The sequence below is a fragment of the Mucilaginibacter sp. 14171R-50 genome, assembly GCF_010093045.1.
In the GTDB taxonomy this organism is placed as follows: domain Bacteria; phylum Bacteroidota; class Bacteroidia; order Sphingobacteriales; family Sphingobacteriaceae; genus Mucilaginibacter.
In genome coordinates this window covers 2,590,073-2,705,415 of record NZ_CP048115.1, presented here as the reverse complement: position 1 = coordinate 2,705,415, position 115,343 = coordinate 2,590,073, and the positions used below count along the sequence as shown (strand labels likewise).

General features: G+C 44.7%; 94 protein-coding genes and 1 tRNA gene (2 of these 95 running past the window's edge). 42 read left to right on the top strand and 53 right to left on the bottom strand.

The features are described 5' to 3' along the window. The 4 genes in view from arsB to GWR56_RS12440 are tightly spaced (at most 52 nt apart) and all read right to left on the bottom strand, a layout consistent with a single transcriptional unit that may run on beyond the window. Positions 1-474 carry the start of an ACR3 family arsenite efflux transporter gene (arsB, locus tag GWR56_RS12455; protein ID WP_162431562.1) on the bottom strand. The gene continues 597 nt to the left of window position 1, outside the view, so 474 of the gene's 1,071 nt are visible here — the first part of the coding sequence; the start codon lies at positions 472-474; the stop codon falls past the left edge of the window. Positions 475-476: 2 nt separating this feature from the next. Next, a complete protein-coding gene (locus tag GWR56_RS12450; RefSeq protein ID WP_162431561.1) occupies positions 477-893 on the bottom strand; it encodes an arsenate reductase ArsC in 417 nt (138 codons plus the stop codon). Positions 894-898: 5 nt separating this feature from the next. Further along, a complete protein-coding gene (locus GWR56_RS12445) occupies positions 899-1,453 on the bottom strand; it encodes a DUF6428 family protein (protein WP_162431560.1) in 555 nt (184 codons plus the stop codon). Positions 1,454-1,505: 52 nt separating this feature from the next. Next, positions 1,506-1,835 (bottom strand): helix-turn-helix transcriptional regulator, encoded by a 330-nt coding sequence (locus tag GWR56_RS12440; RefSeq protein WP_162431559.1) that lies wholly within the window; start codon positions 1,833-1,835, stop codon positions 1,506-1,508. A gap of 218 nt (positions 1,836-2,053) precedes the next feature. Between GWR56_RS12440 and GWR56_RS12435 the strand changes: the two genes are divergently transcribed. Beyond that, positions 2,054-2,524, top strand: coding sequence for a rhodanese-like domain-containing protein (locus GWR56_RS12435; protein WP_162431558.1), 471 nt, complete (start codon positions 2,054-2,056; stop codon positions 2,522-2,524). A gap of 5 nt (positions 2,525-2,529) precedes the next feature. Here GWR56_RS12435 and GWR56_RS12430 read toward each other — a convergent pair whose 3' ends face one another. Next, a complete protein-coding gene (locus GWR56_RS12430) occupies positions 2,530-3,474 on the bottom strand; it encodes a DUF2027 domain-containing protein (RefSeq protein WP_162431557.1) in 945 nt (314 codons plus the stop codon). Positions 3,475-3,604: 130 nt separating this feature from the next. On the opposite strand from GWR56_RS12430, the gene GWR56_RS12425 reads away from it, so the two are divergent. Beyond that, a complete protein-coding gene (locus GWR56_RS12425; protein WP_162431556.1) occupies positions 3,605-4,108 on the top strand; it encodes a DUF892 family protein in 504 nt (167 codons plus the stop codon). 213 nt (positions 4,109-4,321) lie between these two features. Beyond that, complete coding sequence (locus tag GWR56_RS12420) at positions 4,322-6,214, top strand: M1 family metallopeptidase (protein WP_162431555.1); 1,893 nt, start codon at positions 4,322-4,324, stop codon at positions 6,212-6,214. A gap of 6 nt (positions 6,215-6,220) precedes the next feature. Here the strand turns inward: GWR56_RS12420 and GWR56_RS12415 are convergent, their stop codons facing one another. Beyond that, the gene (locus tag GWR56_RS12415) at positions 6,221-6,403 is read right to left on the bottom strand and encodes a hypothetical protein (RefSeq protein ID WP_162431554.1); all 183 of its coding nucleotides are present in this window, start codon (positions 6,401-6,403) and stop codon (positions 6,221-6,223) included. 33 nt (positions 6,404-6,436) lie between these two features. Then, the gene (locus GWR56_RS12410) at positions 6,437-6,802 is read right to left on the bottom strand and encodes a YtxH domain-containing protein (RefSeq protein WP_162431553.1); all 366 of its coding nucleotides are present in this window, start codon (positions 6,800-6,802) and stop codon (positions 6,437-6,439) included. Positions 6,803-6,949: 147 nt separating this feature from the next. Here GWR56_RS12410 and GWR56_RS12405 point away from each other — a divergent pair, with 147 nt between their 5' ends. Further along, positions 6,950-7,192 (top strand): hypothetical protein, encoded by a 243-nt coding sequence (locus GWR56_RS12405; RefSeq protein WP_162431552.1) that lies wholly within the window; start codon positions 6,950-6,952, stop codon positions 7,190-7,192. A gap of 112 nt (positions 7,193-7,304) precedes the next feature. Here GWR56_RS12405 and GWR56_RS12400 read toward each other — a convergent pair whose 3' ends face one another. The 4 genes from GWR56_RS12400 to GWR56_RS12385 form a co-directional block, all read right to left on the bottom strand. Further along, complete coding sequence (locus GWR56_RS12400; protein ID WP_067057762.1) at positions 7,305-7,499, bottom strand: cold-shock protein; 195 nt, start codon at positions 7,497-7,499, stop codon at positions 7,305-7,307. Positions 7,500-7,594: 95 nt separating this feature from the next. Further along, positions 7,595-8,734 carry a GAF domain-containing protein gene (locus tag GWR56_RS12395; protein WP_162431551.1) on the bottom strand — a complete coding sequence of 380 codons (1,140 nt, stop codon included), beginning with the start codon at positions 8,732-8,734 and terminating at the stop codon, positions 7,595-7,597. Positions 8,735-9,111: 377 nt separating this feature from the next. Continuing rightward, complete coding sequence (gene lysA, locus GWR56_RS12390; protein ID WP_162431550.1) at positions 9,112-10,302, bottom strand: diaminopimelate decarboxylase; 1,191 nt, start codon at positions 10,300-10,302, stop codon at positions 9,112-9,114. A gap of 236 nt (positions 10,303-10,538) precedes the next feature. After that, positions 10,539-11,849: an aspartate kinase gene (locus GWR56_RS12385; protein WP_162431549.1), complete on the bottom strand. Its 1,311-nt coding sequence runs from the start codon at positions 11,847-11,849 to the stop codon at positions 10,539-10,541. Between the two features lie 88 nt (positions 11,850-11,937). Here GWR56_RS12385 and GWR56_RS12380 point away from each other — a divergent pair, with 88 nt between their 5' ends. From GWR56_RS12380 to GWR56_RS12355, 6 genes are all read left to right on the top strand, one after another. Next, positions 11,938-13,347 (top strand): phosphoglucomutase/phosphomannomutase family protein, encoded by a 1,410-nt coding sequence (locus GWR56_RS12380; RefSeq protein WP_162431548.1) that lies wholly within the window; start codon positions 11,938-11,940, stop codon positions 13,345-13,347. Positions 13,348-13,901: 554 nt separating this feature from the next. Then, positions 13,902-14,423 carry an RNA polymerase sigma factor gene (locus GWR56_RS12375; protein WP_162431547.1) on the top strand — a complete coding sequence of 174 codons (522 nt, stop codon included), beginning with the start codon at positions 13,902-13,904 and terminating at the stop codon, positions 14,421-14,423. Next, positions 14,404-14,673, top strand: coding sequence for a hypothetical protein (locus GWR56_RS12370; RefSeq protein ID WP_162431546.1), 270 nt, complete (start codon positions 14,404-14,406; stop codon positions 14,671-14,673). The genes GWR56_RS12375 and GWR56_RS12370 overlap by 20 nt, the downstream gene beginning before the upstream one ends. 19 nt (positions 14,674-14,692) lie before the next feature. Continuing rightward, positions 14,693-15,382 (top strand): ClpP family protease, encoded by a 690-nt coding sequence (locus GWR56_RS12365; RefSeq protein ID WP_162431545.1) that lies wholly within the window; start codon positions 14,693-14,695, stop codon positions 15,380-15,382. Between the two features lie 189 nt (positions 15,383-15,571). After that, the gene (locus GWR56_RS12360; protein WP_162431544.1) at positions 15,572-16,723 is read left to right on the top strand and encodes a lipopolysaccharide assembly protein LapB; all 1,152 of its coding nucleotides are present in this window, start codon (positions 15,572-15,574) and stop codon (positions 16,721-16,723) included. A 241-nt stretch (positions 16,724-16,964) separates the two neighbouring features. Then, positions 16,965-18,353: an alpha-L-fucosidase gene (locus GWR56_RS12355; protein WP_162431543.1), complete on the top strand. Its 1,389-nt coding sequence runs from the start codon at positions 16,965-16,967 to the stop codon at positions 18,351-18,353. A 45-nt stretch (positions 18,354-18,398) separates the two neighbouring features. Here GWR56_RS12355 and GWR56_RS12350 read toward each other — a convergent pair whose 3' ends face one another. From GWR56_RS12350 to GWR56_RS12335, 4 genes are all read right to left on the bottom strand, one after another. Further along, positions 18,399-22,085, bottom strand: a complete 3,687-nt coding sequence (locus GWR56_RS12350; RefSeq protein WP_162431542.1) for an ABC transporter permease — start codon at positions 22,083-22,085, stop codon at positions 18,399-18,401. Positions 22,086-22,244: 159 nt separating this feature from the next. Further along, positions 22,245-22,982 carry a 4'-phosphopantetheinyl transferase superfamily protein gene (locus GWR56_RS12345; RefSeq protein WP_162431541.1) on the bottom strand — a complete coding sequence of 246 codons (738 nt, stop codon included), beginning with the start codon at positions 22,980-22,982 and terminating at the stop codon, positions 22,245-22,247. Between the two features lie 19 nt (positions 22,983-23,001). Further along, complete coding sequence (locus GWR56_RS12340; RefSeq protein ID WP_162431540.1) at positions 23,002-27,030, bottom strand: amino acid adenylation domain-containing protein; 4,029 nt, start codon at positions 27,028-27,030, stop codon at positions 23,002-23,004. Between the two features lies 1 nt (position 27,031). Then, positions 27,032-33,664 (bottom strand): polyketide synthase, encoded by a 6,633-nt coding sequence (locus tag GWR56_RS12335; RefSeq protein WP_162431539.1) that lies wholly within the window; start codon positions 33,662-33,664, stop codon positions 27,032-27,034. Positions 33,665-34,057: 393 nt separating this feature from the next. Here GWR56_RS12335 and GWR56_RS12330 point away from each other — a divergent pair, with 393 nt between their 5' ends. Then, entirely contained in the window at positions 34,058-36,190 is a 2,133-nt protein-coding gene (locus GWR56_RS12330) for a tetratricopeptide repeat protein (protein ID WP_162431538.1), read from the top strand. A gap of 25 nt (positions 36,191-36,215) precedes the next feature. Here the strand turns inward: GWR56_RS12330 and GWR56_RS12325 are convergent, their stop codons facing one another. Both GWR56_RS12325 and GWR56_RS12320 read right to left on the bottom strand, forming a co-directional pair. Further along, entirely contained in the window at positions 36,216-36,512 is a 297-nt protein-coding gene (locus GWR56_RS12325) for a hypothetical protein (protein ID WP_162431537.1), read from the bottom strand. A 57-nt stretch (positions 36,513-36,569) separates the two neighbouring features. Continuing rightward, the gene (locus GWR56_RS12320) at positions 36,570-37,412 is read right to left on the bottom strand and encodes a glycoside hydrolase family 25 protein (protein WP_238395227.1); all 843 of its coding nucleotides are present in this window, start codon (positions 37,410-37,412) and stop codon (positions 36,570-36,572) included. An 80-nt stretch (positions 37,413-37,492) separates the two neighbouring features. Between GWR56_RS12320 and GWR56_RS12315 the strand changes: the two genes are divergently transcribed. Next, complete coding sequence (locus tag GWR56_RS12315) at positions 37,493-37,657, top strand: hypothetical protein (protein ID WP_162431535.1); 165 nt, start codon at positions 37,493-37,495, stop codon at positions 37,655-37,657. Positions 37,658-37,758: 101 nt separating this feature from the next. Here GWR56_RS12315 and GWR56_RS12310 read toward each other — a convergent pair. Next, positions 37,759-37,832 (bottom strand) — tRNA-Arg (locus GWR56_RS12310). A gap of 381 nt (positions 37,833-38,213) precedes the next feature. Here GWR56_RS12310 and GWR56_RS12305 point away from each other — a divergent pair. Continuing rightward, positions 38,214-39,074: an N-acetylglucosamine kinase gene (locus GWR56_RS12305; RefSeq protein ID WP_162431534.1), complete on the top strand. Its 861-nt coding sequence runs from the start codon at positions 38,214-38,216 to the stop codon at positions 39,072-39,074. Between the two features lie 158 nt (positions 39,075-39,232). On the opposite strand, the gene GWR56_RS12300 is transcribed toward GWR56_RS12305, so the two are convergent. Continuing rightward, complete coding sequence (locus tag GWR56_RS12300; protein ID WP_162431533.1) at positions 39,233-39,928, bottom strand: NUDIX domain-containing protein; 696 nt, start codon at positions 39,926-39,928, stop codon at positions 39,233-39,235. A gap of 128 nt (positions 39,929-40,056) precedes the next feature. On the opposite strand from GWR56_RS12300, the gene pfkA reads away from it, so the two are divergent. Genes pfkA through gap form a run of 3 tightly spaced genes read left to right on the top strand, consistent with a single transcriptional unit; the run spans position 40,057 to position 42,895 of the window. Then, positions 40,057-41,043 (top strand): 6-phosphofructokinase, encoded by a 987-nt coding sequence (gene pfkA, locus GWR56_RS12295; RefSeq protein ID WP_162431532.1) that lies wholly within the window; start codon positions 40,057-40,059, stop codon positions 41,041-41,043. Continuing rightward, complete coding sequence (locus GWR56_RS12290) at positions 41,044-41,892, top strand: hypothetical protein (RefSeq protein ID WP_162431531.1); 849 nt, start codon at positions 41,044-41,046, stop codon at positions 41,890-41,892. 7 nt (positions 41,893-41,899) lie between these two features. Further along, entirely contained in the window at positions 41,900-42,895 is a 996-nt protein-coding gene (gene gap, locus GWR56_RS12285; RefSeq protein WP_162431530.1) for a type I glyceraldehyde-3-phosphate dehydrogenase, read from the top strand. A gap of 101 nt (positions 42,896-42,996) precedes the next feature. On the opposite strand, the gene GWR56_RS12280 is transcribed toward gap, so the two are convergent. The 6 genes from GWR56_RS12280 to GWR56_RS12255 form a co-directional block, all read right to left on the bottom strand. Continuing rightward, a complete protein-coding gene (locus tag GWR56_RS12280; RefSeq protein ID WP_162431529.1) occupies positions 42,997-43,719 on the bottom strand; it encodes an SDR family oxidoreductase in 723 nt (240 codons plus the stop codon). A gap of 51 nt (positions 43,720-43,770) precedes the next feature. Then, positions 43,771-44,670: a helix-turn-helix domain-containing protein gene (locus GWR56_RS12275; protein ID WP_162431528.1), complete on the bottom strand. Its 900-nt coding sequence runs from the start codon at positions 44,668-44,670 to the stop codon at positions 43,771-43,773. Between the two features lie 107 nt (positions 44,671-44,777). Then, positions 44,778-44,969, bottom strand: coding sequence for a hypothetical protein (locus GWR56_RS12270; RefSeq protein ID WP_162431527.1), 192 nt, complete (start codon positions 44,967-44,969; stop codon positions 44,778-44,780). A 1-nt stretch (position 44,970) separates the two neighbouring features. Next, positions 44,971-47,151: a 1,4-alpha-glucan branching protein GlgB gene (glgB, locus tag GWR56_RS12265; protein WP_162431526.1), complete on the bottom strand. Its 2,181-nt coding sequence runs from the start codon at positions 47,149-47,151 to the stop codon at positions 44,971-44,973. A 224-nt stretch (positions 47,152-47,375) separates the two neighbouring features. Beyond that, positions 47,376-49,790, bottom strand: a complete 2,415-nt coding sequence (locus GWR56_RS12260; RefSeq protein WP_162433192.1) for a glycoside hydrolase family 31 protein — start codon at positions 49,788-49,790, stop codon at positions 47,376-47,378. Positions 49,791-49,991: 201 nt separating this feature from the next. Further along, a complete protein-coding gene (locus GWR56_RS12255) occupies positions 49,992-51,701 on the bottom strand; it encodes an alpha-amylase family glycosyl hydrolase (RefSeq protein WP_162431525.1) in 1,710 nt (569 codons plus the stop codon). A gap of 154 nt (positions 51,702-51,855) precedes the next feature. On the opposite strand from GWR56_RS12255, the gene GWR56_RS12250 reads away from it, so the two are divergent. Further along, the gene (locus tag GWR56_RS12250; RefSeq protein WP_162431524.1) at positions 51,856-53,160 is read left to right on the top strand and encodes an NAD(P)/FAD-dependent oxidoreductase; all 1,305 of its coding nucleotides are present in this window, start codon (positions 51,856-51,858) and stop codon (positions 53,158-53,160) included. A gap of 157 nt (positions 53,161-53,317) precedes the next feature. Here the strand turns inward: GWR56_RS12250 and GWR56_RS12245 are convergent, their stop codons facing one another. The 5 genes from GWR56_RS12245 to pyrR form a co-directional block, all read right to left on the bottom strand. Next, on the bottom strand, positions 53,318-53,887 hold the full coding sequence (locus GWR56_RS12245) for a hypothetical protein (protein WP_162431523.1): 570 nt from the start codon (positions 53,885-53,887) through the stop codon (positions 53,318-53,320). A gap of 23 nt (positions 53,888-53,910) precedes the next feature. After that, entirely contained in the window at positions 53,911-54,573 is a 663-nt protein-coding gene (locus GWR56_RS12240; protein ID WP_162431522.1) for a DUF3885 domain-containing protein, read from the bottom strand. Beyond that, on the bottom strand, positions 54,570-55,493 hold the full coding sequence (locus GWR56_RS12235) for an aspartate carbamoyltransferase catalytic subunit (protein ID WP_162431521.1): 924 nt from the start codon (positions 55,491-55,493) through the stop codon (positions 54,570-54,572). The genes GWR56_RS12240 and GWR56_RS12235 overlap by 4 nt, the downstream gene beginning before the upstream one ends. 50 nt (positions 55,494-55,543) lie before the next feature. After that, a complete protein-coding gene (locus tag GWR56_RS12230) occupies positions 55,544-55,912 on the bottom strand; it encodes a four helix bundle protein (protein ID WP_162431520.1) in 369 nt (122 codons plus the stop codon). A gap of 74 nt (positions 55,913-55,986) precedes the next feature. Beyond that, positions 55,987-56,535 (bottom strand): bifunctional pyr operon transcriptional regulator/uracil phosphoribosyltransferase PyrR, encoded by a 549-nt coding sequence (gene pyrR / locus GWR56_RS12225; protein WP_162431519.1) that lies wholly within the window; start codon positions 56,533-56,535, stop codon positions 55,987-55,989. Positions 56,536-56,660: 125 nt separating this feature from the next. Between pyrR and GWR56_RS12220 the strand changes: the two genes are divergently transcribed. After that, a complete protein-coding gene (locus tag GWR56_RS12220) occupies positions 56,661-59,471 on the top strand; it encodes a hypothetical protein (RefSeq protein ID WP_162431518.1) in 2,811 nt (936 codons plus the stop codon). A gap of 12 nt (positions 59,472-59,483) precedes the next feature. Then, complete coding sequence (locus tag GWR56_RS12215; RefSeq protein ID WP_162431517.1) at positions 59,484-62,270, top strand: hypothetical protein; 2,787 nt, start codon at positions 59,484-59,486, stop codon at positions 62,268-62,270. A 14-nt stretch (positions 62,271-62,284) separates the two neighbouring features. Here GWR56_RS12215 and GWR56_RS12210 read toward each other — a convergent pair whose 3' ends face one another. From GWR56_RS12210 to GWR56_RS12200, 3 genes are all read right to left on the bottom strand, one after another. Then, positions 62,285-63,190, bottom strand: a complete 906-nt coding sequence (locus tag GWR56_RS12210) for a glycosyltransferase family 8 protein (protein WP_162431516.1) — start codon at positions 63,188-63,190, stop codon at positions 62,285-62,287. 96 nt (positions 63,191-63,286) lie between these two features. Next, positions 63,287-65,287 (bottom strand): 30S ribosomal protein S1, encoded by a 2,001-nt coding sequence (rpsA, locus tag GWR56_RS12205; RefSeq protein WP_162431515.1) that lies wholly within the window; start codon positions 65,285-65,287, stop codon positions 63,287-63,289. A gap of 190 nt (positions 65,288-65,477) precedes the next feature. Further along, complete coding sequence (locus GWR56_RS12200; RefSeq protein ID WP_162431514.1) at positions 65,478-66,158, bottom strand: hypothetical protein; 681 nt, start codon at positions 66,156-66,158, stop codon at positions 65,478-65,480. A gap of 171 nt (positions 66,159-66,329) precedes the next feature. Here GWR56_RS12200 and tyrS point away from each other — a divergent pair, with 171 nt between their 5' ends. The 4 genes from tyrS (at position 66,330) to GWR56_RS12180 (ending at position 69,565) form a co-directional block, all read left to right on the top strand. After that, positions 66,330-67,613: a tyrosine--tRNA ligase gene (gene tyrS / locus GWR56_RS12195; protein WP_162431513.1), complete on the top strand. Its 1,284-nt coding sequence runs from the start codon at positions 66,330-66,332 to the stop codon at positions 67,611-67,613. Between the two features lie 37 nt (positions 67,614-67,650). Continuing rightward, positions 67,651-68,142, top strand: a complete 492-nt coding sequence (locus GWR56_RS12190; RefSeq protein ID WP_162431512.1) for an antitoxin Xre-like helix-turn-helix domain-containing protein — start codon at positions 67,651-67,653, stop codon at positions 68,140-68,142. Continuing rightward, a complete protein-coding gene (locus GWR56_RS12185) occupies positions 68,142-68,618 on the top strand; it encodes an RES family NAD+ phosphorylase (RefSeq protein ID WP_162431511.1) in 477 nt (158 codons plus the stop codon). Before GWR56_RS12190 ends, GWR56_RS12185 begins: the two co-directional genes overlap by 1 nt. 71 nt (positions 68,619-68,689) lie before the next feature. After that, complete coding sequence (locus GWR56_RS12180; RefSeq protein WP_162431510.1) at positions 68,690-69,565, top strand: GLPGLI family protein; 876 nt, start codon at positions 68,690-68,692, stop codon at positions 69,563-69,565. Positions 69,566-69,593: 28 nt separating this feature from the next. On the opposite strand, the gene GWR56_RS12175 is transcribed toward GWR56_RS12180, so the two are convergent. Both GWR56_RS12175 and GWR56_RS12170 read right to left on the bottom strand, forming a co-directional pair. Continuing rightward, complete coding sequence (locus GWR56_RS12175; RefSeq protein WP_162431509.1) at positions 69,594-70,247, bottom strand: PH domain-containing protein; 654 nt, start codon at positions 70,245-70,247, stop codon at positions 69,594-69,596. Positions 70,248-70,303: 56 nt separating this feature from the next. Beyond that, a complete protein-coding gene (locus GWR56_RS12170; RefSeq protein ID WP_162431508.1) occupies positions 70,304-71,290 on the bottom strand; it encodes an acyl transferase in 987 nt (328 codons plus the stop codon). A 146-nt stretch (positions 71,291-71,436) separates the two neighbouring features. Here GWR56_RS12170 and GWR56_RS12165 point away from each other — a divergent pair, with 146 nt between their 5' ends. Then, positions 71,437-72,111, top strand: a complete 675-nt coding sequence (locus tag GWR56_RS12165) for a lipid-binding SYLF domain-containing protein (RefSeq protein WP_162431507.1) — start codon at positions 71,437-71,439, stop codon at positions 72,109-72,111. A gap of 188 nt (positions 72,112-72,299) precedes the next feature. Here GWR56_RS12165 and GWR56_RS12160 read toward each other — a convergent pair whose 3' ends face one another. The 4 genes from GWR56_RS12160 to GWR56_RS12145 all read right to left on the bottom strand — a co-directional run bounded on the left by GWR56_RS12160 (position 72,300) and on the right by GWR56_RS12145 (position 76,120). Then, positions 72,300-72,644, bottom strand: a complete 345-nt coding sequence (locus GWR56_RS12160) for a hypothetical protein (RefSeq protein ID WP_162431506.1) — start codon at positions 72,642-72,644, stop codon at positions 72,300-72,302. Positions 72,645-72,647: 3 nt separating this feature from the next. Next, on the bottom strand, positions 72,648-75,083 hold the full coding sequence (locus GWR56_RS12155; RefSeq protein ID WP_162431505.1) for a penicillin acylase family protein: 2,436 nt from the start codon (positions 75,081-75,083) through the stop codon (positions 72,648-72,650). 46 nt (positions 75,084-75,129) lie between these two features. Beyond that, positions 75,130-75,693 (bottom strand): thermonuclease family protein, encoded by a 564-nt coding sequence (locus GWR56_RS12150; protein ID WP_162431504.1) that lies wholly within the window; start codon positions 75,691-75,693, stop codon positions 75,130-75,132. A gap of 73 nt (positions 75,694-75,766) precedes the next feature. Continuing rightward, positions 75,767-76,120: a VOC family protein gene (locus tag GWR56_RS12145; RefSeq protein ID WP_162431503.1), complete on the bottom strand. Its 354-nt coding sequence runs from the start codon at positions 76,118-76,120 to the stop codon at positions 75,767-75,769. Positions 76,121-76,215: 95 nt separating this feature from the next. Here GWR56_RS12145 and GWR56_RS12140 point away from each other — a divergent pair, with 95 nt between their 5' ends. After that, a complete protein-coding gene (locus GWR56_RS12140) occupies positions 76,216-76,470 on the top strand; it encodes a (2Fe-2S) ferredoxin domain-containing protein (protein WP_162431502.1) in 255 nt (84 codons plus the stop codon). On the opposite strand, the gene GWR56_RS12135 is transcribed toward GWR56_RS12140, so the two are convergent. Beyond that, positions 76,467-76,997, bottom strand: a complete 531-nt coding sequence (locus tag GWR56_RS12135; protein ID WP_162431501.1) for a ferritin — start codon at positions 76,995-76,997, stop codon at positions 76,467-76,469. The genes GWR56_RS12140 and GWR56_RS12135 overlap by 4 nt on opposite strands. Before the next feature lie 125 nt (positions 76,998-77,122). Next, positions 77,123-77,446: a hypothetical protein gene (locus tag GWR56_RS12130; RefSeq protein WP_238395226.1), complete on the bottom strand. Its 324-nt coding sequence runs from the start codon at positions 77,444-77,446 to the stop codon at positions 77,123-77,125. Between the two features lie 163 nt (positions 77,447-77,609). Between GWR56_RS12130 and bla the strand changes: the two genes are divergently transcribed. Next, the gene (gene bla / locus GWR56_RS12125) at positions 77,610-78,335 is read left to right on the top strand and encodes a subclass B1 metallo-beta-lactamase (protein WP_162431499.1); all 726 of its coding nucleotides are present in this window, start codon (positions 77,610-77,612) and stop codon (positions 78,333-78,335) included. On the opposite strand, the gene GWR56_RS12120 is transcribed toward bla, so the two are convergent. Then, the gene (locus tag GWR56_RS12120; protein WP_162431498.1) at positions 78,336-78,710 is read right to left on the bottom strand and encodes a hypothetical protein; all 375 of its coding nucleotides are present in this window, start codon (positions 78,708-78,710) and stop codon (positions 78,336-78,338) included. Between the two features lie 116 nt (positions 78,711-78,826). Then, on the bottom strand, positions 78,827-81,238 hold the full coding sequence (locus GWR56_RS12115; RefSeq protein WP_162431497.1) for an ABC transporter permease: 2,412 nt from the start codon (positions 81,236-81,238) through the stop codon (positions 78,827-78,829). Between the two features lie 310 nt (positions 81,239-81,548). Between GWR56_RS12115 and GWR56_RS12110 the strand changes: the two genes are divergently transcribed. Further along, positions 81,549-82,763, top strand: coding sequence for a hypothetical protein (locus tag GWR56_RS12110; protein ID WP_162431496.1), 1,215 nt, complete (start codon positions 81,549-81,551; stop codon positions 82,761-82,763). Positions 82,764-82,814: 51 nt separating this feature from the next. Here the strand turns inward: GWR56_RS12110 and GWR56_RS12105 are convergent, their stop codons facing one another. The 6 genes from GWR56_RS12105 to bglX all read right to left on the bottom strand — a co-directional run bounded on the left by GWR56_RS12105 (position 82,815) and on the right by bglX (position 97,623). Next, on the bottom strand, positions 82,815-84,365 hold the full coding sequence (locus tag GWR56_RS12105) for a VCBS repeat-containing protein (protein WP_162431495.1): 1,551 nt from the start codon (positions 84,363-84,365) through the stop codon (positions 82,815-82,817). 13 nt (positions 84,366-84,378) lie between these two features. Next, complete coding sequence (locus tag GWR56_RS12100; protein WP_162431494.1) at positions 84,379-85,698, bottom strand: vanadium-dependent haloperoxidase; 1,320 nt, start codon at positions 85,696-85,698, stop codon at positions 84,379-84,381. A gap of 18 nt (positions 85,699-85,716) precedes the next feature. Next, a complete protein-coding gene (locus GWR56_RS12095) occupies positions 85,717-89,292 on the bottom strand; it encodes a VCBS repeat-containing protein (protein WP_162431493.1) in 3,576 nt (1,191 codons plus the stop codon). A gap of 81 nt (positions 89,293-89,373) precedes the next feature. Further along, positions 89,374-91,209 carry a RagB/SusD family nutrient uptake outer membrane protein gene (locus GWR56_RS12090; protein ID WP_162431492.1) on the bottom strand — a complete coding sequence of 612 codons (1,836 nt, stop codon included), beginning with the start codon at positions 91,207-91,209 and terminating at the stop codon, positions 89,374-89,376. Positions 91,210-91,242: 33 nt separating this feature from the next. Beyond that, positions 91,243-94,509 (bottom strand): TonB-dependent receptor, encoded by a 3,267-nt coding sequence (locus tag GWR56_RS12085; RefSeq protein ID WP_162431491.1) that lies wholly within the window; start codon positions 94,507-94,509, stop codon positions 91,243-91,245. Positions 94,510-95,313: 804 nt separating this feature from the next. Continuing rightward, positions 95,314-97,623: a beta-glucosidase BglX gene (bglX, locus tag GWR56_RS12080; protein WP_202925316.1), complete on the bottom strand. Its 2,310-nt coding sequence runs from the start codon at positions 97,621-97,623 to the stop codon at positions 95,314-95,316. Positions 97,624-97,804: 181 nt separating this feature from the next. Between bglX and GWR56_RS12075 the strand changes: the two genes are divergently transcribed. The 4 genes from GWR56_RS12075 to GWR56_RS12060 all read left to right on the top strand — a co-directional run bounded on the left by GWR56_RS12075 (position 97,805) and on the right by GWR56_RS12060 (position 100,925). Beyond that, positions 97,805-98,566, top strand: coding sequence for an NUDIX domain-containing protein (locus GWR56_RS12075; RefSeq protein WP_162431490.1), 762 nt, complete (start codon positions 97,805-97,807; stop codon positions 98,564-98,566). A 189-nt stretch (positions 98,567-98,755) separates the two neighbouring features. Further along, positions 98,756-99,616, top strand: a complete 861-nt coding sequence (locus tag GWR56_RS12070; protein ID WP_162431489.1) for a YitT family protein — start codon at positions 98,756-98,758, stop codon at positions 99,614-99,616. A gap of 208 nt (positions 99,617-99,824) precedes the next feature. After that, positions 99,825-100,559, top strand: a complete 735-nt coding sequence (locus GWR56_RS12065; protein ID WP_162431488.1) for a DNA-formamidopyrimidine glycosylase family protein — start codon at positions 99,825-99,827, stop codon at positions 100,557-100,559. A 180-nt stretch (positions 100,560-100,739) separates the two neighbouring features. Continuing rightward, entirely contained in the window at positions 100,740-100,925 is a 186-nt protein-coding gene (locus GWR56_RS12060) for a hypothetical protein (RefSeq protein ID WP_162431487.1), read from the top strand. A gap of 6 nt (positions 100,926-100,931) precedes the next feature. On the opposite strand, the gene GWR56_RS12055 is transcribed toward GWR56_RS12060, so the two are convergent. After that, a complete protein-coding gene (locus tag GWR56_RS12055) occupies positions 100,932-101,582 on the bottom strand; it encodes an ankyrin repeat domain-containing protein (RefSeq protein ID WP_162431486.1) in 651 nt (216 codons plus the stop codon). A 173-nt stretch (positions 101,583-101,755) separates the two neighbouring features. On the opposite strand from GWR56_RS12055, the gene GWR56_RS12050 reads away from it, so the two are divergent. The 4 genes from GWR56_RS12050 to GWR56_RS12035 all read left to right on the top strand — a co-directional run bounded on the left by GWR56_RS12050 (position 101,756) and on the right by GWR56_RS12035 (position 108,022). Then, positions 101,756-103,585 carry an ATP-dependent endonuclease gene (locus tag GWR56_RS12050; RefSeq protein ID WP_162431485.1) on the top strand — a complete coding sequence of 610 codons (1,830 nt, stop codon included), beginning with the start codon at positions 101,756-101,758 and terminating at the stop codon, positions 103,583-103,585. Between the two features lie 78 nt (positions 103,586-103,663). Then, positions 103,664-106,234, top strand: coding sequence for a DNA translocase FtsK (locus tag GWR56_RS12045; RefSeq protein WP_162431484.1), 2,571 nt, complete (start codon positions 103,664-103,666; stop codon positions 106,232-106,234). A 178-nt stretch (positions 106,235-106,412) separates the two neighbouring features. After that, positions 106,413-107,084 (top strand): outer membrane lipoprotein carrier protein LolA, encoded by a 672-nt coding sequence (locus tag GWR56_RS12040; protein WP_162431483.1) that lies wholly within the window; start codon positions 106,413-106,415, stop codon positions 107,082-107,084. Positions 107,085-107,143: 59 nt separating this feature from the next. Continuing rightward, positions 107,144-108,022, top strand: a complete 879-nt coding sequence (locus GWR56_RS12035) for a diiron oxygenase (RefSeq protein WP_162431482.1) — start codon at positions 107,144-107,146, stop codon at positions 108,020-108,022. A gap of 60 nt (positions 108,023-108,082) precedes the next feature. On the opposite strand, the gene GWR56_RS12030 is transcribed toward GWR56_RS12035, so the two are convergent. After that, positions 108,083-109,216 (bottom strand): acyltransferase family protein, encoded by a 1,134-nt coding sequence (locus GWR56_RS12030; protein WP_162431481.1) that lies wholly within the window; start codon positions 109,214-109,216, stop codon positions 108,083-108,085. 145 nt (positions 109,217-109,361) lie between these two features. Here GWR56_RS12030 and GWR56_RS12025 point away from each other — a divergent pair, with 145 nt between their 5' ends. From GWR56_RS12025 to GWR56_RS12015, 3 genes are all read left to right on the top strand, one after another. Continuing rightward, positions 109,362-109,661, top strand: a complete 300-nt coding sequence (locus tag GWR56_RS12025; protein ID WP_238395225.1) for a hypothetical protein — start codon at positions 109,362-109,364, stop codon at positions 109,659-109,661. Continuing rightward, positions 109,658-110,419 (top strand): MBL fold metallo-hydrolase, encoded by a 762-nt coding sequence (locus tag GWR56_RS12020; protein WP_162431480.1) that lies wholly within the window; start codon positions 109,658-109,660, stop codon positions 110,417-110,419. The genes GWR56_RS12025 and GWR56_RS12020 overlap by 4 nt, the downstream gene beginning before the upstream one ends. A gap of 71 nt (positions 110,420-110,490) precedes the next feature. Further along, positions 110,491-110,913: a BLUF domain-containing protein gene (locus tag GWR56_RS12015; protein WP_162431479.1), complete on the top strand. Its 423-nt coding sequence runs from the start codon at positions 110,491-110,493 to the stop codon at positions 110,911-110,913. On the opposite strand, the gene GWR56_RS12010 is transcribed toward GWR56_RS12015, so the two are convergent. Beyond that, entirely contained in the window at positions 110,907-111,368 is a 462-nt protein-coding gene (locus GWR56_RS12010; protein WP_162431478.1) for a hypothetical protein, read from the bottom strand. The two genes, GWR56_RS12015 and GWR56_RS12010, sit on opposite strands and share 7 nt — an antisense overlap. A gap of 50 nt (positions 111,369-111,418) precedes the next feature. Further along, a complete protein-coding gene (locus GWR56_RS12005) occupies positions 111,419-112,390 on the bottom strand; it encodes a glycoside hydrolase family 5 protein (RefSeq protein ID WP_162431477.1) in 972 nt (323 codons plus the stop codon). 231 nt (positions 112,391-112,621) lie between these two features. On the opposite strand from GWR56_RS12005, the gene GWR56_RS12000 reads away from it, so the two are divergent. The 4 genes in view from GWR56_RS12000 to GWR56_RS11985 are tightly spaced (at most 53 nt apart) and all read left to right on the top strand, a layout consistent with a single transcriptional unit that may run on beyond the window. Beyond that, positions 112,622-113,908: an ectonucleotide pyrophosphatase/phosphodiesterase gene (locus tag GWR56_RS12000; protein WP_162431476.1), complete on the top strand. Its 1,287-nt coding sequence runs from the start codon at positions 112,622-112,624 to the stop codon at positions 113,906-113,908. Further along, positions 113,905-114,408, top strand: coding sequence for a hypothetical protein (locus GWR56_RS11995; protein ID WP_162431475.1), 504 nt, complete (start codon positions 113,905-113,907; stop codon positions 114,406-114,408). Before GWR56_RS12000 ends, GWR56_RS11995 begins: the two co-directional genes overlap by 4 nt. 13 nt (positions 114,409-114,421) lie before the next feature. After that, entirely contained in the window at positions 114,422-114,937 is a 516-nt protein-coding gene (locus GWR56_RS11990) for a hypothetical protein (RefSeq protein ID WP_162431474.1), read from the top strand. A 53-nt stretch (positions 114,938-114,990) separates the two neighbouring features. Next, on the top strand, positions 114,991-115,343 hold the 5' portion of the coding sequence (locus GWR56_RS11985; RefSeq protein WP_162431473.1) for an amidase. It continues 1,264 nt past the right edge of the window; 353 of the gene's 1,617 nt are visible here — the first part of the coding sequence; its start codon is at positions 114,991-114,993; the stop codon falls past the right edge of the window.

Genomic DNA, 115,343 nt, shown 5'->3' with positions numbered 1-115,343 from the left:
AAACACACTGTTGAGCGCTACCAACCCGGCGGCGTATTCGCGGTTGCCATCGGCTAATTCGTTCCAAACAATAACCATAGCTATGCACCGGGCCAGCCCTATCAATATCAACCCTGTCATATACTCCGGTTTATCGTGCAGAAACACCACGGCTAAAACAAACATCAGCACCGGCCCTATTATCCAATTTAAAAGGAGCGAGAGGCTAAGTACTTTGATATTACTGAACACCCGCCCCAGGCTTTCGTATTTCACCTTGGCCAGGGGCGGATACATCATTAATATCAAGCCAATAGCTAATGGTACATTGGTAGTACCTGCCGTGTACGAGTTGATATAGGCAGGGGCCGAAGGCACATAATACCCTATACCGATGCCCGCACCCATTGCAAGAAATATCCATAAAGTTAGGTAGCGGTCTAAAAAGCCCAGCTTTTTACGATTAGCTGCGGGCGCGCAATTGTTAGCGGTCATGTTTACCGGATGTTTTCTTTTACAAAGTTGGCGGCGAAGATCTTGATCATATCGCGTACGCGTTTAAACTCATTTACCACTTCTTCATGGTTGCCCTTCGCTTTTGCCGGATCTTGGAAGTTATGATGAAAACGATGAACATCCCCGGGGAAATAAGGGCAGGCTTCCTGAGCGTTATCACACACGGTAATAACATAGTCAAACGGAATGTTCAAATATTCGTCAACATGGTTTGATTTATGTGCAGATATGTCTATGCCATCGTCGGCCATTACCATTACCGCCATCGTGTTAACACCATGCGTTTCGATCCCGGCGCTATATACGTTCGCCTTTTCACCTGCAAAATGGCGCAGGTAACCTTCTGCTATCTGGCTGCGGCAACTGTTGCCGGTGCACAATACCAATACGTTTTTCATATGATTTAGCAGCACCCGCCGCCCGGTGTGCAGCATGTTGTGTTATCGGTAAGGTTTTTAAATTGTACCACAGGTTTAATTTGAACGGCAGGCGTGCAGCATTCTTCGCCCTTATCATCAGTACCGCAGCTCCCGCCCCGCTCTATTGCCTTACATTGTACGGTATCGGGCCGCAGGTCAACCACCAGGTTATCGCCATCGGCCGTTATGCTCCGGGGAAGCATCTGGCGGGTATCGTATTGTGAGTTTCCGAACTCGATCTTTACAATACCCTCAGCCTCTAAAGGCAGCACTTTTTCAACAACCTGGATGATAGACAGGGCTTTGCTCACCGGCATGGCCCTATCCTGCTGCGCTTGCGGCTCATATAACTGTACGATAACTTCTGTCCACTTATTCATCACCCCGCCGCAATCAACCGAGGTTATTGGCGCCTGTTTAATTTCGGTGATGTGATAAGAGGCATCTACCCACTGGTCTTGCGCGTATTGAAATTGCAGCGCCAGATTGGGGTTTGCCTGTAACTGTTGTTTAAAAGCAGCCCATTTTAAATTTTCCATTGTTTATCAGTTAAATCAATCGCAATATTACGATTAATATCGTTAAATTTTTTTAACAGCAATGGTTCGCGCCTTTGTAAGATGCAAACATGCTATCAATCTCGTTTTGTAAATTTTTCCATGCGATGGGCTCAATACAATAGCAAACGCTCACCCCCTCTATAGTTCCTTGTATCAGGCCGGCACTTTTCAGTTCCTTTAAATGCTGCGATATGGTTGCCTGGGCTAAACCCAACTCGCCCACCAGGTCGCCGCAGATACAGGCATTGGCTTTAATAAGGTGCTGCAATATGGCGATACGCGCCGGATGCGCAATTGCCTTTAGCTGCATAGCCAGCTTATTTTGCTGTTCGTTAAAAATATCGGTTTTGGTAATGCCCATATATTAATCGCAATATTACGATTAATATATGATAAAATGAAATTTTCTATTTTTTTCGCTTTGCCAACGGCAATACACAAAAACCGAATCGTATCAAACGGCATTTGGACAAAACTGATTGATTGCCCGGGGCAAGTCTTCTGCCCCGTTCGCCGGTACTTGCCTGTTTCTGCTGTAATCTTGGTATATTGCGCTACACCACAATTTTGATATAATTCATGAAAAAACGCCTTCTGATAATACTTTTGGGTTTATTTACCATACCGGTTTGCAGCCTGTATGCCCAAACCTACGCCAAACCATTGACGCTGCCAGGCGCGGATAACCCATGGCTTAACAGCCAGTTGATTGAACCTGCTGCCTTGGCAAATATTATGATGGCTAATGGCGCCCATCAGCCTGTTATATTGAACATTGGGGTTGTTGACGATATCAAAGGAGCCACGCATATAGGGCCGGTTGGCAATAACAAAAACTTAGCAATATTGAAAGCAAAGCTTTCGGCCACTCCAAAAAACCAAATGGTGGTTTTTTACTGCGGATGCTGCCCGTTTGCAAAATGCCCTAACATAAGGCCGGCCTTTGCCGAGTTGACCAAACTGGGATTTACCAATATTAAATTATTAAACCTGCCGGTAAATTTAAAAACAAACTGGATCGACAAAAATTATCCTGTCGAATCAAAGTGAGCCGGCTATTTTAAGATCACCTTAGTGGCCCCATACCCAAACTTCTCTTTACGGGCATCCATAAAGGTTTGAACTTTAGGATGCTTGCTTAATAGCTTATGCAGTTCGTGCTTTAATATACCGTTGCCGGTGCCATGGATAAAGGTGATATCGGGCATTTGATGCACAATTGCGGCATCAAGCGCTTTCTTAAAATGATCGGTTTGTATGTTCAATATCTCGCTGCTGCTTAAAAACTGGTAATCGTCGCGCAGTTTCTCAATATGCAGGTCAAGCTCGGCAACTGGTTTGGCAACGGTTTGCTGCTTTTCTTCGGCGGGTTTAAAAAAGCTTTCCTTTAGCTTTTCAGCATCAATGATCAGTTCGGGTTCGTCAAGCTGTATCATCCAGCCCTGCTGTTTTATATAAGGCACCAACTTTTTAGCGCCCGAAAAATCCTTGGCTTTAAATTGCTCGCTTACATTAAGCGGCTCAACCGCCGGCTGGTTCTGCTTTGTAAAAAATATCACCTGGAATATAAACTTTGGCCACAGCTGCAGTTCAGATAATTTGGCCGAATAAACTTTTGCAACACCATTAGGTTCAATAATACCGGCAAACTCGCCCTTATAATCCTTTTGCCGCTGCGTGGTAAGCGATGCCAGTAGCTGGTACGATGTTTCGTTTACCATATATAAATGCACAAGCGCGTTTGCCTTTGCGTCGGCAACCACGGCAACATGTATACCTTTACTTTTAAACTCGCCGGTTGGCTTTACCTCGGGAATGTACTCTTCATCATGACTTGCGGCACCGTGGCCGTGCACATACGTAACCTTGCCGGCCAATACGGGTATCTCAAAATCGTCCTCAACAGTAACGCCAATCATCTGTTCGTCAATAATATTGGTTACATACCCTTCCAGCTTTTCGTCAACAAAGCGTACAAAATCGCCTAATTTATATCTCATGGTGCAATAATAAGTAGCAATTGATTAATAATCCATACATCAATAATTAAATATAACTTTACCGGGCAATTGTTTCGTTATTAAAAAAGAAAACGGACTTTTGTGTTGCCCATCACAATTAATTAAGCGCATGGAACCCATTAATTCCCCAGCCCCCGACGCAGCTTTTTTAAAGCTGATATTTCTACATCATTTAACACGCATTTACAACGGCAAACGTTTTTTACACCAGCATACGGCCAATCTTACGGCCATGGCATCATTTAAAGGGCTGGAACTTGCCATAGACGAGTTTAGCGAGGATGTTAAAAGGCAGATAAGCCGGATGGAGGAGATATACAAGCTGTTGGGCGAGACGCCCTCGCCGGAGGTTTGCAACCCGATAAAATCAATTGTAAAAGATGAGTTTTGCCTTGATGAAACGCAAAACATACCGCTGCTTAATGACCTTGACGTAATGCTTTATATCCAGATACTGGAGCACATCAACATTACATCATACCGCATGCTTATTATGATTGCCAAGATGTTGAAGTATGACGAGGTGAAGCAGCTGCTGACGGAGAATTTTGATGAATCGGCAGATAATGATAAGCTATTTACGCTGATAGCTAAGGAATATATTACCGGCTAATAGCATAAACGGCATAAAAAACAAAACCGGACCATAAGGCCCGGCTTTGTATAGTTATTTAATACCCCTACTAAAATAACTTACAACAAAGAAAAATAATTAAAGCCCGGTAAACAAGCATCCCGTGTAACAATTCGTTTACCTGAATATCTAATTGTTTGTTATAATATATCCTACATTTGTTTGCGTATCAAACTACAAACCCAATACACTATGTTAAAAAAATTACTGTTAACTGCCGCTTGCAGCATAGGGCTGCTGCAATTGCAGGCACAAAGCCTTTACGTACCCCGCGACATCCAAAAAGCGTATGATAAAGGTACCCGCAGCCACGATGGTAAGCCCGGGCCAAACTACTGGCAAAACCATGCCCGATACAATATCTCTATTACCGCCGCGCCCCCGCTTAGCACAGTAAAGGGCACCGAAACCATTACTTATATTAACAACAGCCCTGATACGTTAAAGCAGCTTAACATGAAGCTGATCTTAAACATTCACCGCCCCGGCGCCGCCCGTATGGGCAATACCGGGCCTGATTATTTAACATCGGGTATACAGATAGATACTTTTTTAATTGACGGGCAAAAAAAGAACTGGAACAACGACCAGGCATCGGCAACAAACCAGGGTGTTGGCCTTAAAAAGCCGCTGATGCCGCACGACTCGGTCCAGATGAAAATTGTTTGGCACTTTGACGCAACGAAACAAAGCGGCCGCGAAGGGCAGATAGATTCTACCAGCTATTACCTGGCTTATTTTTATCCCCGCGTATCGGTTTACGACGATTACAACGGGTGGGACCGCCTTACCTTTACCGATGCCCAGGAGTTTTATAACGACTTTAACGATTATACCCTAAACGTAACCGTACCAAAAAACTTTATTGTTTGGGCTACCGGAACGCTGCAAAACCCAACACAGGTGCTGCAAAAAGAATATGCCGACCGCCTGCAACGATCAATGACCAGCGACAGCACTATACACGTGGCTACCATTGACGAAGTTACCGGCAACAAGGTTACCGCGCAAAATAATATGAACACCTGGACATGGACATCAACCAACATCAGTGATGTTGCCGTGGGTCTAAGCAACCATTATATATGGGATGCGGGCAGCGTTATTGTTGACCAAAGCACCGGCAGGCGTGCAAGCATGCAGGCCGCCTATTCTGTTAAGGGTACCGATTTTAAACAATCTGTACAATTTGGCCGCAACGCCTTAGGCTGGTTTAGCCATAACTGGCCGGGCGTACCTTACCCCTTCCCTAAGATGACAGCCTTTCAGGGCTTTGCCGATATGGAATACCCCATGATGGTTAACGATAGCCAAATGGGCGACCCGGGTTTTGCGCAACTGGTACAGGACCACGAAATAGCGCACACCTGGTTTCCGTTTTACATGGGCATTAACGAAACCCGCTACGCCTTTATGGACGAAGGCTGGGCAACTACATTAGAGTACCTGATAGGCACTGCCGAAAAAGGCAAGGCAAAGGCCGATGCTTTTTACAAACAATTCCGTATTAACGGGTGGATAAATAACCGCTCGAGCAACCAGGACATCCCGGTTATTACCCAAACCAGCGAACTAACAACAGGTTATGGTAATAACGCTTACGGCAAGCCATCATTAAGCTATTTGGCTTTAAAAGATATGCTTGGCGATGACCTGTTCAAGAAAGCGCTGCACGGCTATATGGACCGCTGGCATGGCAAGCACCCTATCCCATGGGATTATTTTAACTCGATGAGCAACGTATCGGGCCGCAACCTGAACTGGTTCTTCAACAACTGGTTTTTCACCAACAACTACAACGACCTTGCCGTTAAAAACGTAGTTACCGGTAAAGATGGTTATACCTTTACAGTAGCCAACATTGGCGGCTTTGCAATCCCGTTTGATGTGGTTTTAACCTATACCGACGGCACCACCAAAACCGTACACCAAACCCCTGCCGTTTGGGAAAAAAATCAGAAGCAAACGCTGGTGACTTTCAAATCTGTACGGGGCAAGAGCTTAAAATCTATCACGCTCGACAACGGTATTTATATGGATGCCGACATGAGCAACAATACATGGGCACCAGCCGCAAAAAAATAAGTTTATTTATTTGCTTATATAAAAACGCCCACCGAAAGATGGGCGTTTTTTTTGTGGTGTTGATCTTTGGTCATGCTGAGCGAGCGAAGCATCTATCGCCGCCATACAAGCGGCGATGCGCAGTTCGCCAATACATCCTACTTCGCTCAGGATAACACAAATGGTGTATAACAAAAAAGCGCCCGGCATAGCGGGGCGCTTTTTGAATGTATGTTAATACCCTTACGCGTTCTGGATAGAGTTGTTCCAGTCGTTTGCGGTACTTTTTACTTTTGATTTTGCGGCATCAGCACCGTTTTCAGCGTAGCTGCTTGCTTTCGATTTCGCATCGCCATAAGCATCTTCGGCATCACTTACAGCACCCGAGAATTTCGATTTTACAGAATCAACTGTATTGCTGGCGTACTCTTTTACGCTATCTGCGGTTGTTTGCGCTTTGTTTTTTGCTTTGTCAACAAGGTCGTTAACATAATCAGCAATATCGCCTCTTAACTCTTCACCTTTTTCGGGGGCCAGTAATAATCCTAAAGCGGCGCCCGCGGCAGCACCCACTAAAAGTGCTGCTATAATTTTTGCTTGATCTTTCATGTTATTTTACTTTTTAGTAGATGATTTGTAATTAATTAACAAATACCATACCGCACTGTTTAGATTATTTACAATAAGTTTTTCGCCTATCTTTGAAACAGGCGGCATTATACCCCAACATAAAGCAACGTTAGCCGTTAATACCGCATGGATATCAAATCCCTTATAGATGCAACCCGATCGGTGCATTTCCGGAAAACATTTTACCTGGTAGCTATTGTACTGGCCGCTATACTGCTTGTAGTTAAACACCAACTATTACCCTTTATAAACAGGAAGGAAAAAAGGGCCGACAAAATACTTCGGCACATATTAGACACTTTGGTCGCCCTGATCTTTATTACTATCGCCCTGGCATCGGTAATGTTTTGGCTAACCGGGAACGAATAAGGTGTGCATGTGGTTTCCACAGGCTTACTGCAACAATAATTTTCCGTCGCAAAAAAAAACATCCGCCTGTTGGGCGGATGCTTTCTGTAACATTTAGTGGATTAATATATAATTAAACAACTTTTACGTTTACTGCGTTTAAGCCTTTTCTTCCGTTTTCTACTTCGAACTCAACTTTATCGTTTTCACGAATTTCGTCAATCAGACCTGTTGAATGAACAAATACGTCGGCACCACCACCATCAGGGGTAATAAAACCAAAACCTTTTGTTTCATTGAAAAATTTTACTGTTCCTTCTTTTTGCATTATTTTATTTATTAAAGCGCGCAAGGTAGGTATAATAATCCACATTAGTGCAAAAGCGCTCAAAAGGCTGTAATGTTATTGCAATAAAGGCACTATCAGGCTACCACCGCCAGGTGGCGGCTGTGCAGGGTGTTTTCAGAGTCTTTAACAATCCCGCGTATCTTTTCGTCCAGTTCGTTAATGGTAAGTTCCATCATATCAAAATAGTTGAAATATACTTTCTCCATTTTGATCAGGTCCATTATACCTAAAAGCGATGCCACCGGGCGGCGCAGCTCGTGCGACTGAATAATAGCAATACGGTTAAGCGCCTCGTTTTGTATGTTAATATAGTCTTCCTGCTTTTTATGGTGTGTAATATCTGTAGAGTTAAGCGCTACCCCTATTACCTCGCCGGCGCTGTTTTTAACCGGGATAAAATTGGTGATCTTCCAGCAGGCGTGTTCTGTACCCGGCATCAGCATCCACTCACGTTTTATAGACCGCCCCGAGAGGGCTATGTTAAAGTATTTTTTAAACTGGTTTAGTTTGGATGGTTCAGTAAAATCAAGAAGGGAATCGCCAAGTGCTACCTTGCGGCGGTACACGGTTTTAATAAAAGTAGCGGCCGATTTATTAAAGGCCAGTATATCGTAATTACGGTCAACCAGCAGGTGCGTATCATTTGAACTATCGAATATCGCCTTCAGCTTCAACTCCGATTCGGCTATGGCCGCCGCATGCTGCAGCTCTTTTTGGCGTTGGTGGGCAAGGTTGCTCAGGCTCCAGTTAAGCTCCATTAAATTCACCACCTGTTTTGCCATTACCTGCAGCGCCTTTTGCTGCTGCGCGTTTAATTGGCGGGGCTGCATATCTATCACACACAAACTACCTATGGCACAGCCATCCTTGGTTATTAAAGGCGCGCCGGCATAAAAGCGCACGTAAGGTTCGCCGGTAACCAGGGGGTTGTTGCAATGCTGCGGGTGGGCCTGCAGGTCTTCAAATATATTCAGCCCCTGTTTCATAATAGTAGTATCACAAAAGGATACACTTCTGGGTGTACATTCTACATCCGTACCAACCGAGGCCTTAAACCATTGCATATCATTATCGATCAAGGTTACCAGCGCCACAGGCGTACCGCAAATTTCTGCAACCAGGGCAACTATATCATTCAGGTCGTTGCTAATTGTTGTGTCAAGTTGCTTAAACCTTTCTACGGCTGTAAGGCGTTGTTGCTCGGTATGGTTCATTTGCAGGTAGATTGTAATAGTATAATAGTTAGCCAACTAACTAAAAAACTTTCATTTAACAACAATCAAGGTTAAATTGTTTAAGTCGGTTAGCCTTTGTTCACTCATTTCAGGAATATAATCAACTACGATAATATATCCGTCACAGTTTGTCGTGCCGCATTTATTTCCGACGTGGGTTTCGTTTTACATAAAAAAGCCCCGGCAGCGTTAACCAACGGGACTTTGCTAAACACCTTAATACAACGTATAACCACTATCGTGATATTAATTGTTTAGCTACTCGATTATATAAGCCAACCAACTTACAATCAACCAAAAAACTTACTATAATTAATATACGATTGACACGTATCAATGGTTTGCCGTAAAATTTTTTATTCAGAGTAAACCGATTGTACCTGGTCGCGCAGGTTATAGTTTGATGCCATTACCTCGCCGTAAGCGCCTGCCGTGCGGATAGCGATCAGGTCGCCGCGGTACGATTGCGGCAGATCTACATCCTTACGGAAACAGTCGGTGCTTTCGCAGATAGGGCCTACAACATCATATTTTATTTCGGATTTCGGATTTTCGATTTCGGATTTATCTTGATTCTTGATTCTCGACTCTTGTGTCAAGTTCTCAATAGCATGGTAAGCCTGGTAAAGCATGGGGCGCATCAATTCCGTCATGCCGGCATCCAGTATCAGGAAGTTCTTTTTCTGACCGTTCTTCACATACAGCACTCTTGATATCAGCGAAGCTGATTGCGCAACCATGGCCCGGCCAAGCTCAAAATGTACCTCCTGCCCGGGTTTAACATGCAGAAATTTGCTGAACACTTTAAAATAGCTTTCAAAATCGGCAATGCCATTGGTATCGGGGTTGTAATAGTCAACCCCAAGGCCGCCGCCGGTATTTAACACCTTAACGGGAAAGCCGTGGTCTTCAAACCAGTCCTGCATTTCGTTGATGCGGAGGCAAAGACTGCGGTAAACCTCCATATCGGTAATTTGCGAACCGATGTGAAAATGGATACCTAAAAATTTAAGGTTGGCACAATTGCGCAGCGTTTCGGCTACATCATTTAGCTGCCAGGTGTTGATACCGAACTTGTTCTCGTCGAGCCCGGTAGTGATAAAATGATGCGTATGCGCGTCGACGTTAGGGTTTATACGGATAGCGATGCCCGCAACTTTATCTTTTGCTTTAGCCAGATCATTAATAATCTCCAGTTCCTGGATAGACTCCACATTGAAACAAAAGATATCGGCATCAAGCGCGGCGTTTATTTCCTTATCAGATTTACCCACCCCGGCAAAAACCACCTTGCCTTTATCAAAGCCATGCGCAATTGCTGACTTTACCTCGTTGCCGCTTACGCAATCGGCCCCAAACCCAAACGACTGGATCATATCCACCACTTTTGGGTTAAAGTTAGCCTTCATGGCGTAATGTACATGAAACCCATATTTTGACGATGCATCCCTGCAGGCATCAAGCGTATTACGCAAAACATCCAGATCGTAATAATAAAATGGTGTTTCCAGTTCGTTAAAGCGATGTATTGTATTGTTATTGAACATGTTTAAAAGTCTATTTCATTCCGTCGTTGCAATTGGTTTAGCCTCACCCTGCCCTCTCCAAAGGAGAGGGTTCTTATTTATTTCCTCAAGTCCTCTCCTTTGTAGAGGATTTTAGGTGAAGCAATCCCCGACATGCTTATCGCCTGCTTTTCTATCGGTAGATTGCTTCGTCCCTCGCAATGACGTTTTATTATTCGCGTTGGCGAAATCTAAAATCGTAATTCTAAAATCGTAAATTAAAACAACCTGCTATGCAGGCTTCTCAGCACTTCTACCTTATCTTCTGTTTTTACCAGTAAACTCATATTGTGGTCGCTGCCCCCATAGGATATCATCCTTACCGGGATATGCTTTACGGCTTCCAGCACACGCGCCGCATAGCCATGCTTTTCGGCCCCAAAATCACCCACTACACATATAATGGTATGGTTTACGTCGATATCAACCGACCCAAACGCAGCCAGTTCGGCAGTTATCTCGCCCAGGTAAGTGGTATCATCAATAGTTAATGATACCGCCACCTCTGATGTGGTGATCATATCTATCGAGGTGCGGTAACGCTCGAACACCTCAAACACCCGGCGTAAAAAGCCATGCGCCAGCAGCATGCGGCTGCTTTGTATCTTTATAGCGGTAATGCTATCCTTGGCCGCAATAGATTTTATCCTGTCCTTTTCGCTGGTATTGGTAATTAACGTACCTGGCGCCTGCGGGTCCATAGTATTTAACAGGCGAACGGGGATCTTATACTTTTGTGCCGGGAAAACGCTTTGCGGGTGCAATATCTTCGCGCCAAAATAAGCAAGTTCGGCAGCTTCGTCAAACGATAGCTGGGCGATGGGTTTGGTATTGCTTACAATGCGCGGGTCGTTGTTGTGCATACCGTCAATATCGGTCCATATCTGCACTTCCTCGCTGCGGATGCCTGCACCTATTAGCGATGCCGTGTAATCGCTGCCGCCGCGGCGCAGGTTATCAATCTCGCCAAAGGCATTACGGCAAATAAATCCTTGGGTAATAAACAAGTTCACATCCGGGTGCTTATCAAGCAACGGGGTAAGCTCTGTAGTAATATGGTCAACAACCGGCTCGTTATCCTCGTCGGTCTTCATAAACTCAAGCGCGGGTAATAAAACCGATGGCACGCCAATCTCTTTAAGGTAAATGTGATACAGCGTGGTTGACAGTAATTCGCCCTGCGCTAAAATAACTTTATCTTCTATCGGCGTAAATAAATCGTTGGCAAAGCTGCTTAACAGCCTAAAGTGGTAATCAATAACCTCCTTACCCTGTTCGTAGGTTTCGGGCTTTGTTAAAAGCTCCTTAATAACGCCCTCGTACTTTTCTTTTAATATGGCAATTAAATTGGCTGCCTTTGCCTTATCGTTATTAAGGTATGCCTGCCCTATTTCAACTAAATTATTGGTAGTGCCCGACATGGCCGAAAGTACCACTATTTGCCGCTCCCCGGGGTTTATTATATCCAGCAGCTTATGCATGCGGGCGGCGCTGCCTACCGATGTTCCGCCAAATTTTAAAACTTTCATTATTTGTTTCCGTTTACCATAAAACATTGATATTCTTGTATGAATATTGAGGCGCTAAAAATAGGATTTTAAAATACTTATATCTAAAATGAGCAAAATAAAATTTGGAACAGATGGCTGGAGAGCGATCATTGCCGACGACTTTACTGTTGAGAATGTAAAACGCGTAGCCTATGCTACGGCTTTATGGCTAAAACAAAACTTTGAAAAGCCCAGCGCTGTGGTTGGCTGCGACCCGCGTTTTGGAGGCCCGATGTTTGCCGATATTACTACATGCGTACTTGCATCGCAGGGGATCAAAGTTTTTCGTGCCGAAAACATGTTCATTTCAACGCCCATGATATCGCTGGGTACGGTGCGCAAACAAGCATCTGCCGGTATCATTATAACCGCCAGCCACAACCCGCCTGCTTACAACGGATACAAAATAAAAGCTTTTTACGGCGGCCCTGCCACACCCGATGATATTGAAAAGGTAGAAACGCAGATACCCGACACCATCAGTCTGGAACTAAAATCGGTTACCGATTATGTTACTGATGGCCTGGTAGAGTATGTTAACCTGGAGGATATGTATGTAGAACATGCGGAAAACAGCTTTGATATACCTGCCATCCGCGATAGCGGCCTGCAATGGGCTTACGACGCCATGTACGGCGCCGGGCAGAACGTAATGCGCCGCCTGTTTCCGGATATTACCTTTTTGCATGCCGATTACAACCCAAGCTTTGACGGACAGGCGCCCGAGCCAATACAGCGCAACCTGCAGGAGTTTGAGGAGTTGATAAAACTATCCGAGGGCGAAATTGCATCAGGCCTGGTTACCGACGGCGATGCCGACCGCATTGGTTTGTACGATGGTGACGGCACGTTTGTAGATTCGCACCATATATTGCTGTTGCTGATACATTATATGTATAAGGTGAAAGGCGAAAAAGGCGAGGTTTACTCAACCTTCTCGTGTACCAGCAAAATTCAGAAACTTTGTGATGCCTACGGCCTGAATAATACGGTTACTAAAATTGGCTTTAAATACATTTGCGACCTGATAGTGAACAGCGGTAAACCATTTATGGTTGGGGGCGAAGAATCGGGCGGTATAGCGGTAAACGGCCACATCCCCGAGCGCGATGGCGTTTGGATAGGATTGATGATATGGGAGTTTATGGCAAAGAGCGGCCGCAGCTTAAAAGACCTTGTACAGGAAATTTACGACGTAGTAGGCAAATTTGCTGTTGAGCGTTACGACCTGCATGTTACCGAAGAAAAGAAACAGCAGATCATCAGTAACTGTAAAAGCGGTATCAGCAGCTTTGGCAACCTCAAAGTTGCCCGCACCGAAGACCTGGACGGCTTTAAATTCTTTTTTGAGGACGATACCTGGGTAATGATCCGCCCATCGGGCACCGAGCCTGTGCTGCGTGTGTATGCCGAGGCCCCATCCACCGCCGAATCATTCAAGATCCTGGATACAGTAAAGGCGGATCTTTTAAAATAGGATCAGATTTACAGAATTTTACTACTCACAGAATAAAGGCTTGCTTCGGCAAGCCTTTTTGGTTTATCGTATCGTTGGACTCACCCCCTGCCCCCTCTCTGCTACGCAAAGAGGGGGTTCTTAATTTCGCCTGCTATTTTACGCTGTCAGGCTGAATTATTGTGTTGTTGCCAATTGCCGATCCGACTCACCCCCTGCCCCCTCTCTGCTGCGCAAAGAGGGGGTTCTTAATCACTTATCTTCTTACCCTCTTTGCGCAGCAGAGAGGGTCGCGCACGAAGTGCCGCGGGGTGAGTTAATTGCCGGGCCGTTCTTCCGGCAACTTGTGCCTTACCCTCTTTGCGCAGCAGAGAGGGTCGCGCACGCAGTGCCGCGGGGTGAGTTAATTGCCGCGTGGATCGTTCAAAAAAACTGTGGCAACAACATCCAAAAGGGCAAAACAATTATACTCACTCACGGCCCGGCACCTCGCAATAACGGGAACTTTAAATTTTTTCCTAATTTCATGGTGATATATCACCTCATCCGCGCACTTATATTTAAACGCAGTTATTATGGTACAAACGGTTAACAGGGAACAGTTACTGATGGAGCTTTACAAGAGCGGCTTCCCGGCTGTGGCTAAATATGTGGCACGTATGGGCGGATCGTTTGAAGATGCCAGGGATGTGTTCCAGGATACTTTGGTTATATATTACGAGAAAGCCTCCAATGGCAGCTTAAACGCAATGGATGACAAGGCTTACCTGCTGGGCATCGCAAAACATCTTTGGTTTAAAAAATTCAGGGAGGGTAATACCACCGTGTCCATGCAGGATGAGATGTTGAACCTTGCTAATGAACAGGAGAAACAGGTTTCAAACGGCAAAGTACTGCAATACCTGCAAACAGCCGGCAAACGCTGCATGGAATTGTTAAGCGCCTTTTATTATGATAAGTTGTCCATGAAAGACGCAGCCCAAAAGTTTGGTTACGCCGGCGAGCGCTCGGTTACCGTGCAGAAATACAAATGCCTGGAGAAAGTAAGGGACACCGTTAAACAACAATCATTAACGTATGCGGACTTCATTGAATAACATCAAAGCGATTGACGACCATTTGCTGGGCTTGGCTGCACCGCCGGACAATTTATTGTTCGAGGCGAAGATGATACTGAACCCGGAGCTCCGGGCCGATGTGTACTGGCACCAACAAACCCTTGCCCTTGTGCAGCAATATGGCCGCGAACAGTTGCGCGCCGAAATAGAAGCTGTACACAAGCAGCTTTTTACACGGCCCGAGCACCACGGCTTCCGGCAAAGCATACTGCGTTTTTTTAAACGCTAACCCTTTAAATTTTAAGAAAATGAACACTAATGAGTTCCGCAAATACGCGGTGAGGCATCGCCATGTCCAAAGTTTACATGTAGACAGGTTTATAGCCGGGGTAAATAACAGCCGCTTTACCGGTCAAACTCCCGCCATTATGGAAGAGCGGCAGATGAACATTACCCAAATGGATGTTTTCTCGCGCCTGATGATGGACCGCATTATCTTTTTAGGCACCGCGGTTGACGACCAGGTAGCCAATATCATACAGGCGCAGCTACTGTTCCTGCAATCAACCGATGCAAAGCGCGATATCCAGATCTATATCAATTCGCCGGGTGGCTCGGTTTACGCAGGACTGGGCATTTACGATACCATGCAGTTTATCTCGCCCGATGTAGCAACCATTTGTACCGGCATGGCCGCTTCTATGGCGCAGGTTTTGCTGTGCGCCGGCACAAAAGGCAAGCGTGCGGCCCTGCCCCACTCCAGGATAATGATGCACCAGCCTTCGGGCGGGGCGCAGGGTATGGCTTCGGATATTGAGATAGCTGCCGTACAGATCGCAAAAATGAAACGGGAGCTTTACGAGATCACAGCCAAACACACCGGTCAGGATTTTGAAACCGTTCACCGCCTGTCTGACCGCGACCACTGGATGATAGCCGCCGAAGCCCTGGAGTTTGGCATGATAGATGAAATTTTGGGTGCGAGAGAGAAAATTTAGCACCTTGATCCGGGCTGTGTATGTTTTATGCCGGCCGCGTACGAAAAGCCTTAGCTTGCTATAGGTTGTTTACACCTTAGCCGCATCAACCCTGCAGCGAGGGCACTATTGTAAAATTTAAAAAGTAATTCTACCTTAGGAAGGCTAATAATCAAACCTATCCGATTAATTTAATAGTAGAATTTAATAATGAAAACAGCCCTGATCACCTTTATCACATGCCTGTTAACTACGTTTACATTTGCACAAACCGATGCTCAAAAAATTGAAGACGCCAAAGCCCTGATAACCCAAAAGAAATATGCTTCGGCCTTTGAAACATTAAGCAGTTCTAACGACCTTAGCCCTGAATTGGCGATAACTTTAGCTAAGCTTGTTACCGAACATTCCCTATCTGTCAGCAAATATCAATCATGGGAAATGATGGATGCGGGTGGGTCTATAAAGCTTTTCGACCTGAATGTTGAAGGTTTACTTTTCGGGGCAATAGGCAAGTGGCCTGCTGATTGTCGTTTGTATGAAGAGCAATGCCGGTTTTACACTTTCGTTTTAAACAACGAAGGCCAATACGGTTCTATGGCTTTATTAACTGCTTTAAACAAATCGGTTGACCAGTATATTCAGCCAAAATGCCCAAGCTATCTGTCTGATTATGTGCTGGGCTATACATCTTTGGAACTTGGCCAATTAGATAATGCCATTGAGTACCTAAAAAAATCAATAGCGTTGAACGCCGGGTTTGCTAAGGCGCATTTGCAGCTTGGCCGGGCATATCTTAAACAGAAGAATATGGCAAGCGCGTTGGCTACCTCCCGCAAAGCCGCTGAACTGGCTGTTGCGAACAAGGAGCGCAGCGGCGCTTTGCTGGTTGCTGCACAAGCATATGAAGCTATGAACGACAAGGCGAACGCCTTAAAAAATTACCTTGCCGCCGACTCATTAAAGCATGGCGACTTTTTCGTTCTAAAGTCGTTGTTGAACTTTTACGTTAAAACAAATAACAACAAAGCTGCTGAAACGGTTAATGCTTTCCTTACCTCGCAGGACAGAGGGAAGCTTTCTTACTACCTGGATGTTTATGACATTTACGCTGCCAACGGCAGGTTGGCCGACCTGGCCATGATCTATCAAAAACGCCTTGCCGACTTTAAGGGCACAAAGAGTGTAGAAGCATGTCTGAATTTTGCGCTTGGCAAAATTTATCAAACTACAAACGCAGACCTTTCTAAACAGTATTTAAGAACTGCAAAAGGCATGGGCCTCGAAGCAAAAAATATCACCGATACCAGAACGCATCCAAACACCAGTAAAATAGTTACGGAAGCATATACGGCCATTTAAAGGCAGTTTAACTTTCGGCAGATATCACTTCCGGTTTTCTGCATAGTAAATTAAATCACAGGTAATGGTGACAGCACTATGTCAGTACTCAATTTTAAAAGTAGCTGATAATCAAGCGTTAACCTATGTTCACGGTGTTCACGTGCGCCGAACGTGAACGCTTTTAGCTTGATCGTTTTCCAAAAGTTATCAAATCTTACTCAATAATCGTTTACTTTGGGTTTACTATTTGTGTCATCCCATGAAGAAACTATTTACCGTTATTGCCCTGCTTACCGGCATCATATTTAAAACCTCAGCGCAAAACACCGCAGAAGCCAATTATCATCAGCTGCAGCAAAAGTTCGTCGACCTGAAGTTTGGGATGTTCATCCATTTCAATATGCCTACCTATATGGATGCCGACTGGCCCGACCCCGATGCGCCTGCATCAGCATTCAATCCAAAAAAACTAAATGCCGACCAATGGGCCAAAGCGGCCAAAAGCGCTAACATGACGTACGGCTGCTTAACCACCAAGCACCACAGCGGCTTTTGTATCTGGGATACCAAAACCACCGATTATAACGTAATGAACAGCCCGCTGAAGCGGGATGTGGTAAAAGAATATGTGGATGCCTTCAGGAAGAACGACCTTAAAGTGATGCTTTACTACAGTATTTTAGATACGCACCACCGCTTGCGCCCGCACCAGATCACCCAGAAACATTTTGAAATGGTGAAGGCCCAGTTAACTGAACTGTTAACAAAATACGGTAAGATAGAAGCCATTATCATCGACGGCTGGGATGCGCCATGGTCGAGGATCAGTTATGACGATATTAATTTTGAGGACGTTTACCACCTCATTAAATCCATCCAGCCTGACTGTGTGCTGATGGATCTTAACGGCGCAAAATATCCCGCCGAAGGCCTGTTTTACAGCGACATTAAAACCTACGAAATGGGCGCGGGCCAGCGCCTGTCAACAAAGGATAACGTTATGCCGTCATTAGCTTGCCTGCCTATACAAAGCAGCTGGTTCTGGAAAACAAATTTCCCAACCACCCCTGTAAAAGACCCGGCCAAAATGGTTGAACAGTTAAACACCCTTAACCAGGCGGGCTGCAATTTTATCCTTAATGTTGCCCCAAACCGCGACGGCTTATTCGACGATAACGCCCTGGCCGCCCTAAAAGAAATAGGCAAGCTTTGGAAGAACAATGTGCCCGCGCCCAAACTGGCTGCAACCGGCGCACCCATAATATCAAGCAATTTGGCTAAAAACAAACCATCAAACGCCAGCTGGAGCGATGACATGGATATTATGGATTTTGCCAACGACGATGATTTTACCACATCCTGGGTATCCAGCAAAACGGTGGCAAAGCCTTGGTATGAAATAGATTTTGGTCACGATACGGAGTTTAATACCATTGCTTTGACGGAGAAAAAACCAAACATCACCGCCTACCATTTGGAGTATCTGCAAAACGGTGTTTGGAAACCCATACTTGAAGGCAGCACAGCCTCACGTGTGAAGGTCCACCGTTTTAACCGCGTTTGGGGCACCAAAATACGCGTAACCATCGATAGAGCCGAAGGGCAGGTTTCCATCGCGGAGTTTGGCGTTTATAACGAGCGGAGGTAAGCGGATTTCCGTAAACTATAATCCGGATCGAGCTGCCGGCAAAAACTATTCGCTCCGCAAGCTCTTCACCGGGTTGGCTAAGGCTGCTTTTATGGCCTGGAAACTGATGGTTACAAGCGCTATGATTATTGCACCGAGTCCGCCAACAGCAAATAGCCACCAGCTGATATGAATGCGATAAACGTAATCCTGCAGCCACTGGTGCATGTAATACCAGGCAATGGGTGCTGCCACGGTGAAAGCAATTGAAATGAGTATAATAAACTCTTTCGAAAACAAATAAACAATGCTGCCGGCAGAGGCGCCCAGTACCTTGCGGATGCCAACTTCTTTTACCCGCTGCACCGCCATAAATGATGCTAAACCATACAAACCCAAACAGCTAAGGCATATTGCTATAGCCGCAAAAATTTTATACAAAGCTGCCAATTGGTTTTCCTGCTTGTAAAAGCTCGCAATTTTATCGTCCAGGAACTGGTAATCATAAACATAATCAGGAAATGTTTGCTCCCATACTTTTTTTACCGACTGCATGGTGGACGAAATATTTGCTGTTGAAAGCTTTATTGCTGCCTGGCGGTACATGGTAATGTTTGTTGCGATAAGTAATGGTGCCAGGTTATTGCGTAAAGAGCGGTCGTTGAAATCCTTTACCACGCCAACAACCGGGCATTTTATCACGTCGCCCCAAATACTTACTTCTTTGTTCAATATATCTTCGGGGCTTTTTAACCCCAAACTTTTTACAAACGCTTCGTTCACCAGGAATTCCCTCGTCATATCCGAATGCTGCAAGTTTCTACCGGCTACCAGCTGCAATTTATAAGTAGGTACATAATTTTCATCGGCGAATTTCACAATGGCCTCGAAGTCCTCTTTTTTTATCGAATGGTTAAATTTAAGGGTAGTAAACCTGTTGTTATCATCTTCAACCGGCGTGTTCGAGCTGAAGCTTACTGCCTTTACGCCCCTTACCTGCAACAGCTGCTGCGTTAAATAACCCGCGAGCCGGCTGCCCGTACTATCCGGGCGGAAAGGGACATTTACGATTGCGTCCTTATCAAAGCCCAATGGCTGGTGCATAAAATAGTCCATTTGCTTAACAATGATAAGCGTGCCGATAATGAGCGCCTGTGCAACTACAAAATGAAACACCACCAGTCCTCTGCGTAGGGATATTCCGGCAGGGGTAGCAACCGTTAGCTTACTTTTTAGCGCTTTAACAGGGTTGAAACGCGATAGGACTATAGAAGGATAAAACCCCGCAAGAGCGGTTACAACAACTGTTACCCCGAACAGAAATAAAATAATCATTGGATTGCCGAGTATATTGAACGACAGCGAAAGCTCTAAAAGCCTGCTTACATAAGGTAATGCAAGCATAGTGACTACCGTCGCAAACAATACTGCACCCGCGACTATCAAAAATGTTTCGATGATGAACTGGAACTGCAACTGGGATTTACTGCTGCCTAAAACTTTTCTTACCCCAACCTCTTTTGCGCGGTTAACGGCCTGTGCGGTGGAAAGATTAATAAAGTTTACGCAAGCGATGAGCAGGATAAATGCTGCTATCAGCCACAATACGTTCAGCAGTTCTTTACTGATGGTTTTATTACTATAATTACCTGTTTGCGTATCGTAGTGTACCGCGCTTAATGTTTGTAAAATATGGCTATCCTTATTGTCGGCCGGCAATACCCTCCGTGAGTACGCCTTTAGTTGCTGATCGAAATTGTCGGCAGAAATATTCGGCGGCAGTAAAACGTAGCACCCAAAATCCGCGGATGTTTGGTTCCAGTCCATTTGCTGAAACCCATACATCGAATCCCCGGTAAAATCTGTTCCGTACGCGATCACCAGTTTAAACTGAAAATCGGTATTGGCAGGGATGGTGGCCAAAATGCCGGACACCTTTAGCGATACCGGCGGCGACTGAAACAAACCGGCACCGATACTGTAAGAGCCCGTGAGCTTAATGGTTTTCCCCATCGCTGTTTTCCAGTCGCCAAAATAGGTCTCAGCGATCTCCTTTGTAAGCAACACGTTGTTTGGATCTTTTAACGAAGCATACGAGCCTGTAAGCAATGGAAAATTGAATATCTGAAAAAAAGATGGCGCTGTATAAAATACGCCGGCCGCCTCTTTAAAATTCTTTACAGGGTTTCCGTCCGCATCAAGCACTTGCAGTACATCATTATGGCTTGCATAAACTGGTGCTACCTGTTCCAGTTGCGGAAATGCCGTCTTCAATCCCGCAGGCATTGGGAAGGGAACGCTTTTGCCGTACGAAACACCGCCTGCGTCTGCAGGATGGTGTTCGGTCAATACGCGATAGGTACGATCCTTTTTAGTATGAAAATTATCAAAACTTGTTTGGTATTGTATAATGATAAATATGATGATACAAACGGTTATGCCTACGGCCAAACCGGCAATATTGATAGCCGCATAACTTTTGTTGCGTACCAGGTTGCGCCAGGCGATCTTGAAATAATTTTTAAACATATAGTTGCGCTTTAATTTGTCATCAGACCATTTTGGAATGGCTTCTGCTGACGAAACTACTGCTGCAACCCGTTCGCGACGCCCCATATTATAAAATGGGCGCTCTTTTTTAAGATCATTTTTGTATTCAACGGGGCTTTTACCAATGATCTGTTTAAAAGTGCGGTTAAAAGTGGTTTTGGAGTTGAAGCCCGATTCGAATGCGATACCGAGTAAAGTAATATGATCATAAGCAGGGTCCTGCATTTTCTGCACCACGCTTGCAACCCGATACTCATTGATAAAATCGTTAAAGCTTTTCTTAAGCACGGTATTGATGATGCGTGATAACTCATGCGGCCCTACGCCAAGCTTTTCGGCCAGCGAGCTTAAGTTTAATTCTGGGTCCTGGTAATAGCATCCCTCCTGCATTGCCTTTTTCAGCCAGGCACCTTTTCGCTTCAGTTCGGCATGCAGCGGTAGCTTTAAAAATGATGGTGTGCCATTCGGGTCCATTTCGGGCCTTAAGAAAGCAACCGCTGCTATCCAGAGGGCTACTGCGGTTAAAAGCAAATAAAAAGGATAATAAGCCTGTTTACCTAAATGGTAATCATAATACAAAAGGTCGGCTATTGTAATGGGTATCCATAAAAGCCATAACAGGCCGAAAACCTGTACCGGGTGGCGCAGCCAGCGCAACTCGTAACGGTAGCGATCGCCCCCGTTAAATTTTATCTGCCGGTAAAATTGCTCTATCTGCCTTAGCGCCAGGTAAAGGTAAATTGCAACCGAAACAAACGCCAGCATTTGCAACACCGGGTTTAGCAGCTCATAAGTCGAAGTTTGATCGACAGCCAACCCTGTTTTAATACTATCTGTAATTGCTGCCATGTGCACGCCCAGTTGCAGCAGCAAGGGGCCGAAGTGAAACGTATCCTTAAGCCGGAAATGGTATCCGTGAAGTGTTATTTTAAGCACATAAAAATAAAAAAGCGGGCCGAAGGCAAGCGATAGCTGCAGGGGCATCCATCGCCAGTATGGAAAACTCGCTTCAATAGCGGCATCTTGTCCCAGCAACCAAATCATATCTAAAACCATGACAGCGATGGCCAAACTCAAAAAACGGTTCGCTGCCCTGTTGACCCTTTTGGCTAAACCCAGCTGCAGGCTTAAAGTAAGCCCCACAAATATTACTCCGAGGAAAAGCAGGTGATAAAGGGTGATATGAAGGGTGTATGCGTTCAAATGTGGTGGTGGCCTGTCTTAAGGAAATTATTTAGCTAATATAGTAAATAGCATTTCTGGCTGACAGAATAAAACAGCGTATTGTAACAATAAAAAACATTGCTGAACCACTTAATAATGTCCCCGCAGGCGAGCACTACAATCGCCGGTGGGGACCAGTCAGATCAGTTCAGGGCCGATATCAAAAAACGAATAGGATTGTCCCGCATTCGCAACTGCTACACTGCCCGTGTAGTTGTCATGTACAGGAAAGGTATTTAGCTGCCAATTTTCGTCAGCCCCGCTCAGGCCCTTGGGCAGCGGATATTCCCCGTTTAATGAAGGCGTAACCGCCAAGTGTTCGCCAAGGCCCTGACCTGTTGCCTTAAGGATGGCTTCCTTACGCGTCCACAGGGTGAAAAAACGCGCAGGATTGCCCTGACCGATATAAGCAATTTCGTCAGGGCTAAAATTGTCGGGCAGGATGTCGTGATAGGGAAATGCGTCATCAACATACTCCACGTCGGCGCCTACCGGCAATGTAGCCACAGCCATCAAAATCCAGTCGCCCGAGTGCGAGAGGTTGTAATGGATAATATTACCCTCCCGGCTTACCAAATGAGGCTTCTTGTTTTCGCCCAATACAAATTGCAGTCCTGCAGGCGGCCTGTTTAAATAGCTGCCCAATAATATCCGTTGCACACCCCTGCTGATTATAAACCTATATGTATCTTTTTGTTGTTTATACCTGCCTGCACGCAAGCTTTCGTCGGTGTTAAGCAGGGCCTTAAATTCCTCTATCCGTTTTTGGGCTTTGCTGATGCTGATACGCCAGATATGCACTTCCCCGCCAGTAAGCTCCGGCTTACCTTGCTGCCAGTTCACATCAGGTAAATAACGGTTGATGATATTGCCCATTTTAAGATTGATGTGGCTATTAATTGATCTTATTTAAGCAATCCTGCAATATCTTAGCAAATATCTTATCGTTTGGCTCTTTAAATATGGTATTGTGCTCGCCCGGTACCTTGTGGATGTTCACCCCCTTTAACGCATATGGTTTCCAGCCCATATATTCGTAATCATCCAAATAGAACGACCTTTCTTCCGCGCGGAACAACTCTATCGAGATATCATAAGGTTGTATCTTATAATGCTTCTGCGCAATGTTGTTCATCTCGTCAATTTTATTTGCGTAGCCAAAAAAACCGGTTTGTTCTTGTTTTTTGCCAAACTTTAGTTTCCATAAAAGCCGTGTAGCGCCGCGCTCAATGGCGGTTGCACGTTTTTTTAAGGTTTTGGTAAACCCATCCTTAAACGTTATCGAATGCCATGCCTTCCGGCCAAAGTAAAGGCCGCGTTTAACATATTTCACCAGCCACGGGTCGTAATACGGCGTTCGGTAGGCGTAGGTATCAAACATAGCCAGCATACGCACTTCTTTGTTAAGCGCTTCAAGTTGCCGGGCCATTTCATAAGCAATGATCCCGCCGAAAGAATACCCTGCCAGGGCGTATGGACCGTTGGGGTTATGCGCCCGTATAGCCGAGATATAATGCGCGGCTATATCTTCCATCCTGTTCAAAGGTTCGTCAACACCGTTCAAGCCTTTGGCCTGCAGGCCGTAAACCGGTTGATTGGCATCCATGTGTTTGGCAAGGGCATTAAACAACAATACGTTTAAGCCGGCGCCGTGTACAATATATATTGGAACCTTACTACCGGTAGGCTTGATAGGCACCAAGGAGTCCCAGGTGACAGACCTTCCGTCCATTTCCAGCATCAGGGATAATTTTTCAACCGTAGAGTTTTCAAACAAAATAGCCAGCGGCATGCGCTTGCCTGTTTCCTTCTCTATTTTAGCCATCACCTGTACCGCTATCAGCGAATGGCCGCCAAGTTCGAAAAAGTTATCGTATATGCCTACCTGCTCAACGCCCAAAAACTCCTTCCATATATCGGCAACCAGTTTTTCTACATTGGTACGGGGCGCAACATAATGGTTGTTTTCAGCCAGGGTCATACCCTGTGCGGCAAGGGCCTTTTTATCTACCTTGCCATTGGGTGTCATCGGCAAAGCGTCAATGACCACAAAATTGTCGGGCACCATATAATCAGGTACAGATGCCCGCAGGTTGGTGCGCCATTGCTGTATCAGCTCCGCCTCGCCTGTTTTTTGCATACCATCCTTCAAAATAATATACGCAACCAGCTTGTTCACGCCGGCGTTATCGGCACGTGCAATTACTACGGCCTGTTTTATGGCGGCTTCTTTGGCCAGATTAAACTCTATCTCACCTGTCTCTATGCGGTACCCGCGAATTTTCACTTGTGCATCTATTCGCGAAAGGTAAACCAGATCGCCCTCAGGTGTAAACGTGCCTAAATCACCTGTGCGATACATTTTGCCGCCGGTGTAGGCAGCGAAAGGGTCGGCAATAAATTTTTCGGAAGTCAGTTCCGGTTGGTTAAGGTAGCCCAGTGCAACACCCTCGCCCCCAATATAAATCTCGCCGGCGGCACCCGGCATAAGCGGCTTTTGAAACTTATCTAAAATATACACCGAAGTGTTATCAATAGGTTTACCTATACTTACCGCTCGGTCTGTATGCTTAATTTCCTTCAGGGTAGACCAAATGGTGGTTTCGGTAGGGCCGTAAACATTCCACAGCGACGAGGCCCGGCCCAAAATGCGTTCTGCCAGATCGATAGGCAATGCCTCGCCGCCGCATATTACTTTTATTTTCTCTGTGCCCCAGCCTGCCTCCAGCATCATGCGCCAGGTATATGGCGTAGCCTGCATCACGGTTATTTTTTCTTTACGGATGATATCCAGCAATGCACCACCGTCCTTTACTTCGGCCGCACCGGCCAGTACTGTCTGCGCGCCGGTTATCAGCGGCAGCCAAAGCTCCAGCGCGGCAATATCAAAGCTGATAGTGGTAACCGCCAGCAGTTTATCCGCAGTTGTAAGCCCCGGCTGTTTCTGCATGCTATACAAAAAGTTAACCACGTTGTGGTGCTTTATTTGTACGCCTTTAGGCTGCCCTGTTGAGCCGGATGTATACAAAATATAGATCAGGTCGTTTCCATTTACACTTACCTCAGGGTCGGCAGTTGTGTAATTTTCAAGGCCCGGCCAGATATCGTCAATGATGATTTCTTTTGCGGTGGATGTATACTGGCCTTTGTATGCTTCAGAAGTAAGCAACACCACCGCGGCCGAATCTTTCAGCATATAGCTGATACGGTTTACGGGGAAGGCCGGGTCGAGCGGGATGTAGGTTGCCCCTGCCTTTATAATGGCCAGCAATGACACAACCAGTTCCACTGATCTGTCCAGCGATATAGCCACTTTATCGCCCGGTTTTACATCGTTTTCTATCAGCATGGCCGCAAGCTGGTTAGCTTTTTGGTTTAGCTGCGTGTAAGTTAAGGCTTCGTTTTTAAATTTCAGTGCAATGCTGTCGGGGTATTTAACGGCTGTTTCACTGATGATTTGATGCAGCGGCTTTTCCTTAGGATAATCAACCTTTGTGTCATTCCACTTATTTAACTGCTGTAGTATCTTATCAGCGTTTATCGCGGCGATCTTGCCGATAGGCGTGTCCGGCGCTTTGACCACCTCACGCCATAAATGATCAAATTCATCCATGAACTGGCTGATGGTAGCCGGCCCGAAAAGCTGCGTATTGTATGACCACTCCAGCGTGAGTGTCCCCTTGTGATCCGTTATGTTGAGGAAGATCTCGAAGGTTTCATATTCGCGCGGGTTATTGATGTAGCGGTGCTTCAGGTTATGGAAACTTATCCCTTCGTCCATGCCGATATCAATATTGAAAACAACCGGCACCAACGGCACGCGTGTTGGATCGCGGGGGATATTTAATTTTTTAAGGAGACTGCCAAAGGTGTACTGCTGATGATCGTACGCGTCAAGCACCTCGTTTTTACGTGTTTTTAGATAATTTATAAAAGATTGATCGCCTTTTGGGAAGCTGCGTAAGGGCAACAGGTTAACGCAATGCCCAACCAGCCCAAAATTGCCTGTAGCGGATTGCCCCGCGGCCGGCAAACCAATAATGATCTCGTCCTGCCCGGTCAGCCGGTGCAAAAACACCTCGAACGATGCCAGCACCGTTGTTACAAAGCTTACGCCCGCTTTCCGGGCCAGTAATTTCAGGTCGGTTACCAAAGCAGCATCCAGACTAAAATCGGCGCGGTTACTTTTGTAGGTGCGCGGCGCCGGCCGGGGGTTATCGACAGGTATATCCAGGAGGTGATCGCTGCCTTTAAACTGGTCTATCCAGTATTTTTCGGTCGCCTGGTGTTGTGCGCTGCGCGATGCCGCTATCTCTTCTACCGCGTATTGGCTAAATTGTGGCGCAGCAGGCAGGTTTGGCCGGCAACCCTGGGCGAAGGCAGAGTACAGCTTACTCAGATCCTGCATAATAATCCCTACTGACCATCCGTCGCATACGATGTGGTGCATCAGCAGTACTACGCGTTGTTCGTGTTGGCTTAATTTTAAAATGGCGGCTTTATAAAGCGGCCCGTGTATCAGATCAAGCGGGGTAATAGCCAGTTGCCGGTTATAATTTTTGATGAACAGCTTGTTCTGCTCATCGTCCTGCAGCGACAGGTCATGATAATCAACCTTTATCGCAGGGTTGTTATACACAATCATGTTTGCGCCATCGGCACTAAAAACGGTTCTCAAAGCCTCGTGCCGGTCTGACAGGGCCTGCAATGCCTGCATCATGGCCTCTTTATCAAAAGCGCCGGTGAGTACGATGGAGGCAGAATCGTTATAGGCACAGTTGGCATCGTTGCCGCCAATAAGGCACGACGTCCATATCTCTGTCTGCGGCTCGGTAGCGGGTGCAACCCGCAATATTTCCGGCCCTGCAAAAGGGTCAAATTCTTCAGCGCTTAACTGTGATGGATATGTAGAAGTCTGGTTCAAATTACGCGTCTTTCAGGTTTATTTGTTTATATCCGCCTAAATTATCATCCTTTAAAAACCAGGCAGGATTACCATTCCTGTCGCGTCCCAGCCTTGCACCCGGTACAGGCGGCTCGTTGGCATTGGTTACCGCCGCAGTAGCGGGTGCAGCTAAAGGTACTACCGGCGGTGCCACGGTTTGCACTTCAAAAAATCCGGCTTGGGTCATTTCTTCAACGCTTTCGCCAAATTTGGCTATTATGGTATCAACGTCTTCTTCGGTATGCGCATCGGTCATAAAACATGGGAAGCCATCTAATATGTGAATACCCTTTAAACGCATCAGGGTAAACAGCAATTCACTGTAAGGGATATCCTCTATGAATTTCAACCTCCATAACGAACCATAGCCCACAACTGTTAACGGGATATTATGCTTTTTGCAGAAGGCGTCCATACCATCTTTTAACCTTGTTGCAAGGGCAGTAAGCTTCTCCTGCAAGGCGGGGCCGCGGTCTTTCATGTATTGCAAAGATGCCTTTGCTGCCGCGAGGGCAAGCGGATGCCTTACAAACGTACCCGCAAAATAGGTTACCCCTGCTTCGGGCACCGAGTCGTCTCCAAATTCCCAGTAACCGCCATCCAGCGCATCCATATACTCTTTTATCCCGCAGATGGCGCCTACCGGCATGCCGCCACCAATTACTTTGCCATAAGTACCAATATCGGCCTTTAGGCCAAACAGCGCCTGCGCACCACCGGGGTGGAAACGAAATCCGCTGATCACCTCATCAAATACCAACGCTATTTTAGAATCGGCGGTAAGGGTCCTTAATTCTTTAAGAAATTCCACTGGTTGAAACTCAGGCCTGCGGCTTTGTACAGCTTCTACCAGTACCGCGGCAATTTCCGCGGCACGCTCTTTTATAATTTTCAGCGATTCAACCGAACCGTAGTCCAGTATCAGCATATTCTGTACATTCTCGGGCAATATGCCCGATGCAGCCGGAACAGTTTTTAATTTTTTTGTACCGCGAACGATCACCTCGTCCATAATACCATGGTATGAGCCACTAAACGCCACGATAAGTGATCTGCCGGTCACCGTACGTGCTATACGCATAGCGCCAAGTACCGCTTCGGACCCCGTATTACACAAAGCGGAGCGATCAAAGCTGGTGAACTCGCACATCAATTTGCAAACCTCGCCTGCCAGTTCGTGCTGCGGACCAATCTCGTAACCCAACTCCAGCTGGGCCTGTATGGCTTCCTTCAAAACATCGGGCTGATAGCCCAGCATGTTAGAACCAAAACCGTTCAGCGCATCGATATATTCATTGCCGTCAACATCCCAAAGCCGGCTGCCTTTTGAGCGGTTAACGATGATGGGGTAAACCACCTCTTTGGTAAGCGGCCTGAAACCGCTCACCACCCGCGGATCGGCCATGTAGGCACGATGCTGCTGGGTTTGTTCCTTGCTTCTTTTGGTTTTTTCGTTATATTTTTTGATTAGCTCAGCCAGGAAAGCCATTTGCTTATCATCCAGTTCCTGTACTTTCCGCTCGATGCGGGCGGTAGCGCCAAATGGCTTTTTTATCTCTGCCATTTCTTCCGGCGTGATGTCCGGTTCTTGCTGCGATAACGTGCCGTTACTCATATTTATGGGCGGCGGCGGTAGCACTACCTGCGTAACTTTTACTTCACCACCTTGCAAATGTGCTATCTGGTTTGCCAGGAATTGCAGCTGCTGCGATATATTGTTTAATGTTGCATTACTGCTGCTATTTGCCACAAACGGCATGTTTAACGCTGGGGCCGGGCGTTGTACCTGTTGCGGCTCAAATTGCCCGGCAGGCAGGTTCTTATCCAGAAAGTCGGCCAGCAGGTTTATAGAATTGTATTCCTCAAACAACTTCCTGAAGGTAATGGTAACGTTAAAGGTTTTTTTAAGGTTGGTAGCGATCTGCGTTAATAACAAGGAATCGAAACCAATCTCGGGGAAGCTCAGATCTGCGGATGCGTTACCAATCTCGATACCGGATGCATCTTCAAAAATTTCCTGCAGCTTACCTGCCAGCAAATCTTTTCTCATTATATTGTTTGGTATAATATTTTCATTTGGAATGGCTTGAGGTGTATCGGGTGATATCTCTTCCGGCTGGTAATTTACCGTTACGGGCGGGGTAAACAATACCGGATCAACCCAATACTTTTTATGATCGAACGCGTAACCCGGCAACCTTAACTTGTTAAGCGGTCCTTTGTAAAACGCCTTCCAATCGGGCGCTACACCGTTTAGCCATAACTGCCCTAATGCCCTGATCAAGGACCCGTATTCGGAAACTCCGTCGCTGCCATCAATCCCCGGCACTGTTGCAACCGGGTTATCGGCGGTTTGCTGCGCGGTTAAAGTAGCCAGCGTGCGGCCGGGGCCAACTTCCAGGTACAGGCGGCCCTTATCTTCAGTCAGGGTGTCAATAGCATCCGCAAAGCGCACGGTCTTGCGCAGGTGCTGCGCCCAGTACGAGGGGCTGATAGCTTCAGCTGCACTTAGCCATTTGCCTGTTGCTGTTGATACCATTGGCTTGACCGGTGCATTGATTTTTACCGACCTCACTATTTCTTCAAACGGGGCCACAATGTCATCCATCATAGCCGAGTGAAAAGCATGGCTGGTTTGCAATAACCTACCGGGAATGCCTTTTTCCTCGAGTACTTTGGCGAAAGCCGCAACGGCATCTTTCTCGCCCGCCACTACCGATAGCTTATTGCTGTTTATGACGGCTATGGACAGATTACCGGGTAATATTTTTTCCAATTCGCCGGCGCTGATGCGTACCGAAAGCATATCGCCTTCGGCAACTTCGCTCACCAACGTGGCGCGTTCGGTTATCAGCTTCAGGGCATCAGGCAGGCTAAAGATACCTGCAAAATGCGCGGCTACAAACTCGCCTATGCTGTGGCCGGTAAAAACCGATGGTATTATCCCCCAACTCATCCAAAGTTTAGCCAGAGCGTATGAAGTGATAAATATCGCCGGCTGGGTGAAAAACGTATTTTTTAGCTTGTCATTGGCTTCCGCGGATGCATCGGCATAAATTACTTCAAGGATATTTTCATGAGCGGTATCTTTCAATATAGCCACGCATTCATTTATGGCATCGGTAAAAACAGGCTCATGCGCATATAATTCGCGACCCATATTCAGGTACTGCGCGCCCTGTCCGGGGAACATGAATACTATCTCGGCAGCATTTTCTGTTAATGTTTTAGAGTTGGATGGGTCGCGTTTAAATTTAGTGAGCTTATCCAGCAGGTCGGCCCTGTCGGTCGCTAAAATGAAATTGCGTTCTTTAAAATCGACACGTGTGCTATGCAAACTGCTGGCGATATCTTCTACTTGTACCCCCTCATTATCCTGTAGATAATAATACAGCCTGTCCGCCCATTTACTGGCGCTGGTAGCCGTTTTAGCCGACCAACTGATCAACGATACCGGGCGGCTTTTACCGAATGTCTGCACCGGTTTAACATACTCCTCCAGCACGGTATGTACGTTGGTACCACCCACACCGAATGAACTTACTCCTGCCCTGCGTTTACCCTCGCTTTCCCAGTTGGTAAGCCTGGTATTCACAAAAAACGGACTATCCGCAAAATCGATATTTGGGTTGGGTTTGGTGTAGTGTAATGATGCCGGTATTTGCTTGTGGAACAGCGCCAATGTGGTTTTTATAAAGCCGGCTACACCTGCTGCGGCAACCGTGTGCCCCATATTACTTTTGATAGAGCCAATGGCGCAGTATTGTTTTTTATCCTGCGCTCCAAAGGCCAGGTTAAGTCCTTCGATCTCTATAGGGTCGCCTAACATGGTAGCGGTACCGTGTGCTTCAACATAGGTGATGGTTGCAGGGTCTACCCCCGCATCGGCAATAGCCATGGCAATAGCGCCTGCCTGGCCAACAGCGCTTGGCGCGGTAAAGCTGCCCTTGTCGCCTCCGTCGTTGTTGAGCCCTATGCCTTTAAGCACCGCGTAAATGGTATCGCCATCGCGCTCCGCCTCTTCCAGACTTTTCAAAACCACAACACCCGCGCCATCGCTAAACACGGTACCATCGCTATCCGCATCAAACGATCGGCAATGCCCGTCGGCGCTTAGCATGGTGCCTTGCTGGTACAAATGCCCGCTTTTAACCGGTGAACTGATAGACGCGCCTCCTGCCAGCGCTACATTGCATTGCCCGTTGCGGATGCTGTCGGCAGCCTGCGCTATGGCCAGCAGCGATGTGGAACAGGCAGCGTGCACACTTACCGCCGGGCCGTTCAGGTCAAGCTCGTAAGCGGTGCGCGTGGCTATGTAATCTTTCTCATTTATAGTGGAAGTAAGAAAACTGCCCACGCCTTCAATTTTTAGCGTGTTCGAGATTACGTTATTGATATAATAAGTATTGTTGCCCGTACCCGCGAAAACACCAACCAAACCAGCATATTTTACAGGCAGGTGACCGCTGGTTTCCAGTGCTTCAAATGCCAGTTCCAAAAACACGCGGTGCTGGGGGTCCATCAGTTCGGCTACCTTGGGGTTGATACCAAAAAACGCGGCATCGAACCCCTCGGAGTTCTCTACAATCCCACGTGCTTTTACATAGTTGGGCGCAGTTTTTACTCCATACGGAATATACGGATCAAGCTCATCGTCAGTAAAAAATGATATGGTTTCGCGCCCTTCGGCCAGTACGTCCCAAAGTTCATAAATATTGTTTGCCCCCGGCAACCTGGCCGCCATGCCTATCACGGCTATTTCTTTATTGCTTTTATCTTTTCTGGGTTTAGCAGCAAGTTTAGCAACCACCTTGTTTCCTTCTAAAAAGGCCGCAATGCCGTTTACCGTGGGATATTGGTAAAGCTTGGTTATGGGCAGCGTATAATTATGTTGCTTTTTTAACGCTGCAACGGTTTTAAGCGCCAGGATGGAGTTACCCCCCAATTCAAAAAAATTATCATAGATGCCCACCTTGTCCACCTGCAATAGTTCGGCCCAAAGGGTGGCAATATGCTTTTCGGCAGTGGTAACAGGGACTTTATACAAAACAGACAGCTCGGGGCGTTGCGTGTCCGGTGCAGGCAGGGCGTTGCGGTCTATCTTGCCGCTGGTTGTTTTGGCAAAGCCGTCTACCCAAACAAATGCCGAGGGCATCATATAATCGGGCAGTTGTTGTTCTATACTATAGCGCAGAAAGGCGATATCCTTTTTTATGCCCGATGATACCAGGTAAGCCACCAAACGCTTTTGCCCTGGCACATCCTCGCGGGCAACCACCACAGCTTGCTGTACGCCTTCCAGTTGGCTCAGCAACACTTCTATCTCTCCAACTTCTACCCTGTTACCCCGTATCTTTACTTGCGTATCGCGCCGGCCAAGGTATTCTATGTTACCGTCGGGCAGGTAACGGCCTAAGTCTCCGCTGCGATAAATGCGGGTGGGTTTGCCTTGGGCATCCGTCCAATCTATAAATTTTTCTTCTGTAAGGTTGGGGCGGTTCAGGTAGCCATAAGCCAAGCTTATACCGCTTATGCCAAGTTCGCCCGCTTCGCCGTCCGCAACTTCCTTCAGTTGCTCATCCAGCACGTGTATGGATACGTTATCCATAGGTTTGCCAACGGTGGGCAGCAACGGCCAGTTATCGGCAGGGCCTTCCATTTTAAGGGCGGTGCTGCACACGCTGGCCTCGGTAGGGCCATACATGTTGTAAAACACGCAGCCCGGCAGCGCCTCAAAGAAACGCAAAACCTGCGGCGTTATTTTTAATTGTTCACCCGCGCTGATCACTTCCTTTAACGATTGCGGAAAGTGCTGTTCGGCATCGGCAGCCTCTGTAAAATATTGCAGGGCCACAAAAGGCATATTTATGCGGTTGACCTGCTGTTCATCTATATATTTTAAAAGTTTTGAGGGGTCTATACGTGTGGCATCGTCAACCAAAACCAGCGTACCGCCTATACATAGGGTACAAAAGATCTCCATTACCGATGCATCAAATATCAGCGGAGAAAATTGCATTGTTTTATGCCCTACCCCTAAATATGGCGAAATGCGCTTGTGCCAGTTTATCAGATTTACAACGCCCGCATGGCCTACGCAAACTCCTTTAGGCTTGCCTGTTGAACCCGATGTGTAAATGATATAAGCAACCTTAGTTTTGGCGCCGTTAATTAACCCGGCACCCGCGGTTATAGCCTCGTCAGAAACAATTACGTTTTTTGCGAACCCGCTAAAAACCGTTTTATCTATTCCGGGTGCAATAATGGTGTCGATACCGCAGTCGGCCACCATATCCTGCAGCCTTTCGGCAGGGAAGGTTGGGTCTAACGGAAGATAGGCTTTGCCTGCTTTTAAAACAGCCAGCAGGCTAATGATGGTTTCGATAGACCGGGTTGCGCTTACCCCGATGATAAGCGATGCAGGCGACACCTTATTGATAACATCAGCCAGTTTGCCGGCCTTGCTGTTTAGTTCATTATAGCTTATTTTATCAACGCCAAACTGCACGGCAGTTACCGCAGGAGTTTGCAGGGCCTGCTGCTCAAACAAATGATGAATAAACACATCATCCGTAAAAATATCAGTGTACTTGTTATCGGTAAGAATATTCATTAACCTAAGTAAGTGGGCTAACGTGCCGGTATAAACCGCAGGTTACTTTAGCGCTGTTTAAATCGGGATTAAGATATAAAAATTTAAACTTAGGTACTTGCAGGGTGAGCAAAAAAATTCATTCAATTTTCATTAAATCAAAGTTTAAAATTTAATTATCCGCCCTGCCGGCATAACTTTAAATTAAGCAAATTCTTTAAAAGCAATTTACCCTGAAACCAATCTTCGTACGGGGTGGTTAAGACCGCTCGCACATACCTTTTACCAGCGGCTAATGCGGGCATCAATAGTAAAATAAGTTTAAAATGGGCCGGACAATAGTTATATTTACCTACAGAAAATAACGCCGCGCGTTGCAGCCTTGTTTACCTGCCTTATTTAATTTACACCCCTATGTTAAACCCCATTTGGAGCATAAAACGGTTCATCAATCCATATTTACTGGTATTTCTATTCGCCTTTGATCCCTGCTTTGCCCAAATTACTAAAGTAAATGAACTACTACCCCGGCTTAAGCAAACCATGCCCGATACGGCAAGGCTGAGCCTGCTTAAACAGTTGTCTACCGCATACTCATCTGTCGACCCTGAAAAAAAGTTCTATTACGCCAACGTTTATAAGGCCCTTGCCCAAAAGCTGAATAATCATGAAGCCGTTGCCGACTCCTACGTGCAAATGGGCATATCCTATGGCATCCGCAGCAAAATAGACAGCGCGCTTTTTTACTTCAATTTAGGGTATAACCACGCCAAAAAATATGGTTTTGAATTAACAGCCGGCAGGGCCCTGGCTAATATAGGCTTTGCTTACAACAGGCTTGATGATAACCGCGAAGCCATTACCAACTACTTCCAGGCGCTGGCTATTTATAAAAAGATAGGCTATGAGTTAGGCGCCAACCAGTGCTACACTAACATTGGCGCTATTTACTATGATATGGATAAAAATGAAATAGCACGCAGCTATTTTAATCAGGCGTTGGCCGGTTACACCAAAAGTAAAAATGATATGGGTATTGCCAGTGCCTTGTACTCGGTAGGGAACTGTTACCTCGCCGACCACCAGGATGAACAGGCTATTGAATATTATAACCGAAGCCTGGCCATACGCCAAAAGCTGGGCGACCTGAACGGCATTGGCCTGGCCCGCATGGGTTTAGGCAGGGCATATACCCATCAAAAAAAATATGCTGCCGCCTTAACAAGTTTAGATAGCGCCCTGAAAAATATGCGCACCCTGGGCGATAAATATGTTGAAGCAAATGTGCTTAACTCAATTGCCGATGTTTACAACGATAGTAAAGATTACGCTAAGGCGATTGAATACGGCACACAGGCTTTAAACATAAGCCGCGCCATAAAGGCCAAAGGTGTGGGCAACGAATCGATGGATAAGTTGGTTACCGCGTATAAAAATAAAGGCGACCTTAAAAATGCGTTTTATTACCAAACCCAATATCTGCTATCAAAAGACAGCATGCAGGAAGAAAAAATGTTGAAAGACATCACCCTGATTGAAATGAACAGGGTAAGAAGCGAAAACGCGGGTTTGGAAAAGGACAACCAGGATATTGCCGCAAAAAACTCTGATTACCTGGACAAGATCAACAAATACAGTACGGTAATTATTGCCACCTCAATTGTACTGGCGTCGGCTATTTTACTTTTGGGGGTTTTATACCGCCGCAACCAAACAAAGCAGGCTACTAATAAACTGCTGGTAAAGCAGAAAGAAGAAATTGCAGCGATCAATAACGAACTGGCCATGCTCAACGAGGAGATCAACGCCCAGATGGAGTTGTCGACGGCGCAAAACATCGAGCTGGAACGACTGAACGATGTAAAAAACAAGTTTTTTTCCATCGTATCACATGATCTGCGGAGTCCGTTAAGCACGTTGCAAACCCTGCTGGCAGTTTATCGCGAAGGCGATATGGACGAAAAAGAACTTGGGGACCTGCTGGTAAAACTGGAAGATACCATACTAAGTACGGGCACTTTTTTAGATAACCTGCTGGAGTGGTCAAAAAATCAGTTAGAGGGTATGAAAATAAACCCTGTTGATATTGACATCAAGAGCATCATTGATGAAAACATCCATTTGTTTGAAACCAAAATAGGTTTAAAAAACCTGCAGGTGAGCAACGCGGCCAAAGCAGATACCATGGCTTTTGCCGATCAGGACATGATAAACCTGGTGATACGTAACCTGCTGTCAAACAGTATAAAATTTTGCAAGGCTAGCGACTCCATAGTTTTTAACGCCGAAGTAAATGGCAATCGTACCATTATATCAATAAGCGACACCGGCCCGGGCATAAGCCGCGACGAGGCCGATAAATTATTTAGCCTCGAACATACACTTAGTACCGGCACACAGGGCGAAAAGGGCAACCACTTGGGGCTGATACTTTGCAAGGATATGATAACCCAGAACAAGGGGAATATATGGTTTAAAACTGAACCCGGTAAGGGCACCACTTTTTGGTTCGACCTGCCTAACCGGAAAAATAACACAAAAGCATAAGGACCTTAAGCTGTATCCTGCACGATTAAAAATTACTCCGCGCCCTGCTGCGGCCTTCTTCAATAAAAGCTTTGATCTGTTTCACATCGCTTTTTGAGAAGCCATGTGCCTGTACCTTGTTACCGTTATGGTAAAACCTGATGGTGGAGTAGCCAATTAAGGGAGTATCTATCTCTACAGCAGATATACTATCGTACGCTATGGTTGTAGTGTCGCCACTAAACAAGCCGGGGATTTTTATGGTGATGCCATTCTCTTCGGTTATTATCTCTGCAGGGAAGATCTTGTTCCCTTCAGACAGGCGTGATGCTACGTATTTCATTGTATGGTTTTTTTAAAGCTTAATACGGCGCAATATATGATATTAGTATACGATGCGTTATTTACTTTTTGCAATAAATCGCTCAAACGCAAGGCTGTCTCCTTTAAAAACATCAAAATCAACCTTGTGCCCAATGCCATTAACACGGCCCGTTTCAGCGTGCTGCCAAAACATCCAGTTGGTGCCGGCGCTTACATTTAGCCTGTCGCGGTTGTAATGGGCTATCCATAAAGGGTATTCATCAAAATAGCCGGCAAGGTAATCGCGGTAAAAGCTGATGCCCGTATAAATTATAGGGGTTTCGCCCGTTTTATTCTCTACAAACCGCAAAAAGTCCTTCAACTCCTTCCGCATAGCAGCGGGTGTTTTTCCGTCCAGCCGCTCAACATCTGCAACCGGTGGCAGCCCTCCCTTTTGCAGCGATGCGTTTTGTACGAAAAAACGGGCCTGCCATAAACCGCTCTTTCGCGGCCTGAAAAAATGGTACGCCCCGCAGGCAATACCGGCCTTCCTGGCCTCTTTCGAGTTACGTTTAAAATACGGGTCGGCAATTACAAGGCCTTCGGTAGCTTTGATAAACGCGAAGCGGATGCGTACGCCGTCCTCTTCCATTTCGGCTACCTTAGCCCAGTTTATCTTTCCCTGGGCATAGGATACGTCGATGCCATGCACCTGGTAATTTGACGGGATCCGGATACCGAAGCTTTTATAGGTGCGGTAATCGGTATTTTTACCGATATCTTTTATCCACCGCCAGGTATACGACGCTGTTTTAATAACGTACCCGTAGTAAAATGGAGATAATAGCAACAGTACACCGGCAAGGGCGAAATAGTATTTTAACCGGGACGGCGTTTTAGCTTTCTTTTTTCTGCGGACGTTTTTTTTCTTGACAGGCACATGCAAAAATAGCTAATTGTAAAATGCGGAACAGCAGCTTGCAGTAAAAACAATCTCATCAGCGGTAATGTTGTGTACACATGAGCAAAAAGCATCAAACTATACCCAACGAGCCCGAAGAAATGCCGGTTAAAAAAGACCGGCTGGAAATAGAGCAGCCTTTTGATCCGAAAGCCCCTGAAGTGCCTGATGAAAGCCCCGATGAGTTACCGGACGAGATGCCGCCGGACGAGGAACAGAAATAAACGTATTTGATATACTCTGCCTCGACAGCCATCCGCAGGTTGTATCTTACATAGTATAAAAACAAAAAGCCTTTAAATTGAATTTAAAGGCTTTTTGTTAGTGATCTCATCAGGATTCGAACCTGAGACCGACAGATTAGAAATCTGTTGCTCTATCCAGCTGAGCTATGAGACCATCGCAAATTTTGCAGTGCAAATATGCTAATTTTGGTTTAAACAGACAATAGCAACAACATTCAAATAATTTATCGGCACAAAAAACTCCCCCTATAAATATTTGTTAAAATATACATATAATTGTATTCTGTTATAAACCGGTGTTAATAGTTAATCTAAATGCATATATGTAAATAAAACAATTAATATTTAACGGTTTAACTTTTTAATGTGTGGATTTGCTAAAAATTTATTTTGGGCAAAAAAGTTAAAATTTACACACATATATTAAGTTTTACCTTGTTAAATAGTGCATTTTTACTTTTTAAAAGTACGAAGTGTTTTTTTTACAATAAGTTAATCATACTTTTAACCCAATTTTTTTTAAATAAACTTATTTATGATCATAATTGCTGACGGTGGCTCCACCAAAACAAACTGGTGTTTAGTTACCGAAGATGGTAAAAAGGTGTATTTTAACACCGAGGGTTACAATCCTTATTTTTCGGGCACTGAGTACATTATTCAATCTTTAAGAGACAGCCTGCCTACCGATCTTGAGAAAGATAACATTACCGAGGTTAATTATTACGGCGCAGGCTGTTCAACCCCGGAAATGCGAAAGGTTGTTGAGGATGCCATGACGGCAGTTTTTACAAAATCGAAAGTATACATTGGTCATGACCTGCTTGCCGCAGCACGTGCCCTTTTAGGCAACAACGAGGGCTTTGCCGCCATTTTAGGTACCGGTACCAATACCTGCCTGTACAATGGCAAAGAGATCATAAACAACATCGACTCGGGCGCTTACATTCTTGGTGATGAAGGCAGCGGCTGCCACATTGGTAAAAAGTTATTGATAGATTATTTGCGCGGATACATGCCCGAAGCCGTACGTAAGAATTTTTGGGAAACCTTTAAACTTACTCCGGATGATATAAACGAAATTGTTTACACGCAGCCAAGGGCAAACCGCTTTTGCGCAAGCTTTAGCAAGTTTGTTTATGATAACATTGTAAACATAGAATACTCGCGCAACCTGGTTCGCACCTCGTTCGAGGATTTTTTCCGCAACCTGGTTACCCATTACCCTGATTATCAAAAGTACACCTTTAACTGCATAGGATCGGTTGGTTATAACTTCCGCAATGTGCTTGAAGAGGTTTGTACCGAAAATGGCATGACGGTAGGCAACATCATCCGGTCGCCTATAGATAACCTGGTTAAATACCATTTAGAATTAGCGCCAAGCCAGTTATAAGAGAGGCAAGATTTTTAGAGTCAAGACTTAAGACATTAAATTCAATGAAATTGAGAAAGCCGCATCGATATCGATGCGGCTTTCGTGTGAAATAAGAATTTATAAAATACAGAGTCCGGGGTTTGATTCCTGACTCTTACTGTCCTGATTCTCTTCTCCTACTTATCCAGGTTAAGATCGTTTTGGAAAATTTTGGTATACTTACGCCTGTCGAATTTATACAGTTTGGCAGCGCGGTAAGATACCCCTTTCTGTTTTTCATCAAGTTCCTTTAAAAAGCCGTAGCTCAGCATTTTTTTGCGAAAGTTGCGTTTATCAAGCTTTTTATTCAGCACAGCCTCGTATAACGACTGTAGTTGGGTTAGTGTAAATTTTTCGGGCAGCAACTCAAAAGCAATAGGCTGATAATTTAACCTGCGGCGAATTTTGTTGAAGCCTGTTTCAAATATTTCGCTGTGGTCAAACGCCAGTTTAGGCAAATCGTTCACTGGATGCCAAAACGCACTCTTTGCATATTGGGTAACCGGTTTAACCTCTTTTTGGCCGTTTATACGTATCAAAGCATAATAAGCAACTGTAATAACACGCCCCTGAGGGTGCCGGTTAACCTCGCCAAAAGTATGAAACTGCTGCATGTGCAGGTCGCGCAGGCCGGTTAGTTCATATAAAATACGTTCAGCAGCGTTATCAATGCTCTCATCCTGCTCTACAATATATCCGGGTAAGGCAAGCCAATCTTTATAAGGCTCTTCATTACGTTCTATAAGTAATATTTTCAGTTCTCCGGCTTCAAAACCAAATATGACACAGTCTATAGAAAAAACTGAGTTAAATGTAGGTAACTTTACTTCCAAGGGATTGGGCTTTTAGGTTAATGGTTTAAAGATATATCCTTAATTTTTAATGTAAAAATAATATAAATAAATTTAATGGTGTAAATTTGACACACTATATTCGCACCTACAAATTTACTTGTGTAAAGATGCATAAAATTTCAAAAATAGCAGTTCTTACCTCAGGCGGCGATGCCCCCGGCATGAACCCCTGCATAAGGGCTGTAGTACGTACCGCTATATATAACGGCCTGCAAGTTGCAGGCGTACGCCAGGGCTACCAGGGGCTTATCGATAATAATATGTTTGATATGAACACCCGGTCGGTAAGCAATATCTTAAATCTTGGCGGCACAGTTTTAAAAACCGCCAGGTGCCTCCCGTTCCGTACCGATGAGGGGATGGAACAAGCTTATCAAAATGTTAAAGCAGCCGGTATAGACGGGATTGTGGTTATAGGCGGCGATGGTACCTTTACCGGCGCTTTGCGTTTTTCAAAAAAATATCCTGATATTGCTGTAATTGGCGTACCGGGCACCATAGATAACGACCTTTACGGCTCTACCTATACATTGGGTTTTGATACCGCAACCAACACGGTAATAGAGGCCATTGATAAGATACGCGATACCGCCGACGCGCACGACCGCTTATTCTTTATTGAAGTTATGGGCCGCGACTCGGGCGCTATAGCCTTGCGCGCCGGTATATCATGTGGTGCCGAGGCTATACTACTACCCGAACGCGATACCGCTATTGATAAGCTGATAGAAAACCTGAAAGCGGGGCAGTACAATAAAAAATCATCAAGTATTGTTATTGTGGCCGAAGGCGATAAAAGCGGCGGTGCTTATGACCTTGCCGAAGCTGTTAGAAAACAAGTGAAGTTTTACGATATAAAAGTTACTATATTGGGCCACTTGCAACGCGGCGGCAGCCCGTCGGCTTTCGACAGGATATTGGGTAGCCGTTTAGGGTTTGCAGCCGTTAATGCCATGATAGATGGCAAAACGCAAATGATGGTTGGCCTTGAAGCCAATCACATCAAACTAACAAGCCTTGAAGAGGCTTTAACCCAGCATCAGTTTAAGTTAGAAGACGACCTGATGCAGATGGCAGATATATTATCAATTTAAATGATTGCAGTTGTTTATAGTGGATCAAATAATGCCAGCTGGCGATTAGCTGATAAGGGAAGGACGGTTGCATCGTTCAACACCAATGCTATTAATCCCTATTTTAACGACGAAAAATATATTTTACAACTACTTAATAAAAATATAAACCTTATACACCACGCCGAAGAAATAAAGCGCATTTATTTTTTTGGTGCGGGCTCATCTTCAGATGATCTGAAAAGAGTTGTGTATAATGCGCTTGCTGCGTTTTTTAAATTTGCCAAAATAAGCGTTGGCCACGATATTGAAGCTGCCGCTATTGCTTGCTGCCGCAACCAGCCGGGCATAGTAAGTATTTGCGGAAGCGGAAGTAACGCTGCCTGGTACGATGGCAAAAAAGTGAAACCAAACAACTATGGTTTGGGTTATATATTAGCTGATGAGGGGTCGGGCAATTGGCTGGGCAGGCAACTCATAAAGGGTTTTATGAACGAAACACTGCCGCTAAACATTCGTAAAAAGTTTGTGCAGCGTTATGATGCCGACCGCAAAACCCTGTTAGAAAAAGTTTATCGTCAAAAGCAGCCGGCATTGTTTCTTAGTTCGTTTGCCGATTTCTTCCTCGAAAACAAACAGGACGCTTTTATAAAGAACGTTGTAACCACGGGCTTTGGCAAACTGATACAGACATACCTGGTACCGCTGCATAAACAGCACCCCGATTCATCGGTGCATTTTGCGGGTACTGTGGCGGCCAACTTTCAGGACTACCTGTACGAGGCAGCCGAAGGTACCGAAATTAAAATAGCGGATATTATTAAAGAACCCATAAACCATTTATTGACGTACTATTCAAATAAAAATTAGAAAAATCATGAAAATAGGAATCAACGGCTTTGGCCGTATCGGTCGCTTAGCTTTTAGGGCCGCAATTGAAAGACAAGATGTTGAAGTTGTAGGTATCAATGACCTTGTTGAGCCGGATTACATGGCTTACATGTTAAAATACGATTCAACTCACGGCCCTTTCAAAGGTACCATCGCCGTAGAAGGCGGCCACTTGGTAGTTAACGGCAAAACCATACGTGTTACTGCCGAAAAAGACCCTGCAAACCTTAAATGGAATGAAGTTGGTGCAGAGGTTATCATTGAATCTACCGGTTTATTTTTAACTCAGGAAACTGCACAAAAACATATTGATGCCGGCGCTAAAAAAGTGGTAATGAGCGCACCTGCAAAGGACGACACCCCTACATTTGTAATGGGTGTAAACCACAAACTGTTAAAGGCAGATCAACACATTGTTTCAAATGCATCATGTACAACCAACTGTTTGGCGCCTATAGCTAAAGTACTGAATGATAAATTTGGTATCGAAGAAGGTTTAATGAGCACTATACACGCAGTTACTGCTACTCAAAAAACAGTTGACGGCCCATCGGCTAAAGACTGGAGAGGCGGCCGTGGCGCTTATCAGAACATTATACCATCATCAACCGGCGCTGCGAAAGCTGTTGGCCTGGTTCTTCCGGAACTAAAAGGTAAATTAACAGGTATGTCGTTCCGTGTGCCGGTTGCAGATGTATCTGTGGTTGACTTAACCGTGCGCTTAAAAACTTCTGCTACTTATGAAGAAGTTAAAGCCGCAATGAAAGAAGCCTCTGAAGGTGACCTTAAAGGCATTTTGGGTTATACAGAAGATGAGGTGGTATCAGAAGATTTTAAAGGTGATGCACGTACCTCGATATTCGATGCTAAAGCTGGTATCGCGCTTAACAACAACTTTGTTAAGGTGGTATCATGGTACGATAACGAATGGGGCTACTCAAACAAACTGATAGACCTGGTACAGGAAGTTGGCAAACTGTAAGTTTATCTCGCCTCGAAAAAAAAAGAAGCCCCGCCTAATAAGCGGGGCTTCTTTTTTTACCGTAACTGCGATCTTTAAAACAACAGTGCAGCCTGTAATTTTTACCACGGTGTAACACCGTAATCGCTAAAGTAGCCAGCTGTAGGGCCGTCTTTATCTATCATAGCGTATTTTACAATGGGCGCAGCGCCTTCCTGTACCGTTTTATAACCCTGGTTGTTATTGAAATCGGTAGCGGTGTACCCCGGATTTACAGCATTTACCCTAAAATTTTTCAGCTCATAGGCTAATGCTATGGTGTAGCCGTTCAACGCGCTTTTTGACGGGCCGTAAGCTGCGGTTTTAACTTCGTAATGTCTCCAGGTAGGGTCGGTATGCAGGCCAAGCGAACCAAGGTCTGATGTTACGTTCACTATCCTGGGGTTGGCCGAAGCCTGCATCAATGGTACGAAAGCTTTTGTTACCCGGGCAACGCCAAATACGTTAACCTCATATACGTCTTTGTATGTTTCTATAGGGGTGCTCAACACCGGTTGCGGTATGCTCCCCGGGATGCCGGCATTGTTTATTAGCACGTCCAAATGGTCAATGCGTTTTGAAAGATCCTCGTAAGCCTGCTTCACCGATTGGTCGCTCACTACATCTATTAATAATAGCTCAGCATTATTTAAACCCTCGTTATGCAGTAATTGTACAGCTTCGTCGCCGCGCTGTTTATCACGGCAGCCCAAAAACACATGGTAGCCTGCGTTTGCCAGTTGGCGGGCGGTTTCAAGGCCAATACCTTTATTGGCTCCGGTTATTAATACAGTTTGTTTTTCCATGTGGCAAAACTACAGCAGCAATAACACATTATAGCTGCACATAGCGGGGCATTAACTGTACATTTCACGGATTTGCTGCCGAAAGGCCATCGGCGTGGCGTTGGTAATGCGTTTAAAGAACCTGTTGAAGTAAGCCGCATCTTCAAACCCAAGCTCATCGGCTATTTGCTTAACTGACAAATCGGTGTGCAACAGCTTGCGCTTGGCCTCTACCACTAACCGGTTATGGATGTGGCTTATGGCGGTTTTACCACTTTGCTGTTTAATGACATCGTTTAGGTAGCCGGGCGTAATATTTAAAAGGTTAGCGTAGGCTGCAACCTCATGCTGGCTGGCGTAATGCTCGCCTATTAATTCCTGGAAACTTTTTAGCAGGCAATAACTTTTTGTGATACAATGCTCGCCGTATTGCTCGTTATACAGCCGGCTGAGGTATATCACCAGCACTCGCAGCCACGAAGTAAGCATTTGATTTTGCCACGTGCCACCGGCCTCAAACTCAATGGTCATTTTGCGCATTACGTCCTCAATGTAGCTTATATCATCTTCACTTAACACCAGTTCATGCGCGCCGGCGGGGTTTTGTATAATGGGCAGGCGGCGCAGCATCCGGTTCTCCTCAAGCGATAAAAACTCTTCCGTAAAGCCCGCTATGTAACCTTTCACCGGTGTGCTCTCTTCCTTTAAATGTACCTGCTGCGGAACGGTAAAATAAAAATGCCCCGGTTTAACTGTGTAGGGCACAAAGTCAATCCAATGGCGGCTGCCGCCTTGTTCTACAAACGCAAAAAAGTAATAATCTTTACGGTGAGGCAATAAAAAGGCATCATCTATAATAATGTCGACCCCATTGGCTTCGCGCACAACTATCATAGCGGGCTCGCCGCCATCAATAGTGATTAATGGATAACTTGGAATAGTATGGTTTTCGGTAGCAGTTAACACAGACATGGTGCAAAAGTATTCAATTTATAACATGCCGGCGCGGTTCATATTTAAGCAGTGTTTATCAACCTTTTTACGCTGCTTCTTTAAAGCGCAGATCGTATTTCAATTCTTTACATCAACTCGCTATCATTTTTTACATGCCAGGTTTTGTACGCCATATAATAAAGCAGCAAGGTTGGTATCACATAAAACAATGCACCGCTTGCATTTACCGCAGGATAAGCCGCAATAATACTATATATAAGTAACGCAAGGGCTACTGTGCCCCCTACCAGATACAAATAGAAGAACTTACCGGCCATATTACTTAAGTTTTTTTGATTTTATCTTTTCGGTTTGGCCGGATACTTTTTTAAATATCGCGGCGCCCAGGGGCGGTGTTTTAATGGTCATAGAGTTATCGCGCCCGTGCCAGCCCGATGCTTCGGTGGTTATCGGGTCGAAATTGATGATACCACTCCCCCAGAATTTTTCGCTGTCAGAGTTAAATATCTCCTGCCATTGCCCTGCAGCAGGAACCCCTATACGGTAATTAGCATGTACAACAGGTGTCATGTTCAATACAATAACCAGGTCGTTTTCCCTTTCTTTGCCCTTTCGGCTATAAACTATAACAGAATCATCAAGGTTGCCCGCGTCTATCCATTCAAAGCCGGTCCATTCAAAGGCTTTTTCGTACAGCGAAGGCTCAGATCGGTACAACCGGTTAATGGCTTTTACCGTTTCTTTAATACCATTATGGCTATCATATTGCAGCAGGTGCCAGTCTAACGATCTTTCAAAGCTCCATTCGGCGCTTTGGCCAAACTCGCTGCCCATAAACAATAGCTTGGTGCCCGGATGGGTAAACATAAAGCTGTAAAGCAAGCGCAGGTTGGCAAACTTTTGCCATTCGTCGCCCGGCATTTTGTTCAGCATCGAGCCTTTGCCGTAAACCACTTCATCGTGCGAAAAGGGCAGCATAAAATTTTCGGTAAACGCATAAACCATACTAAAAGTAAGCTGGTTTTGATGATATTTACGATGGATAGGATCATGCGCGAAATAGTTGAGCGTATCGTGCATCCAGCCCATCATCCATTTCATGCCAAAACCTAACCCGCCGGTATAAACCGGGCGACTTACCCCTGCAAACGAGGTTGATTCTTCGGCGATAGTTTGCACATCGGGAAAATTGCTGTAAACTGTGGCATTAAACTCTTTTAAGAAAGATATAGCTTCCAGGTTCTCGTTGCCGCCAAAAACATTTGGTTCCCACTCGCCATGGTTGCGCGAGTAATCAAGATAAAGCATTGAAGCCACGGCATCCACCCGTAGGCCGTCAACATGGTACCTGTCTAACCAAAACAAAGCGTTGCTGATCAAAAAAGCCCGCACTTCGTTACGGCCATAATTAAAGATATACGATTTCCAATCGGGATGAAAGCCTTTTCGAACGTCGGCATGCTCATAAAGGTGCGTGCCGTCAAAATTATACAAGCCGTGCGCATCGCCCGGGAAATGCGAGGGCACCCAATCCAATATAACGCCAATGCCGGCCTTGTGAAATTGCTCTACTAAATACATGAGGTCCTGTGGGGTACCGTAACGGCACGATGCCGCGAAGAAACCGGTGATCTGGTACCCCCAGCTTGGATAATAAGGGTGCTCCATCAAAGGCATAAACTCTACATGTGTAAAGCCCATTTCTTTTACATATGGTACCAGGGATTCAGCTATTTGCCGGTAACTTAAAAACTCATCCGGACTTTCGGGGCTGCGCGCCCACGAACCAAGGTGCATCTCATAAACCGAATATGGCTTATCCAGGGCATTGTGCTGATGGCGGTTGATCATCCAATCCTTATCGTCCCACTCATAATAAGTATCGGCAACGATGGATGCCGTACGTGGCGGCAATTCCCAGCGCAGTGCAAAAGGGTCGCTTTTTTCCAGGTCTTCACCGGTAGATGCCTTAATAAAATATTTATACGTTTCGCCCACGCCAACGTTCGGGATAAACCCTTCCCATATGCCTGAAGCATCCCACCTGTAGTTTAACGAGTGCGCCCCTTTATTCCAACCGTTAAAATTGCCAATAACTGATACAAACTGAGCGTTTGGCGCCCAAACAGCAAAGTAAGTACCCACCACACCTTTATGCTCTGTTACGTGCGAGCCAAGCTTTTCGTACAGTTTAAAGTGCTTGCCAGATTTAAACAGATCGATATCGTAGTCGGTAAAGCGGCTATATGGCTCAACCGCTTTCAGGTCGGTTGTATTATCTACAATTTCAAGGGCTTTTCCTTTTTTTGGCGCCGCAGCCTTTTTGGCAGCGGTTGGTTTTTCTGTAGCTTTTTTTGGTAATCCCTTTTTGGAAACCGTTATTTCGTCAGCCTCGGGCCACATTTCTTTGGCAGCGCCTTTGGGTTTGGTTTCCTTTTTTGTTTTTATAGGGGCCGATTCTGTTAATCCAGGGTCGGTTTTTTTTATTTGCTTTGCCATAGTTAGGGAGCGACGATGCGCGTAGGTTAGTTGCTTTTAAGGATACGATACCCTGATATATCAAATATATCATTATTGAACATACAATATAGCCAAGATGTTTATATAAAAGCGACTTTAGCTTAGCTTTTAACCTGCACAAGCAAATAAAAACCACAAAGTACACAGGTAGCTTATTCAGGAAAGGCTCTGTGCGCTTTGCGGCTTATAATTTGACTTACCGGCTATTTAAATATCTCTATCCGTTTAAAGTTTTTAGTAAACTTAAATTCGTAGGTTTTATCGGTATTGACGCTTATGCTATCTATCTCTTTACCGTCGGCAAGTATCCTGGCAGGCTTAAACGGCAGGCCATTTATCTTAAAGTGATACCCTTCGTACCGCGGTGTATACAACCCTTCCATGCTTTGTTTAATGGTTAACTTATCAGCATCGCCATTTACCACAAATTTCTTTTCAAGGTAAATGTCCTGCTCGTAAGCAAAAGTTTCACCATAATCCTCAAACAGGAACGAGTTCACCTCATAATTGCTGTAGTAGATATTCAGCTTCACCTCCTCTATCTCCTTTTCGCCGGTATACTGCATAACCGGGTATTCGGGAATAACCGAGCCCGCTTTAACAAATATCGGCATGATATCTAACGGCGTTGGCACAACAACCTCTCTGCCCCCTGCTATCATCTCCAAGGTCCAGAAATCGTACCAGCTTCCTTTTGGTAAATAAACTTTACGGCTTTTTTGGCCTGGCTCCAAAACGGGGCAAATCAGTATTTTATCGCCGTAAGTAAATTCATCCTGGCGAAAATGGTTAGATGGCTCTGCCTGTTCATGCATCACCACCGGTCTTAAGATCGGGAAACCATAACGGTGATGTTCCCAAAATGCTGAATACAGATAAGGTATCAGCCTGTAACGCAACTCGATAAACTTACGGTTTATGGATGTATAAGGCTCGCCAAAGCTCCATGGTTCACGTTCTTTGGTATCGCCGGCCGAGTGCGCCCGCATAAATGGCGAAAAGCTGCCCATTTGTATCCAGCGGGTAAATAACTCGCCGTCAGGTTCGCCGCTAAAGCCACCGATATCCGTTCCGCAGAAAGAAATACCCGATACCGAAAGCCTTTGCAGCTGAATATTACCTAACTTTAAATGCTCCCATGATGCCACGTTATCGCCCGTCCAAACGGATGAGTATCGCTGAACACCCGAGTATCCTGCGCGGGTAATGGTAAACGGACGTTTGTTTTTCATTTGTTTACGCAAACCCTCGTAAGTGGCGCGTACCATTTGCATGCCATAAACATTGTGTGCCTTACGGTGCGACCCACGATAGCCATCATATTGGTGGCGAACATCGTCGGGGAAGGTACCGGCTCCAAAAACAGCCGGTTCGTTCATATCGTTCCAAACACCGGCCACGCCTGTTTCAACCAGGTCGTCGAACAGATCGCCCCACCAGGCGCGTACCTCGGGGTTGGTAAAGTCGGGGAACTGGCAGCGGCCCGGCCAAACATGGCCCTCCATAAAGTAATCGTCGCAACGGCGGCAAAAATATCTCTTTTCCTTTCCCTCTTTAAAAACCCAATAATTATCATCTACCCTGATGCCCGGGTCTATGATCACCACGGTTTTGAACCCGTTGGCCGCCAGGTCTGCTATCATCTTTTTAGGATTAGGGAAATATTTAGGGCTCCAGGTAAAGCAGCGGTAGCCATCCATATAGTCTATATCCAGGTAAATGCCATCGCAGGGGATCTTGTTTTGCCTAAAGCCGTTGGCAATAACCCTTACCTTATTTTCGGGATAATAGCTCCAGCGGCATTGATGATATCCCAGCGCCCAAAGCGGCGGCATAGGGTGCGTACCGGTTAGCAGGTGATAATTTTTCACCACATCCATCATATGCGGGCCGTGGATGTAGTAGTATTGCAGTTCGCCGCCATCGGCCCAAAAGCTGGTTTTAGTGCGGTCTTCTGCACCAAAATCAAAGTGAGCTTTAAAGGTGTTATCAAAAAATATTCCGTGTGCAATATTATCATTCAAACTGATATAAAACGGAATAGCGCGGTAAAGCGGGTCCTGATTAAACCCAAAGGAATAAGCATCGGTGTTCCAGTTTTTTAAGCGTTTACCACGCAGGTTAAACTCGGTGGCCTTATCGCCCAGGCCAAAAAAGCTTTCCTGGTCTGCACAGGTTTTGGTACAAAATACATAGTAACCGCCAAATTGAGTATTTTCTTCCCAGTGCATGGGTACAGCATCGGTGCTGGTAACATGGTCGTTTTTATCAGAAAACGAAATAAAAAAGTCCTTCTTGCGTATATGGCAGTTTACGGCCGGTGTTGCCACGCGAAACTCCTGGTCGTTTTCCAGCAAAGTAAACTCAACGGGTGTTTGCGGCAGTTCGGGCACGGCGTACGAAAACTCCTCCAGGAAAACGCTATGAGGCGCAAGGCGTACACGGATGATATCATTGGTAACTATTAAAACCTCTACTTTGGCATCGCCATCGGTAAAGAAAATTTTATTGCCAAGTTGCTCTGCGTGATTGGGTACGCCCAGGTATTTTTTTACAATTGGTTTAATGCCATCGGCGGGGTTATTTAAATGGTGAAACTCTTCATCCTCCAGTATCATATCCTCCACCTGAAGCAAACGGGCTGTTATTAGCTCCGGGTTGGGGTCAGGCATGTTTTCAGTCATGTTTAAATTAAAGGGCTTTTTCAGCTTTACTACAAAGCGTATTTATATCTGCAAATTATTGATAACTACTAATAAACGAATTTTCCCGCTATAATTAAGCCAAATTACCCGTGATTATTTGATTTTTCGAAAGAATTATAAATTTAGCAATAAACCGCTGCTGCCATTAACAATAACAGGTATACCATCCCCAATATCAGTTGTGCTAAACGTTACGCCGCTTAACATATCCGAAAAACTGGCTTCACCGCTCAGGTCAAACTGTGCAAGTATTTCTACGGGGAGTTTAATGTTTATAGCTCGCGCTTCGCGGTTAAAGTTAACTATTACCAGCACCCTTTGGTGTACGGTATAACGCAGGTACATGTACAGTTTGGTATCAAACCCCTGCTGATGCTCATTAGCTATCATAAGTTCATAGAAACTCCCGCTGTTTAACGCCTCATTATCTTTTGTAATGTTTAACAGTTTACCATAAAAGTTACGCAGCTGCTGTTGCCCCAGCGGCAAGTCCTTTCCATCAAACGCGCCGTTGTTCATCCATTTTTGATGTTCGGGCATCCCCCAGTAGTCAAATATGGTGGTTCGTCCATCGTCCCCGCTAAACCCGCATGCACCGGCAGCGGGTTCACCTACTTCCTGGCCCGAGTATATCATTACCGGCCCGGTAGCCAAAGTAGCACTTACAATCATCCCGGGAACAGCCAGCATGGCGTCGCCCGCAAAAAACCGGCTGGCTATGCGCTGCTCGTCATGATTTTCCATAAAGCGGAGCATGTTGTGGTCAATACCTTTACAGTGGTTGTTCCATACGGCGTTTATCTCCCATGCAGATGCGCCCGGCTCGTTACAGGTAAGCCTGCGGATGGCATCGTATAAGCCCACTTTATCGTACAGGTAATTGAACCCGCCATTATGGATGTAATTGTAATACTGATCTTTATCGTATGCCTCGCCAATAAAAATAACATGGGGGTAGTTTGCCTTGATATTCGGGATAAGCCATGCCCAGAATTCAACGGGCACAATCTCGATCATATCACAACGAAAACCGTCAACGCCCATCTTGCACCAGTAGGTTAGTATATGGTACATTTTATGCCAAAGCGGTGGTATATGATCAAAGTATGATTTTTTACCATCCAGGTAGTAAACCCCGTAGTTCAGCTTAACGGTTTCGAACCAGTCGTTTATGCCCGGCGCGGGACTAAAAACATCATTGCCCGTAGCTTTAGCGGGGCACTCGTCAAACTTGCCATCCTTTAAGGGCGATTTAAAATCGTCGCCACCCGGGTTATATCCGCCCGGCACCACAAAGGGCTGCCCCGGGATATAATAAAAGTCGTTATTGGGCGAAAAATCTACGGTGTTATCATCATCCTCACCAAAATCGCGCACGCCGTTCGGCTTAACGTCCGAGGCATACGTGCGGGCCACATGGTTAGGCACAAAATCGATAATTACCTTCATCCCGCTTTTATGCGTACGGCCAACAAGCTCTTTAAACTCCGAGATCCGGAATTCCACGTCAACAGCCAGGTCGGTGGCAATGTCGTAATAGTCTTTTATAGCATAGGGCGAACCGGCGCGGCCTTTAACCACATCCGGGTCATCGGGCTTAATACCATGGGCGGAGTGGTCTGTCATGGTAGCGTGCTCTATAACGCCCGTATACCAAACGTGGGTAAAACCCATCGCCTTTATTTCGGCCAGGGCCCTGTCGGTAATGTCATTTAGTTTGCCAACACCATTTTCTTCTGCCGAGCCGTAAAACTTGTTGGTGGTTATTTTATTGCCAAATAAACGCGGCAGTAGTTGATATATGATTAGTTTATGATCGGGCATGTAGTTGACACGTTTTTGAGTTGGGCTAAAATAATACAAACATTGATAGCCTTTGTAAATACTTGCTTTTTAAAGCGACTTATATTAACCGAATGGAGAGCTAAACGATTTTTTGCATCTTCAGGCTATTCCTTTTAATTTGCGCGCCTATCGTATGAAAAACAATATCTTAATAATAGGGGCCGGCGCCGCGGGATTAATGGCTGCGCGTACCTTGAGCAAAGCAGGCAGGCAAGTTACCATACTGGAAGCCCGCGACCGTACCGGCGGGCGCATTTACAGTGTAAACAATGTATATTTTTTCAAGCATACCGAGTTAGGCGCCGAATTTGTTCATGGCGACCTGCCGGTTACGCTTACCCTGTTAAACGAGGCAGGTATAGATTTGCGAAGCGCTAACGCTGAAATGTGGCGGTTTGATAATGGCAAATTTGAAGAGAACAGCATGGTAGTGAAGGATTGGGACCTGCTTATGGAGCGCCTTAACCAACTGGAACATGATATAAATATCCACGACTTTTTGCTAAAAGAGTTTCCGGGGGATAGATACAAAGAACTTCGTGATTCGGTTTGGAATTACGTATCGGGCTATGATACTGCCGACCCGGGCGAGGCCAGCGCTTTTGCCCTGCGCAACGAGTGGCAACATGAGGATGAAAATGCCCAGCACCGCGTTGTTGGCGGTTATTGCGCCATGATAAATTACCTGGCCAATGAGTGCAAGGCAAACGGCGGCGAGATATTTTTGAATACTGTGGCTAAAAAGATAATCTGGCAGAAGGAAAGTGTAGACGTTATAACCGATGACGGTGCTAAATTCACCGCCGATCGATTGCTGATAGCAATGCCCTTAGGTGTTTTGCAAGTTAAAACAGGCGAAGCAGGCGCTATAACTTTTGATCCCCCTTTATCCGCACATACAAACGCCATAATGCAAATGGGCTTTGGCGCGGTAATAAAGCTTTTGTTTGAGTTTGACAGCGCTTTTTGGCTGGATGTTAAAACGCGCGAAATGGCAGGCAAAAACATTGATGAAATGGGTTACCTTTTTAGCGATGAGGAAATACCCACCTGGTGGACGCAGGTGCCTGATGAGTCGAACGTGCTTACCGGCTGGATAGGTGGCCCCGCTGCTGCCGGGAAAACCGATACCCCTGATAAAGAGATAATGATGCAAGGCCTGCAATCGTTAGCCAATATTTTTAAGCGGGATTTTGAAGAACTGAAAGGCAAACTGATCGCTTACAGGGTTATGAACTGGACGGCCGATCCATTTGCCCGTGGCTCTTACGCTTACGACACCATTGAAGCACCTGAAGCGCGCAAGATCTTGAACACCCCTGTGGAAGATACGATATATTTTACCGGCGAATACCTGTACGAAGGCGCAGCAATGGGCACGGTTGAAGCTGCCTTAAGCAGTGGATTGGAGGTAGCCGGGCGGATGCTTAAAAACTAATAAAAGTGTTCACGTTCGCGCCACGTGAACACCGTGAACATTCGTGAACACTTGATATACAGCAGTTTGCATTTTACAAAATAGCCTTGATATAACATACACGGTTCTTTTTAAAAGAATTAGGCGTCAAAAACTAAGTATATATATTCGTGGTTGGTTAAATAAGGCGTTTAAAATGCCGCTCGTTTAAATACCACGACAGCACATAATAAGCAGCACCTGCAAAAAAACCAATGCAAAAGCATTTCAAAATAAAAGCTAACATGTCGCTTAGATCCGTGAAAGGGTTAACTGTTGATTGTGCATAGGGATATAATAAAAACGAAACCGGGAAAATCAATGCAAAGGCGGCAAAAAGTCCGTTAAAAATTACGTATCTTAATATGCCCGCTTTACGTTTCTTCCCCCAATGTACTATAAATTCCGAGTTACTTATATTACCGGGTGGTGATTCCCCGGTTGATAATTCCTGCTCCTTTTTTGTTTTTTTAAACGCTTTTTCTTTAAAAAAGATCGCTCCATAAATGGCATCCATAGATAACACCACAAGTAAAAAGCCAGCATCTTTAAAAGCTCCCCAATAATTGTGGTAAAACAAAACCCCTGCAATTAAATAAACTGCGATGACGGGGATGGCTGTCATTAAAAAATATAATATACCGGCTTGAAACTTGCTTAAGAACATCAGCCACGCATGGACTCGTTTGCCGTATAAAGCTACTATCATGATGTTTCCGGTCAGTAATAACGTTATTCAAATATATGATTGATCTTCATTCTGTCGTAGTCTAATATCCAATCATTAAATTTAGTATAATGCGGTTTAATATTGTCGATATTACTGCCTAAAATATCCAGCCCCCGATTATCATACATATGAAAAATAAGCTTTTTTTCGATATTGATAAAAAATATCTGAAAAGGTAAATTTATGTCAGAAAATCTTTCAAAAGACTTTACAGTAGGTTGGTACGATAAAGCGATTGCGGATAAGACATTACTGTAATTGAGTTGGCTAACTTTAATCTTCCCTAATGCTACGTTAGATGCGTCAATCAAGTCCTCGTTGGGTTGACTAAACGATTTTGTGGTGTAATAATTAACATCATCTTTTTTAAAATCCGATAACTGTTTAAAAAAGTAATTCCCTACCCTTATTTTACGCCTTTTCAATTTGTACTGCCTTAAAATAAAAAAAGCTTGGTCGTCAGGCGCAAAAGATTCCTCAAAAAGAGTAATAGCCCGTTTAATTACTTCGCTGAAGTAGAATACCGAATCTGGATCATCATCAATTTCATGTTCCAGATCAAAGCGTAGGGCGTTATCCCAGTTATAAAATAAAGGTATTCGAAAATCTAAACCTGGGAAGTTTTCATTTAAAAACTCATGAGTTTTTTTAACTATAGCCTTCACGCTGTTTGCCCCGCCAGCAGGTAAAGCACCGCCATGCGTATGGCCACGCCGTTCTCTACCTGGTCCAGGATGATGGATTGCTTACTATCGGCTACGTCGCTGGTAATCTCCACGCCCCTGTTTATGGGGCCGGGGTGCATTACGGTTATCTCTTTATCAAGCCCGTCAAGTATCTGCTTGTTAAGTCCGAACATCATCGTGTATTCGCGCAGTGATGGGAAGTATTTGATATCCTGACGTTCCAGTTGGATGCGCAGCATATTGGCCACATCGCACCAGTTTAGCGCTTTTACCAGGTTGTGCTCAACCTTTACACCAAGCGAGCCAATGTATTTGGGTATAAGCGTTGTTGGCCCGCAAACCATTACCTCTGCCCCTAATTGCTTAAGGCAAAGTATGTTTGACAGCGCCACGCGCGAGTGCAGGATATCCCCTACTATCACCACCTTTTTGCCTGCTACGTCACCATATCGCTCGCGGATAGAAAAGGCATCAAGCAGCGCCTGGGTGGGGTGCTCGTGCGCGCCGTCGCCCGCATTCACTATCTGGGCCTTTACATGCTTACTCAGGAAGATGCCGGCACCGGCATACGGGTGGCGCATAACCACCATATCAACCTTCATGGCCAGTATGTTGTTAACAGTATCTATCAGTGTTTCGCCCTTGCTAACCGATGATGAAGAAGCGGCAAAATTCACTACATCAGCCGATAGCCTTTTTTCGGCCAGTTCAAACGACAGGCGGGTGCGTGTAGAGTTCTCGAAAAAGATATTGGCTATGGTTACGTCGCGCAGCGAGGGCACCTTTTTTATCGGCCTGTTCAGTACCGTTTTAAAATTATCGGCGGTCTCAAATATCAGTTCGATATCTGATCGGTTCAAATCCTTAATTCCTAATAGGTGCCTTGTGCTTAAAGCCATATTTTAAAATATCGAATAATGAATTTTGAATTTCGAATAACGAAATAAACTCATTTTACTAAATTATTTTTCTTAGCTGTTTCTATACTCTTTACAAAAATTGCTACTAACTGGTTACATTCGTTTTTTGCATTAACTACTTTTTCCAAATTATAAAGCATTTTCCTTTCGGTAATTTTTAAAGAGATCAATGATTCTCTTAACTCCTTTAAAATAACCTTCATCTTATGAATAAAATCATTTCGTGATTCGGCAGATTGTGCCTCTCCGTAATTTAATGCCGGAGAACAACCTGATCTTATCAATTGGCCGGCGATGTAATTACCTATCCTCGTAGCGGGCAAGCCCTCAACAATGTCTGATATGATTATGGCAAAGTCTATCAATCTTTCTTCCAAATCATATTTAGCTGTTGTCATTTCTACTATTTCGACATTTTACATTCAACATTCGGTGTTCGATATTATGTCTAACTTATAAGCATTTATAAGTATCATTCTTTCGCTTCTGATACCAGCACTATCCTATCCTCGCCATCGGTTTCCTTCCAGCTTACCACAACCTTTTGCGATGCGATGGAGTCAACCTCTATCCCAACATAATCTGCCGATACCGGTATGTGCCGCGAGTAGCGCCTGTCAACCAGCGCCAGCAGCTCCACCTTTTCGGGCCTGCCGAATGCCTGCATGGCATCCATAGCGGCACGGATGGTGCGGCCTGTCCAAAGCACATCATCCAGCATAACTACTTTTTTACCCTCTATAATAAAATCTATTTTAGTTTGGTTGGGCACCAGCGGAGACCCCTGCCGGCGAAAATCGTCGCGGTAAAAGGTAATGTCGAGGTCGCCCTGTTCTATCGTGCTATCCGGTAATATCTTTCTGAGTTCCTCGGCTACGCGCTTGGCCAGGTAAATGCCCCGTGGCTGTATGCCAATTAAAACCGAACCTGAAAAATCGTTATGATTTTCTATTAACTGACGACATAAACGCTGAATTGTGATTTGGAATTTTTGACCGTCGAGCAGCGTTAGGTTTTGCATCGTGTGGGTGGATTTGGGCAAAGGTAAAAAATAGTTTTGAGTTTTGATTAACCTCTACTTAAGCTTCGCATTTTTTATTAAGGCGAAATATTGTTAAATTGCTCTATCACCTAATACCTGCGCTAATGAAAAACTCATTTTCATTTTTCCTGCTTATCATTTTACTATCGCATGCTATGATTGGCCGGGCACAATCGCCCCAAAGTGGTGGAAAGAAACTAATTAGCCGGGCCGACACTTTTTTTAGTGTGATGCCCTCAGAAAAGCTTTACCTGCATACAGATAAACCTTATTATAATGTTACCGATACCATTTGGTTTAAAGCATACACTTTAAACGCTGCCCTTTTCCCTTCGCGTCAAAGCGCTAAGGTATATATTGAGCTGATAAATGATAGCAGTAAATTGGTAAAACGTGTTATTATACCCGTGCAGGACGGGCTTGGCAATGGCGATATACTGCTGGATAAAACTATCCCCACCGGTACTTACACCATGCGCGCCTACACCAATTGGATGCAGAATTTCGGCACCGGGCTTTTTTTCTCAAAATTGGTGTACATAGGCGGTGCCGGGGCTAATAATATGCTTTTAATAAACGAACAGCACGAAATAAAACAAACTGCCAACGATGCGCAGGTAAACCTGTCTCTAAACCTCAGCAATGCTAAAAAGATGGCGCTGCCCTTTCATGATGTTGAGGTGGTGATTGCCGCAGCGGGAAAACGTATCCTCAGTAAAAAATTTACCACTACCGATGCAGGCAACCTTAACACATCCTTTACTATCGACAACGCCGTTTTGAAAGGCGGCTTGCAATTAATGGTAACTGATAAAAACACCCGCATAAGGCAAACGTTGCCCATAATAATTGACGCGGCGGCGGACATCGACCTGCAATTTTTCCCCGAAGGCGGCAACATGGTAGCGGGGATATATAACAAGGTGGCTTTTAAGGCCATTAACACATCAGGCTATGGCGAGGATATCAGCGGAGAGGTAAAAAACAGCCAAAATGAAGTAGTTGCCCAGATAACATCGTTACATAAGGGTATGGGCAGCTTTATGTTATTGCCGCAACCCGGCAATAAATACTATGCGGCTTTACGCACCGCATCGGGCAAAGCCTTCAAAGCAGAGCTGCCGGCGGTAAGGCCGGCAGGCACCGCCCTCAGAATTGACAACCTAAGCAAGCCCGATTCGATAAGTTTATATATTACAGCCATGCTTGATACGGCTTTGCTAAAAAGGCATTACACATTGATAGCCGAAATAAAAGATCAGGTGGTTTTCGCCACGCCTGTAGATATAAGCCGCGGCTTTTTTAACCTGAAGATACCTGCGAACAAATTCGGTACCGGAATTGCCGCCTTTACCCTGCTTGACGAAAACGACAAGCCGCTTAACCAGCGCAGGATATTTATTGACCGGCACAACAATTTAAGCGTCAGCTTAAATACAAACAAACCGGCATTTAATCCAAAAGATAGTATGGCCCTTGCGTTTACGGTAAAAAATGAGCTCGGCGAGCCGGTTAAGGGCAATTTTTCGGCCACAGTAACTGCCGATAATTATATAAAAACCGATATTAACGATAACGATATCAGGAGCCAGATGCTGCTGACATCCGAAATGACCGGGTACATTGAAAGCCCGGGCTGGTATTTTAACACGGCAGAGGCTTCGGCGCGCAAGGCATTGGATAACTTGCTATTAACCCAGGGCTGGACGGGATATGACTGGTCCCTGGCCCCTGTTCCATCCAAACCTAAATTTGAGGCCGAGACCGATAACCACGTGGCTGGTAAACTGGAAAACTTGTTTAAAAAACCTATAAAAGGGGCAAAGGTTACGTTATTTGCATCCAGCAAAAAAAACGGCCTGGTAGCCATTGATACCACCAGCAATGAGCTCGGTCGCTTTATATTTAATGACCTGCCCTTTTTTGATACTATTGCCTACACCATTAAGGTGCACAATAAAAAAGGTAAAGAAATGGGTGCCGGTATCATTGTAGATGAGTTTACCCCTGCCAATGTAGCCTTGTCTGATAATATGCCCGTAAGCAAACCATGGTTTGCCGGCAGCAGCGATAGCCTTATGGTTAAATATTTTAATAAACCGGCCCCCGATGCACCGCTTAACCAGCAACCCTTAAGTTTTAAGAACAGGCAACTTAAAGAAGTTACCATCAGGGCGAAAAAAGAGCCCATTAATATGGGATTTGTAAACAATTTTGAATACGGGCACCCCATACGCGAACTAAATGAGATCGAACTGATAGCTGCAAAAAAACGAAGTTTATTATCCCTCATCAGGGAGAAATTTAAAAATTTCCGTGAAGCATCCTACTATGCTGATGATGCAATGAACAGGGCTTACATTCATCGCGGCATAGATGAGTTAAAAAAGCCATTTGTAATGACCAATTTTGTTTTGGGCACTCGGTATATTTACGACGTTTATATAGATAACCGCAGCGTGCAATCTATTTACGGGAACAGGCTCACCGGCGACTCAACGACTTATCGCAAGTTTATAACCTATTTTTTAGAAACAATGGGTGCCGACGATGTTAAAGAGGTTAAAATATTGGAAGGGTTGCATACATTTATGACCATAACCACCCGCAGCGGGGCGGGCCCTTTTGCAATTAGCGCGCCGGGCACCCTGGCCTACAGGCCTTTGCCCATAACCCTGCCACGAGACTTTTATAAACCAAAGTACACAGTTACCACTTCGCCAATTATTGATACAAGAACAACCATTAACTGGGAGCCTAACATTATAACTGACGACGAAGGCAAGGCTAAAATTTGGTTTTATGCTGCCGATAAGCCGGACACATACACTGTAAAGCTGGAAGGTACTGACCTGCAGGGCCACGTTGCTTCGCAAACGTTTAAGATCAATATCGAGGCAAAAACCATCAATTAGCCAGTTTAAAGTATGCGGGTAAAAAATACACTTTTAAAAAGCAGCAAGGTTATTATAATACTTTTGGCGCTTTGTGTAACCTGTGCCTATAGCCAGGATAAAGTAACTTCAGTTAATAAAGTAACTGCCGGTATTGATACCTATCATAAATTTTACCCTTCAGAAAAACTATCGGTTAAGTTAGATAAGGCCCATTATTTTGCAGGCGACACCATTTGGTTTAAAACTGTATTGATAAACGCGTCGAACAGGCTGCCTTCTGCGTTAAGCAATAAGGTTTATGTTGAGTTGCTTAACGATAGCAGCCGGCTGGTAGAGCGATTGGTTATACCCCTTACCAATGGCACCGGCAACGGCGATTTTAAACTACCTCTGCAGGGCCTTACCGATGGTGCCTATACCATACGCGCTTATACCAACTGGATGCAAAATTTTGGAGAAAACGCTTTTTTTCATAAGCGCTTTTACATTGGCGACGACGGGAAAAACCCGTGGCTTATTAAGGAGCAGCATACCATAAAAACAATACCCGAAGGTAAAAGCGTTGCACTAACCATGCAATTTACTGATATGCAGAATATGCCATTGCCTTATAAGGATATGCAGGTGTTTTTAGTAAACGGCGGCAAAACTGTTTATAAACAAGCCTTTTTAACTTCTGACCAGGGTGATATAGCGGCAAACTTCAATTTACCTGCCGATGTGAATACCCGCAATTTAAAAATGGTGATTAGGGACGGTAGCAACAAAAAGAAAACCCAGGTATTTCCTTTTTATCCGGGTACAACGGCGCAATCGGTTGATGTGCAGTTTATGCCCGAAGGGGGCGAAACAGTTGCCGGCCTGCTCAATAAAATAGCGTTTAAAGCTATTGGCGATGATGGCCTCGGTGTAAATATAAGTGGTGTGGTAGTAGATGGTAAAGGCGCAGAGGTGGCCACATTTAAATCAACACACAATGGGATGGGCAACTTCAGGCTGGTGCCTTTGCCAAACGCAGTTTATAAAGCCCGGATCAATTACAATGGCGATATGAGGGAGATCCCCCTGCCTGCGGTAAAAGCAAGCGGCATTGCTTTGCGTGTAGATAACGTTACAAACCGCGACGAGGTAAAACTGTTTGTTACTGCCACGCCAGACCTGGCCGGATTGAGTAAAACTTATATGCTGATAGCGCAGGGTAAGGACAGCGTTTACCTGGGTTATGCTTTTGACTTAAACAAAGGTTACTTTAACCTTACTATACCTGCCGGCAAATTTGCCACCGGTGTAATCAGCTTTAGTATATTGAACGAAGGAGGTAAACCTTTAAGCGAACGCAGGGTGTTTATCAATAATAATGATAACCTCGTTTTTAAACTAATGCATCACAAGATCGAATATCAGCCAAGGGACAGTGTTGCCGTACAGATAGAAGTGTTAAGATCAGACGGCTCACCGGTTAAAAATGGCAGTTTTGCTGTTGCTGTAACCGACGACGGGCAGGTAAAACTGCCACAATATGCGCCTACTATACTTACCGATATGCTGCTGGCATCTGAGATCAAAGGTTATATAGAAGAACCGGGTTGGTACTTTAATACGACCAACGCTAATGCCTCAAAAGCGCTCGACGACCTGATGCTTACGCAGGGATGGACAGGCTTTAACTGGGATAAGCTCGCTTCACCTATAACGGAACCGGTTTTTCGTGCCGAAATGAATAATGACCTGTATGGCCGGCTGATCAACTTCTTTAAAAAACCCGTAGGCGGCGCAAAGGTTACATTACTTTCGTCGGACAAAAACAACCTAATGATACTGGATACTATAAGCGACAAGGAAGGCAAATTCATGTTCCCTGATCTACCTGTATCCGATTCGATAGCCTACACCATTAAAGTGCACAAAAAAAATGGCGATGCCTTTGGCGGCAGCATCCTGGTTGATGAATTTAAACCTGCTGTTGATATGCCAGTAAACCCGCATGCCATTATGCCTTGGTTTGTAAATACCGATAGCACACTGGTAAGATATTTAAAAAACACTACGGCCAATATTAAAACCAATGCCGCTATTTCGTCAGGAGATGTAAAAGGGAAGCTGCTTGACCAGGTAACTATAAAGGCAAAAAAAATACTGGCCGTAAAAGGGATGGACGGCGAAGACCTTTATTACTATGATGTGAACCTGGAAGAAAAAGATATGCTAAAGGCCCGTTCAAAAACCCTGCTCGACTATCTGGAACATGATGTAAAGGGTTTCAAATCATTAATAAACGTATTCATACATAATAGCAACAAAGTAGCAGCAATTATAATTGACGGCGTTAATGCGGCAAGATATTATACACCTACAGGCATGCCGGGCGGCTATTTTAGTCATCTGCGAAATGTGCTCACTAACATTACAGCCGCGGATGTTAAACAACTGGTTATTTATCACAAGTACATTGGCTTCATGAAAAGAGGTGAATTTTACGCTATTATAGTAATAAAAACACGTAGCGGTAATGGCCCGTTAACCCGTTCTACACCCGGAATTTATGTTTACCGCCCCCTACCCATCTATACTGCACGTGAGTTTTACAAACCGCGCTATGCTTTTGATAACACCTACGACTACAGTATCAACCGCTCTACCATACATTGGGAACCAAACTTTATTACCGACGAAAACGGAAAAGCCACCCTGTCTTTTTACACCGCAGATAAACCATCAACCTATACCCTTAGCATCGAGGGCACTGATATGATCGGTCGGTTTGGCGCGCAAACGTTAAATATTAAGGTTAATGCCAAACCCACGGCAAGTAAGTAATTAATTGCTACAGCTTATTTGTAGAAGAGCATAAACCGTAACTTTCTGAACAGGCGCCAGCTGCGGGGAAGATCGGGCGGGTAATAAAACCGGAATGAGGTAAGCTTAAGGTATTTATAATACAGATCGCGTTCGGGGTGTTTGTTTTGATAATACCATGGCTTGCAACTGCCGCCACCGGTGTAATGTACTACAACGGGGTTTTGGATGGCGTTACGCAAGGCAACATCCTGCGCGGGCTTTTCATAGAAACCGCTTTGTACGTTATACTTATAATCTAATTGGTAAAAGTTTCCTTTTATTGTGGCATTAATGGCATCCTGATCCCAAAATTCGCAAAGGGCCGGATAAGTCGCAATAAAATTCGCTATCTGTGTGGTAAGGTCGTTTGCCCTGAAATATTTAAGGTTAAGCAACAATACGCCGCAGTTCATGTACATCTGCCCATCGGCAATACCCAGGCCACGCTTTTTTTCGGCAGACATGCCCAGGTCTGGTACAGCGGCCAGCGGGTAGCTGCCGGTATCCAGGTTCAGTATTTCGCTGATATCGCCGTTAATGATTATATCGGTGTCCATAAAAAGCACCTGATCAAGGTTTGGCAGCAGATGGGGCAGCCATATCCTGAAAAAAGTGGCCGAAGTAACATGATCATTTGCCTTTATAGGCAGTGCTGGAAGCACACTTTTATCAAAAGGTATAAAATGCAGGTTTACTCGGCTGCTATTAAACTCCCTACGCATCCGGTGGATGTTTTGCTGGCTCAGGTCATCAAAAATACAATATACATCAACCTGCGATTGAACATTTACGTCCAGCGATCTTAACATCACACAGGCATGCTGTATATAGTTATTATCAATAGTTATTGCAATGGCATTTAAAAACATAGGATATTCAAAGGTATTATATTGTACCACCGTGGCAAAACGTAGTTGTGCGGTTTTAAAATAATCTCACAAAAAAAGCCCTCCCGATAATTCAGGAGGGCTTTGTATATTAAACCTTTATAAAGATTAAACTTCTTCGGTCTCTTCAGCAGCAGGAGCATCAGCTTCAGGCTCTGCTTTTTTAGCGGCAGGGGCTTTTTTAGCAGCTTTGCTTTCTGCACCTTCCATTTGCTCTTTTAACTGAGCAAGAACGCTAAGGTCGCCTAAAGTCGATTTCTCTACTGATTCTTTCACTTTCTTAACCGCATTGTTAGCAGATTTTGCTTCTTTTTTACGGTTTTCGAACTCCTGAACACGGGCATCAGTACGAGCTTCTTCCCATATACGTGAGTGTGAAATTACAATACGCTTGTTCTCTTTGTTGAACTCGATAATTTTGAATTCAGCAGTTTCTTCAGCCTTTATTGCTTTACCATCTTCTTTAACCAGGTGTTTGGTTGGGCAGAAGCCTTCAACACCGTAAGGTAAAGCTACGATAGCGCCTTTATCAGTTACTTTCAACACGGTACCTTCATGTATCGAATCGATAGTGAAGATGGTTTCAAAAGTATCCCAAGGGTTTTCTTCAAGCTGTTTGTGGCCTAAGCTCAATTTACGGTTCTCGATGTCAAGCTCCAGAACAACCACGTCTAATTTTTCGCCAACCTTAGTAAATTCGTTAGGGTGGTTTACTTTTTTAGACCATGAAAGGTCAGAGATGTGGATAAGGCCGTCAATTCCGTCTTCCAGTTCAACAAACACACCAAAGTTGGTCATGTTTTTAACTGTAGCAACGTGCTGTGTGCCAACGGCGTATTTAGCGCCGGCATTTTGCCATGGGTCAGGTGTCAGTTGTTTGATACCTAAGCTCATTTTGCGTTCGTCGCGGTCTAAGGTCAATACCTGAGCTTCAACTTCGTCGCCAACTTTCAGGAATTCCTGAGGGTTGCGCAGGTTTTGAGACCATGACATTTCTGATACGTGGATCAAACCTTCAACACCCGGGATAATTTCTAAGAACGCGCCGTAATCAGCAACAGTTACAATCTTACCTTTAACCTTCGAACCTATCTGCAGGTTTTCGTCAAGCGACTGCCAAGGGTGCGGGGTAAGTTGTTTTAAACCTAAAGCGATACGTTTTTTCTCGTCATCAAAATCCAGAACAACAACGTTGATCTTCTGATCCAATGAAAGAACTTCCCTCGGATGCTCGATACGGCCCCAAGATATATCTGTAATGTGCAGTAAGCCGTCAACACCACCAAGGTCAATAAATACACCAAAATCGGTAATGTTTTTAACGGTACCTTCCAATACCTGGCCTTTTTCAAGTTTGGCCACAATTTCGGTTTTTTGGTTTTCAAGATCGTCTTCGATAAGCACTTTGTGCGATACCACTACGTTTTTAAACTCGTGGTTTATCTTAACAACCTTAAATTCCATTGTTTTGCCCACATAGATATCGTAATCCCTGATAGGTTTGATATCAATTTGCGAGCCTGGTAAAAAGGCTTCAACGCCCATTATATCTACAATTAAACCACCTTTTGTACGGCTTTTTACAAAACCTGTGATGATCTCATCGTTATCCAGAGCCGAATTAATACGCTCCCATGATTTTTGAGTTTTTGCACGTTTGCGTGAAAGCACTAACTGACCGTTAGCATCTTCCTGCGATTCTACAAACACCTCAACTGTGTCACCAACCTTCAGGTCTGGTGTATCACGGAACTCAGAAACAGATACCAAACCGTCAGATTTAAACCCGATGTTCAATACCACATCTTTGTTGTTGATATTTACAACTGTACCGGTGATGATTTCGCCTTTAGTGATAGAGCTGAATGTTCCGTCATAAAGTTTTTCTAATTTCTCACGGTCGCTGTCGCTGTAGTTACCAAATTTTTTGTCGTCTGCATCCCAGTCAAAATCCTGATCTGGTGTTGCAGCGATCTGCGATTTGATGTCTTCAATTGATATTGAATCAGCTTCTGATTCAATTGTTTCCTTCTCAGCAGTTGCCGCAACTGTATCCAGTTCAGCCTGCTTTGCTTTTAATTCTTTTTCTGCTTCTTGTTTTTTTGCCATTAATAAATTTTACTCCTTTTTCCCAACACTTAATTGGGACTGCAAAGGTACGGATATAATTTTTATAGATAAAAATATATTTAATGTTAATTATTGAGTTTTAAGCACTTTTATTATAATACAAACGCTTTTTTAAAAAACTTAACGCAAATAAGTACCAAGCTTACTGGTTTTATTGATCAAAAGATGGCTATAATCGGTCAGCAGATTTCATCTTGTCCTCAATTTCGTGGTAAATGCTCATAAAACTACTTATTAGGTTAAGGCGATAGTTTAGCAGCAGGCCGGTCATCTCTTCTTCTTGTTCCGGGGTAAACGGGTTACGCCAAACCCGCATACAAATACGCTTCAGGGCATAGGTTATTTGCCCGATATTGATATATGTGTTCAAGTAGCGGCTTCGTTTAAATTCCTCGAAGAAATTAAAGAAAATTTGGGGATTTTCCAGTTTTGCAAAAGATAAAAACTCATGGATTACATCTTCCTCGCAGTTGTCTAAGTGGCCGTAAAAATCGTTAACGCTTATCTCATTTGTGGTGATAAGCAGGTTATCCAGTATCAGTTCTATAGCGATATGCCCCAAAAAGAAAGGCTTGACCGGCGACCCGGCAATTACCGGTGCCAGCAGGTTTTTAAGATTATGCGAATGCGTCAGAAAAAAGTCTGCCGAGTGAAAGTGTTTATCTACCAGTAAATGTTTGTTCCAGCCGGCTATTATGGAATTTACTTTTGAATCTGTATGTATTAATTTTTCGGGATGCAGCACAATGGTTTTATCGGCGTTCTTTAACAGATCGGGCAATACGGTGCCCAGCGTAAAGTAGCTGTTGTTGGTATCCCTGTCAAAATAATAGTGCGAAAGAAAATTCATAGGAGGCGGCGTTGATACGTCTGTTTCTGAACAAAGTACAAAAATCGGGCTAAAGCAGGAAAGCAATATTACATATATTATAAACCCATGACGGTTTTGCAGAACTATGCCACCAAATAATTATTCTGTTATCTTTGCCATCCCGGATAAAAAGGGCTTAAAGTTTACAAGATGAATTTTGTTGAAGAATTACGCTGGAGAGGCATGCTGCACGATATTATGCCCGGCACCGAAGAACTGCTAAACAAAGGTATGGCTTCGGGATATATTGGTTTTGACCCCACTGCCGATTCGCTGCACGTTGGGCACTTAACCCAGATCATGACGCTGATACACTTTCAGCGCGCGGGCCACAAGCCGTACGCGTTGGTGGGCGGCGCTACCGGCATGGTAGGCGATCCGTCGGGTAAATCGGCCGAGCGTAATTTACTATCCGAAGATGTGCTTAACCACAACTTAAAGTCGGTACAGGCACAGCTTGAAAAATTTCTGGATTTTAACAGCGGCGACAACAGCGCCCAAATGGTAAATAATTACGACTGGTTTAAAAACTTCACCTTTTTGGATTTTATACGGGATGTGGGCAAGCACCTCACGGTAAATTACATGATGGCTAAAGACTCGGTTAAGAAACGACTGGAGGGTGATACCGGCATGTCGTTTACCGAGTTTACTTACCAGTTGGTTCAAGGTTATGACTTTTACTACTTGTGGAAACACAACAACTGTGTACTGCAAATGGGCGGCAGTGACCAGTGGGGCAACATAGTTACCGGCACCGAGCTTATTCGCCGTAAAGACCAGGGCGAGGCGTATGCATTAACCACCCAACTCATCAAAAAAGCTGATGGCACCAAATTTGGCAAAACCGAAAGCGGCGCGGTATGGCTCGACCCTGCCCGCACCTCACCATACCAGTTTTACCAGTTTTGGCTTAACACTACAGATGTGGACGCCAAGGCTTATATACGCATATTTACCCTGTATGACCGCGAAGTTATAGAAGCGATGGAAACTGAGCACGATGCAGCACCCCATACCCGCGTTTTACAAAAAGCCCTGGCAAAAGACATTACACTGCGTGTGCATGGCGAAGCTGGTTTTGAAAAAGCCATCAAATCCACCGAGTTTTTATTCGGCAACACCGGCATCGAGTTTTTAAGCGAACTGAACGATGAAGAAGTATTGGCCATATTTAGTGGCGTACCAAACTTTACTGTAGCCAAAAGCGAAGTTGAAGCAGGTATAAACGTATCTGATCTTCTTGCTGCAAAAACGTCTGTGTTCCCATCAAAGGGCGAAGCAAAAAAGATGATTCAGGGCGGTGGTGTAGCTATCAATAAAGCGAAGGTAAACACGCCGGAAGATGTATATACCACCGGTGATCTGATCAATAATAAATACCTGGTAGCACAAAAAGGGAAGAGAAATTATTTTTTAATTGTTGCAGAATGATTTTGAAATACGACAAAATGTATTTATTTTTGGATAAATGTCGTACAAAGTAAAACACATAGCAAAAAACCAGGTTAATGAACCTGTGGCAATGTATATTACCCAGGCTTCATCAACCCCATTTTATAATTTATTAGGCGGCAACAGTGCGGCCAAATCATCTGATTTTGATATCATTAGCCTGGCGCGGCAAGGCTTTCCAAAAAAGGCCTTGCTGGCCTTAGCCAAAAAAATATCTTTAAACATCCAGGAGCTGGCTAATATCCTGCATATTTCAGAGCGTACGCTGCAACGTTACGAGGACGATGCCATTATTAAAACCGAGTACGCCGAAAAGGCTGTTGAGCTTGCGCGCCTTTATACACGCGGCCAGGAGGTTTTTGGCTCGATAGATAAATTTAAGCTATGGATAAAAACCCCAGGCATTGTTTTTAACGGCGAGGCCCCGGTTACCTTCTTAGATACATCTGCCGGCTTTGATATGGTTTTTAACGAATTGGGCCGCATCGAGCACGGTATCTTTGTTTAATGATACTTTACCGTATAGCTAATTGCAATTACATTACCAACCTTGATGGTATGGGCGCACGCTTATACGGGGCACGGTGGAACAGCAAAGGCAACGCGGTTGTTTACCTTGCCTCGTCGCGGGCTTTGGCAGTGTTAGAGGTATTGGTACATTTGCAGCCTTTGTTTATTCCGCCTAACTTTTGTCTTGCCGAAATAGAGGTGCCCAATAACAGCATACTAACGCTCGACGTTAAATCATTGCCCGCTAACTGGCAGGATGCCGCCTCTCCTACCGAACTAAGAACCCTGGGCAATCAATTTATCAAAGAATCAAAGTTTTTGATGATGAAAGTACCATCATCAATAGTGCCCGAAGAATTTAATTACCTGCTGAACCCGGCTCATGCAGATATTAAAAAGGTAAAAATTATAACTACCCATCCCTTCAATCTTGACGACAGGCTGATCGTGGTCCGGCAAACAACCGGCAAGTAATACACAAGTTACAAATAGTTAGCGCTTTATTTAAACTAAATGTTTAGTTTTACAGGAATAATTTTATACGTATGAAAAACCTGTTTCTGAGCACCGCTATGCTGCTTTCTGTTGTATGCTTTGGCCAAAAGCCAGATGTAGCAGTGGGTAAAGCTACTTACCAGTACATCCACATTAGGGATACCACCAACAGGGATAAGCCCTATAAGGAAACGATGGCCTTATTGCTTGGCCGCAATGCCAGCGTTTACCGCAGCGTTACCAAACAACAGCAGGAAGAAGAAATGGCAAACCAGGTAGCCAGGCAGGTAAAAAGCGCCCCCGACCCTAATCATCTGGCCCTTACTATCACCGGGCCGGGGCCGGTATCAACAGACGAATACTATCAATACATAAACAACAAAAAATTATACGTAGAAGAACAGGTTATTAATTACTACCTGACAGAAGAACCCCTACCTACAATTAAATGGGCAATAAAACCGGATACGATGAGCTTCGGTACCTTGCATGCGCAAAAGGCAACCACCCGTTTTAAGGGCCGTGATTATACTGCCTGGTTTTGTACTGAACTACCTTTTCATAACGGCCCCTGGAAATTAAGCGGCTTACCCGGATTGATAGTGGAAGCTTACGATGCCAAAAAGGAAGTGGTGTTTAAGTTTATGGGGTTTGAAGATGTAAGCAAACTGAACCAAACCATTTTGCCGCCTGCCGACGACATTAAAACCACTCCGCAAGACCTTGCAAGGTTAAAAGAAGCAAGGGTTAAAGACCCGGCCGGGTTTAGTAAAGCGGCACATGGCGGTGGCCAGCAGCGCCGTAATACAAACTCGTTCATGAGCAGTATAGACCCCAGTAAAATAGCTAGTATTAATATTGTAAAGTCAACATCGGATAACAACAGGATAAATAATAACCCTATAGAACTGCCCGAAAAAAAGTAAACCCGCCATGGCGGGTTTAAAATATGATTTAGAAGTCGCTTAGCAGCTCCAGTTTTTTATGGTTATATTCTTCCTGAGATATCAGGCCGCTTTCAAAAAGCGTTTTTAATCTTTTTAATTTCTCAGTAAGCTCATCCTTTTTAGGTTCCTCGGGCACAATTGGTGCAGGCGCAGGGGTTGGAACCGCTACCGGCTGCTGTACTGCCGGCGACTGGAACTGGGCATGAGCTGCCTGGTCGATGTTTAGCGCGCCCGATTCGGCACGTTTTTCTTCCAGCTCGCGCAGGCGGCGGGCTTCGCGCTCGGCTTCTTTACGTTCCTGGGCGTATTGGTATAATTTGCGGGCTTGCACTTTGGGCAGGTAGTCAACCCCCATTTCGGTGCCTATGGTAGTTTTAGCGCTGAACACGGCGCCTATTATTTCTTCCTTGGTGTACACATCAACAATATCCTTCCAAACAAAATCAACAAACTTTATTGACAGGCCAAGGTTTGCCGGGGTAAAAAACAGGATACGTTTATTGGTAATGGCAATACAATCCGGGAAAAGGTTTACAATAGGTTTTTTTTGTACAGCTATATATATAATTTCCTCGCCGGTGGTAAGCAGGTCAACCAAACGGCTGTACACTTTTTCAACCGCTTTAGGGTCTTGTTCGTCACGTAAGAATTTTTCGATCATGATGTTGATGTCGTTAACGGCGCAAAAATAATAATATTATGCCAATTAGGTAATTATTAGGCGATGAGCAAATTACAGCCCCTAATGTCAGAATTATCGAAACGACCTATCACCTCAAAAGAGCCGTCGGCATAAACCTTACCCAGGTCCTGCGTGGCGATGAACGAGCAGGAATTGATATTGGCCAGATCAATGATATTTATACCGCCTGTTTTACCCGTATCGGTTAGTGTGAACGGGTCGTTTGTATCGCGGGTGATGATCTTCATCCACGGCGGGCAATAAAATATACCTTCGCCCTTTGAATAGGCTTGCGATAAAAGCTCGGTCATGCCATATTCTGAGTGAATGGCGTTTACCCCAAACCCGGCGCACAAGGCGCTGTGCAGTTCCTCGCGTATCATCTCTTTGCGCCGGCCTTTCATACCGCCGGTTTCCATCACAATCAGTTCCGGAAAATCAATTTGATAAGTATCTACAAAATCCAACAAGGCAAAGGTCACCCCTATCAGTATAGTTGGCTTATTTGTAGCCTTTTGCTGTTGCAGCTTTTGGTAAAGTTCATCGTGATTATATAAATAAAAGCCACTGTCGGGATTGGCCGATTGACTGATCAGATCCCGCGCCATATAAATAAGCGATGAGCCTTCCCTTTCCAGGTACGATGGCAGCAGCGCCAGCACAGTATACTCCTTTATATCGCCATAAAACAGATCAAAAGCCTTACGGAAACTCTCTTCATACCAGCTTACATCTGTTACATGGTGTCGGCTGGTAATGACGCCGGTAGTGCCCGAACTGGTAAAAACCACCTCATCTACGTCGCCGGAGGCAACTACCCGGTGCGACTTAAAAAACTCTACCGGCATAAAGGGAATTTGCTCCGCCGACGTTATATCTGCAGGGTTTATTTTAAGGCCTGACACGAACCGGCCATAAACCTCGCAATTGGCAGCCTGGTAATTAAATACCTGTAAGGCAGTCTGGTTAAAGGTGTCTGGATTATCAACTGCGAAGACCTGCTGTTTACCGGGCTTTATCATGTTACAGCAAAGATAGAAAGATGCGCAGATATGCAGATGTGCGGATATGCAGATGAATGTAATTATTAGCTTGTTATAGCGTAATTTGATACAACAAATATTCCGAATTGGAGTTATAGGAACATAAATTCACAACAGAGACAACCATGAAAACATTAAAATTATTTAGCCTGCCGATACTGCTAAGCGCCTTTTTTATACTGGCATCGGCAAAGCCAGCCGACGATAAGGGAACGGCCAAAATAAACGACGCTACCAAGGTTTTGAAAGACTTCAGCAAGATGAAGGAGAGCATTCCTCATCAGTTGCTGGAGGAATATGAAGGTGTGGTAATTATACCGAAGTTAATTAATGCCGGTTTTGGAATTGGCGGCAAACGCGGACAAGGTGTTGCTATGGTAAAGCTGGCCGATGGTAAATGGAGCGATCCTGTTTTTATAACGCTTACCGGCGGCAGCATAGGCTTCCAGATAGGTGTACAATCGGTTGATATGGTGCTGGTTTTCCGCAACAAAGGCGTTTTAGCTAAGGTGGAAAACGGCGACTTTACCATAGGCGGCGATGTATCTGCAGCAGCAGGGCCGGTTGGCCGCAGCAGTACCGCCAGCACCGATTATAAGCTGCAGGCCGAGGTTTACTCCTACTCGCGCAGTAAGGGCTTGTTTGCCGGTATCAGCATAAACGGCAGTAACCTGGCCATCAACAAAAGCGCCAACGAAGCCTACTATGGCGAAGCTACCGCGTCCGAAGATATATTTGCACGGGCGACCGATAAATCTGAAGCGGTTACGCGGCTGAAGGCAACGCTGAACGCGTTATAAGAAAACTACATATACGAACAGCTGAAAATTTTCCTAACCGCAATCGCCCGGCTCTTGCCGGGTGATCAATATTATAAGGCCCTGGCCTGCTCCCATACAGCGGCGGGACGCCGCTTAATAACTGACACTCGGCTGGAGCCGAGCGACTGCGAGGGGTTGTGCAAGATCAAAAAGACGATAACCTATGTCTATGCCTTTTCCTTCTCAAACACCCGCTTCATCAAAAACCCGGATAATGCCGACATCCCTCCGGCCAGGCCGCCAATAAGGGCCATAACGGCCAGCAGCAACAACCAGTTTGGTAAATGAAAAACGTGCGCCACACGGGTAGCCAGTATATGATCGTTAGGGAAACTTTTTAGCAAGGCAAGCGCAATCCATGCTAACGATACGCCGGCAAATCCACACCAGAATGCCCAGCTTGATCTTTTACCAAAAATAAGCGCAGCGCCAAAAGCCAGTATACAACCTACCCACCAGGGGAAAAGGTAACCGCTTATAAATGCCAATAACAGTATTACAGGGAACAGCATAGTTTATTTGCTTAAGGTTAATGTTTGTTTTATCCGTGAGGATGTTTCGGTAGCCGACCGCAGGTATAGCAGTTCTTTTAGTCTGCCGTCCTGCCACGTCTTTAGCATGTCGTCGTAAAAGAAACTGCCGGGGTTGCCCGACTGCCCGCCAGGTATTATACCATAGCCCTTAACCTGCGGACCAAGCTGTACCACCATGCGCCACGAAGGGCCGTGCCCGTCTACCAGCGCGTTCACTACCGAACTGTTTCCGCCTGATGCAAAATTACCGGAGCCAAGGCCCGGTACATGGCCAAGGTGGGTTACCTCAAACGGTTTTACATTGCCCCATTGCCAGGCCTTACCAATGGAGGGGCCATGTTTTTTTACCAGTTCGTTAACAGCCGCGTTAAAAGAGCTGCTAAGTACGTCTGCCGCGGTTTCTTTAACAGGCGTACGCTTATTATCAAACCAAGCCGAATTGGGCTCGTTTATGAGCAGTGTTTCAGTACGGTCTACCCCCGGAAACTGCATAATTGTCTTTTTATCCCCAAAATCATCGTTCCAGGTAAACTGGTAGAATTTGGCAAACCACGTGTTTACAATACTTGCGCCGACCGAGGTCGCACTAAAGTGTTTGTCCCATTTTTTTACGCTGTCTAAAGCCGCAAGCTGCGTGTTGTCAAGTTTGCTGGCATCAAGGTATTTGAGCATGGTTGGTAAAATATCCTGCGCGCGGATGCTGTAATCGTCCATTTGCAAGATACGCATGCTATCCACGGTTGCTTTGCTCATGGCAGCAAGGCGGTCGTTAATGCGTTTACCGCGTTCGTAACTCTCAAACCGCCAGTTAATATAATACGGATAGCTTTTATCGGTTGATGATTGATTAGCCGAGCTCACAAAGCCGCGCGGTGGGTTTTTAACGGTTGGGTTTTGTTCGTAAGGTATCCAGCCATGCCAGTCGTTGGCGGGGTCGCTGCCATCCATAATAAATTTACCCTGATCCCGATATTTCAACGGCAGCTTACCGTTCGGCGTAATAGCTATATCGTTATCCGCGGATGCAAAAATAAAGTTCTGAGCGGGGGCGGTAAAATATTTCAGGGCTTCACGATAGTCGTCGTAGTTTTTTGCCCGGTTAAGCAGGTAAAAGGTTTTAAACTCGTCGCTTTCGTCGTGTGCTATCCAGCGCAGGGAATTCCCTACCGGTATGTTACCACGGCCCTTTTTGGCCATGACGGCATTATCGTAAACTACAGGGCCGTGGTGGGTATACAAAACGGTATCCACCAGCGGTTTTTCGCCCCGGATGTTTATTACCTCAACCTTACGGGTTACATTGTTCCATTTATTATTATACCAGTATTGGGTGCGGCTGGCGTCCTTAAATTTCACCTGGTACCAATCCAGTATATCGGCATCAACATTGGTCACGCCCCAGCTTACCTTTTGGTTGTAACCAATTACTACGCACGGAGCCCCGGGCAAAGTAACACCATAAACGTTTACACCCGGCGCCGTCATTTGCATCTGATACCAGATGGATGGCAGGGTGAGGTTAAGATGCGGATCGTTGGCTAAAATGGGGTAGCCAGAAGCGGTTTTAGCGCCGCTTACCGCCCAGTTGTTGCTGCCTATGCCTTCTATCCTATCCATATTTTTCATACCTGCCAGCATTTGCGCCTTAAAGGCTGCAGGCGGCTCAGGTACGGGCAGGGGCTTAAAATCCCATTTTGTACCTGCCGGGATAACAGGATCTTCGCGCATGGGGTAATCCGGGAACAGGTCGTTGGTTATTTTAGCGCCAAACTTATTTAGTACGTTGGTCATCGCAAGTTCGTCTGAACCGCCCGCCAGCGTCTCTGACATCAGCTTTAACAAGTAGGCGGAGTTTATGGGCTTCCACTCCTCGGGTGCATAATTTAGCAGTTTAAACTCTATGGGGTATCCGGCCGGCGTAAGGCTTTTGATATAAGCGTTAACGCCATCGCTGTAAGCCGTTATTACCTTGCTCATTACCGGATCTTTCATGATGCCCTGCAGGGTGTGTTCGGCACCGTAGGTCATGCCCATGCGGCGGTGGTAACGGTCCAGTTCAAGGGCTTTGGGGCCCACCACTTCTGATAGTCTGCCCGCCGCGCTACGAGTTTGGATATCCATTTGCCATAGGCGGGCCTTTGCAGTCAGATAACCTTGCACGTAGTAAAGATCATGATCGTTCTCCGCAAAAATATGCGGCACCATGTCTTCGTCAAACTTTACGGTAACCTTGCCCTGCAAGCCTTTAAGCTTTAAATTTTGGGTTGGGATGATGTTTTTGCTTTCGGCATTCTGCCAGAACCCGGTTGATGGGTTAAGGAACGCGCCGAGGGGCGGTATATCGCCAAATTTGGTCTGCAGCGCCCAAATAAGCGCCAGTGTGATCACTAAGGAAAAGACAGCCTTAAATACTTTCATATATGCATTCCGGGTATTTAAGGCAAGATAGTTAATGTATGCCGATTTAAAAAGCTACCGTATCGCGGTGCTTACGCGGTTTGCGTTTTTTATGGTGCTTTTTGGATTTGATCGTTTTCTGCTCAACACGCCGGGATTTGCCTTCCTTTCTGAAAATCCAGGGCGGGGTTGGGTTTGCATCCTGCCATAGGCCCAGGCGTGCTTCGCGGGCGTGTTCTTCCAGGCTTGCCAGCTCCATATTTTTTGAATACGCCCGGTATTGCCAGGCATAGCCCTGTTTAACTATCTCGTAGTTTACATTAGTGCCGTTTTCCAGTTCTACCTTCCCTACTGTGCGGCCGTAGCGGTCGTGTTGGTTACCAATAAGTTTTACCATTTTACCAAAGCACAGGTTTGATGTAAATTGCTTGGCGGCCTGCCCAAATGCCTGGCTTTTTTCCGGGGCGTCTATCTCGGCGAGGCGTACGGTGATGCTTTGGTTATCAGGGGAAAGCAGTACCATGGTATCGCCATCCTTTACCCCTATTACTTTGTACAGGGTTTCGTTTTTATTACAACCAATGGTAAGCGTAAGAACGAAAAGACAAAGGAATAAGGACTTTTTGAGCATGGGGCGAAGATAATACATTACGCAAAAAGACGCGAAGTTAAGACGCGAAGTATCGCGTCTCTACATGCACTATTTACTCCCCATGCAAGCTCCAGGCATTACCATCAGGGTCTTTTACGGTAGCAAAACGTCCCCATGGTGTTTTGTCGGCGTTACCCACTTTAATTCCTTTGGCGGCAAGTTCGTTGATGGTTCCATCCAGGTCGTCGCATTTGATCACAAAGCCTTGTATACTGCCGGGCTTTAAATCGGGGAACCAGTTTACCAGCGTAATGGATGTGCCGCCACCGGGCAGGCCCAGCTGGATCCAGTTTGCACCGCCCTGAAAGGGCGCCTCGATCATTAAGTTGAACCCAAATTTGAGGTAGAATTCTTTAGCGGCCTGCTGGTCGGTTACCGGGATAGAAATAACTTCGATCGATCTCATCAGTTCTTAGATTAATTGGTTCATGCTTGTGTTATAATAACTTGTATCAAAAATAAACCTGATATTTGTATTTACTAATAAAAAGATGTTTGGCGATGGGAAAATTCACTGTACCGGATAAAGTGCTGTTTGTGTGTACAGGCAGTAAGTGCGGTAAACGGGGCGGCAAGGATATGTATAAAACGGCCCGTAAGTTTGCCAAACACAGTGACCAGGATATTGAAGTGATACGTATAGAATGTACAGACCGGTGTGATTACGCACCGGTCTGTACGATGTCTCCCGGCAATATCTGGTTAAAAGAATATTCGGAGAAGGATGTTTTAAAGCTTTTATTAGCTAAAGATTAGGCCTCGCTATCGTACTTTATGTCGCCCACGTGTTTATCAATCTGCCACCTGCCGGTGCCTTCTTCGCCAATAACATCAAACAACTCTAAAGCACGGCGGGCTTTATACTCTTCTTCGCGCTGCTCTTTCAGAAACCAGTTCAAAAACTCGTTTGTTACAAAATCCTGCTCTTTTAAGCAACGGGCGTAAATGTTTTTTATAGATTGCGTAACGCTGATCTCCTGGTCAAGGGCTTCTTCAAACACCTCGCGGAACGAATTATATTCTTGCTTGATGCCGGTTATCTCGGGAGATATAGCATTACCGCCCATATCCAGTATGTATTTGTAAAATTTAAGCTGATGCTGTCGTTCTTCTTCGGCCTGTTTAAAAAAATATTCAGACGAGTAGTCGAACCCATTGCGGTTACACCACGATGCCATTGACAGGTAAACAGCCGATGAATAAGCTTCCTTTTTAACTTGCTGGTTTAAAAGCATTTCTACATCTGCAGAAATAAGGCTTCGTACGCGGATAAGATCTTTCATGTTGATAGTATTTAGAACTAACTAAACAAGGCAACAAACGTGCCGACTTCATTAGTTAATACAATATTACACCTATAGATCAGCAGGAAACGAAAATAAAGGCAATATGAATTCAGTCTAAATTACTAACCAACAACACGATACAGGCGATCTTGCAATATGCTGTTGAGCTGCAGCATTACAAAGGTGCCTTCAAGCAGCTCTTTTAAAGCGATGATCTGTAACAGGGAAAGTATGTAACAGTGATCGCAGGCGCAGATAAAGATGATCTCAACGTCGGGGTCTTTCGTGGTTTCTAACAACTTAGCTTCTATATCTACATTGTAAACCGCTTTCTTTAGTTTTAGTAAACAACGGTAATCAAAGCGGGCAACTTTTCCGGCAAAGTCGATATACCAGCAACGTTCGGCATCGCACTGATAAACAGCGCCTGCATTTGTGCTGAACACATCTGCCCATGTATTAATTTGTAAATCTGATAGAGTTGTAACCATTCGTCGTTACAAAAGAACGCACTATTTATAATTAATCCAAATAATGTTAATAAATTATTTATAACGATATAAACACCGGCATAATACCTTTGCAGCATTTAATGCCCTTGAAAATTATATGAAATACTTTTTCACAACCCTTTTTTTGTTGATCGCTGTTATGGCGTTTAGCCAGCAACATCCTGTTAAAAAGATCAGCATTTCGCATCTCATTAAAAACTTTTATGTGTGCGTATCATACGGCTACCCTGATGGTGACAAGCCCTTCCCGGCCAATTGTTTATTCGCGGTTACCGATAAGGGTATAATCCTGATCAATACCCCTTGGGGTGATGAACAAACGCAGCAGCTAGTAGATAGCGTTAAACGGCGTTTTAACAAAAAGATAGTTGTATGCATTGCCACTCATTTCCATGACGATTGTGTAGGCGGTTTTGATGTACTGAAAAAGCAGGGTACTAAAACCTACACCAGCAAACAAACTTACGCGCTTGCTAAAAAAGAAAACAACGAACTGCCGCAGTACACCTTTACCCGCGATACCACCTTTACCATTGATGGCCTAACCCTGCAAACCTGGTTCCCGGGCGAGGGGCATACGCGGGATAATATTGTAGTATGGTTCCCGAAGGATAAGATCCTGTTTGGTGGCTGCCTGGTTAAAAGTTTAGAGGCCACTACAAAAGGCTTTACCGGCGATGCCAACCTTGAGCAATGGCCCCTAACTATCGATAATGTTGGCCGCAAATTCGCTGAGGCGCATTATGTTATACCCGGCCACCAGGGGTGGCAGGGCAGCACAAAACAATTAAGGCACACGCAGCAGATCATTGGTAAGCAATAACTATTGGTTATTTCCTGGTTTTAGTTTTTGCTGTTCTTTAACAATAATGTTTACCGCGTGGGCTAAAAATTGCTTTTGACCTTCGTTCAGCTCGTTTACTTTACCATCGTTGTTAAACTCGTAAGCCACCTTGCCATGGCTATCGCTGCTGGCTGTAAAGCCCTCACCGTTTTCCTCAAATTCCAGGTATCCGCCATCCGAGATATGTTCAATGGCGGTCTTGTCTAACGTAAAAACGATCTTACCCGAGTATTTTATCTTTTGTGTAAGGTTATCGGTTTTGTTAACTATGGTTGTTGATTTGCCAGGCAGGCAGGCTGTAATAGCACTAAGCATTACCAATACCAGTGCAATAATTTGTATTCTTTTGTTCATCGTTCTCCTATTTGTTTGAATTAATGAATCAAAAATACACATTACATGGTATTATGCAATACATAGTACTATTTAAATTTATAAAATTCTGATAGTCAGTAAAATAATTTTTTATATTATTCGCTTCTCAAACTTTTAACCGGGTTAACCAGCGCGGCTTTTATTAGTTGGTAACTAACGGTAGCTAAAGCTATACCTACAGCTATTATCCCTGCCAATACAAATATCCCCCAATGAATATTAATGCGATATGTATAATCCTGCAGCCATTTATTCATTAAATACCAGGTTATTGGCGCGGCTACGGCAAAGCCTATCCCAATTAACACAACAAACTCTTTAGAGAACAGGTATACTATAGCCGATATTGATGATCCTAAAACCTTGCGTATACCCACTTCCTTTATACGCTGAACAGCCATAAACGATGCCAGCCCGTATAGCCCAAGGCAGCTTAGCAAAATAGCAATGGCGGCAAAGCTTTGATATATTTTTGACAGCTGGCTCTCCTGTTTGTAATATGCCGCTATGCGTTCGTCCATAAATTTATATTCAAAGGCGTAATCGGGGTAAACTTCATTCCACAACTTTTCAATGCCCTTTATAGAAGCGCTCATATTGGCCGATGATAGCTTGATATTGCTAACCCCGTATCGATTTTTTAAGGTGGTGATCAGCATAGGCGCGTACTCGTCCTTAAACGACCGGTTATGAAAGTTCTTCAAAACCCCTACTATCTTCCCTTTTGCAAATGTGCCTAAGGCTATTTGCTTGTTTAGGGCGTCTTCGGGTTTTTTAAGGCCCAGCTTTTGAATAACCGCCTCGTTCACTAAAAACTCCCTTACGGTATCCGAAGCCGCAACGTTTCGCCCTGCCACAAGCTTTAACTTATATGTTGGCACGTATTGCTCGTCGGCCATTTGAATAATAGAGTAAAAATCAACCTGTTTAATGGCGTTGTCATAAGTAAACATCGTCCAGTTATCATCCTCGCCTGCCGGCAGGTCCGAGCTTAGGCTCACCTGCTGTACACCGTTGATGCCCCTAAGTTTATTTGTTAGATAATCGAGTTTGGTGATGGATGCGCTATCTGACGGAAAATGAACGTTTACAATCGCATCCTTTTCAAAACCCATGCTTTCATGTGTAAAATAGTTCATTTGCTTCACAATGATGATGGTACAAATGATAAGCCCCTGCGCTATTACGAACTGGAACACAACAAGCGCGTGCCTTAAGGATATGCCTTTAGGCGTTTTAAATGCCAGCTTGCTTTTTAAAGCATTTATGGGGTTAAAGCCCGATAATACCATAGATGGATAAAAACCGGCTATTAAGGTTACCACTACAACAAGCACCAGGGTAAACGCCGCCACTTTTACCTGTAATAACATATCAGCCTGTAATGGCAGCTCCATTATTTTACCAATCATTGGTATGGCAAGCACGCTTATACCCGCGCTTAGTGCAAGCGATATAAGCACGATAACAAAAGTTTCGGTTAAAAACTGGGTTTGCAGCTGGCTGCGGTTACCACCAAGCACCTTGCGTATACCTACCTCTTTGGCCCGGTTTACCGCCTGGGCGGTAGCCAGGTTAACAAAGTTTACACAGGCAATTATCAGTATGAACGCCCCTATCATCCAGAGCATATTTATCATTTGCCGAGTGATAGCAATATTGGAGTAATTATCAACCTTACTATCAAAGTGCACTTCACTTAATGGCTGGGCCACTTCGCTGTCTTTATTTTCGGGCGAGCGGTATTTTTTCATCAGCGCTTGCAGCTTGCCGGTTAGCTGGGCGCCTGTCATGCCGGCGGGGGCCAATACATAGCAGCCATAAAATCCGCCGGTGCTGTCATAATCGTTTGATGTAAGCATACCGGCGGTGCGGCCGGTGCCTAACGAAAACAGCACCTTAAACTGAAAATCGGTATTCCTGGGAATAGGCGCCATAATACCTGTTACTTTCAAAACTTCCTTATTAGCCCAGCGTATGGTTTTACCCATTGCCTGCCGCCAGTCGCCAAAGTATCTTTCGGCGGTTTCTTTTGTTAATAATACCGAATTTGGGTTGCTTAGTGCTGTATTAGCATCGCCCAACAGCAGCGGAAAATCGAATATCTTAAAAAAGGATGGCGTAGTGGCAAACACCCCGTCCTCTTTAAACTTCTTTTCAATTTGCCCGGCAGCATTTAATACCTGTATCTGCTCGTTATAACCGTGAAATATAGGAGCGTAAGCTTCAAGTTCGGGTATATCTGTTTTCAGGGTTTGCGGTATGCCGCGCGCTATTCCTGCTCCGTAAAAAATGTCTTTCGAATCGGCATGGTGATACTCCGTCAACATCCGGTATATCCTATCCTTTTTGGTATGAAAATTATCAAAGCTTACATGGAACTGTATCAGTACAAAAATGACCAGGCAAACAGATATGCCCGAGCCAAGACCAACGATATTTATAAACGTATACGATTTGTTACGCAACACATTGCGCCATGCTGTTTTAAATAGATTTTTAAACATACCGGTGAGTTTTAATAGTTTATGAATGTTCCATCGCGATCGGGCAAAGCAGATGCCAGTCGAAAAAGCGCCTCCCTATCCATTTCCAGGCACCTTTTGACTGACAGGTGTACGATAACGGACAGTTCTACGTACGGTTTCGTACATTACTTATGGGTCAGTCTGATCACTTAGTGACAGGTTTACCAGTTCACCTGGATTATTCAACTATTAAATAAATATTTCCTTTGTAACAAAAAGGTTATCTAAAAGCAACAGTAATTTTCTGATTATTGGTTAACATTAGCGCATCAACGCACATCTACCGCTAATGCTAAAAAGGAAATTCCTGTTGCTGCTTGTTTTCCTGTTTCCGATGGCAGTTATTTTATCGCAGTGTTTCAGCAAAAGTGAAGCGCACGATCCTCGCGGCCAAGCCTATGCCGGGCCTGAAACCTGTATAAGCTGCCACGCGGATATCAGCAAAAGCTACCTGCATATGGCGCATTACATCGCATCTTCGCCCGCATCTGTCAAAACCGTAAGCGGTAGCTTTGCAGACGGTGAGAATGTTTTTCCTTACAACGGTCACTCTGAGGTGTTAATGACTAAAACGGATAGCGGGCTTTATCAAAGCTATTACGTAAACGGTAAAAAAACTGAAGCTGCACGTATGGATATTGCCATGGGCGGCGTTAAAGGCGAAAGTTATTTATATTGGAACGATAACGAATTATTTCAGCTTCCTGTTTCATTTGACAATACCAAAAATCACTGGATAATGAGCCCTGGCTATGATACCGTTATGGCGAGTTTCGACAGGATGATAAATATTCGTTGCATGGAGTGCCATGCTTCGTACGCCAAAACCGAACCGGGCCGTGTACCAAGCTTTGGGGGCGAAACCATTGGCTTTCAAAAAAACTCCGTAATCTTAAGCATCGATTGCGAACGATGCCACGGCGGGGCAAGGCAACACGTGGATTTCCAGAAGGCGAACCCTGATATTAAAACCGCAAAATATATTACTAATATAAGCGCCTTGACCCGCGAGCAAAGGGTTGACCTTTGCGGCACCTGCCACTCGGGCACCAAAACCGAAAACCCGAGATCGATATTTGACTTTAAGCCGGGCGATAAACTTACCGATTTTAAGAAACATGCTCAGTCTGCCGGGCCAACAGACCTGGCACACCTTGATGTACACGGCGACCAGCTGGATATGCTGAAAACCAGCAAGTGCTACATCAGCAGCAAAATGGATTGCAATACCTGCCATAACACCCATAAAAACGAGCGCGGTAACGCCCTGCTTTTTGCTCAGCGCTGCCAAACCTGCCATAAGGCCGAAAGCCACAATGTTTGTAAAATGACAGGCAAAATAGACGCGACCATTTTGCAGGCAAAGTGTATCGCCTGCCACATGCCCGCCCTTGGCACCAAAGCTATTGTAAACGAAAACGAATCGGTACTGATACATACCCACCACATTGCGGTTTATCCTGATGAAATAACCAGGGTTACCAATTATTTAAAGAAGAAATAGTAGCGTTAGGTTTACCACCCAATTCAGCAACACGGCATAAAAACGTTGTACCTACTCTTTTATATGATTCTCCAACACAATAAACGGCTGGCGCTCGTCCCATGAGGGCGAGAAATTCGGCTGGAATAAAAACCCGCTGGCGTAATTGCCCAATATAATATCGGGCTTGCCGTCTTTGTTAAGGTCGCTTACATCCATTGTCATCCAGCGGCCGTACTTGCTCACCGGCACAGCATGTGGTTTAAACTGCATAGGCCTCTCCTGCTCAAAATATATAAATTCTTCGGCAGGGTTATTCTTCATATCGGCAAAGAAAGCGATGGTGGCAATATCCAGATCGCCGTCTTTATCAAAATCAGCAGCTATGGCTTTTGTAGCGCCATTGATAGGGTAAAACCAGGTTTGCTTAAAGTTAAGATCGCCGGTGTTCTTGTAAATATACAGGCCATGGTATGGTTTCAGGATCCTGGAATCGCGGAAATTATAACCACAGGTATATAAAAGGTCAAGGTTCCCATCGTGGTCGATATCAGCCAACTGAAAGCTGGTTGAACCGTACACCGGCGGGAAACGCAGCAGTTCCCTGTCGGTAAAGCCCCCCTTTTTATCGTTTAAAAACAAGGTCAACCCTTCGTCGCCGCTGCCAAACAGCACCATTATATCCGGGTAGCCGTCGTTATTGAAGTCCTGAGCCACTGCCTGCACCGCGCCTGGCCGTTCAGATATGGTGAATTGTTTGTAAGCTTTATCCGCCCCTTGTTTAAGCAGAAAAACACCTCCTTTAAGATTTCCCTGGCCGCATATCACCGTTTCCATTTTACCGTCCTTGTCAAAATCGGCGCTAACGGTTTGTACAGGGCGCGGCAGGTCTAACGCAATTTGTTCGGGCGCTTGTTTACCACCTGATAAGTTTACATTAAACACTCTCCCGTTAGGGAAATCAACAAGGTCCATGCGCCCAATGCACGAAATTATGGCTTTATCAATACCACGTTCATCCTTAACAAAACTGGCATCAACGGCGGGCGACGGCATATCGGCAACTTTTGTGGATGTAAACTGTCCATCCCACTCTGTTAACTGTGCTGACATAACGTCGCTGGTATAAATTTTACCGGTTGCCGGGCTGGCGGCTACCATAGTGGTAAAGCATATATTATTGGCCCTCGCGGGCTTTTTCAGGGTGAAGCCGGCCCAATCGTTAACAAAGGCAACTGGCCGTTTAGCCGGTAGCAGGGTATCAGGGGCCAGTTTCTTATAATAATCAACAATGGCCTGCCAGTTTACTATTGATATCCCGCCGGTATCCTTGGGATCCTTAAAAAAATCGGGGCCATAGGTAGATATACCTAAGTATTTGGCCATCCCGGGGAGTACGTGCATCCGCCACACATCCTTTGTAAGGGTATTAGCAGGAACCAGCGCGTGGCATTTTGTGCAATGTTTTTCTACCAGGTACTTACCATCGGCTATAGTATCACCGGTAAGCTTGTAAGGGCTGTCTGTTTTGCTTTTGCAACCGTCCAGCACGGTACTTAATGATAATAACGCAACCCCCGAAAATATAACAGAAGTAAATAAAAAGGTATGCTTTAATTTCATAATTAGTATTCGCTTAGTTCTGTAGCTTTAACGTATTCCAAATGAATTCGCCTATTTTACGGCCCTGTATAGCGCCCTGGTCAACGCTGTTCTTATAGTGTATGCCGCCATAAAACCTGCTGATAGAGGTCTCGTCTGATGCTTTTAAAAAAGATTTGAAATGACGCTGCATGCCAATGTAGCGCAGGTCGCTGGTATCGTCATATTCGAAGTTATCTCCAAATAAATGGGTTAGCACTACCGCGGCTGCTCCGCTTATATCGCTATGACCGCTTGGGTACTCGGGGAACGGCGGTGTTTGCAGAAGCGGCAGCCATTTAGGGTCCATTTTATCGTTTATAACGGTAACAGGCCGTATGTATTCTGTAGTGTATTTAACCTGCCAGCCGCATATAAAGGCATCGTATAAGGCAATTGAGGTTAAAGCGTAGGCCTGCGCGGTTTTAACGGCATTAGCCTTGGTTTTTTTACAGGCGATAGCCGTGATACCTATCCAATGGCCGCCCGGCGTAATCTTCTTGTTCACAAACATCATGTGCCCATTATGCTGTATTACAAAAGGGTTATCATCCCAAAACCTGGCTATGGTTATCTGTTCGGGCGTAAGCTTTTTGCTTTGCTCGTAAACCTCTACGTTTTGCTTATAGTATTCGCTGTTTTTGTCTTCGCTAAATGGTGGTGGCGGCGGCAAGGCAAAATCTGTTGATGATTTTACAACAAAGGTTTCCATTGTGCCCCAGCAAAATTCTACCCCGTCCAGGTAATCGGGCGCGGTTGGGCGCCACTTACCATTATCGCTGCTACCCAAGAACCTGGGTTTGCCCCTTGTTTTGGCATAATTGTCAAATTTAGATCGTGCCAGTATAGCGGCGCCAACCTTTTCGCCAAAGGCAACAGAACGGGCATAAACCGAGTCGTCCAGGTTATCCTGGTACATGGCAAAAACTTTATTCTCATACCGCTTTAAGGTATCTACCGAAAAGGTAACCTTATGCGCAACGGTAAAAAAGGCTTTTGTTGCGGCCAGCGCATAATTATACTTTACGCCTTTTTGTGGCTGCGGTAAATTTTTAAAGCCTTTGAGCTGGGCAGCAATGGAAGCATATTTTGGATCTTCAAAACGCATTGCCTCGTACGCGGCAAGCGTAGTATAACCATATATACGGCTGGCCACCGGCGGACTAAACACATCGTAGATTATAACCTGTGTTAACTCGTCAACGTTTTGGTGCAAAACCTCGGCATCACTTATGCGGGCTATCTTTGGTTTTTGCCTGCAGCTTACTGCCAACAGGCAAAATATGGCTGCAATAAAAACTTTAAAGTATCTCATGGTCATCGGCTATATATATTATTTTAAAGGTATATTTCGGGTATGGCCGGCGTTATCTGTTATGCTAACAGACGCCATTGATGAATCTATGTTAAAGAAACGGCCAGATTGCGACAGAAACGATCCGCCGTTATAGAATTCCTGCTTAGCAGTTTTGCCGTTTTTGTATTTAATAATAGCAAACATATCCAATGGCTGCAAACTAACCGTAGTTACCGGCTTTTTTAATTCAAAAACTTTTAAAGCGTCCTTATACTGTGTGGCAGCCAATAAGTAATTACCCTTCGCGCTTCGTAATTTTACCAGCGCTTTACCATCGCCGGGTATGTAAATACCGCTTTGCATAATGCTTAAAGGCTTAAACCCACCTTTACCATCACCTTTTAATAATAAACCGTTAAAGGCATCATACCGGCCGGTGCTAACCTCGGTACCATAATCGTTACCGTTAAGGACTACATCAAGGTTGCCGTCACCATCAAAATCATCAACAATTATCCCTGCAAGCTGCGACATTTGCGCTTCGATCGGCAATGGTATCATGGTAAACTTACCATGCCCGTCATTACGCATATAGCACGACCGCAGTTCATTTGCTTTTAACCTTACAGCGCCTTTACGCATGTCGGGGGTAATTACGCTATCCATCGTAGCTACAGCGTACGATTTATAATTTTGAAATTTCACCCTCATGCTAATGATCTGCTTCACGATATCATCGCGGGTATGCGCCGGAAATTCTTTCATCACCCCTTGCTTGTCTTTCAGGAACAGCGAGGGTATGGCGTCATAGCTATCGTTGTTATCAAAATCTTTGGCGGTAATGTATGCCGGATATTCATCGGTCCCCTTGTAAAATGTATTCAAACCGGTGTTACCAACTATATAATCGATATCTCCGTCATGGTCAAAATCGCCGCCGGTTATCGTATTCCACCAGCCAAATTTATTTGCAATACCAGTGTTAGGGGTTTCGTTTTTAAATATGCCGTGGTCGTTTTTCATAAAGGTAACCGGCATCCATTCGCCTGTTATAACCAGGTCGGGCCAGCCATCGTTATCATAATCTGTGAAGGATGCATCGCATACCAGGCCTAAATTTTTTAACCCTTTAGCAACCGTTGATGTTACATCTGAAAATTTAATATGACCTTTTTTGCTTTCATTACGTAAGATAAAACTGGACACGGGCTTAGGATAGTTCCATGGGTCTACCCTGCCCGATACAAACAGGTCAAGCGTTCCGTCTTTATTATAATCAACTGCTTTTACGCATAATTTACTTGTAAAATTGGCGGGTAAGGCATCGGCCTGCAATGCAAAGTTGCCCTTACCATCGTTTGCATATACCCTGTCCTGATATTGCTTTGAGTTTGGTTCGGCTTCGTATCCGCCGCTCGCCACATACAGGTCAAGGTCGCCGTCGCCGTCGGCATCAAATAATAACAATCCTTCATCCTTATACTTATCTGCGGGCTGCTGTGTGGTTGTTAACAGGTTACGCTGAATAAATTTACCACTTGCCTGCTGTAAAAAAAGCTGGGCCGGGTACTTTGAAGTACCGCCCACAACCATATCATCAAACCCGTTGCCGTCTACATCGCCTACGGCAACTGCCGGCGCATACTCCGATAATTTATGCGGCAATAGCTTTTGTACATTAAAATCCGAAAAATCGACATCGTTGTGTTTATAGTTTATACCTACCGACTTGGTTACCTCGGCAAACAGCGACTGGCTGTTAACGGGTAAAAAGTTGAAATTATACGGCGTTTTAGCATTGTTGATGTCAACTTTAAGCAACTGGTCAGTTTTTACGTTTGTCAGGGTTTGCTGTTTACCGTTTGTCCATTTTATGACAACAGAATCGATATTAGCGACCTTCCCCAACCCGAAATGCGCGATATCCTGAATAGTTGACAAATAACCGCGGAAGGGGGTATTCTCATACACCTGATGTTTACCGTGGTCGTAATAGATGTCGGCCCAGGCGCCTATCCCATCCTTGTTTTGGGGATTGCCCTTAAACTGTATCTGCAGATAATGATTATCGTTTTTATCCTTTTCGCGGGAGGTGTTTTTATAAATAAAAGCTTCATCATCAATATTATTAATGATCATATCCATGGCGCCATCGTTGTCCAGATCCGCATAGGCGGCACCATTAGAAAATGAAGGGATATCTATCCCCCAGTTTTTAGTGACATCTTCAAATTGCAGCCTGCCGTTATTTCTGAAGGCATAGTTTGATATTTTAACGATAGGTATTTGCTGCAGTATCTGTTTTTTGCTTGCTATAATATAAGATTCGTTCCTGAAAACAATAAAATCATGGTCTGTAACATCGCGCGGGTAACCGTTGGTTACTACAATATCCCTGAAGCCATCGTTATCAAAATCGGTTATCATAGGCCCCCAGCTCCAGTCGGTTTGGGCTACCCCGCTTAAAAAGGCAACTTCGCTAAATGCCGGGGCGCCAATCGAATCGTTCTGACCCAAACGCGGGCCCTGGTTTAGCTGCAAGGTATTATGATTATATTGGTATTGATATCCGTAAGTGTCGAAATTTTGATATAACTGATATGCGGTACCGGGCATAAACATCTTTTTGCGGTAGTTATCTTCGGGGTCCATATCCAGTTCGAAAACGTCCGCCAGGCCATCGTTATTAATATCCTGTATATCCTGACCCATTGCGCTGGTTGCGGTATGTTTAAAATATTCCTGGGTACGATCTGTAAACGTACCGTCGTGATTATTGATATACAGGATATTGCTTGGTAAAAAATCGTTAGTGACGTAAATGTCTTTCCAGCCGTCGCGATTTATATCTACAATACTGGCGGCGTGGCCGTAACCCTCTATGAGTATGCCGGCCTGTTTTGATACATTTGTATAAACACCGTGCTTTAATTTGGGGTCGTAATCGTTGCGATAAAGCCTGCCTGTACTGCGGCTTGATCCATCCTTCAGAATCGGCCTGAAGGAACTTGTATTATCGGTTGATTGTGCCTCGTTAACGGTAAGGTACATATCCAGGTCGCCATCGTTATCGTAATCAAAAAACGATGCCATGGTAGAGTGTATATTTATATCAAGGCCGTATTCTTTTGACGATTCTTTAAAAACCGGTACGCCATTTTTATCAACACCCTGGTTTATGTAAAGCAGGTTTAACCGCTTAACCGAATCGTTAAGCAAAGTGTTGCAAACGTAGATATCCTTTAATCCGTCATTATTAATATCAACTACAGCTACGCCACGGCCCCAACCGCCCTTGCCGCCAACACCGGCTTTTTCGGTTACATCATCAAATTTAAAATCGCCTTTATTTATATAAAGCCGGTTTGATACGGCATTACCAACAAAATAAATATCCTGCAATCCATCGTTGTTAAAATCGCCTATGCCAACCCCACCACCATTATAAATATTAAGCTTATCAAGCGGGTTAATGGTGTCGTTTTCTACTATTTCGTTATTGAATTTTATCCCCGAGTGCGAAGAGGATATTTTTTCGAACATGGTGGCCTTTTTACATGAGAATATAAAAAGCGGCAGAACGATCAACAGCAGGTATTTAAGGGGTTTCATTCAACGATATTAAGAAATTTATTAATAAAAAAAGAGGGGAAGATAAGATTACCTTCCCCTCTTCCAAAAGCTACTAACTTATTAATAGCCAGGATTTTGTTTCAATGTGCCTTTAGAAATATCAATTTGGAATTGAGGTATCGGGTAAAGCTCATTCTTGTTAGATGTGAATTTAGCAACTTTCATTACCGCTGAGGCAAATTTATCGCCAAAATCACGGGTATTTTTCAGGAATTTTTCAATCTCTGTTGACATGATCGAACCTGCAGGGCCGCCATTTACGGCATCCCAACGCGATAAGTCGAAGAAACGATGGCCTTCCATACCTAACTCAAGCTTGCGCTCAAAGTAAACCGCTTTACGGGCATATGCCTGGCCATTTGTAGTAAACTGGCCGGTGTATAACCCTACTTTGTAATTTGCAGCAAACTGGCTGTTATCAACTTCAGGCTTTTCAACATCACCGCCGGTATAGCCGGTTAGCTTACCTTTAACCCAACCGCTTTGGTCAGCAGCACGGGCCCTTACCTGGTTAACGTAACCTTCAGCAACCGAAAGTTGGTTTGCTTCAACTGCACACTCAGCTGCCCATAAAATAACATCAGCAAAACGGATAGCATTATAGCTGTTTGAAGTTGACTGGTTTGCAGCCCAGCCACCGTATGAATCTGAAGTAGTTGATTGCGCGGCTTTGTAGTATACGTTTTTAATTGGCAGGTACGGACCACCGTTTGGCTGGTCACGGGCCCAGGCAGCACCCGGGCAAATTCCCCAGTCTAAATATGGGATACCACGACGGCCTACTGACCAGTCTAACCTGGCATCAACTAACTCATCGCCCGGCATAAACACAGTACCGGCAGGCACACCCTGATCATTTTTCATGAAATCATTTTGGTAAGTATCCATTAACGGCAATCCGTTAGCATCAACTTTAAATGAGTTTACAAAATCAAATGTTGGCTGGAAGAAACCGCAGCATCCTGCAGGGCCTGCAGATGGGAAGTTTAACACGTTACCAGCGTTACCATTCAAACCATTGGCACCATCATGTACAGATGCCTGTACTACAAATACACCCTCAGGGCCGTTCTTGGTAGACGGGTTAAAGTTGTTAGCATATTTACCTAAAGCGTATTTCGCGCCTGAACTTGTTTTACCGTTGTCAATTACATTTTTCAAAATAGTAAAAGCATCGCCGTATTTATGGTCAAACATAAGCGTTTTAGCTTCGAATGCTAAAGCAGCCCATTTATTTGCACGGCCAATTTGCGGCTGTGTTTCAGGCAGGTCTTGTGCAGCAGCTGCAAAGTCGGCCTCAATTTTATCCCATATAGGGCCATCATTTGGAATATTGTAGTTTTGTGCTGCGTAGGTGATCGTTTCATCCACATACGGCACGTTTTTCCAAAGTTTAGCAGCTTCCAGGTGGAAGAATCCACGCAGAAAACGGGCCTCGGCTATATACTGTGTTTGTTGTTCGGGAGTAACAGAACCATCTTTAACCTGGGCTAATAACCTGATTACATCATTAGCACGTTGTACACCGGCATAGCATACACGCCATTTGTGATCTAAGTAATCGTTAGCACCTGTAGCGCTAAACGCCTCAAGGTTTGCAGCGGCAGGCTGGTCACCAGGGTTAGAGCCCTTAAAGGCCTCTCCGGCTACCACACTACCATATACCCAGTTATCGGTACCGGTTTCCCATGGGCTACCAGTCTGACCGTCAAATACACCATCAACAACTGAATATGCGCCAATAAGAACACCATCAACACCCGTACGTGTTGCAACCACATCGGGGATCAGCGAGCCGATAGGCGCCTGATCAAGATACTTCTTACAAGAGTAAGAGCCTCCAAGCAACACGAGTGTTGCCGGTATAAGGACTTTTAATTTAAAACTTTTTTTCATAACTATTCTCTTTATATATTATGTTAGTTATTGTTAGAAACTAAGGTTTACGCCAAAAATAAATCTGCGTTCGTTGTTAGGGTAGCTACCTCTGTCTATGCCCTGGCTGTTACGGCCATCATATGCCTGAAGCTCCGGATCAAGACCTGTATATTTGGTAGAGGTAAACAGGTTAGTACCTTGTACGTAAACACGTAACTGATCAACCCCAACAGTCTTAAGAATGCTTGGCGCAAATTTATAACCAATTTGTACCGATTTTAATTTAAGGTATGAGCCATTTTCTACATAGTACGAGTTTACGGCATCAGAAGTACTGAAAGTGGTTGTTTTTTCAGCTATAGGCGCTTTTGCATTTGCGTTTTCTGCTGCAGATTTAGCAGGGTCCCAAGCGTATTTCAACAGGTCTATACTTTTGTTACCGGTTTGAGTACCGTAAAAATTAGTCCAATATTTCACGCTGTTATAAATTTCGCCACCTTGTGAACCATATAATACAGCGCTAAGGTCAAACCCTTTGTAACCAAGGTTCAGGTTAACACCATAAGTGAAATCTGGGGTTGGGTCACCAATTTGGGTACGGTCAGCATCGGTGATACGACCATCGCCGTTTACATCAGCATAACGGAAGCGGCCCGGAGCAGCTTTATCCTGGTAAACCGGCACAGATCCAAACAAATCTGGTTTTTGTTGTGCGTCAAGCGCATCTATCTCGGCTTGGGTATTCCAGTAACCTACAACCTTGTAACCGTAGAACGCGCCAATTGGGCCGCCTACCTGGTTGTAAACTACGTTACCGTTACGAACATCTGAGGCGAAAAACGGAGCGCCCAACTTTGTAATTTCGTTACTTACAGTGGTGATGTTAGCACCAATTGAGTAGGTGAACTCACCGGCCGAGCCATGGTAAGTAGCGCTAAGATCTAAACCTTTATTTACAACCTGACCGTTGTTAACAGTTGGCCATGCGCCTTCTTGTGTACCAACTGTTGCAGGAACAGGTACAACTACCAACAGGTCCGAAATAGTTTTTTTGTAATACTCGGCACTAATATCCAAGTGGTTAAATAATGATGCATCGAAACCAACGTTTAAGGTTTTATCAGTTTCCCAAACAGCATTAGGGTTACCCAATGAGTTTCTTAAGTAACCTGGGATAACTGAACTTGACGAACCATCGATAGCATAAGATGATGAACCCGGGCCACCACCAAAAGCCGCATAAGCACTGTTTACACCTACGTTACCGTTGAAACCTGATGTACCGTAGCTACCGCGGATCTTTAAGTCGTTTAACCAGTTTAAACCTTTAGCAAAGTCTTCCTGGGTTACGCGCCATGCCGCAGATACCGCAGGGAAAGTACTCCACTTGTTACCGGCTGCAAAACGAGAGCTACCATCGCGACGGATAGTTGCGCCGATAATATACCTGTCATTAAAGGTATAATCTAAGCGGCCAAAAAATGACATGATGGTGTTAAGATCCCTGAACCGGCTGTCAGCAGTTGTCTGACCGGCCTGACCGTTTTGGATATTTGCGAAGAAAGGATCAAGTGAGAAAAGGTTTTTAGCCTGCGCGTTTATCTCGCGGCCGGTATAGCCCCTTTGCTCAAAACCACCTAATAAACTGATATTATGTTTTCCAAATACTTGTTTGTAATTGATGGTGTTGCTCCAGTTAAAGTTGCTATCGTATGATGAACCTTCGCTGTAGCTATTGTTACCACCATGAGCCTCGCCGCTATCATACTGGCGGTAACCGATGTTATAGTAGTAACGGTTGTAGATATCAGCACTGTAAGCAGTACGTGCTGTAAAATGTTTCAGGAAGTCGGCTTCTGCAAATACAGTACCTTGCACACCATATTCGTTTGTATGGGTAGTGCTTTGGCGCTCTTGCATACCAACAGGGTTAAGTGCGTTACCTAAAGCGGCGGGGCCTGCATAAGTACCGCCTAAGTTACCCCCGATATCGCGTACAGGGATAATTGGAAGTGTACGGTAAGTTTCAGAGATAGGGTTACCTTCAGCCTGGTTACCACCAACTAAACCACCGCCGCCGTTAGGCGAGCTGTTATAATAATAGCTTAAGTTTTCGCCCAACCTGATGTGGTCTTTTACACTAAAGGTGGTGTTAACACGGGCCTGGTATCTTTTAAAGTAAGTGTTGATAAGCGTACCTTGTTGGTTGGTGTAACCTAAAGACATAAAGTAGTTGCTTTTATCGCTTGCACCACTTGCGCTTAACGAGTGCTGCTGGATAGGAGCACTTTTGAAAATTTCGTGGAACCAATCGGTACCTGCACCTTTAACAAACTTCTGGATCAGGTAGTCCCTTGCAGGATCGTTATCCAGGTGATAGTTCGGCAAAAATGAGCTGGCTTGCTCCTGGTTAAATACACCTTTAGCACCAGCGCCCGACTGATAACCGTAATCGTAAAATTTGTTACCTTTAGGGTTACCCTTCATTAAATCGTTATCAGGGTCAACCTTAGCAACCAATTGCTCAAACTGGTCGGCATTAAGCAAATTAAATACGTTACCGCTTAAGGGCTGGGTAGTACCGTAAAATGCATCGTAAGAGATGGTTGTTTTACCTTGTTTACCTTTTTTGGTTGTAACTACGATAACACCGTTACCACCACTAACACCGTAGATAGCAGCAGCACCCGCATCTTTCAATACCGAGATCGACTCGATATCGTTAGGGTTTAGGTTTGAGATGTTTCCTGTTTGCAATCCGTCAACCACATACAGCGGCGATGAATTGTTAAAGTTACTTAAACCGCGGATGGTAACTTGTGAGCCGCCACCCGGAGTACCTTGTGTTACAACGTTAACACCGGCCGCCTGGCCTTGCAGGATACTTTCAGCACTTACAGAAGGCACTGATTTTGCTGCCGCAACATTCACAGTTGTAACCGAACCGGAAATGTCTTTTTTACGTTGCGAGGTGTAGCCGGTTACTACTACTTCGTTCAACGTGTTATTGCCAACCTGCAGAACAACGTTAATTGTTTCTGAAGCGCCAACAGTAACTTCCTGGGTTTGATAACCCAGATAAGATACCACTAATACGGTACCCGGACTAACGTTCAGGCTGAACTGTCCGTTAACGTCTGTTTGTGTACCAATGGTAGTGCCTTTAACCTGCACAGTGGCTCCAACTACAGGCAACTTGTCGTCGCTGCCAGTAACCTTTCCGGTGTGCTTTGTTTGAGCTGTAACTACCAATGAAGAAACCATGCAGCATAGTAGCAGGCATAGTGCTCTTCCTTTAAGGAGTAAACTTTTAAACATGAGATTGAGATTTAGTTGATTAATATATTTGATTTAAGAACGTAATTCGGTTGTTGGGCTGTTTGCTGGAAATAGCAACTAAAGAGAAACTTTGAAGATTTCTTCTTTGAAAGGCCGGGCGGCGCCCGATAAACATGAGTAGATCAAAAAGAAAAAATTGTAAAAGTTTTATCATATAGTTACACTATCCTGTCTAAAAATTTATTCCGTTTACAACATCACTCCCCTAACCAAAGGTTTGTTATTGTTTTTTGTCCGTTAAGTTCAGTACGCCTTTCTTTAAAAAGAAAAGTTTATAATTGGTAATGCTCTAATATAAATAGAGTGTACAGGTTACACAAGTTGCATTTACAGAATTATTAATTATTTATTTTATTACAGTATTTATTAAACAATATTTAAGCTGTGTTAATAATTAATTATCGTATTGTTAATATAAACCACATGAAAGTAACAATTTAGCAATGTAAAAATGTTGTTATAAAGGCTTTTTTAGACCAAAAAACTCTTTTAAATTTTATAAAAGCCGTGAAAGCCTGTTCACCTTCTTAAATTTTAAAATACTTTTTTTATTTTTTTAAGAAGTACGGTGCATAAAACAAACCTCATAGAAAACTTATGTCATTTTTACATTTATGATATTAAAAATCGGTGCGTGAATACGAGTATTTTACACCAACCCATTTTTTAGACAATTACACACTTTGTATAAAAAAAATATGCCTTAATAATATTATTAAGGCATATTAGATGCTATTTTATATAAAAATAATTTAACAAAAAACGTACACTGCCACGCTTAGGTTATTTAGCCCATTTAATGCCGGCACTTTTTGTATCAGCCGAGTTTGTACCTATCCGCACAATGAAGTCGCCGGGTTCCCAATCATATTTAAGCTGGCTGTTATAAAACTTAAGCTGCTGCGTAGTGATCTTAAAACTCACATCCTGTTGCTCGCCGGCTTTCAGGTTTATTTTTATAAACCCTTTAAGCTCTTGCACCGGGCGGCTTATGCTTGCAACCGGGTCGGTAATATACAACTGTACAACTTCTTCGCCATCGTAATGGCCGCTATTGGTTACAGTAACCGTTGCTGTAAGTGTTTCGTTGCCTTTTAACCTGGTTTTGCTCAGCTTTATATTACCATAGGTAAAATTAGTGTAGCTTAACCCATAACCAAACGGATAAAGCGGATCGTTACTGATGTCGAGATAATTGGACTTGAACTTGGTAGGGCCTGATGAGTAAGGGCGGCCCGTATTTAAATGATTATAATATAAAGGTATTTGCCCTACGCTACGCGGAAACGTGGTAGTTAATTTACCCGATGGGTTATAGTTGCCAAACAGCACTTCGGCAATGGCGTTACCCGCTTCGGTACCCGGCGCCCATACATTTAATATGGCGGCTGCATTATCATTTTCCCACGTAAGGGTAAGCGGCCTGCCGTTAAATAATACTATAACTATGGGCTTACCCAGTTTGGCCAGCGCCTTTAACATCATCTGTTGGCTTTCAGGGATACTGATATCTGACCGGCTCGACGATTCGCCGCTCATACTTTGCGATTCGCCCACCACCGCCACAATGATATCTGATTTTTTTGCCGCCTTAACCGCATCTTCTATCATATCCTCTGGCGATTGTTTATCAAGCGTTACCATCCCGGGCCCAAAGTTAAGGCGCTTCATAAAGGTCGTGTCATCGGTAATATTACTGCCCTTCGCATAATTGATCTTCACATTATCGCCTACGATGTGCTTGATCCCTTCCATTACGCTGATCGATTTCTCCCATTCGCCGCCAATTACCCAGGTACCCAGCATATCCCTTTTATTATCAGCAAGCGGGCCAACAAGGGCGATGCTGCCTCCTGATTTTTTTAGCGGTAGTATCTGGTTGGCGTTTTTCAGCAGTACAAACGAGTGCTCGGCGGTAACGCGTGCAGCCTTACGGTTAGCCTCGGTCATTATCTCAGTCTTTTCGCGTTCCGGGTCGATAGATTTGTAAGGGTTATCAAATAAACCCAGCTTGTATTTTGCCTCGAGCACCCGGCGGCAAGCCTGATCTATTTCGGCCTGGGTTACCTTGCCTTGCTGCAAAGATCTTTTCAGGGTGGTCAAAAAGCCCTCACCCACCATATCCATATCCAAACCTGCCTTTAAGGCCAGTGCCGATACTGTTTGCAGGTCGCCCAGTCCGTGGTTGGTAACTTCATTTAAAGCGGTGTAATCTGACACCACAAAACCCTTAAACCCCCACTGCTTGCGCAGCAGATCTGTTAACAGCCATTTATTGGTTGTAGCAGGCACACCGTCAACTACGTTGAACGAACTCATGAAACTGCCTGCGCCTGCATCAAGTGCTGCTTTATATGGGGGCAGGTAATAATTATACATGCTCAGGCGGCTCATGTCAACCGTATTATATTCGCGGCCGGCTTCGGCGCCGCCGTAAAGCGCAAAGTGTTTTACGCAGGCCATAACCGCGTCGGCATTTCTCATGCTGGTACCCTGGTAACCTCTTATCATAGCGGCGGCAATTTTACCACCCAGGTACGGATCTTCGCCTGCACCTTCAGATATACGCCCCCATCTGGCATCGCGGGCAATATCAACCATCGGCGAAAATACCCAGTTCAACCCTTCGGCAGTAGCCTCTTTAGCGGCAATATGGGCAGCCTGCTCAACAAGCCCCATATCCCAGGTGGTTGACATCCCTAACGGGATCGGGAATATGGTACGGTGGCCGTGTATTACATCAAGGCCGAATATTAATGGAATGTGCAGGCGTGTACTTTTCACTGCCGCTTCCTGCATTTTACGCACGTTATCGGTGCCGTATAACCCAAATATGCCGCCAATGCTGCCCTTTCTTACGCCTTCGCTGATACCGTTGTTGGTTACCGAGCCCGTTATGGCCATGCCGCCTGTTACCAGGTTTAATTGACCTATCTTTTCGTCAACGGTCATTTTTTTCATTAAACCATTTACAAAGGCATTCATTTTTGCCGTTTCGCTTTGTTTTTGAGCTAAAGCGTTGCCAAAAGGCAGGCAAAGCAGCATAGCCGCGCTTAGGTAAGCAACCGGCTTATTGGTAAAATATCTTTTCATCAATGCGATATTTGGAGCGTAAGGTTATAAACCAAATAAATGTTAATTTTTGCATTATTAAAACACTATAAAAATTTATTAACTATTATTGGTTTTTAATAATGCTTAACACATGGTGTAATTGGTACACAATTGTAAATATTAAATTTAAACATTCAAAGTATTTTTATCAATAACATAAATGTTAACTAAGCAAGAGCTGGAAGAGTTTTGGGCCGAAGCCGGAAAGAAGTACCTTAACCACATATCTATTGATTGTGTGGTATTTGGTTTTCATGAAGGGCAGATGAAGGTGTTGATGCTGAAAAGCAACAACGAAGAAGCCTGGTATTTGCCTGGCGGCTTTGTGCGCAAAGAGGAGCCTATTGAAAAGGCCGCCGACCGCATTTTAAAGGAACGGACCGGTATAGACGAGATATTTTTACAACAGTTTCATATTTTTGGCGACCCCGACCGCTCTAAAGTGCACAACGAAATGTATAAGGATATGCTGCCCGAAGAGAAAAACTTTTTTGGCCAGCGTTTTATATCTATAGGTTACTACGCCTTAGTTGATTTTTTTAATGTGACACCCACGCCCGATGATTTTTCTGAAATATGCACCTGGCGCGACCTTAACGACCTGCCATCCTTTCAACTCGACCACGAACTGATATTCCGGACGGCATTAGATACCCTGCGCCTGCAGCTTAATTACCAGCCGATTGGTTATAACCTGATGCCCCGCGAATTTACCATGCCCGAACTGCAGAAGCTGTATGAAACCATCCTGGATAAAAAGTTGGACCGCCGCAATTTCCAGCGCCGCATTTTAGGCTTCGGCATTTTAAACAAGCTGGACCAAACCCGTAAAGGTGGTGCCCATAAAGCACCCTACCTGTACGCTTTCGACCTGGAGAAATACCAGGCTGCATTGAAAGAAGGACTAAAGAGCGGCTGGTAAACGATAAACCGGCCACTGAAGCGACCTGGTTGGGCAAGTGTTCACGTTCAGCACACGCTCACATCATGAACACCTGCAAACGCCTAACAATCAGGCTTATGAAATTTTTGGTGACTAATCTGTGTCACCACTGCTGATTTTTTTGCTATCTTAACCACTCATCTAATTGGTTACTGTATAAATAGCACTATGAAATTCAGGGGCGCATTCGTCGATTCATTACTTATTATATCTGGAATATTATCCGCGGGCATGGGCTTAAAAGGGTTTCTGCTCTCGAGCCATTTTATTGACGGGGGGGTTACCGGTATATCTATGTTGGTTGCCGATATCACGAAAACTCCTTTATCAGTACTGATATTTGTTATAAATTTTCCTTTTTTATTTTTAGGGTATCGTAAACTTGGCGTCACCTTCGCCATTAAAAGCGCGCTGGCCATTGCAGGCCTTTCGTTATGTATTGCGTTTGTTAATTTTCCTGATGTTACGCATGATAAGCTACTTACGGCGGTTTTTGGGGGCGTGTTTATTGGCTCGGGCATTGGCATGGCTATACGCGGCGGCGCTGTATTGGACGGCACCGAAATTGCTGCGCTGCTGGTAAGCAGAAAAGCACAGGTTGTGCGCGTAAGCGATGTTATATTAATATTGAACGTAGTGATATTTACCGCCGCCGTATTTTTGTTGGGGGTAGAGTCCGGACTGTACTCTATATTAACTTATCTGGGCGCATCAAAAATGATAGATTTTATATTGAATGGTTTAGAGCAATACACCGGCATGACCATCGTATCGGCCAAAGGCGAAGAGATAAGGATTGCTATTACCCAATCGCTTGGGCGTGGGGTTACGGTTTACCAGGGTAAAAGCGGCTATGGCAAGGATGGGCACATCAACTCTCCCCGCGAAATTATCTTCACCGTAGCTACCAGGCTTGAAGTACCACTTTTAAAACGCGAGGTATTGAAGATCGACCCCGCCGCCTTTATAGTGCAGCAAAGCGTTGATGATACCACCGGCGGATTGTTGAAGCGAAAGAAGGGGCATTAACCCCCTGCTCTAAGGGGTGTAAATATTGAATGTTGAATGCCGGATTTTGAATGCGAAAGTAAAAAAGTATCACTTCGAAATTCAACATTCGACATTCAGTGTTCGATATTACTTTCTATTTTTCTGTTCATCCCTTAAAAACAATGCTATTTTAAATTGTTTTTATAAAGCTCCCCCTTCAGGGGGTTGGGGGGCTAAACCAGTTAACATGCCTGAGGGGCCAAGCATACTGATATTAAAAGAAAAACTACAGCCGTTTACAGGCCAAAAAGTAATAGCTGCAAGCTGTAACAACGGCACGCTTGATACCCGCATCCTTACCGGCCAAACCATTACCGCTTTTAAAAGCTGGGGCAAACATTTTTTGATTTGCTTCGCCGGGTTTACCATCCGCATACACATGATGATGTTTGGCACCTACCGCATCAACTCGCGCACCGAAAAATCGCCGCGCCTGCATCTGCAATTTGAAGATGGCGAGCTAAACTTTTACGCTTGCCAGTTAAAATTGATTGAAGAACCGCTTGATGAGGTGTACGACTGGCAGGCCGATGTAATGAGTGAGGCATGGGACACCAAAAAGGCCATCAAAAAGATGAAAGCTATTCCGGGCCTGCTGGCCTGCGACGCGCTAATGGATCAGCAGATATTTTCGGGCGTGGGCAATATCATAAAAAATGAAGCCCTTTTCAGAAGCCGGATACATCCCGAAAGCGTTATGGCCGCAATGCCGCCCAAAAAGGTTAAGGAACTGATAACCGAAACCATTTTATATAGCTTTGAATTTTTAGAGCAACGAAAAGAAGGCACCTTAAAAAGGCACTGGCAGGCCTATCATAAAAAAGAGTGCCCCCGCAACCATGTGCCGTTTATAAGTAAAGATACGGGCAGATCGCGCAGGGCAAGTTTTTATTGCGAGTTGTGCCAGGTTAAATACCAGTAATGCTCAACGTTTAATCCGGATTGTCATTTTCGAACGGGGTACGAGGAGAAATCCTGTCCGGGCGGCAGGCGGAGAACATTGCATATCGAACAAGATTTCGCTCTATGTTAGAAATGACCTATTTTTACATTCAAACTTATTGTAAATCATCTTGTTAAAAACCTATAAACCCATACAATTATGAAAACAATAAAAATTAATGGCAACCCTGCCGACATGACCGCTGTTATGGTTCCCCGCGAAGATGAATACCACGATCATGAAACCGTAAGACTTGAATCATCAATAGATGGCGCCTCGGTAGAAAAAACCATCTTTCGGGTTGTTGATGGCGGCGAAGACAAATGGGAGTTACAGTTCGAATAACATAAATCAGGTTTCCAGGATATCGGCTATCTCGTCAAAACCCTTTTCGCGGGCGAGGTCGGCAGGGAGTTTACCGCCTTCCATACGGATATCAACCCGTGCGCCTTTGTCAAGGAGCAAGATCAGCAGTTCCGGGTTGCCGTTTTGCGCAGCCGCATGCAGTGGTGTGCTGCCTGCAGACTGCCTTACGTTTACATCGGCACCGTTCTCTATCAGCATGCGGGCGGTGCTTGTAAAATTGCCCGCCGCGGCCGAATGCAGCGGGTAAACGTTAAAGCCATTATCGCTGGGGCGGTTAACATCGGCCCCTTTTAACACCAGGTAGCGGGCAACATCAAAGCGCCCAAAATAGCAGGCCAGGCCCAGGGCGGTAAAGCCGTCGTCGGCGTATGCATTTATCCTTTCGGGGTGGGTGTATACCAGGTGGGCTACGTCATCAAACCTATCAGCGGCAGCCGCCTCAAACAGGCTGATATCATCAGTATGTTTTAATAAAATATTGGTAACGGCCGGTTTATGATAATAGCATGAAAGCATTAACGGCGATACGTTAAGGCTTGTTTTTACCTTAGCCAACTCGGGGTTAGCGGTCAGCAAAGCGTCTAAAGCATCTGTATCGGCATTAGCAATAAATTCTTCCAGATCGGTTAAGGTCATTTAGTGTGAAGATAGGAAATTCCAACTAACTTTTATAATCAATTTATCTCACGCTAATATCCAACGACGCTTCCATTTTTGTTAACACACGGTCAATATTTTTTAATTTTTTTCAGCCACTATTTTTACATGTTTCTGTATTGTATTATTAGCTTAGTTCAAATTTGAATCCAATGAAATTAACAATTCGCAAGAATAACGGTATCTTAAAAGATAGTGAGAATATCGACCTTCCAGATTTGGTTGTGATAACGGGGGCTAACGGCTCCGGAAAGTCTCAATTATTAACAGCATTACAAGAAAGTCAACATTTTTTCAGGAACGAAAACTTAGAAAAAGAGCCCTTTTCTTTTTTACAAAATGATATTGGTGAAAAAATCATGAGGATTGAATCAATATCTTCTTTTGAGTTTAACCCTTCAGGCGGAGGCTTGCAGTCTAAAATTAATGACCGCAGCAGATTTAGTAAGCTTGTAACCATCGCCCCTTTTATTGGTAATCAGGAAGCTTTAGGAACTGACTTAAATGACTCGAACACTTTAAACCAGCGCTTCAGAGCACAATTTAACATTCCTGATGTTGGCGGTCAGCAAACTATAAGCGATTATGATTTGACTTTAATTAAAAGGATATCGCAAAAAAGTCAAAAAGACATCAGCAAGCTCGAATTTCACGACTTTGTGATATTTGAAGATTATATTCAACAAGGTTTATTTTCAACTAATTTGTCTCTATTATTTAAACAATACATCTACACCCACAATTATTATCCAAATCTGAATTCTCAAACCCCGCCTTGGGAAACTTTTAACGATATATTAAACAATGGAGATTTACCTTACAGAATAAACTATCCAGACTTGAATAATCCAGATACTGTCGAGGCTTATTTAACTCATATCAAAAACGGAGAAAGGGTGGAATTTGAACAGCTTTCTTCTGGCGAAAAAACAATTATGTATTTAATTTTCGCCCTATACAATTCAAATCTAAAAACAAAAGACAATCTAAATACATTTCCGGAGGTATTATTAATGGATGAACCGGATGCCAGTCTGCATCCAAGCCTTACAGCTTATTTTCTGAAAGTGATTAGGGAAGTATTTATAGAGCAAAACAAGATTAAAGTAATTATGACCACCCATTCACCCTCAACTGTTGCCCTTTCGCCAGAATCATCAATTTTCACGATGGTAGAAGGTGTATTAAGTCAAGCAGATAAAAATGCAGCTATCAAGATGCTTACAGAGGGTTTGAGTACCCTCTCAATTTTGTACGAAAATAGAAAACAGGTTTTCGTTGAAGCAGATTTTGATGTTGTATTTTTTGAAAATCTATTTCAAGTACTTCGAGAATATCTTGATAAAGATATAATTCTATCATTCATGCCTTCGGGAAGTAAAAGTGAATCAGGTTGTGAAAAAGTAATTCAGTATACGAATTTACTTTACGATTCTGGGAACAAAAGTATATCTGGTTTAATTGACTGGGACTTAAAAGATAATCGAGAAGCAAAAAGAATTAAAGTCTTCGGATTATATAAGCGATACACGGTAGAAAATTACATCTTTGATCCTATTTTTTTGAGCATATTTTTGTTAACCGAACATCTGATACTACCTAAAGAACATGGATTTGATGAAGCCGAAAATATTTTTAGTGTCATAAATATTTCAGAAGATAATTTGCAGAATGTAGTCGACAGAATTGTAACAAAAGTAAAATCAAAGAAAGTTAGAAAAATGGTTGATAATGATGAACCTGAAATAATTACGTTATTAAATGGTTTTAAAATCAAGCTTCCTAAATGGTATCTAATTTCACCTGGTCACGCGCTAGAAGAAACCTGCATTAAAGCCTTTCCTAAACTAAATGCATATACTCGTACAAGCGATAATTTAAAAACCCAAATTCTTTTAAAGGTTGTAAGAGGCTTTTACAAATTTTTGCCATCAGAAGTTATTGAGCCCTTTAAACAATTACAGTCGTTACCCATTAGCTAATAACGGTTTTTAGGTTTTACAGGATATAAAGAATTATTAATAACTTTATATTTGGCAATTAAACGCCGAATACACAGGATGCCGACGAAAGGAAATCAGTTTAGATCAAATACTTTTAAAGAGGAGAACCAACCGCGCAAACCGGGCGCAAAAGCCGACAGAGAGCGGCCGGCCAGGCAAACTGCCGAGCGCCTGCCCATATTTGACCTGCGCGACGGCCGGGCGGTAAAAATAGCAGGGCTGGTATTTCTGGTATTATCCATCTTTTTTCTTATCGCTTTTACATCGTACCTGTTCACCTGGTCGCAAGATCAGAGCTACGTTTCAAAAACAAACGGCGGCTGGAGCAACTTATTCAAAACCACCAAAGAACTGCTTGAAAACGGCGTTAACAACCCTATGGTTGATAACTGGCTGGGCAAGTTTGGCGCGCTGCTTTCAAACCAGTTCATATACGAGTGGTTTGGCATAGCGTCTTTTCTTTTTGTATTTGTGTTTTTTATAATCGGCTACCGCCTGTTGTTTAAAATAAAATTATTTTCGGTTAGCAAAATGCTGGCTTATACGTTTTTCAGCATCATTTTCATATCGGTTACGCTGGGTTTCTTCCATGCCTTTGTTGCAGCCGATGCGCCCCACTATTTAGAGGGTAACTTCGGCTTCTGGACAAACCGTTTATTAACCGCGCAGATAGGCCAGTCGGGCACGGGTTTCATCCTGCTGTTTTTGATATTAACCGTACTTATCATCGCGTATAATATTGATTTTAAACTGCCGCAGCGGAAAGAAAAGCTTGCACCGGCGGCTGTGGATGAGGTATCGCCCGAGCCGGTAGAACTTATTGACGAAGAAATTTCGTTGCCGGTAGAGTGGCCGCGTAACGGCAACCGCGTTAAAGATATGCTGGCCAACCAGCCTGTAGTGACTACCGAGCCCCTTAAACAGGAGCCTTTACAGCAAAACCCCGTGTTTCATGAGCCGGTGGTTTTGCGGCCGGATACCGGCAGCCACGAGCCCGAGGAGGAAACAGAGATACCCCTTACCATTGACAAGGAACGCCCTACCCCTATCCTGAACATCGAAAAAAGCGACGATGATAAAGCTAAAAGCCTGGTTGAACAGTTTGGCACTTATGATCACAAGCTGGAACTGGCCAGTTATAAATATCCCGGTATAGATCTGTTAGAAAATTACGGCGCAGCAAAAATCGCGGTAAATGCCGAAGAACTGGAAGCCAACAAAAACAAAATTGTTGAAACCCTTAACCATTACAATATCGAGATAGATAAGATAAAGGCAACCATAGGGCCAACCGTTACCCTTTACGAAATTATCCCCGCGCCCGGTGTGCGTATCTCAAAAATTAAAAATCTTGAGGATGATATCGCCCTGAGTTTAGCCGCTTTGGGTATCCGTATTATAGCCCCTATGCCGGGCAAGGGCACTATCGGCATCGAGGTACCAAACCAAAACCCCGAAATGGTTTCCATGCGGTCGATCCTGGCCACCGAAAAATGGCAGAACAATGCCATGGACCTGCCAATCGCCCTCGGTAAGACCATATCAAACGAGGTTTTTATTGCCGACCTGGCCAAAATGCCCCACTTATTGGTTGCGGGCGCCACCGGCCAGGGTAAATCGGTTGGTATTAATGCCATACTGGTTTCCCTGCTGTATAAAAAGCACCCTGCCGAACTTAAATTTGTACTGGTTGACCCTAAAAAGGTAGAGCTTACGCTTTTCCGCAAGATAGAAAGGCACTTTTTGGCCAAGCTGCCCGACGAGGCCGACGCTATTATTACCGATACCAAAAAAGTGGTGAACACGCTTAATTCGCTTTGTATAGAGATGGACCAGCGTTACGACCTGCTGAAAGACGCGCAGGTGCGTAACCTGAAAGAATATAACACAAAATTCATCAACCGCAAAATAAGCGACCCTGAGAAACACCGCTACCTGCCCTTTATTGTACTGGTAATTGATGAATTTGCCGACCTGATGATGACCGCCGGTAAAGAGGTAGAGCAGCCCATTGCGCGTATTGCGCAGCTTGCCCGTGCGGTAGGTATTCACCTGGTTATTGCTACCCAAAGACCTTCGGTTAACGTTATTACAGGTACTATTAAGGCTAACTTCCCGGCACGTTTGGCCTTCAGGGTGTTATCGAAGATAGATTCGCGCACGATATTGGATGCCGGTGGCGCCGACCAGCTGATCGGTAGGGGTGATATGCTGTTATCAACCGGCAGCGACCTGATACGCCTGCAATGTGCCTTTGTAGATACGCCTGAAGTGGAGCGCATATCCGATTACATTGGCAACCAGCGCGGCTACCCGTCGGCCATGTTCCTGCCCGAGTATATTGGCGAGGGTGAAGCAGGCAGCAGCCCCAAAGATTTTGACCCGGACGACCGCGACCCGATGTTTGAGGATGCTGCAAGGCTTATTGTGCTGCACCAGCAAGGTTCAACATCGCTTATACAGCGTAAAATGAAACTGGGCTACAACCGTGCAGGCCGCATCATCGACCAATTGGAAGCTGCCGGCATTGTGGGTCCGTTTGAGGGCAGCAAAGCCAGGGATGTGCTTTATCCCGACGAGTACAGCCTGGAGCGGGCGCTTGAAGAGCTGCAAAAACCCCGCGATTAAACTAATTTAGTTTACAACACTCTAAAGTTTAAACATCGTCATTGCGAGGAACGAAGCAATCTCGTAACTATGCTTATTCGCCTTGCGCATTGGCAACTTTTCTATCGGGAGATTGCTTCGTTCCTCGCAATGACGTGTTGGCATTAAATTCGCTACTAACTATCAAACTAAAACAAGCATGAAAAAATTATTTATCTACATAGTATTATCTACCCTAACCGTTGCAAGCGCCTTTGCCCAAAAAGATAACGATGCAAAGTTGATACTAAACAGGCTGAGCAAACAATACCGCACATACGATGCCGTTAAAACCGATTTTACCTTAACCATTGACAACGAGCAGGCAAATGTAAAACAAACGCAAACAGGCACGCTTGTATCGCGCTCAAAGGTAAACAAGTATAAGGTTACCGTTTATGCTCCCGGCAAAAAAACAGTTGCCCAGGAGATCATAAGCGATGGAAAAAATCAATGGACTTTTTTAAAGGATGCCAACGAGGTGCAGTTAAACGTTGCCGATAACAGCGATGAAGGTTTTAACCCGGCAAAGATATTTACCATATACGAGAAAGGGTATAAATACATTTACACCGGCCAGCAAAAAATAGCGGGCAGAATATACCAGGTGGTTGACCTGACACCCGAAGATGGCCAGAAAAATTATTTTAAGGTTAGGCTATTGATAGATAAGGTAAAAAATCAGCTTTACAGCGCCCAGATATTTGATAAGAACGGCAGTAAGTACACTTATACGCTGCGCACCTTTACACCTAATTACAAAGTTACTGATGCCACGTTCGCCTTTAACAAAAAGGCATACCCCGGTGTAGAGGTGGTTGACCTGAGATAACCGCTGCTTTTTGTAAAACCTGCTGCTGTCTTTTATGTTGCTATCTTCGTAATAACGTTATGAAGGCAGATGAAATAGAGCGGTTAATAAAGATAAGCAAGGAGCGGCCGCTGATGCCCGAAACTTATGTGCCCTGGCAGGAAGACCCGCTGCAGGATGATCTGTACCTGCCGGAAGCGCTTACCTCATTACATGGCCTGCCCGTTTACGATACCCTTACCCCTCAGCAGAAAAAAGACCTTGGGCGCCACGAGATTGTGCAGGTACTATACTCCTATGGCTGGGGCGAAGCGCTGTTTTGCGTATTTATGTCGAGGTATGCATTGCAGTTGCCTACTAATAGCCCCGAGCACCGTTTTTTAATAAGGGAAATAATTGAAGAATACCGGCACCAGGAAATGTTTGCCCAAGCAATTACGCGGTTAAAGGGCGCCCCGCTTTTGCAAACAGCCGCACACAGTTTTGCGGGAAGGGTGAGTACCAAATACCTTCCTGCCGATTACTTGTTTATGGGCAGCTTATCTGTTGAATTGATAACCGATGTTTATGGCAACCATACGCGGCGTGCCCCCGAAATTTACAACGTGATCCGCAAGGTATTTGAGCTGCATAATATTGAAGAGGGACGGCATATCCATTTCACAAAAGGCCTGCTGGAGCGCTACACTGCCAAAGCAGGTTACATCAAAAAAACGCTTTACAGCTTTGTGATATTGATGAATATTTATTTTGTACGTACCATGTATATACGTAAGGAAATTTATGAGCGCATTGGCCTGGCTAACCCGGGTGCAGTATTTAAACAAGCGCAAAAAAATTACCGCGCAAAATTTACCCAAAACTGCCTGGGCCAGATCATCGAATTTGTAGATAGCTGGGGCGGTTTCAACAACGCTACCCGCTGGGCATGGCGGTGGTTATTACAAGCAAAAGTGTAAAATAAAAGGCCGGTATACATCCCGGCCTTTTATTTTAAAGTACTGTCATTGCAGATGATCTTACACCCTAATATAAACGTTTTTCTTTTCCAGCAGCTTACCAACGCACCAGCATATCATCATATAGCTGATGGCAAAAAGCAGCGAGCCGATAGGGCCGGGCGCTATCTTTTGGTAAAACGCATCGTTTATCCATCCTACCAGGTTTTTATCGCCTATTTTGATCATCCAGAAAGCAATGATCAATACCTCCGAAAGGATATAAATAGCCAGCGGGTTTTTCCCCACGGTTGTAAAAAAAGAAGTCCACTTAAATTTATTCCAGGCGCGCACCTCAACCGCGTATATCAGTGCCGATATCATGATCATGTCTATACCTGTAGTGAGCAGGGTAAAAGGGCTTGTCCATAGTTTCTTACCTATTGGGAAACTCATGTTCCAGGTAAGCGCGATGAATATAAATACCGCGCCCGTTAAGGATAGCCGAGCAATGGTTTCGTAACCTTTGCCCTTTTCCTGTATAAACTTGCCCGCGTAGTAACCCACTATAACATTTACAATGGCCGGCAAAGTGCTCAGGATGCCCTCGGGGTCAAAGGCTAGGCCTTCGCCATGGTAAAGGTGGCTATCGCCGAGTAAATATTTATCAAGATAGGTGCCCGCGTTGGTAAGCATAGCATAAGGGGCGTTAGGATCGCCATAAGCGAGCAATAATAGCTGGTAGCCCACCAATAGCAGCACACTTATTATAATAACAGTTGTTTTATTCCTAACAAAGTAGATGATCAGCGAGGCAAAAATATAGCAAAGCCCGATGCGTTGCAGCACACCCATAACCCGGGTGCCGCTAAAAGGCCTGAATGTCCAGCCGTTAGCGCCATGGTCGACAAACGGGAACCAGTACATCAAATACCCGATCAGAAAAATGAGCAGCCCGCGCTTTAATACCCGGTATAAAACGGTACCGGTGCTAAGTCCGTCAAACTTTTTCATCGTGAAACTCATGGCATTGCCCACCGCGAACAAAAATGATGGAAACACCAGGTCGGTTGGGGTAAAGCCAAACCAGGCGGCATGTTCAAGCGGTGCAAAAGGTGCGGCGCCGCTGCCCGGGGTGTTTACAATGATCATAAAAACAATCGTCATTCCGCGAAACACATCCAGCGAAAGGAACCGTTCGGACTTTGAATTCATAATTTGTGAATTGGTTAAATTATTCAGGGAATTTTTGGTGTACCAATATAGTAATTAAATAAGCCCAAATACAAAACATAATACATCTTTATAAATTTATTTAATAAGTGGCTTTTATTACTATTTACAACAATTTACTGCTGTAATGCTAAATGTTACTATTTTTGAAAAGATGCTCACCATTACTAACCACACCCTCGAAAAACTGGAAATGCTGTTAAAAACGGCGGGGTACCGGGTTAGGTACGAGAAAGGTAATTTTAAAACCGGCGCCTGCCTGCTGCAAAGCAGCCGTGTTGTAGTGGTAAACAAATTTGCCAACCTGGAAAGTAAAATAGCATCGGTAGCTGAACTGGCACGCACGCTGGAGATAGACCATAACTTATTAGATGATAAACAGGTGGCCTTTTTGCACCAGTTAAAACAAACCACCCTGCAGCTGTGACCATTACTTTTTTAGGAACCGGAACCTCGCAGGGCGTACCTGTTATAGCCTGCCAGTGCGAGGTATGCACATCTGCCGACGCGCACGACAAGCGCCTGCGCACTTCTGTTTTGGTTGAAGGCGACGGAAAGGTGATAGTTATCGATTCGGGGCCGGATTTCAGGTACCAGATGCTGCGGCAAAAGGTAATGCATCTTGACGCTATTGTTTTTACCCACGAACATAAGGACCATGTTGCCGGTATGGACGATATCCGTGCGTTTAACTACAAGCAGCAGAGCCCTGTAGATATTTATGCCGACGAGCGGGTACAACAGGCCCTGCGCCGCGAATTCCCGTATATTTTTGATGAGAAGGGCTACCCGGGCATCCCACAGATAAACTTGCATACAATAGGCTTGCAGCCATTTGATGTTGGCGCGGTGCGCTTTACCCCTATCGAGGTGATGCACTACAAACTGCCGGTAAAGGGTTTCCGGATAAAGGACTTTACCTATATAACCGATGCCAAAACAATAACCGGCAGCGAGGTGGCTAAAATACGGGGATCGAAAATATTGGTAATAAATGCTTTACAAAAAGAGGACCATATTTCGCATTTCACCTTAGAAGAGGCTATAGCTTTCGCCCAGGAGATCAATGCCGAAAAAACCTATTTCACCCATATCAGCCACCGTTTGGGCAGGCATGCCGCTATCAGTAAAGAACTCCCGCCGGGTATTGAGTTAGCTTATGACGGGATGCAGTTACAGATATAGCCCCTGGTTTTATTTAATAGGAATATTTTTTTCATTTAAAGTAAAATGCTACCTTGGGGGCTATTTACGCTATGAAAAATCTTGTTTATATAAGCACCGCTGTAAAGTTGATGGAAGACGAGCAGCTGGTGAATCTGCTCAACAGCGCCCGGAATATGAATTTAAAGCACCAGGTAACAGGGGTTTTGCTTTACAGCGAAGGCACATTTATACAGGTACTTGAAGGGAAAAGCAGCGATGTAGATCATATCCTGTCAAAAATAGAAGCGGACTCCAGGCATAAAAATTTAATTACCTTAGTAGACGAACCTATTACCGAACGAAATTTTCCGGAATGGTCTATGGGGTTTTATACGCCTAAAGCTGATAATATCACCCACCTGGCCGGTTACCTGAAGTCGACCAATAAAATTGAGGGTAAGCGCGATGGGGGCGCTGCTGTTACAATGCTTAAAACATTTATAGAAAGTAATAAGCTTAGTATGAGTTATTGATCCAGCTCAAGATAGCTTACTTCGTTAATTGTGGCGATATAGGCATTTTTATAGCCCTTTTTTCTTAGATCTACCCGACCGCGAATGGTCATTTTACGGTTATTTATCTTTTTATACTCGCCGTCTTCGGTTTCAAACAGGCCGGTATTTTTACCTTTCAGGTATAAGGGGCAATCCTGCGTAAAATTTACCCAAAACGAGTGTCGGCTGCCGTGATCTGTAAAGGTACTGTCGTTAACGAGGGCTGATATATGCTTCCCTTCAACGTACCTGCCGGATACCTCCACATATTTCCCGTCGTATTGTTTAATGCTGTCTGCAAGGTTGTGAAAACTTAACTTTTTAAACGTGATATCTGTGGCACAATCGCTGGTATATATTTTTTGCTTATGTGTATTGCAGGCCAGCAGCATTAGTGCTGTAAATAGTACCCAATATACCCTGCCCTGTGCCATGCATAAATATAAGTGTTAAAACACATTAGCAGGCAATTACAACAGTAATTTTACTTATTAAGCATTCGCAGCCTTTCGCGGATATAAACGCCTGCCGGGGTTAGCTGCCCTGCCGTCCAGTTGCCTGTTGAGGGCGCGTGTGGTTGCAGTATCGCCGTGGTTTCACGTTTATCGGTTATGTTCCAGTTTACCCAGCTCAGCCGGTTCTTTTCTACCCAATCCATCCACTTTTTATTCATGGCCATATCAAACCTGCCATTCCCGTCAGATTCGCCCACGCCCCACTCAGTAACAACTAGCGGCAGGCCCATTGCAATAGCCTTATCGGCCTTGGCGCGCAGCCTATCCTGGTGGTTGGGGTCGCTCGCATAAAAATGAAAAGAGTAAGCAATGTTTTTAAATCCTGTTATCGGATTGGCGGCGGCTACATCCACATCCTGGTCCCACTTTGGGCTGCCCACCACAATCAGGTTATCGGGGTCGTATTTACGTATCTCGGCAACTACCTGCAAAGCGTAATCTTTTACCGTATCCCAGCTTATGCGTGCCGGTTCGTTCCATATTTCGTAGATCACATTGGGCACACCTTTATACTTTTGCGCCATTTCTGCAAAAAAGGCCTTTGACTGCGGGATGTGAAGGTGCCCGTTATGGTCGTGCCAGTCTATCAGTACATACACTCCTTGCCTGATGGCTTCGTCTACCACATCTGTTATCAATTGCTTTTGAGCCGCGGGCTGCTGCAGGTAACCGCTATCGGGCTGCACCCCCATTGATGCGCGTATAATGGTCGCTTTAAAATCAGATGTAAGCCAGTCTATCACCGCGGGGTTATAATACTTTTTGCCGGCCCATAAACTCCACGATAGGCTGATACCCCTTAGCTGCGGTGGAACGCCGTTCTTATTAACTATTTGGTTCCCTTTTACAGTTAAAGCGCCGTTCAAATCAACAGGGGTTTGCGCTACAGCACCGGCGCTTACAAAAAGGGCGGCCAGTAATAATAAAGCTTTCATCTTCATGCCCAACAAATTAAATATTTAGATAAACCTATCAATGCTTTTGCAAAAAAACAGTTAGACTATGTTAAAAATAGATGAATTGCAGGCACCCTCTTTGCGCAGCAGAGAGGGTCGGCCAGCGCAGCGAAGCCGGGGTGAGTCCGGCTACCCGGTGGGTATCCATCTGCAACATTAACGTTAACATAGCCATATCTTAACCTTATTTGCCTATTTTTGACCATCAATAGCTACATGAAGAAATATAGTTTTTTGCTGCTTGCGCTGCTCGTCATCGGCTCAAAAGTTTTTTGTCAGGATACCACTCAACATGTGATCCCAAACCGCAAAAACACCACCAGGCAACAAAAGAAACCCTATGTAATATTGATCTCGGCTGATGGTTTCAGGTACGATTTTGCCAAACGCTACCACGCCAATAACTTGTTACGCTTGGCGGGCGAAGGGGTAAGCGCCACCTCTATGATCCCATCTTACCCCTCGGTAACTTTTCCAAACCATTATGCCATTGTTAGTGGCCTGTACCCTTCCCACTCGGGTTTGGTTAACAATGCTTTTTACGACCGCGAACGTAAGGAGAGATACTCCATGAGCAAAAAGGATAAGGTTGCCGATGGCAGCTGGTACGGCGGCGCGCCGCTTTGGGTGCTTGCCGAGCAGCAGAAAATGTTGTCGGCCAGCTTTTACTGGGTGGCTTCGGAGGCCGTAATAAAAGGCATCCAACCTACCTACTACTATGTATATAACGAAAAGATAGACATCAATAACCGCATAAAAGCTGTAGTGAACTGGCTGAAACTTCCACCCGCCAGCAGGCCGCATTTTATTACCTTTTACTTTCCGCAGGTTGATCATGCAGCGCATCACAACGGGCCCGAATCGCCCGAGACGGAAAAGGAAGTAATATTTATAGATTCGGCAGTGAACGAGCTGCAAAAAGCCGTTAAAACCACCGGGCTTGACGTAAATTTTGTATTTGTATCAGACCACGGAATGACCAGGGTTGATAACCAAAACCCCATCGGCATCCCGGCAGCTATTGATACTTCAAAGTTTGTAATATCCGGGGATGGTATCCTGGTTGAGCTTTATGCCAAAAACAATAAGGACATTCATGGCACTTACAACGCGCTAAAGCGTGAGGCTAAGGATTACGAAGTGTACTTAAAAACAAATATACCAGCGCATTTACATTACGGCGCCGCCGATGACTGGCATAACCGTATAGGCGATATTTTGCTTATCCCCCATGTGCCCAAGGTATTTAACCTTTGGAACAGTAAAAAAATTAACCCCGGCTGGCATGGGTACGACCCTGCGGCTGTTAAAGACATGCACGCAAGCTTTTATGCCTGGGGGCCCGCGTTTAAAAAGCGCCTGATCATACCAGCATTTAAAAATGTTTCGGTATTTAATTTAATAAGCAATATATTAGGCATCAAACACACCGATAAAATTGATGGCACAGACGATCTGGCCAACAAGGTACTGGTCAGAAAAAAACATAAAAAAACCAAATGAAATTAATTTTCAGGATAGCCTTACTGCTTATTTTACCTGTATCGCTTTTTGCGCAGGATGCTGCCACGGTTAAACGGCAGGCGGACGTGGTTGCCAAAGCTTTGCTTAACAGCGACTTTAAAACTGTTATTGCAAACACTTACCCCAAAGCAGTTACATTGGGCGGCGGGAAAGAGCAAATGCTAAAAATAATGTCGGCAGGCATTAACCAGATGAAATCGCAGGGTTTTTCGTTCGAGAAAATAACCATCGGCTCGCCGGGCAAATTTTACAAAGCCGGCACCGAGATACATTGCCTGATACCCGAGCACCTTATCATGAAAACTTCAAGAGGGCGGATGGTAGCCACCAGCAATTTATTGGCAATAAGTAACGATGGAGGCAAAAACTGGAGCTTTTTGGACATGAACCAGCGTACCATCAATTCGGTTAAACAGCTGTTCCCAAACTTTAATAATAACCTTATTATCCCACAGCCTTCGCAGCCGGTGATGCTGTAATGGTTTAATGCTGATGTCCTTTTTTAATAAGCTATACTGCATTTTGCTGTTTATTATCCCGTTTGCTGGTGTTGCGCAGGATACGGCATTGCTTAAAAGGCAGGCCGACAGGCTGGCCAAGGCTACCTTCAAAGGCGATTACAAAACGGTTATCGATCTTACCTATCCAAAACTGGTTGAACTATCCGGCGGCCGCGAAACCATGCAAAAGTTGATGATTGAGCGGATAGACGGATTAAAAAAACAAGGTGTTATGCAGTTTAACGGCTCGGTAGGCTCACCGGGACCGTTTTACAATGCTGGCACCCAGATACATTGCCTGCTGCCCGAAACCATTACGCTACAAATGTTTAACGGCCATTACGTTACGCAGTCGTACCTGTTAGCTATCAGCGATGATAAAGGCAAAAGCTGGACATTTATAGATGTGGGGAATATGCCCGGCGAGGTTTTACATAAACTACTGCCCGATTATAACGACGAGTTAGTGATACCATCGTCGGGTAAACCGATGTTCTTTGCAGATTAGCTTTAAAACCAGCTAATTATTTTGTTAATTGTACTGTTAAACGGTACTAAACAATGCAACGAAGAAACTTTTTACGATCAGGCGCCCTGGCGGGCATCGGCCTGGCCACCATAGGCGCTGCATCATGCAGTCAGCCTGCTGATAAGGCACAAGCTCCGGCAGAAAATAATGCTTTTAACGATGATTTTGAGCTGAACGAAGCCGCCATCGCCGATCTGCAAAAAAAGATGGCCGACGGCACGCACACCTCGCGCAGTATTACTGAACTGTACCTAAAAAGAATAGATGCTATAGATAAGGCGGGGCCGAAGATCAATTCGGTGATAGAGCTGAACAAAAGCGCGCAGGACATGGCTGATAATATGGACAGGGAACGCAAGGCTGGTAAACTGCGCGGCCCGCTGCA

Bases quoted from the DNA above. Each gene is read 5' to 3' on its own strand.
- GWR56_RS12450 (WP_162431561.1), bottom strand. From the start codon at position 893: ATGAAAAACGTATTGGTATTGTGCACCGGCAACAGTTGCCGCAGCCAG.
- GWR56_RS12445 (WP_162431560.1), bottom strand. From the start codon at position 1,453: ATGGAAAATTTAAAATGGGCTGCTTTTAAACAACAGTTACAGGCAAAC.
- GWR56_RS12440 (WP_162431559.1), bottom strand. From the start codon at position 1,835: ATGGGCATTACCAAAACCGATATTTTTAACGAACAGCAAAATAAGCTG.
- GWR56_RS12435 (WP_162431558.1), top strand. From the start codon at position 2,054: ATGAAAAAACGCCTTCTGATAATACTTTTGGGTTTATTTACCATACCG.
- GWR56_RS12430 (WP_162431557.1), bottom strand. From the start codon at position 3,474: ATGAGATATAAATTAGGCGATTTTGTACGCTTTGTTGACGAAAAGCTG.
- GWR56_RS12425 (WP_162431556.1), top strand. From the start codon at position 3,605: ATGGAACCCATTAATTCCCCAGCCCCCGACGCAGCTTTTTTAAAGCTG.
- GWR56_RS12420 (WP_162431555.1), top strand. From the start codon at position 4,322: ATGTTAAAAAAATTACTGTTAACTGCCGCTTGCAGCATAGGGCTGCTG.
- GWR56_RS12415 (WP_162431554.1), bottom strand. From the start codon at position 6,403: ATGCCGGGCGCTTTTTTGTTATACACCATTTGTGTTATCCTGAGCGAA.
- GWR56_RS12410 (WP_162431553.1), bottom strand. From the start codon at position 6,802: ATGAAAGATCAAGCAAAAATTATAGCAGCACTTTTAGTGGGTGCTGCC.
- GWR56_RS12405 (WP_162431552.1), top strand. From the start codon at position 6,950: ATGGATATCAAATCCCTTATAGATGCAACCCGATCGGTGCATTTCCGG.
- GWR56_RS12400 (WP_067057762.1), bottom strand. From the start codon at position 7,499: ATGCAAAAAGAAGGAACAGTAAAATTTTTCAATGAAACAAAAGGTTTT.
- GWR56_RS12395 (WP_162431551.1), bottom strand. From the start codon at position 8,734: ATGAACCATACCGAGCAACAACGCCTTACAGCCGTAGAAAGGTTTAAG.
- lysA (WP_162431550.1), bottom strand. From the start codon at position 10,302: ATGTTCAATAACAATACAATACATCGCTTTAACGAACTGGAAACACCA.
- GWR56_RS12385 (WP_162431549.1), bottom strand. From the start codon at position 11,849: ATGAAAGTTTTAAAATTTGGCGGAACATCGGTAGGCAGCGCCGCCCGC.
- GWR56_RS12380 (WP_162431548.1), top strand. From the start codon at position 11,938: ATGAGCAAAATAAAATTTGGAACAGATGGCTGGAGAGCGATCATTGCC.
- GWR56_RS12375 (WP_162431547.1), top strand. From the start codon at position 13,902: ATGGTACAAACGGTTAACAGGGAACAGTTACTGATGGAGCTTTACAAG.
- GWR56_RS12370 (WP_162431546.1), top strand. From the start codon at position 14,404: ATGCGGACTTCATTGAATAACATCAAAGCGATTGACGACCATTTGCTG.
- GWR56_RS12365 (WP_162431545.1), top strand. From the start codon at position 14,693: ATGAACACTAATGAGTTCCGCAAATACGCGGTGAGGCATCGCCATGTC.
- GWR56_RS12360 (WP_162431544.1), top strand. From the start codon at position 15,572: ATGAAAACAGCCCTGATCACCTTTATCACATGCCTGTTAACTACGTTT.
- GWR56_RS12355 (WP_162431543.1), top strand. From the start codon at position 16,965: ATGAAGAAACTATTTACCGTTATTGCCCTGCTTACCGGCATCATATTT.
- GWR56_RS12345 (WP_162431541.1), bottom strand. From the start codon at position 22,982: ATGGGCAATATCATCAACCGTTATTTACCTGATGTGAACTGGCAGCAA.
- GWR56_RS12335 (WP_162431539.1), bottom strand. From the start codon at position 33,664: ATGAATATTCTTACCGATAACAAGTACACTGATATTTTTACGGATGAT.
- GWR56_RS12330 (WP_162431538.1), top strand. From the start codon at position 34,058: ATGTTAAACCCCATTTGGAGCATAAAACGGTTCATCAATCCATATTTA.
- GWR56_RS12325 (WP_162431537.1), bottom strand. From the start codon at position 36,512: ATGAAATACGTAGCATCACGCCTGTCTGAAGGGAACAAGATCTTCCCT.
- GWR56_RS12315 (WP_162431535.1), top strand. From the start codon at position 37,493: ATGAGCAAAAAGCATCAAACTATACCCAACGAGCCCGAAGAAATGCCG.
- GWR56_RS12305 (WP_162431534.1), top strand. From the start codon at position 38,214: ATGATCATAATTGCTGACGGTGGCTCCACCAAAACAAACTGGTGTTTA.
- pfkA (WP_162431532.1), top strand. From the start codon at position 40,057: ATGCATAAAATTTCAAAAATAGCAGTTCTTACCTCAGGCGGCGATGCC.
- GWR56_RS12290 (WP_162431531.1), top strand. From the start codon at position 41,044: ATGATTGCAGTTGTTTATAGTGGATCAAATAATGCCAGCTGGCGATTA.
- gap (WP_162431530.1), top strand. From the start codon at position 41,900: ATGAAAATAGGAATCAACGGCTTTGGCCGTATCGGTCGCTTAGCTTTT.
- GWR56_RS12280 (WP_162431529.1), bottom strand. From the start codon at position 43,719: ATGGAAAAACAAACTGTATTAATAACCGGAGCCAATAAAGGTATTGGC.
- GWR56_RS12275 (WP_162431528.1), bottom strand. From the start codon at position 44,670: ATGTCTGTGTTAACTGCTACCGAAAACCATACTATTCCAAGTTATCCA.
- GWR56_RS12270 (WP_162431527.1), bottom strand. From the start codon at position 44,969: ATGGCCGGTAAGTTCTTCTATTTGTATCTGGTAGGGGGCACAGTAGCC.
- glgB (WP_162431526.1), bottom strand. From the start codon at position 47,151: ATGGCAAAGCAAATAAAAAAAACCGACCCTGGATTAACAGAATCGGCC.
- GWR56_RS12260 (WP_162433192.1), bottom strand. From the start codon at position 49,790: ATGATACTGGAGGATGAAGAGTTTCACCATTTAAATAACCCCGCCGAT.
- GWR56_RS12255 (WP_162431525.1), bottom strand. From the start codon at position 51,701: ATGCCCGATCATAAACTAATCATATATCAACTACTGCCGCGTTTATTT.
- GWR56_RS12250 (WP_162431524.1), top strand. From the start codon at position 51,856: ATGAAAAACAATATCTTAATAATAGGGGCCGGCGCCGCGGGATTAATG.
- GWR56_RS12245 (WP_162431523.1), bottom strand. From the start codon at position 53,887: ATGATAGTAGCTTTATACGGCAAACGAGTCCATGCGTGGCTGATGTTC.
- GWR56_RS12235 (WP_162431521.1), bottom strand. From the start codon at position 55,493: ATGGCTTTAAGCACAAGGCACCTATTAGGAATTAAGGATTTGAACCGA.
- GWR56_RS12230 (WP_162431520.1), bottom strand. From the start codon at position 55,912: ATGACAACAGCTAAATATGATTTGGAAGAAAGATTGATAGACTTTGCC.
- pyrR (WP_162431519.1), bottom strand. From the start codon at position 56,535: ATGCAAAACCTAACGCTGCTCGACGGTCAAAAATTCCAAATCACAATT.
- GWR56_RS12220 (WP_162431518.1), top strand. From the start codon at position 56,661: ATGAAAAACTCATTTTCATTTTTCCTGCTTATCATTTTACTATCGCAT.
- GWR56_RS12215 (WP_162431517.1), top strand. From the start codon at position 59,484: ATGCGGGTAAAAAATACACTTTTAAAAAGCAGCAAGGTTATTATAATA.
- rpsA (WP_162431515.1), bottom strand. From the start codon at position 65,287: ATGGCAAAAAAACAAGAAGCAGAAAAAGAATTAAAAGCAAAGCAGGCT.
- GWR56_RS12200 (WP_162431514.1), bottom strand. From the start codon at position 66,158: ATGAATTTTCTTTCGCACTATTATTTTGACAGGGATACCAACAACAGC.
- tyrS (WP_162431513.1), top strand. From the start codon at position 66,330: ATGAATTTTGTTGAAGAATTACGCTGGAGAGGCATGCTGCACGATATT.
- GWR56_RS12190 (WP_162431512.1), top strand. From the start codon at position 67,651: ATGTCGTACAAAGTAAAACACATAGCAAAAAACCAGGTTAATGAACCT.
- GWR56_RS12185 (WP_162431511.1), top strand. From the start codon at position 68,142: ATGATACTTTACCGTATAGCTAATTGCAATTACATTACCAACCTTGAT.
- GWR56_RS12180 (WP_162431510.1), top strand. From the start codon at position 68,690: ATGAAAAACCTGTTTCTGAGCACCGCTATGCTGCTTTCTGTTGTATGC.
- GWR56_RS12175 (WP_162431509.1), bottom strand. From the start codon at position 70,247: ATGATCGAAAAATTCTTACGTGACGAACAAGACCCTAAAGCGGTTGAA.
- GWR56_RS12170 (WP_162431508.1), bottom strand. From the start codon at position 71,290: ATGATAAAGCCCGGTAAACAGCAGGTCTTCGCAGTTGATAATCCAGAC.
- GWR56_RS12165 (WP_162431507.1), top strand. From the start codon at position 71,437: ATGAAAACATTAAAATTATTTAGCCTGCCGATACTGCTAAGCGCCTTT.
- GWR56_RS12160 (WP_162431506.1), bottom strand. From the start codon at position 72,644: ATGCTGTTCCCTGTAATACTGTTATTGGCATTTATAAGCGGTTACCTT.
- GWR56_RS12155 (WP_162431505.1), bottom strand. From the start codon at position 75,083: ATGAAAGTATTTAAGGCTGTCTTTTCCTTAGTGATCACACTGGCGCTT.
- GWR56_RS12150 (WP_162431504.1), bottom strand. From the start codon at position 75,693: ATGCTCAAAAAGTCCTTATTCCTTTGTCTTTTCGTTCTTACGCTTACC.
- GWR56_RS12145 (WP_162431503.1), bottom strand. From the start codon at position 76,120: ATGAGATCGATCGAAGTTATTTCTATCCCGGTAACCGACCAGCAGGCC.
- GWR56_RS12140 (WP_162431502.1), top strand. From the start codon at position 76,216: ATGGGAAAATTCACTGTACCGGATAAAGTGCTGTTTGTGTGTACAGGC.
- GWR56_RS12135 (WP_162431501.1), bottom strand. From the start codon at position 76,997: ATGAAAGATCTTATCCGCGTACGAAGCCTTATTTCTGCAGATGTAGAA.
- bla (WP_162431499.1), top strand. From the start codon at position 77,610: ATGAAATACTTTTTCACAACCCTTTTTTTGTTGATCGCTGTTATGGCG.
- GWR56_RS12120 (WP_162431498.1), bottom strand. From the start codon at position 78,710: ATGAACAAAAGAATACAAATTATTGCACTGGTATTGGTAATGCTTAGT.
- GWR56_RS12115 (WP_162431497.1), bottom strand. From the start codon at position 81,238: ATGTTTAAAAATCTATTTAAAACAGCATGGCGCAATGTGTTGCGTAAC.
- GWR56_RS12110 (WP_162431496.1), top strand. From the start codon at position 81,549: ATGCTAAAAAGGAAATTCCTGTTGCTGCTTGTTTTCCTGTTTCCGATG.
- GWR56_RS12105 (WP_162431495.1), bottom strand. From the start codon at position 84,365: ATGAAATTAAAGCATACCTTTTTATTTACTTCTGTTATATTTTCGGGG.
- GWR56_RS12100 (WP_162431494.1), bottom strand. From the start codon at position 85,698: ATGAGATACTTTAAAGTTTTTATTGCAGCCATATTTTGCCTGTTGGCA.
- GWR56_RS12095 (WP_162431493.1), bottom strand. From the start codon at position 89,292: ATGAAACCCCTTAAATACCTGCTGTTGATCGTTCTGCCGCTTTTTATA.
- GWR56_RS12090 (WP_162431492.1), bottom strand. From the start codon at position 91,209: ATGAAAAAAAGTTTTAAATTAAAAGTCCTTATACCGGCAACACTCGTG.
- GWR56_RS12085 (WP_162431491.1), bottom strand. From the start codon at position 94,509: ATGTTTAAAAGTTTACTCCTTAAAGGAAGAGCACTATGCCTGCTACTA.
- bglX (WP_202925316.1), bottom strand. From the start codon at position 97,623: ATGAAAAGATATTTTACCAATAAGCCGGTTGCTTACCTAAGCGCGGCT.
- GWR56_RS12075 (WP_162431490.1), top strand. From the start codon at position 97,805: ATGTTAACTAAGCAAGAGCTGGAAGAGTTTTGGGCCGAAGCCGGAAAG.
- GWR56_RS12070 (WP_162431489.1), top strand. From the start codon at position 98,756: ATGAAATTCAGGGGCGCATTCGTCGATTCATTACTTATTATATCTGGA.
- GWR56_RS12065 (WP_162431488.1), top strand. From the start codon at position 99,825: ATGCCTGAGGGGCCAAGCATACTGATATTAAAAGAAAAACTACAGCCG.
- GWR56_RS12060 (WP_162431487.1), top strand. From the start codon at position 100,740: ATGAAAACAATAAAAATTAATGGCAACCCTGCCGACATGACCGCTGTT.
- GWR56_RS12055 (WP_162431486.1), bottom strand. From the start codon at position 101,582: ATGACCTTAACCGATCTGGAAGAATTTATTGCTAATGCCGATACAGAT.
- GWR56_RS12050 (WP_162431485.1), top strand. From the start codon at position 101,756: ATGAAATTAACAATTCGCAAGAATAACGGTATCTTAAAAGATAGTGAG.
- GWR56_RS12045 (WP_162431484.1), top strand. From the start codon at position 103,664: ATGCCGACGAAAGGAAATCAGTTTAGATCAAATACTTTTAAAGAGGAG.
- GWR56_RS12040 (WP_162431483.1), top strand. From the start codon at position 106,413: ATGAAAAAATTATTTATCTACATAGTATTATCTACCCTAACCGTTGCA.
- GWR56_RS12035 (WP_162431482.1), top strand. From the start codon at position 107,144: ATGAAGGCAGATGAAATAGAGCGGTTAATAAAGATAAGCAAGGAGCGG.
- GWR56_RS12030 (WP_162431481.1), bottom strand. From the start codon at position 109,216: ATGAATTCAAAGTCCGAACGGTTCCTTTCGCTGGATGTGTTTCGCGGA.
- GWR56_RS12025 (WP_238395225.1), top strand. From the start codon at position 109,362: ATGCTAAATGTTACTATTTTTGAAAAGATGCTCACCATTACTAACCAC.
- GWR56_RS12015 (WP_162431479.1), top strand. From the start codon at position 110,491: ATGAAAAATCTTGTTTATATAAGCACCGCTGTAAAGTTGATGGAAGAC.
- GWR56_RS12010 (WP_162431478.1), bottom strand. From the start codon at position 111,368: ATGGCACAGGGCAGGGTATATTGGGTACTATTTACAGCACTAATGCTG.
- GWR56_RS12005 (WP_162431477.1), bottom strand. From the start codon at position 112,390: ATGAAGATGAAAGCTTTATTATTACTGGCCGCCCTTTTTGTAAGCGCC.
- GWR56_RS12000 (WP_162431476.1), top strand. From the start codon at position 112,622: ATGAAGAAATATAGTTTTTTGCTGCTTGCGCTGCTCGTCATCGGCTCA.
- GWR56_RS11995 (WP_162431475.1), top strand. From the start codon at position 113,905: ATGAAATTAATTTTCAGGATAGCCTTACTGCTTATTTTACCTGTATCG.
- GWR56_RS11990 (WP_162431474.1), top strand. From the start codon at position 114,422: ATGTCCTTTTTTAATAAGCTATACTGCATTTTGCTGTTTATTATCCCG.